This window comes from Streptomyces radiopugnans (genome assembly GCF_900110735.1).
Taxonomy (GTDB): Bacteria; Actinomycetota; Actinomycetes; order Streptomycetales; family Streptomycetaceae; genus Streptomyces; species Streptomyces radiopugnans.
In genome coordinates, this window is record NZ_FOET01000006.1 from 1 (window position 1) to 114,378 (window position 114,378).

At 74.5% G+C, this 114,378-nt stretch carries 94 protein-coding genes, 1 rRNA gene and 1 pseudogene (1 of these 96 only partly in view); 44 read left to right on the top strand and 52 right to left on the bottom strand.

All coding sequences use genetic code 11. From position 1 onward, the window contains the following. Window positions 1-110: ribosomal RNA gene (locus tag BMY40_RS13830) — 16S ribosomal RNA — on the bottom strand; the annotation flags it as partial. A 558-nt stretch (window positions 111-668) separates the two neighbouring features. On the opposite strand from BMY40_RS13830, the gene BMY40_RS13840 reads away from it, so the two are divergent. Further along, window positions 669-1,118: a PTS sugar transporter subunit IIA gene (locus BMY40_RS13840; protein ID WP_093659244.1), complete on the top strand. Its 450-nt coding sequence runs from the start codon at window positions 669-671 to the stop codon at window positions 1,116-1,118. A 111-nt stretch (window positions 1,119-1,229) separates the two neighbouring features. Continuing rightward, a complete protein-coding gene (gene ptsP / locus BMY40_RS13845; protein WP_093659246.1) occupies window positions 1,230-2,900 on the top strand; it encodes a phosphoenolpyruvate--protein phosphotransferase in 1,671 nt (556 codons plus the stop codon). Window positions 2,901-2,947: 47 nt separating this feature from the next. Here ptsP and BMY40_RS13850 read toward each other — a convergent pair whose 3' ends face one another. Both BMY40_RS13850 and BMY40_RS13855 read right to left on the bottom strand, forming a co-directional pair. After that, on the bottom strand, window positions 2,948-3,874 hold the full coding sequence (locus BMY40_RS13850; protein WP_093659248.1) for a hypothetical protein: 927 nt from the start codon (window positions 3,872-3,874) through the stop codon (window positions 2,948-2,950). A 77-nt stretch (window positions 3,875-3,951) separates the two neighbouring features. After that, window positions 3,952-5,985 (bottom strand): acetoacetate--CoA ligase, encoded by a 2,034-nt coding sequence (locus tag BMY40_RS13855; protein WP_093659250.1) that lies wholly within the window; start codon window positions 5,983-5,985, stop codon window positions 3,952-3,954. Window positions 5,986-6,245: 260 nt separating this feature from the next. On the opposite strand from BMY40_RS13855, the gene BMY40_RS13860 reads away from it, so the two are divergent. The 5 genes and pseudogenes from BMY40_RS13860 to glpK all read left to right on the top strand — a co-directional run bounded on the left by BMY40_RS13860 (window position 6,246) and on the right by glpK (window position 13,747). Continuing rightward, a complete protein-coding gene (locus BMY40_RS13860; protein WP_093659252.1) occupies window positions 6,246-8,615 on the top strand; it encodes a glycoside hydrolase family 31 protein in 2,370 nt (789 codons plus the stop codon). Window positions 8,616-8,780: 165 nt separating this feature from the next. Further along, window positions 8,781-9,575, top strand: coding sequence for a M15 family metallopeptidase (locus tag BMY40_RS13865; protein WP_245770076.1), 795 nt, complete (start codon window positions 8,781-8,783; stop codon window positions 9,573-9,575). 273 nt (window positions 9,576-9,848) lie between these two features. Continuing rightward, window positions 9,849-11,015: pseudogene (locus BMY40_RS28960) on the top strand (EAL domain-containing protein); the annotation flags it as partial. A gap of 380 nt (window positions 11,016-11,395) precedes the next feature. Next, window positions 11,396-12,130, top strand: coding sequence for an MIP/aquaporin family protein (locus tag BMY40_RS13875; protein WP_093659258.1), 735 nt, complete (start codon window positions 11,396-11,398; stop codon window positions 12,128-12,130). Between the two features lie 96 nt (window positions 12,131-12,226). Then, window positions 12,227-13,747, top strand: coding sequence for a glycerol kinase GlpK (gene glpK / locus BMY40_RS13880; RefSeq protein ID WP_093659260.1), 1,521 nt, complete (start codon window positions 12,227-12,229; stop codon window positions 13,745-13,747). A gap of 81 nt (window positions 13,748-13,828) precedes the next feature. Here glpK and BMY40_RS13885 read toward each other — a convergent pair whose 3' ends face one another. Next, window positions 13,829-14,479, bottom strand: a complete 651-nt coding sequence (locus tag BMY40_RS13885; protein WP_093659262.1) for a GTP-binding protein — start codon at window positions 14,477-14,479, stop codon at window positions 13,829-13,831. A gap of 311 nt (window positions 14,480-14,790) precedes the next feature. Between BMY40_RS13885 and BMY40_RS13890 the strand changes: the two genes are divergently transcribed. Next, entirely contained in the window at window positions 14,791-15,687 is an 897-nt protein-coding gene (locus tag BMY40_RS13890) for a Rieske (2Fe-2S) protein (RefSeq protein WP_245770077.1), read from the top strand. Between the two features lie 102 nt (window positions 15,688-15,789). Here BMY40_RS13890 and BMY40_RS13895 read toward each other — a convergent pair whose 3' ends face one another. Both BMY40_RS13895 and BMY40_RS13900 read right to left on the bottom strand, forming a co-directional pair. Next, window positions 15,790-16,257 carry a DUF742 domain-containing protein gene (locus BMY40_RS13895; RefSeq protein ID WP_093659266.1) on the bottom strand — a complete coding sequence of 156 codons (468 nt, stop codon included), beginning with the start codon at window positions 16,255-16,257 and terminating at the stop codon, window positions 15,790-15,792. Window positions 16,258-16,316: 59 nt separating this feature from the next. Beyond that, a complete protein-coding gene (locus BMY40_RS13900) occupies window positions 16,317-18,869 on the bottom strand; it encodes a sensor histidine kinase (RefSeq protein ID WP_093659268.1) in 2,553 nt (850 codons plus the stop codon). Between the two features lie 311 nt (window positions 18,870-19,180). On the opposite strand from BMY40_RS13900, the gene BMY40_RS13905 reads away from it, so the two are divergent. Both BMY40_RS13905 and BMY40_RS13910 read left to right on the top strand, forming a co-directional pair. Continuing rightward, complete coding sequence (locus BMY40_RS13905; RefSeq protein ID WP_093659270.1) at window positions 19,181-19,471, top strand: hypothetical protein; 291 nt, start codon at window positions 19,181-19,183, stop codon at window positions 19,469-19,471. 184 nt (window positions 19,472-19,655) lie between these two features. After that, the gene (locus BMY40_RS13910; RefSeq protein ID WP_093659272.1) at window positions 19,656-20,804 is read left to right on the top strand and encodes a serine hydrolase domain-containing protein; all 1,149 of its coding nucleotides are present in this window, start codon (window positions 19,656-19,658) and stop codon (window positions 20,802-20,804) included. Window positions 20,805-20,853: 49 nt separating this feature from the next. On the opposite strand, the gene BMY40_RS13915 is transcribed toward BMY40_RS13910, so the two are convergent. The 5 genes from BMY40_RS13915 to BMY40_RS13935 all read right to left on the bottom strand — a co-directional run bounded on the left by BMY40_RS13915 (window position 20,854) and on the right by BMY40_RS13935 (window position 31,614). Then, a complete protein-coding gene (locus BMY40_RS13915; RefSeq protein ID WP_245770078.1) occupies window positions 20,854-25,650 on the bottom strand; it encodes a hypothetical protein in 4,797 nt (1,598 codons plus the stop codon). Between the two features lie 43 nt (window positions 25,651-25,693). Then, on the bottom strand, window positions 25,694-26,641 hold the full coding sequence (locus BMY40_RS13920; protein WP_245770079.1) for a hypothetical protein: 948 nt from the start codon (window positions 26,639-26,641) through the stop codon (window positions 25,694-25,696). Next, the gene (locus BMY40_RS13925; protein ID WP_425443110.1) at window positions 26,638-28,161 is read right to left on the bottom strand and encodes a hypothetical protein; all 1,524 of its coding nucleotides are present in this window, start codon (window positions 28,159-28,161) and stop codon (window positions 26,638-26,640) included. Before BMY40_RS13925 ends, BMY40_RS13920 begins: the two co-directional genes overlap by 4 nt. Window positions 28,162-28,284: 123 nt before the next feature. Beyond that, window positions 28,285-29,841, bottom strand: a complete 1,557-nt coding sequence (locus BMY40_RS13930) for a hypothetical protein (RefSeq protein ID WP_093659274.1) — start codon at window positions 29,839-29,841, stop codon at window positions 28,285-28,287. 264 nt (window positions 29,842-30,105) lie between these two features. After that, entirely contained in the window at window positions 30,106-31,614 is a 1,509-nt protein-coding gene (locus tag BMY40_RS13935; RefSeq protein ID WP_107436769.1) for a DNA-binding protein NsdB, read from the bottom strand. Window positions 31,615-31,859: 245 nt separating this feature from the next. Between BMY40_RS13935 and BMY40_RS13940 the strand changes: the two genes are divergently transcribed. Beyond that, a complete protein-coding gene (locus BMY40_RS13940; protein ID WP_093659276.1) occupies window positions 31,860-32,984 on the top strand; it encodes an aminoglycoside phosphotransferase family protein in 1,125 nt (374 codons plus the stop codon). Window positions 32,985-33,274: 290 nt separating this feature from the next. Then, a complete protein-coding gene (locus BMY40_RS13945; RefSeq protein WP_425443112.1) occupies window positions 33,275-35,278 on the top strand; it encodes an N-acetylmuramoyl-L-alanine amidase in 2,004 nt (667 codons plus the stop codon). 96 nt (window positions 35,279-35,374) lie between these two features. Here the strand turns inward: BMY40_RS13945 and BMY40_RS13950 are convergent, their stop codons facing one another. Further along, window positions 35,375-35,872 (bottom strand): glycosyltransferase family protein, encoded by a 498-nt coding sequence (locus BMY40_RS13950; RefSeq protein ID WP_093659278.1) that lies wholly within the window; start codon window positions 35,870-35,872, stop codon window positions 35,375-35,377. A gap of 286 nt (window positions 35,873-36,158) precedes the next feature. On the opposite strand from BMY40_RS13950, the gene BMY40_RS13955 reads away from it, so the two are divergent. The 3 genes from BMY40_RS13955 to BMY40_RS13965 all read left to right on the top strand — a co-directional run bounded on the left by BMY40_RS13955 (window position 36,159) and on the right by BMY40_RS13965 (window position 39,990). Beyond that, on the top strand, window positions 36,159-37,268 hold the full coding sequence (locus BMY40_RS13955) for an isoafricanol synthase (RefSeq protein WP_245770080.1): 1,110 nt from the start codon (window positions 36,159-36,161) through the stop codon (window positions 37,266-37,268). After that, window positions 37,265-38,005 (top strand): leucine-rich repeat domain-containing protein, encoded by a 741-nt coding sequence (locus tag BMY40_RS13960; RefSeq protein WP_245770081.1) that lies wholly within the window; start codon window positions 37,265-37,267, stop codon window positions 38,003-38,005. The genes BMY40_RS13955 and BMY40_RS13960 overlap by 4 nt, the downstream gene beginning before the upstream one ends. A gap of 122 nt (window positions 38,006-38,127) precedes the next feature. After that, complete coding sequence (locus BMY40_RS13965) at window positions 38,128-39,990, top strand: serine hydrolase domain-containing protein (protein ID WP_093659282.1); 1,863 nt, start codon at window positions 38,128-38,130, stop codon at window positions 39,988-39,990. A gap of 75 nt (window positions 39,991-40,065) precedes the next feature. Here the strand turns inward: BMY40_RS13965 and BMY40_RS13970 are convergent, their stop codons facing one another. Both BMY40_RS13970 and BMY40_RS13975 read right to left on the bottom strand, forming a co-directional pair. Then, complete coding sequence (locus tag BMY40_RS13970; RefSeq protein WP_093659284.1) at window positions 40,066-40,365, bottom strand: STAS domain-containing protein; 300 nt, start codon at window positions 40,363-40,365, stop codon at window positions 40,066-40,068. Then, entirely contained in the window at window positions 40,362-44,507 is a 4,146-nt protein-coding gene (locus BMY40_RS13975; RefSeq protein WP_093659286.1) for a SpoIIE family protein phosphatase, read from the bottom strand. The genes BMY40_RS13970 and BMY40_RS13975 overlap by 4 nt, the downstream gene beginning before the upstream one ends. Window positions 44,508-44,801: 294 nt before the next feature. Between BMY40_RS13975 and BMY40_RS28600 the strand changes: the two genes are divergently transcribed. Continuing rightward, window positions 44,802-45,158 carry an STAS domain-containing protein gene (locus tag BMY40_RS28600; RefSeq protein ID WP_245770082.1) on the top strand — a complete coding sequence of 119 codons (357 nt, stop codon included), beginning with the start codon at window positions 44,802-44,804 and terminating at the stop codon, window positions 45,156-45,158. A 67-nt stretch (window positions 45,159-45,225) separates the two neighbouring features. On the opposite strand, the gene BMY40_RS13985 is transcribed toward BMY40_RS28600, so the two are convergent. Beyond that, a complete protein-coding gene (locus BMY40_RS13985; RefSeq protein WP_093659290.1) occupies window positions 45,226-46,365 on the bottom strand; it encodes a serine/threonine-protein kinase in 1,140 nt (379 codons plus the stop codon). A 234-nt stretch (window positions 46,366-46,599) separates the two neighbouring features. Between BMY40_RS13985 and BMY40_RS13990 the strand changes: the two genes are divergently transcribed. The 4 genes from BMY40_RS13990 to BMY40_RS14005 all read left to right on the top strand — a co-directional run bounded on the left by BMY40_RS13990 (window position 46,600) and on the right by BMY40_RS14005 (window position 49,223). Next, entirely contained in the window at window positions 46,600-47,301 is a 702-nt protein-coding gene (locus tag BMY40_RS13990) for a hypothetical protein (RefSeq protein WP_093659292.1), read from the top strand. Between the two features lie 86 nt (window positions 47,302-47,387). Further along, window positions 47,388-47,843, top strand: a complete 456-nt coding sequence (locus BMY40_RS13995) for a DUF4383 domain-containing protein (protein ID WP_093659559.1) — start codon at window positions 47,388-47,390, stop codon at window positions 47,841-47,843. A gap of 148 nt (window positions 47,844-47,991) precedes the next feature. After that, a complete protein-coding gene (locus BMY40_RS14000; protein ID WP_093659294.1) occupies window positions 47,992-48,855 on the top strand; it encodes an MBL fold metallo-hydrolase in 864 nt (287 codons plus the stop codon). A gap of 104 nt (window positions 48,856-48,959) precedes the next feature. After that, window positions 48,960-49,223, top strand: a complete 264-nt coding sequence (locus tag BMY40_RS14005) for a hypothetical protein (protein WP_093659296.1) — start codon at window positions 48,960-48,962, stop codon at window positions 49,221-49,223. A gap of 25 nt (window positions 49,224-49,248) precedes the next feature. On the opposite strand, the gene BMY40_RS14010 is transcribed toward BMY40_RS14005, so the two are convergent. From BMY40_RS14010 to BMY40_RS14035, 6 genes are all read right to left on the bottom strand, one after another. Beyond that, window positions 49,249-50,565, bottom strand: coding sequence for a PP2C family protein-serine/threonine phosphatase (locus tag BMY40_RS14010; protein WP_093659298.1), 1,317 nt, complete (start codon window positions 50,563-50,565; stop codon window positions 49,249-49,251). 7 nt (window positions 50,566-50,572) lie between these two features. Continuing rightward, window positions 50,573-51,583, bottom strand: a complete 1,011-nt coding sequence (locus BMY40_RS14015; protein WP_093659300.1) for a SpoIIE family protein phosphatase — start codon at window positions 51,581-51,583, stop codon at window positions 50,573-50,575. Then, window positions 51,580-52,026, bottom strand: coding sequence for an anti-sigma regulatory factor (locus BMY40_RS14020; protein WP_093659302.1), 447 nt, complete (start codon window positions 52,024-52,026; stop codon window positions 51,580-51,582). Before BMY40_RS14020 ends, BMY40_RS14015 begins: the two co-directional genes overlap by 4 nt. Window positions 52,027-52,033: 7 nt before the next feature. Next, entirely contained in the window at window positions 52,034-52,447 is a 414-nt protein-coding gene (locus BMY40_RS14025; protein WP_093659304.1) for an STAS domain-containing protein, read from the bottom strand. Continuing rightward, the gene (locus BMY40_RS14030) at window positions 52,444-53,316 is read right to left on the bottom strand and encodes an STAS domain-containing protein (RefSeq protein ID WP_093659306.1); all 873 of its coding nucleotides are present in this window, start codon (window positions 53,314-53,316) and stop codon (window positions 52,444-52,446) included. The genes BMY40_RS14025 and BMY40_RS14030 overlap by 4 nt, the downstream gene beginning before the upstream one ends. 409 nt (window positions 53,317-53,725) lie before the next feature. Continuing rightward, a complete protein-coding gene (locus BMY40_RS14035; protein ID WP_093659308.1) occupies window positions 53,726-54,232 on the bottom strand; it encodes a MarR family winged helix-turn-helix transcriptional regulator in 507 nt (168 codons plus the stop codon). Between the two features lie 101 nt (window positions 54,233-54,333). On the opposite strand from BMY40_RS14035, the gene BMY40_RS14040 reads away from it, so the two are divergent. The 8 genes from BMY40_RS14040 (at window position 54,334) to BMY40_RS14075 (ending at window position 61,431) form a co-directional block, all read left to right on the top strand. Next, complete coding sequence (locus tag BMY40_RS14040; RefSeq protein WP_093659310.1) at window positions 54,334-55,503, top strand: PP2C family protein-serine/threonine phosphatase; 1,170 nt, start codon at window positions 54,334-54,336, stop codon at window positions 55,501-55,503. 387 nt (window positions 55,504-55,890) lie between these two features. Continuing rightward, window positions 55,891-56,859 carry a sensor histidine kinase gene (locus BMY40_RS14045; protein ID WP_093659312.1) on the top strand — a complete coding sequence of 323 codons (969 nt, stop codon included), beginning with the start codon at window positions 55,891-55,893 and terminating at the stop codon, window positions 56,857-56,859. A 392-nt stretch (window positions 56,860-57,251) separates the two neighbouring features. Beyond that, window positions 57,252-57,617, top strand: a complete 366-nt coding sequence (locus tag BMY40_RS14050; RefSeq protein ID WP_093659314.1) for a rhodanese-like domain-containing protein — start codon at window positions 57,252-57,254, stop codon at window positions 57,615-57,617. Beyond that, window positions 57,614-58,990, top strand: a complete 1,377-nt coding sequence (locus BMY40_RS14055) for an MBL fold metallo-hydrolase (protein ID WP_093659316.1) — start codon at window positions 57,614-57,616, stop codon at window positions 58,988-58,990. Before BMY40_RS14050 ends, BMY40_RS14055 begins: the two co-directional genes overlap by 4 nt. 107 nt (window positions 58,991-59,097) lie before the next feature. Further along, window positions 59,098-59,679, top strand: coding sequence for a rhodanese-like domain-containing protein (locus BMY40_RS14060; RefSeq protein WP_093659318.1), 582 nt, complete (start codon window positions 59,098-59,100; stop codon window positions 59,677-59,679). 5 nt (window positions 59,680-59,684) lie between these two features. Further along, a complete protein-coding gene (locus BMY40_RS14065; protein ID WP_093659320.1) occupies window positions 59,685-60,545 on the top strand; it encodes a sulfite exporter TauE/SafE family protein in 861 nt (286 codons plus the stop codon). A gap of 199 nt (window positions 60,546-60,744) precedes the next feature. Further along, window positions 60,745-61,125: a thioredoxin gene (trxA, locus tag BMY40_RS14070; RefSeq protein ID WP_093659322.1), complete on the top strand. Its 381-nt coding sequence runs from the start codon at window positions 60,745-60,747 to the stop codon at window positions 61,123-61,125. A 39-nt stretch (window positions 61,126-61,164) separates the two neighbouring features. Next, window positions 61,165-61,431: a metal-sensitive transcriptional regulator gene (locus BMY40_RS14075; RefSeq protein ID WP_093659324.1), complete on the top strand. Its 267-nt coding sequence runs from the start codon at window positions 61,165-61,167 to the stop codon at window positions 61,429-61,431. Window positions 61,432-61,501: 70 nt separating this feature from the next. On the opposite strand, the gene BMY40_RS14080 is transcribed toward BMY40_RS14075, so the two are convergent. From BMY40_RS14080 to BMY40_RS28295, 9 genes are all read right to left on the bottom strand, one after another. Beyond that, the gene (locus tag BMY40_RS14080; protein ID WP_093659326.1) at window positions 61,502-62,584 is read right to left on the bottom strand and encodes an AI-2E family transporter; all 1,083 of its coding nucleotides are present in this window, start codon (window positions 62,582-62,584) and stop codon (window positions 61,502-61,504) included. A 3-nt stretch (window positions 62,585-62,587) separates the two neighbouring features. Beyond that, on the bottom strand, window positions 62,588-62,941 hold the full coding sequence (locus BMY40_RS14085; protein ID WP_218158288.1) for a monovalent cation/H(+) antiporter subunit G: 354 nt from the start codon (window positions 62,939-62,941) through the stop codon (window positions 62,588-62,590). Continuing rightward, the gene (locus tag BMY40_RS14090) at window positions 62,929-63,186 is read right to left on the bottom strand and encodes an MrpF/PhaF family protein (protein WP_093659328.1); all 258 of its coding nucleotides are present in this window, start codon (window positions 63,184-63,186) and stop codon (window positions 62,929-62,931) included. Before BMY40_RS14090 ends, BMY40_RS14085 begins: the two co-directional genes overlap by 13 nt. Further along, entirely contained in the window at window positions 63,183-63,593 is a 411-nt protein-coding gene (locus BMY40_RS14095) for a Na+/H+ antiporter subunit E (RefSeq protein WP_093659330.1), read from the bottom strand. The genes BMY40_RS14090 and BMY40_RS14095 overlap by 4 nt, the downstream gene beginning before the upstream one ends. Then, window positions 63,590-63,826: a hypothetical protein gene (locus tag BMY40_RS28280; protein WP_218158289.1), complete on the bottom strand. Its 237-nt coding sequence runs from the start codon at window positions 63,824-63,826 to the stop codon at window positions 63,590-63,592. Before BMY40_RS28280 ends, BMY40_RS14095 begins: the two co-directional genes overlap by 4 nt. Before the next feature lie 11 nt (window positions 63,827-63,837). Then, the gene (locus BMY40_RS14100) at window positions 63,838-65,019 is read right to left on the bottom strand and encodes a proton-conducting transporter transmembrane domain-containing protein (RefSeq protein ID WP_218158290.1); all 1,182 of its coding nucleotides are present in this window, start codon (window positions 65,017-65,019) and stop codon (window positions 63,838-63,840) included. Then, complete coding sequence (locus tag BMY40_RS28285) at window positions 65,016-65,183, bottom strand: NADH-ubiquinone oxidoreductase chain 4L (RefSeq protein WP_218158291.1); 168 nt, start codon at window positions 65,181-65,183, stop codon at window positions 65,016-65,018. The genes BMY40_RS14100 and BMY40_RS28285 overlap by 4 nt, the downstream gene beginning before the upstream one ends. Window positions 65,184-65,366: 183 nt before the next feature. Continuing rightward, window positions 65,367-66,269 carry a hydrogen gas-evolving membrane-bound hydrogenase subunit E gene (gene mbhE, locus BMY40_RS28290; RefSeq protein WP_218158292.1) on the bottom strand — a complete coding sequence of 301 codons (903 nt, stop codon included), beginning with the start codon at window positions 66,267-66,269 and terminating at the stop codon, window positions 65,367-65,369. Continuing rightward, window positions 66,179-68,155 carry a proton-conducting transporter transmembrane domain-containing protein gene (locus BMY40_RS28295; protein WP_218158293.1) on the bottom strand — a complete coding sequence of 659 codons (1,977 nt, stop codon included), beginning with the start codon at window positions 68,153-68,155 and terminating at the stop codon, window positions 66,179-66,181. The genes mbhE and BMY40_RS28295 overlap by 91 nt, the downstream gene beginning before the upstream one ends. A gap of 108 nt (window positions 68,156-68,263) precedes the next feature. Here BMY40_RS28295 and BMY40_RS28965 point away from each other — a divergent pair, with 108 nt between their 5' ends. Next, the gene (locus BMY40_RS28965; protein ID WP_093659332.1) at window positions 68,264-69,154 is read left to right on the top strand and encodes a CBS domain-containing protein; all 891 of its coding nucleotides are present in this window, start codon (window positions 68,264-68,266) and stop codon (window positions 69,152-69,154) included. Between the two features lie 287 nt (window positions 69,155-69,441). Here the strand turns inward: BMY40_RS28965 and BMY40_RS14120 are convergent, their stop codons facing one another. Together BMY40_RS14120 and BMY40_RS14125 are read right to left on the bottom strand one after the other, a co-directional pair. Continuing rightward, entirely contained in the window at window positions 69,442-69,951 is a 510-nt protein-coding gene (locus BMY40_RS14120) for a DinB family protein (RefSeq protein WP_093659334.1), read from the bottom strand. Between the two features lie 346 nt (window positions 69,952-70,297). After that, on the bottom strand, window positions 70,298-71,191 hold the full coding sequence (locus BMY40_RS14125) for a universal stress protein (protein WP_093659336.1): 894 nt from the start codon (window positions 71,189-71,191) through the stop codon (window positions 70,298-70,300). 329 nt (window positions 71,192-71,520) lie between these two features. On the opposite strand from BMY40_RS14125, the gene dhaK reads away from it, so the two are divergent. From dhaK to dhaM, 3 genes are all read left to right on the top strand, one after another. Next, window positions 71,521-72,513, top strand: coding sequence for a dihydroxyacetone kinase subunit DhaK (gene dhaK / locus BMY40_RS14130; protein WP_093659338.1), 993 nt, complete (start codon window positions 71,521-71,523; stop codon window positions 72,511-72,513). A gap of 67 nt (window positions 72,514-72,580) precedes the next feature. Beyond that, window positions 72,581-73,219, top strand: coding sequence for a dihydroxyacetone kinase subunit DhaL (gene dhaL, locus BMY40_RS14135; protein WP_093659340.1), 639 nt, complete (start codon window positions 72,581-72,583; stop codon window positions 73,217-73,219). After that, window positions 73,216-73,623, top strand: coding sequence for a dihydroxyacetone kinase phosphoryl donor subunit DhaM (dhaM, locus tag BMY40_RS14140; protein WP_093659342.1), 408 nt, complete (start codon window positions 73,216-73,218; stop codon window positions 73,621-73,623). The genes dhaL and dhaM overlap by 4 nt, the downstream gene beginning before the upstream one ends. Here the strand turns inward: dhaM and BMY40_RS14145 are convergent. Together BMY40_RS14145 and BMY40_RS14150 are read right to left on the bottom strand one after the other, a co-directional pair. Then, window positions 73,608-74,123: a hypothetical protein gene (locus BMY40_RS14145; RefSeq protein ID WP_177214006.1), complete on the bottom strand. Its 516-nt coding sequence runs from the start codon at window positions 74,121-74,123 to the stop codon at window positions 73,608-73,610. The two genes, dhaM and BMY40_RS14145, sit on opposite strands and share 16 nt — an antisense overlap. Further along, window positions 74,123-74,602 (bottom strand): ATP-binding protein, encoded by a 480-nt coding sequence (locus tag BMY40_RS14150; RefSeq protein WP_245770083.1) that lies wholly within the window; start codon window positions 74,600-74,602, stop codon window positions 74,123-74,125. Before BMY40_RS14150 ends, BMY40_RS14145 begins: the two co-directional genes overlap by 1 nt. A gap of 218 nt (window positions 74,603-74,820) precedes the next feature. On the opposite strand from BMY40_RS14150, the gene BMY40_RS14155 reads away from it, so the two are divergent. The 4 genes from BMY40_RS14155 to BMY40_RS14170 all read left to right on the top strand — a co-directional run bounded on the left by BMY40_RS14155 (window position 74,821) and on the right by BMY40_RS14170 (window position 77,908). Then, the gene (locus BMY40_RS14155) at window positions 74,821-75,681 is read left to right on the top strand and encodes a helix-turn-helix domain-containing protein (RefSeq protein ID WP_093659344.1); all 861 of its coding nucleotides are present in this window, start codon (window positions 74,821-74,823) and stop codon (window positions 75,679-75,681) included. Further along, complete coding sequence (locus BMY40_RS14160; protein ID WP_093659346.1) at window positions 75,682-75,918, top strand: DUF397 domain-containing protein; 237 nt, start codon at window positions 75,682-75,684, stop codon at window positions 75,916-75,918. 113 nt (window positions 75,919-76,031) lie between these two features. Then, window positions 76,032-76,862, top strand: a complete 831-nt coding sequence (locus BMY40_RS14165) for an SAM-dependent methyltransferase (RefSeq protein WP_093659348.1) — start codon at window positions 76,032-76,034, stop codon at window positions 76,860-76,862. 365 nt (window positions 76,863-77,227) lie between these two features. Beyond that, window positions 77,228-77,908 carry a lysophospholipid acyltransferase family protein gene (locus BMY40_RS14170; RefSeq protein WP_093659350.1) on the top strand — a complete coding sequence of 227 codons (681 nt, stop codon included), beginning with the start codon at window positions 77,228-77,230 and terminating at the stop codon, window positions 77,906-77,908. 22 nt (window positions 77,909-77,930) lie between these two features. Here the strand turns inward: BMY40_RS14170 and BMY40_RS14175 are convergent, their stop codons facing one another. Together BMY40_RS14175 and BMY40_RS14180 are read right to left on the bottom strand one after the other, a co-directional pair. Then, a complete protein-coding gene (locus BMY40_RS14175; protein ID WP_093659352.1) occupies window positions 77,931-78,662 on the bottom strand; it encodes a hypothetical protein in 732 nt (243 codons plus the stop codon). A gap of 1 nt (window position 78,663) precedes the next feature. Next, a complete protein-coding gene (locus tag BMY40_RS14180; protein WP_177214007.1) occupies window positions 78,664-79,281 on the bottom strand; it encodes an RNA polymerase sigma factor in 618 nt (205 codons plus the stop codon). 402 nt (window positions 79,282-79,683) lie between these two features. Between BMY40_RS14180 and BMY40_RS14185 the strand changes: the two genes are divergently transcribed. Then, on the top strand, window positions 79,684-80,439 hold the full coding sequence (locus BMY40_RS14185; protein WP_245770096.1) for an SAM-dependent methyltransferase: 756 nt from the start codon (window positions 79,684-79,686) through the stop codon (window positions 80,437-80,439). 514 nt (window positions 80,440-80,953) lie between these two features. Here the strand turns inward: BMY40_RS14185 and BMY40_RS14190 are convergent. Beyond that, window positions 80,954-81,235, bottom strand: a complete 282-nt coding sequence (locus BMY40_RS14190; RefSeq protein WP_093659358.1) for a GlsB/YeaQ/YmgE family stress response membrane protein — start codon at window positions 81,233-81,235, stop codon at window positions 80,954-80,956. A 430-nt stretch (window positions 81,236-81,665) separates the two neighbouring features. Between BMY40_RS14190 and BMY40_RS14195 the strand changes: the two genes are divergently transcribed. Continuing rightward, window positions 81,666-82,085: a VOC family protein gene (locus BMY40_RS14195; protein WP_093659360.1), complete on the top strand. Its 420-nt coding sequence runs from the start codon at window positions 81,666-81,668 to the stop codon at window positions 82,083-82,085. A 93-nt stretch (window positions 82,086-82,178) separates the two neighbouring features. On the opposite strand, the gene BMY40_RS14200 is transcribed toward BMY40_RS14195, so the two are convergent. Continuing rightward, window positions 82,179-83,645, bottom strand: coding sequence for an MFS transporter (locus BMY40_RS14200; protein WP_093659362.1), 1,467 nt, complete (start codon window positions 83,643-83,645; stop codon window positions 82,179-82,181). Between the two features lie 43 nt (window positions 83,646-83,688). Beyond that, window positions 83,689-84,090: a DUF3291 domain-containing protein gene (locus tag BMY40_RS14205; protein ID WP_093659364.1), complete on the bottom strand. Its 402-nt coding sequence runs from the start codon at window positions 84,088-84,090 to the stop codon at window positions 83,689-83,691. Window positions 84,091-84,246: 156 nt separating this feature from the next. Between BMY40_RS14205 and BMY40_RS14210 the strand changes: the two genes are divergently transcribed. Then, the gene (locus BMY40_RS14210) at window positions 84,247-84,888 is read left to right on the top strand and encodes a MerR family transcriptional regulator (RefSeq protein ID WP_342745074.1); all 642 of its coding nucleotides are present in this window, start codon (window positions 84,247-84,249) and stop codon (window positions 84,886-84,888) included. Between the two features lies 1 nt (window position 84,889). Here the strand turns inward: BMY40_RS14210 and BMY40_RS14215 are convergent, their stop codons facing one another. From BMY40_RS14215 to BMY40_RS14260, 10 genes are all read right to left on the bottom strand, one after another. Continuing rightward, window positions 84,890-85,654: a 4'-phosphopantetheinyl transferase family protein gene (locus BMY40_RS14215; RefSeq protein WP_093659368.1), complete on the bottom strand. Its 765-nt coding sequence runs from the start codon at window positions 85,652-85,654 to the stop codon at window positions 84,890-84,892. After that, complete coding sequence (locus BMY40_RS14220) at window positions 85,651-87,435, bottom strand: acyl-CoA dehydrogenase family protein (protein WP_093659370.1); 1,785 nt, start codon at window positions 87,433-87,435, stop codon at window positions 85,651-85,653. Before BMY40_RS14220 ends, BMY40_RS14215 begins: the two co-directional genes overlap by 4 nt. A 25-nt stretch (window positions 87,436-87,460) precedes the next feature. Continuing rightward, window positions 87,461-89,206, bottom strand: coding sequence for an acyl-CoA dehydrogenase family protein (locus BMY40_RS14225; protein ID WP_093659372.1), 1,746 nt, complete (start codon window positions 89,204-89,206; stop codon window positions 87,461-87,463). Next, the gene (locus tag BMY40_RS14230) at window positions 89,203-90,813 is read right to left on the bottom strand and encodes a PfaD family polyunsaturated fatty acid/polyketide biosynthesis protein (protein ID WP_245770084.1); all 1,611 of its coding nucleotides are present in this window, start codon (window positions 90,811-90,813) and stop codon (window positions 89,203-89,205) included. The genes BMY40_RS14225 and BMY40_RS14230 overlap by 4 nt, the downstream gene beginning before the upstream one ends. Beyond that, complete coding sequence (locus tag BMY40_RS14235) at window positions 90,810-98,057, bottom strand: beta-ketoacyl synthase N-terminal-like domain-containing protein (RefSeq protein ID WP_093659374.1); 7,248 nt, start codon at window positions 98,055-98,057, stop codon at window positions 90,810-90,812. Before BMY40_RS14235 ends, BMY40_RS14230 begins: the two co-directional genes overlap by 4 nt. Before the next feature lie 133 nt (window positions 98,058-98,190). After that, window positions 98,191-100,293: an SDR family NAD(P)-dependent oxidoreductase gene (locus BMY40_RS14240; protein ID WP_218158294.1), complete on the bottom strand. Its 2,103-nt coding sequence runs from the start codon at window positions 100,291-100,293 to the stop codon at window positions 98,191-98,193. Window positions 100,294-100,502: 209 nt separating this feature from the next. After that, a complete protein-coding gene (locus tag BMY40_RS14245) occupies window positions 100,503-104,318 on the bottom strand; it encodes a type I polyketide synthase (protein WP_093659378.1) in 3,816 nt (1,271 codons plus the stop codon). Window positions 104,319-104,376: 58 nt separating this feature from the next. Next, window positions 104,377-105,267, bottom strand: coding sequence for an alpha/beta hydrolase (locus BMY40_RS14250; RefSeq protein ID WP_093659380.1), 891 nt, complete (start codon window positions 105,265-105,267; stop codon window positions 104,377-104,379). Further along, window positions 105,257-105,556, bottom strand: coding sequence for an acyl carrier protein (locus BMY40_RS14255; RefSeq protein WP_245770085.1), 300 nt, complete (start codon window positions 105,554-105,556; stop codon window positions 105,257-105,259). The genes BMY40_RS14250 and BMY40_RS14255 overlap by 11 nt, the downstream gene beginning before the upstream one ends. A gap of 151 nt (window positions 105,557-105,707) precedes the next feature. Next, a complete protein-coding gene (locus BMY40_RS14260) occupies window positions 105,708-107,018 on the bottom strand; it encodes an NAD(P)/FAD-dependent oxidoreductase (RefSeq protein WP_093659382.1) in 1,311 nt (436 codons plus the stop codon). Window positions 107,019-108,314: 1,296 nt separating this feature from the next. On the opposite strand from BMY40_RS14260, the gene BMY40_RS14265 reads away from it, so the two are divergent. Continuing rightward, window positions 108,315-109,682, top strand: a complete 1,368-nt coding sequence (locus BMY40_RS14265) for an FAD-binding oxidoreductase (RefSeq protein ID WP_093659569.1) — start codon at window positions 108,315-108,317, stop codon at window positions 109,680-109,682. A gap of 100 nt (window positions 109,683-109,782) precedes the next feature. On the opposite strand, the gene BMY40_RS14270 is transcribed toward BMY40_RS14265, so the two are convergent. Beyond that, the gene (locus BMY40_RS14270; RefSeq protein ID WP_093659384.1) at window positions 109,783-110,136 is read right to left on the bottom strand and encodes an ArsR/SmtB family transcription factor; all 354 of its coding nucleotides are present in this window, start codon (window positions 110,134-110,136) and stop codon (window positions 109,783-109,785) included. Between the two features lie 124 nt (window positions 110,137-110,260). Between BMY40_RS14270 and BMY40_RS14275 the strand changes: the two genes are divergently transcribed. The 4 genes from BMY40_RS14275 (at window position 110,261) to BMY40_RS14290 (ending at window position 113,084) form a co-directional block, all read left to right on the top strand. After that, window positions 110,261-110,707 carry a DUF6153 family protein gene (locus BMY40_RS14275; protein ID WP_342745075.1) on the top strand — a complete coding sequence of 149 codons (447 nt, stop codon included), beginning with the start codon at window positions 110,261-110,263 and terminating at the stop codon, window positions 110,705-110,707. A gap of 108 nt (window positions 110,708-110,815) precedes the next feature. Beyond that, window positions 110,816-111,466, top strand: a complete 651-nt coding sequence (locus tag BMY40_RS14280; RefSeq protein ID WP_093659388.1) for a DUF305 domain-containing protein — start codon at window positions 110,816-110,818, stop codon at window positions 111,464-111,466. A gap of 158 nt (window positions 111,467-111,624) precedes the next feature. Beyond that, complete coding sequence (locus BMY40_RS14285) at window positions 111,625-112,032, top strand: four-helix bundle copper-binding protein (protein ID WP_093659390.1); 408 nt, start codon at window positions 111,625-111,627, stop codon at window positions 112,030-112,032. A gap of 149 nt (window positions 112,033-112,181) precedes the next feature. Further along, window positions 112,182-113,084, top strand: coding sequence for a F510_1955 family glycosylhydrolase (locus BMY40_RS14290; protein ID WP_093659392.1), 903 nt, complete (start codon window positions 112,182-112,184; stop codon window positions 113,082-113,084). Between the two features lie 30 nt (window positions 113,085-113,114). Here the strand turns inward: BMY40_RS14290 and BMY40_RS14295 are convergent, their stop codons facing one another. Further along, window positions 113,115-114,128, bottom strand: coding sequence for a potassium channel family protein (locus BMY40_RS14295; RefSeq protein ID WP_093659394.1), 1,014 nt, complete (start codon window positions 114,126-114,128; stop codon window positions 113,115-113,117). Then, window positions 114,125-114,378 carry the end of a cation:proton antiporter domain-containing protein gene (locus tag BMY40_RS14300; protein ID WP_093659396.1) on the bottom strand. The gene runs 970 nt beyond the window's last position, so 254 of the gene's 1,224 nt are visible here — the last part of the coding sequence; its start codon lies beyond the right edge, outside the window; the stop codon is at window positions 114,125-114,127. The genes BMY40_RS14295 and BMY40_RS14300 overlap by 4 nt, the downstream gene beginning before the upstream one ends.

Here is a 114,378-nt window from a genome sequence, read left to right on the forward strand (position 1 = left end):
TTACTCACCCGTTCGCCACTCTTCCCCACCGAAGTGGTTCATCGTTCGACTTGCATGTGTTAAGCACGCCGCCAGCGTTCGTCCTGAGCCAGGATCAAACTCTCCGTGAATGCTGTCCCGGAACTCCGGGGCACATCGCGCAGAGCGGCACCGGCGGGAAGGAATGATTCCCGCGGTGCGCAGCGTCCTCGCTGTGTGTTTCAAAGGAACCTCATCGACTCCTCCGGACCGGAGGAGCGACGGGGTATCAACATATCTGGCGTTGACTTTTGGCACGCTGTTGAGTTCTCAAGGAACGGACGCTTCCTTCGGCACCCCTATTCGGGGCCCCTCCGGGCGCTTCCCTTCGGTGTCTCCGACACTATCAGCCTCTCCTCCGAATTCTGAAATCCGGGTCTTGTCCGCGAACGCGCAGAACCGAACCGGTTTCTCGGAGGGAGATGAGGTCGGACGTCACTGGCGCCACTGGCGCCGGACGGAGGTACGAGAGTACAGGCAGGTGGATGCAGAGGCAAATCGCTCCGGCAGTCCCGGACAGGCCGCCACGCGCGCGCTCCCCGGAACCGGAGGTTCCCATGTCATACGCTTCTGATCAGTGCGCCGATTCAGGACAACTCAGGACACACGACGACGGTGACCGCTCGGTCTCCGCGCCTGGGAGGCTTTCCATGACCACCGTGACGTCCCCACTGGCCGGACGTGCCATCGGCCTCGCGGCCGTGCCGGATCCGGTGTTCTCCGGAGTGATGGTGGGGCCCGGGACCGCCGTCGACCCGGTCCGTGAACCGTCCGTCGCCGTGGCTCCGGTCGACGGCATCGTCGTCTCGCTGCACGCACACGCCTTCGTCGTCGTGGACGGTGAGGGGCACGGGGTGCTGACTCATCTGGGTATCGACACCGTGCAGCTGAACGGCCAGGGTTTCGAGTTGCTGGCGGCCAAGGGCGACACCGTGCGGCGCGGTGACCCGATCGTCCGCTGGAACCCGGTCGAGGTGGAGGCCGCGGGGAAGTCTCCGGTGTGCCCGGTCGTCGCTCTGGAGGCCACACCCGACGCGCTGGCCGACGTGGCCGAGGGCGTCGACGTGCCCTCCGGCGGCACGCTGTTCACCTGGCGGTGATCCATCGCCCCCTCGCCGGCCTTGAGGTCTTCGCGGTCGGCGGGCAGGAGGCGGACGCGTCCCGCCTACGAGACGGAACCGGCCGGAGATTCGGAGACGGGTGAGGGTGAGATGGAGACAACACTTCGAGGGATCGGGGTCAGCCACGGGGCGGCGATCGGCGAGGTGCGGCACATGGGCACCGCCGAGCTGGAGCCGCCGACCCGGCGAATCACCGGGGAGGCGGTACCGACCGAGTTGAGGCGAGCGCGTCAGGCGGTGGAGGCCGTGGCCGCCGACCTGGTCGCGCGGGGGAACCTCGCGGGCGGTGAGGCGCAGGCCGTGCTGGAGGCGCAGGCCATGATGGCCCGGGATCCGGAGCTGATCGCCGATGTCGAGCGGCGCATCGCCGTGGGCAGCACCGCCGAGCGTGCGGTGTACGACGCCCTCGCCGCCTACCGGGCGCTGCTCGCGGGCGCCGGCGACTACCTCGCCGGACGGGTCGCGGACCTGGACGACGTACGGAACCGCATCGTCGCCCGGCTGCTCGGGGTCCCGATGCCGGGAGTGCCGAACAGCGACAGGCCCTATGTGCTGGTGGCGCGTGATCTGGCGCCCGCGGACACCGCGCTGCTGGATCCGTCGCTCGTCCTCGGTTTCTTGACCGAGGAGGGCGGCCCCACCAGTCACAGCGCCATTCTGGCCCGGGCGCTGGGAGTGCCCGCGGTGGTGGCGCTGCGGGGCGCCGTCGAGCTGGCCGAGGGGACGGTCGTCGCGGTGGACGGCAGTACGGGCGTGGTCACCGTGGATCCGGACCCGGAGCAGCGGGAGGAGATGCTCAGGGTCGCCGAGGAGCGGAGGGCGGCGCTCGCGTCCGCCACCGGTCCGGGTGCGACCTCCGACGGGCACAAGGTGCCGCTGCTGGCGAACATCGGCGGTCCGGCGGATGTGGCGGACGCGGTGGAGGCGGGCGCCGAGGGCGTCGGCCTGTTCCGTACCGAGTTCCTCTTCCTGGACTCCGGTGGGAAGGCTCCGTCGGAGAAGAAGCAGGTGGAGGCGTACCGGCAGGTGCTGGAGGCGTTCCCGGAGGGGCGCGTCGTGGTGCGGGTGCTGGACGCGGGCGCGGACAAGCCGCTGGATTTCCTCACCCCGGCCGAGGAGCCCAATCCCGCGCTGGGCGTGCGCGGGCTGCGTACGCTGCTCGGCCATCCCGAGGTGCTGCGCACCCAGTTGCGGGCGCTCGCAAGGGCCGCCGAGGGGCTGCCGGTGTATCTGGAGGTCATGGCGCCGATGGTCGCCGACCGGGCCGACGCCAGGGCGTTCGCCGATGCCTGCCGGGACGCGGGGCTGCGGGCGAAGTTCGGCGTGATGGTGGAGGTCCCCTCGGCGGCGCTGCGGGCCCGTTCGGTGCTCCAGGAGGTGGAGTTCCTGTCGCTGGGGACCAACGACCTGGCGCAGTACACCTTCGCCGCCGACCGGCAGGCGGGAGCTCTGGCCCGCTACCAGGATCCGTGGCAGCCGGCGCTGCTGGACCTGGTGGCGATGGCCGCGGAGGCGGCCGGCGCGGAGGGCAAGAGCTGCGGCGTCTGCGGTGAGGCCGCCTCCGATCCGCTGCTCGCGTGTGTGCTGGTCGGGCTGGGCGTCACGAGTCTGTCCATGGGTGCCAAGGCCATCCCCTACGTACGCGCGGAGCTGTCCAGGCGCACCATGGCCCAGTGCGAGCGCGCGGCGTCCGCCGCGCGTGCCTCGGACGGCGGTGAGCAGGCGCGGGCGGCCGCGCAGTCGGTGCTCTCCGGGGAGTGAGGTCCGGCCGCCCCGCGGCGGGACGGCCGGGCTCCCGGGGGCGGGGGTCAGCGGTCCTCCTCCCGTCGCCCGTGCCGTCGCTCCTCCGCCGTGTGCTCCGGCAGCGGGAAGCCGGCCCGGTAGGTGAGACCGGGCTCCGGCGGGACCGGGTCCCCCGTACGGCTGTCGGTGCAGTAGGCGGAGAAGACCTCCGCCTCGGTGAGCGGGCGGAGGCGGCCGCCTTTCAGGCTCCAGCCGCGCACCTCCTCGTTCCCGTCGCGGGTGGTGCGCATCACCACTCCCCCGGGGCGTCCGGTGGCCAGTCCTGAGGCGAGCACCGTGCGGAAGGCCGATTCCTCGGCGGTGGCCGGCTCCGTTCCGCCGCGCGGTGTGCGCTCGATGCGCAGGACGGCGGCCAGGGGGCCGGTGGCCCCGGTGACGCTGCACACCAGGTGGTGGGTGCCCGGACCGGCTCCGGCGGTGAGCCGGTCCAGGATGACGGCGGCGGCGTCGAGGGCCTCCTGTCCGAGGTCCTTTCCGCAGCCGGGGCAGGTGCCGAGGCCTGTGAGGGCGTCGGTGGCGCGCTCCCCGGCCTCCTGCCGCTCCCAGCCGTCGAGCAGCAGGGGCAGCAGCCGGTCCAGGGGCTGGCCCCGGTAGCGGACGGTGGCCCCGGTGGCGGCGATCTCGGCCACGTAGCGCGCACGGCTGTCCGGGGTGTCGGGGTCGATCCGCTCCTGCGCGCAGAAGTGCGCGTAGTCGTCCGGTTCGAAGAGGCCGACGCGGGTGTGGACGCCCTGGGCGGTGAGCGAGCGCAGCAGTCCTTCCGTCTGCCGCAGGTAGCGGTGGTGGTCGTCGAAGGCGAACGTGGTGTAGCGGCGCATGGCCGCGAAGCCGGCCGGGTCGGCCACGACGGCGACCGTGCTGGGCGCCTCGCGGCGCAGGGCTCGTCGCGCCGTCTCCGGCCCGCGGCGGCCGCGCCTCCCGTGGTGTGCCATGTCGTCTCCCCCTCGATGGTGCGTTCATCTGGTGACTCACCGTAATCGAGGGGGCTGACAACGGGCCTCCGGGCGGGTCAGGAGGCGCGGCGCTCCCGGGCCAGGCGCTCGTAGAAGCGGAGGAGGCTGACGTCGTCGACCGAGCCGGGGTTGACCGCCTTGTCGAGGTCGGCGCCCTGGAGGAGGCGCTTGACCGGGACCTCCAGCCGCTTGCCGGTGAGGGTGTGGGGGACGCCCTTCACCTCGATGATCTCGTCGGGGACGTGCCGGGGCGAGAGCTGTTCGCGGATGGCGCGCCTGATGCGGTCGCGCAGGGCGTCGTCGAGGACGGCGCCCTCGGCGAGGTGGACGAACAGGGGCATCCAGTAGCCGCCGTCGGGCTGTTCCGCGCCGATGACGAGGGACTCGCGGATCTCCGGGAGGCGTTCGACGACTTCGTATATGTCGGCCGAGCCCATGCGGACGCCCTGCCGGTTGAGGGTGGAGTCGGAGCGGCCGTGGATGACGACGGTGCCGCGCGAGGTGAGGGTGGTCCAGTCGCCGTGCCGCCACACGCCGGGGAACATCTCGAAGTAGCTGTCGCGGTAGCGGGAGCCGTCCGCGTCGTTCCAGAAGCGGATCGGCATGGACGGCATGGGGCGCGTGACGACCAGTTCGCCGACCTCGTCGACCAGCGGCTTGCCGTGCGGGTCCCAGGACTGCAGGTCGGTGCCCAGGCAGGGGGCCTGGAGTTCGCCGATGTGGACGGGGAGGGTGGGGACGGCGCCGGCGAAGCAGCTGCACACGTCGGTGCCGCCGCTGACGGAGGCGATCCACATGTCCTCGGCGACCTCGTCGTGGATCCAGCGGAATCCGTCGGGCGGGAGGGGGGAGCCGGTGGTGGCGACGCACCTGACGCGGGAGAGGTCGAGGTCGCGGCCGGGGTGGACGTCGGCCTTGCGGCACGCCATGACGTATGCGGCGGAGGTGCCGTAGAAGGTGGCGCCGGTGCGCTCGGCCACGCGCCACTGGGCGTCGGTGCCGGGGTGGCCGGGGCTGCCGTCGTAGAGGACCACGGTGGTGCCGGTGAGAAGGCCGGAGACGAGGAAGTTCCACATCATCCAGCCGGTGGAGGTGTACCAGAAGAAGCGGTCGCCGGGACCGAGGTCGCAGTGGAGGCCGAGCTGCTTGAGGTGCTCGACCAGGATGCCGCCCTGGGACTGGACGATGGCTTTGGGCAGTCCGGTGGTGCCGGAGGAGTACAGCACCCACAGCGGGTGGTCGAAGGGGAGGTGCTCGAAGACCGGTTCGGCCGACGTGCCGTCGGCGGCGGTCAGGGCGTCCCACTCCAGGGTGCCTTCGGGGGCCGGGGTGCCGAGCAGGGGGATGTGGACGACGGCGCGCAGGGAGGGCAGTTCGCGGCGCAGTTCGGCGACGGTGTCGGTGCGGTCGTGCCGCTTGCCGCCGTAGCGGTAGCCGTCGACGGTGAACAGGACGACCGGTTCGACCTGCTGGAAGCGGTCCAGGACGCTGCGGGCGCCGAAGTCGGGGGCGCAGGAGGTCCACACTCCGCCGACGGCGGCGGTGGCCAGCAGGGCGACGGCGGCCTGGGGGATGTTGGGCAGGTAGCCGCTGACGCGGTCGCCGGGGCGCACCCCGAGGCGGCGCAGTTCGGCGGCCAGCGAGCCGACCTGGCGGCGCAGCTCCGCCCAGGTGACGGAGGTCGGCTCGTGGCTCTCGTCGACGTACAGCAGGGCGGGGGTGTCGGCGCGGGCGGGGTCCTCGCCGGCGCGCAGGGCGTGTTCGGCGTAGTTGAGGGTGGCGCCGGGGAACCAGCGGGCGCCGGGCATGGCGGGGTCGGCGAGGACGGCCTCGTACGGGGTGGCGAAGCGTACGTCGAACCACTCGGTGACCGCCCGCCAGAAGGCCTCGAGCTCCTCGGCGGACCAGCGGTGCAGCGCGGCGTAGCTCGCGGCCGGGTCGCCGGGTACGGCGGCCGGGGCTCCGAAGCGTTCGGCCGCCCATGCCTGGAAGCGGGTGATCCGGGCGCCCTCGATCCGGTCGGGGCCGGGGCTCCACAGGGGCTCCGGCTGCTCTGCGGTCGTCGGTGCGGCGCTGTGCGCGGCGGTCATGGCGGCTCCCGTGTTTCCCACGCTTCGTGTGCGTTCGCCTCCCCGCACCGCTCGGCCCCTGGGATGGTGGCCGGGGGTGTGCGGGTGCGCGGCGGCTGTAGAGGACTGTGCCAGGACTGTGCCATGTGATCGGTTTCCGCACCAGGGCTGGTCCCCCATACCGGGAGGCCGGACGGTGTGGTGCAACCACGGGGGGACGTTCGGTGAACGGCGGTTGAACGGGACGTCGGCCGCTCGTCGGTGATGGCACTCTGATCAGCATGGATGCACGTGGCCTGGTGCGGTCGGTGAGGTTGGTCGGTGCGGCGCAGGGGTTGCGTGCGGCCCGGTCCGCGTGGCGGGGCCGGCGCATGGACGCCCGGACGCTGCCGCGCGGCGGCCGGGAGCGGGCGCGGGTGCCGGGTCCGGCGCGGGGGGCCGAGCCGCGGCCGGGCGGCGGCGTGGTGCACTTCGAGCGGTCGTCGCTGCGGGTGCGGGTGACGGCGGGCGGAATGGTGTTCTGCGGCTGGGACGGCGCGGGGCCCGAGCCGTCGTACGCGCTGGCGGGCGCGTATCCGCAGGCGGACCCGCGGGCGGTGCTGGAGCCGGACAAGGACGGCGGCTGGCGGGTGGTCTCCGAGCGGGTGCTGGTGACGGTGACCCGGCTGGGTGCTGTGGAGGTGCGCACCCCGGGCGGTGTGGTGCTGCGGCGTGACCTGCCGCCGCGCTGGTGGGAGCCGGCGGACGGTGCGGAGGGGGGTGCGGGGAGCCGCTGGACGCAGCGCTCGGAGGTGCCGGCGGACGCGCGGTTCTTCGGCCTGGGCGGGCGGGCGCCCGGACCGAGGCTGCGCGGCGGCCCGTACCGGCTGTGGAACGCGGGCCCGGCTCCGTTCCGGACCGGGCGCGGCACGCGGTCGCTGACGATGCCGGTGCTGTGGGTGGTGGCGGACGCGGGCGGTCATCTGCTCTTCCACGACAACTCCTGGGACGGCGTGGTGACGCTGCGCGAGGGCGTGGAGGGGGCGGGTTCCGGGCATGACCGGCCGGGCCGGTGCGAGGTGCGGATGTCGGGCGGGCCGCTGCGCTACTGGGTGCTGACGGGTGCGCCCTCGCGGGTGCTGCACGGCTGGCGGGCGCTGACGGGTGCGCCCGTGCTGCCGCCGCGGTGGGCGCTGGGCCACCAGGCGGGCCTGTGGGGGGCGGGGGGCGAGCACGAGGTGCGGCGGGTGGTGGCGGGGTACGCCGAGCGGGGGCTGCCGTTGAGCGCCGTGCACCTGGGGGCGGGCCACCACCGGGGGCGGCGGGGGTTCACGGTGGATTCCGGGCGGTTCCCGGATCTGCCGGCTCTGGCGGCCTCGCTGCGCGGGGCGGAGGGGGGCGGGGTGCGGCTGGTGTCGTGCGTCGATCCCGCGGTGCGGGCGGAGCCGGGCGACGCGGTGTACGACGGCGGGCGGGACGAGGACGCCTTCGTCCGGGATCCGCTGGGCGGGCCGGTGCGCGGGCTGGGCCTGGCGGGTGAGTCGGTGTACCCGGACTTCACCGATCCACGGGTGCGCAAGTGGTGGGGAGGGCTGTACTCCGAGCGGCTGGCGCGGGGGTTCGCCGGGTTCTGCCACGAGATGAACGATCCGGTCTCCCTCGCCGTCGTCGGCGATCCGACGCTGCCGCGTTCGGCCGGGCACTGCCTGGAGTCGCGCGGCGGCGACCACCGGGAGGCGCACAACGTCTACGCCCTGGCCATGGCCCGCGCGGGTTTCGAGGGGCTGCGGGGCCTGCGGCCCCATGAGTGGCCGTTCCTGCTGTCGCGCTCGGGCTGGGCGGGGCTGCAGCGCTACGGCGGCACCTGGACGGACCAGGCGTCGGCCGGCTGGGAGGGGCTGCGGGACGCGCTCGCCCAGGTGATCGGTCTGGGGCTGTGCGGGGTGCCGTACTGCGGTGCGGACGTGGGGGGTCCTGCGGGGGCGCCCCGGCCGTCGCCGGAGCTGTATCTGCGCTGGTTCCAGTTGGCCGCGTACCTGCCGCTGTTCCGCACCTTCGCCGTGCCGGGCTCCGGGCGGCTGGAGCCGTGGGAGTTCGGTCCGGAGGTACTGGGGCACGCGCGGGCGGCGCTGCGCGAGCGGGAGCGGCTGCTGCCGTACTTCGCGACGCTGGCCCGGCTGGCGCACCGCTCGGGGGCTCCGTACGTGCGTCCGCTGTGGTGGGCCGCGCCGAAGGACCGGGCGCTGCGGGAGTGCGAGGACGCGTTCCTGCTGGGGGACGCGCTGCTGGTGGCGCCGGTGCTGGAGCCGGGGGTGGTGCGCCGTACCGTGCGGCTGCCGCGCGGGCGGTGGTACGACACGGCCACGGGACGGGTGCACAGGGGCCCGGGTCAGGTGGTCGTCGAGGCTCCGCCGGCACGGATACCGGTGCTGGCCCGGGCGGGGTCGGTGGTGCCGGTGGCCGGGCCGGGGGGCGGGATCGAGCTGGAGGTGTGGGCTCCGCCGCCCGGGCGCACGGGCGGCGGGGTGGTCGCCGCGGACCCGGGGGACGGCTTCGGGCGGGTGGAGCTGGAGCGGTTCTCGGTGCGGATGCTGGGCCGGGAGGTGGTGGTGGCGCGGGAGGGGGCCTCGGAAGTGGGGTACCCGGTGCGGGTGCGCGGCGCGGGGGCGTGAGCGCACGGAGGGCGCAGGGACCGCGCGGGGCGCGCGGGCGCTCTTCCGAGACGCACCGGGCACCTGGTAGACGGAGGGGTCATGCCGATCAGGGAACCGATCACATCGCCGTCCGCGCGGCCGGCCGGGAAGTCCTCCGCCCGAAGGACCGGGGCGCGATCCCCGGTGGCCGCGGTCCTCCTCGTGCTCGCCGTGCTCCTGGCCCCCGCCGTCCTCGTCGCCGCGGCGCCGGCCGCGCGGGCCGAGCCGGAGCCGAAGGCGCCGCCGGAGTTCGTGGCGCTCTCCGAGGTGGATCCGACGATCCTCCAGGAGATCCGCTACACCACCGCGCACAACTTCGTCGGCGATCCCATCGACGGGTACCGCAAGCCGATGTGCCTGCTGACCCGCGACGCCGCCGAGGCGCTGCGCCGGGCGCAGTGGAAGCTGCTGTGGCGGGGGTACTCGCTGAAGGTCTACGACTGCTACCGCCCCCAGCGGGCGGTGGACCACTTCGTGGAGTGGGCGCAGGACCTCGGCGACCAGCGGATGAAGGAGGAGTTCTACCCCCGGGTGGACAAGACGCGGCTGTTCTCGGACGGGTACATCGCCGAGCGCTCCGGGCACAGCCGGGGCAGCACCGTCGATCTGACCCTGGTGCGGCTGCCCGCCTGGCCGACCCGGCCGTACGTGCCGGGTGAGCCGCTGACGCCGTGCTTCGCGCCGCGGGAGGAGCGCTTCCCGGACAACTCGGTGGACATGGGGACGGGCTACGACTGCTTCGACACCCTGTCGCACACCCTGGACCCGCGGATCACCGGTGAGCAGCGGGCCAACCGGCTGCTGCTGAAGGAGGCGCTGGAGGAGGTGGGCTTCGTGAACTACGAGGCCGAGTGGTGGCACTACAGCTTCCGGCGGGAGCCGTTCCCCGACACCTATTTCGACTTCCCCGTGCACCCCAGGTCGCTCACCGGCCGCTGAGCCCCTCCCCGCCGGTGTGCACCGCCCGGCGCCGGTGCGCCCGGGTGCGGAGCGGCGGTACGGCACCACCCCCGTGGGTCCCGTACCGCCGTCATCCGGTGGTGGGGACGCGGCCCGCTCTGCGGCGGTTCTGGGGCCGCCGCGCTGTCACCCGTTCGCGACATTTCCCGGACCTTCCGTCCACGTCCGGGGCGGGGCCCGCGGCACGGAAATGCTCGTGAACTCTGCGCGAACAACGCCTCCGGGCGCCTGGGCCGGCAGCATCCTGGTGTCGTGCGTGCCTGGACGAGCCAACTCCGATTCGCCTATCAGCCGGTCGTGGACCTGGGGACCGGTTCCGTGACGGCCCTGGAGGTCCTGGCCCGCTCCGAGGGGGGTGACGTCGTGGCCGAGGCGTGCCGCGACCCGGAGCTGGACGCCGAGCTGGCCGCGCTGGCCCTGCGGTCCGCCGCGCGCCGGGAGGGGTTACTGCCCCTCCACGTCAACGTCTTCGCCGCCACCCTCGCCGGTCTCGGCGACCTCGCCGCGCTGCGCCGGGCCGTGCGGGACGCCGGCCGCCGGCCGTGGGAGGTGACGCTCGACATCGTCCCGCAGCCGGGGCCGGCGCCCCGTGGGGCGCTGGTGTCGGCGGTCGGCGCGCTGCGTGAGGACGGCTTCCGGATCTGCGTGGACGGGGTCGGCGCCGGGGATCCGCCGCTGCTGCTGCTCGCCGACCTCTCCCCCGACCTGCTCAAGGTGGACGCCGAGGTCGTGGCCGGGCTGCCGCACCGGCCCGCCTACCGTGCGGCGGTCGCCGGGCTGCGGCGGTTCTGCGACGGAGTCGGCGCCCTGCTGGCCGTCGAGGGGGTGGAGACCGAGTTGCAGTACGCGTCCGCGCGTGCGGTCGGCGCGCATCTGGCGCAGGGACATCTGTTCGCTCCGCCCGCGCGCCGTCCCGCCGTCGAGGTCCGCGTGCCGGTGTGCCCGCCCGCCGCTCCGCCGGCCGGGAGCGGCTCGCAGGGGCCGCCGGTCGCCGAGTTCCTGCACCCCGCGGCCCTGCTGCCGCTGTCGGCCTCCGCCTCCCAGGTGCGGGCGCTGCTCACCGGCTCGCCGGAGGTGACCGGGGTGCTGCTGGTGGACCCCGACGGGGTGCCGGTGCGCGCGGTGGACCGGGACCGCTTCCTGCTGGCCATGTCGGGCCGGTACGGCCACGCCCTGTACGCCGACCGGCCCGCGGTCCGGCTGGCGGACCGGCCGCGCACGGTCCGGGTGGGCGCCACCGCCTGGGAGGTGCTCGACGTGGTGGCCGCCGGGGACAGCAGCCGTACGGCCGACGACGTGGCTGTCGTGGACGAGGCGGGGCGCTGCGTGGGGGTGGTGCGGCTGGCCGAGGTGATCAGGGCGCTGGCCGACAGCCGTATGGACGACGCCCCGGGACTGGACCGGCTCGCCCGGACGCCCCGTCCGGGCGCGGGCTGAGCCGTGTACGGGCGGGACACCGGGCCGTCGGACCGTCCGGCCGGGCAGGCCGATGGCCCCGGCGGCCGCCGGTGAGGCGTGCCGCGGGGCGCGGGATGGAGCGGGCCTCCTCGCCCTGCGGGTTGCCTTGACGGTCCTCCTCACCGGAGGAACACTTCCGATTATCAGACGGTATCGCCGCACGTCGGTCTCCATGGCCGGATGCTCCCCGGGGCGGTTCCGCTGGACACGCACGCTCGTCGCGGACGCCGGGCGGGGCGCGGCCGTGCCGTGCCGTGCCGCCGGGCCCGCCGGCACGGCACAACGCACCCCGCAGGGACGCCCGGGGCCGATGCCCGGGGTGAGGGCACGGAGGAGCGGCAATGAACCTTCCCAGCAGCGACATCTTCATCGGCGAGATCATCGGAACGGCGATCCTGATCCTCTTCGGAGCGGGGGTCAACGCCGCCATCACGCTCAACCGTTCCAAGGCGCAGAACGCGGGCTGGATCGTCATCGCCTTCGGATGGGGCTTCGGGGTGCTCGCGGGCGCCTACACCGCGGCGCCGCTGTCCGGGGGGCACATCAACCCCGCCGTGACCGTCGGCATCGCCACCCAGACGGGTGAGAACTGGGACAAGGTCCCGGTCTACATCGCGGGGCAGATCGTCGGTGCGATGCTCGGCGCCGTACTGGCCTGGCTGGTCTACTACTCCCAGTTCGCGCTGAACCGCGACAAGGACATCTCGATGCCGACCCTCGGCATCTTCTCGACGATCCCGGAGATCCGCAGCCCGGTGGCCAACCTGGTCACCGAGATCATCGCGACCGTCGCCCTGGTGCTGCCGGTCCTGGCCTTCGGCCTGACCAGGGGCCTGGGCGAGTCCGGCACCGCGCTCCTCATCGTCGCGCTGCTGGTCGTCGGGATCGGCCTGTCCCTGGGCGGCCCCACCGGTTACGCCATCAACCCGGCCCGCGACCTGGGCCCCCGCATCGTCCACACGCTGCTGCCCATCCCCAACAAGGGCACCTCCGACTGGGGGTACTCCTGGGTTCCGGTGGTGGGGCCGATCATCGGCGGCGTCCTCGGGGCACTCATCTACAACCTCGCTTTCTGACCCGGGCCGCGGGGAACGGGAGCCAAGGACGGAGAAGGACCGGGAAGAGCGGGAAGGACCGAGGACAACCAGCAGAAGGGGACCGGAGGAACCGCCATGACGGACACCGCAGCCACCTACGTCGCCGCGATCGACCAGGGCACCACGTCGAGCCGCTGCATCATCTTCGACCACGACGGCGCGATCGTCGCCGTCGACCAGCGCGAGCACCGGCAGATCTTCCCCAAACCCGGCTGGGTGGAGCACGACGCCACCGAGATCTGGTCCAAGGTCCAGGCCGTGGTCGCGGGAGCGCTCGCCAAGGCGGGACTGCGCGGCCGCGACCTGAGCGCGCTGGGCATCACCAACCAGCGCGAGACGACCGTGCTGTGGGACCGCGCCACCGGCAAACCGGTCCACAACGCCATCGTCTGGCAGGACACCCGCACCTCCGCGCTCTGCCGGGAGCTGGGCGGCGACGTGGGGCAGGACCGCTTCCGCGACCGGACCGGGCTCCCGCTGGCCAGCTACTTCTCCGGACCGAAGGCCGCCTGGCTGCTGGAGCACGTGCCCGGGCTGCGCGAGCGCGCCGCCGCGGGCGAGATCGCCTTCGGCACCATGGACTCCTGGCTGATCTGGAACCTCACCGGAGGCACGGAGGGCGGCGTGCACGTCACGGACGTCACCAACGCCAGCCGGACGATGCTGATGAACCTGGAGACCCTCCAGTGGGATTCCTCGATCCTGGACGCCATGGGCATCCCCGAGGCGATGCTGCCCGAGATCCGCTCCTCGGCCGAGGTCTACGGCACCACCTCGGTGGGGACGAGCACCGGGGTGCCGGTCGCCTCCGCGCTCGGCGACCAGCAGGCCGCCGTCTTCGGCCAGACCTGCTACGACGTCGGCGACGCCAAGAACACCTACGGCACCGGCTCGTTCCTGCTGCTGAACACCGGCCACCGCCCGGTGACCTCCAAGAGCGGTCTGGTGACCACGGTGGGCTACCGGCTCGGCGGCGAGCGGCCCGTCTACTGCCTGGAGGGCTCGATCGCCATCACCGGCGCCCTGGTGCAGTGGTTCCGCGACCAGCTCGGGATCATCAGGGAGGCCGCCGAGATCGAGCCCCTGGCCGCGAGCGTGGAGGACAACGGCGGCGCGTACATCGTCCCGGCCTTCTCCGGTCTGTTCGCCCCGTACTGGCGCTCGGACGCGCGCGGCGTCATCACCGGCCTGACCCGCTACGTCACCAAGGCGCACCTGGCGCGGGCCGTGCTGGAGGCGACGAGCTGGCAGACGCGCGAGGTCGTCGACGCGATGTACCAGGACTCCGGGGTGGAGATCACCAGCCTCAAGGTGGACGGCGGCATGACCGCCAACGGACTGCTGATGCAGCACCAGGCGGATGTGCTCGGGGTGCCGGTGATCCGGCCGGTGATCTCCGAGACCACCTGCCTGGGCGCGGCGTACGCGGCCGGTCTGGCCACCGGGGTCTGGTCGGACCTGGAGGAACTCAGGGCGCACTGGAAGAAGGACGCCGAGTGGACCCCGCGGATGGACGCGGAGCTGCGTGAACGGGAACACCGCAACTGGCGCAAGGCCGTCGAGCGCAGCTTCGGCTGGGAGGAGGACGGCGACTGAGCGGCCCTCCCCGGTGGGGGCCGGCCCCGGAGCCGGCCCCCACCGGGGTCCGGGCGCACGGAGCGTGCGGGGTTTGCGGGGTCAGGGGGCGCTCTCGCCGCGCCGGGGGGCACCGGCGGCCATGGCGTGCTCGACGACCGAGGCCAGCACCTCGCGCACGGAGCCGCGGTCGCGCACGTCGCACCGCAGGACCGGCACCGCCGCGTCCAGTCCCAGCGCGGTGCGCACCGCCTCCTCCGACGGCCGGCGGGCGCCGTCGGAGCGGTTGACGGCCACGGCGTACGGAACGGCGTGCCGCTGGAGGCGGTCGAGCGCGCCGAGGCAGTCGCGCGGGCGGTGGGTGTCGGCGAGGAGCACCGCGCCGAGCGCCCCCTGGGCCAGTTCGTCCCACAGGGGCCGGAAGCACTCCTGTCCCGGGGCGGCCAGGAGGCAGAGGGTCAGCCGCTCGCTCAGGGTGATACGGCCGAAGTCCATGGCGACGGTGGCGGCCTTCCACGCGCCGGGTCCCCCCGCTTCCGCCGCTCCCCGCACTTGCCCGTTCCCGCCGGACGGGGGAAGGACCCCCTCCAGGAACTCCTCGGTGCGCAGCGGCCCGACCTCGCTGGCGGAGCCGACCAGGGTGGTCTTGCCCGCTCCGGGGCCGCCCGCCACCAGCACCTTCAGCGCCACCGGCGCGGCGGTGGCGGCGCTTCCCCGGTGCTTCCGGCAGGCGCCGGAGTCCGCGAAGACCATCGGTTCTTCCTCCGCATCTCGCAGTGCGGCCCGCATCCCCGCGGTGCCGCCCGTCGGAGCAAGAGATCGTTCCGTACCGGCGCGGTGACGACAAGTCCCCGGAGCGGCCGGGGCGGAATCCGGCCAAGTACCGCCGGGTGCCGCCGAGTACGGGTCTGCGCCACCTCGGCGGGTCGTTTACGGCCGGTATCGTCAGGGAACTGGGCGGTATGCCTGTTTCTCGGAACGTCCGTACAGCCTTCTCGACCGCCCGTTCCGCCGCCCGTTCCGCGCTTCCGGATCCCGAAGGTCCGGGGCGGGTACTGACCGCGGTGGAGAGGCTGGAGAGCACCCCGCGTCTCGATGCCGCGCTCGGACCGCTGCGGCGCGCCGTGCGCGCGCTTCCACTGGGCGGCGCACGCGACGCCCTGCACGGCCGCTGGCTGGGCCACGCGGTGCACCCGCTGATGGTGCAGGTCCCCATCGGGACCTGGATGTCCGCCGCCGTGCTCGACCTGCTGCCCGGGCAGCGCCGCGGCGCCGACACCCTGGTGGGACTGGGTCTGGCGGCCGCCGCCCCGGCCGCCCTGGCGGGCTGGGTGGACTGGGCCGAGCTGCGCAAGCCGCAGATGCGGGTCGGCCTGGTGCACGCCGCGGCGAACGTCGCGGCCGTGGGCCTGTACTCGGCCTCGCTGACCGCCCGGCTGCGCGGCCGGCGGGCCCGGGGCCGTCTGCTGGGGTTCGCGGGACTGACGGCGGTGAGCGTGGGAGGGGCCCTGGGCGGCCACCTGGCCTACCGGCAGGCCGCCGCCGTCAACCACGCCGAGCATGTGCCGGCCGTGGTCGAACCCGGCTGGCACCCCATCGGCGACGTGGCGGACCTGCCGGTAGGCGAGCCGGTGCGGCGGTACGTGGGCGAGACACCGGTGGTCGTCGTCCGCGAGACCGGCGGACAGGTGCACGCCCTGGCCGACCGGTGCAGCCACATGGCCGGACCGCTGTCCCAGGGCACGGTCGCCGACGGATGCGTACGGTGTCCCTGGCACGGCAGCGTCTTCCGCCTGGCGGACGGCTGGAACGTACGCGGTCCCGCGACATCCCCCCAGCCGGTCTTCGAGACCCGGCTGGTGGACGGCCGGGTGGAGGCGCGCCTGGTCGCGGATCCGGTCGAGGCGCACCGCTCCGTGGCCGGATCGGCCGGATCGACCGGGTCGGGCGAGCCGGCCTGAGCGGGCCGCCCGCGGCCCTCCGGGGAGGCACGAAGACGCCCGGAGGACGCCCGGGGGCGCCACCGGGCGTCCTCCCGAGGCGTCCGGGCGCCCGGAAGGGGCTCAGAGCGAACGCAGGCCGTTGATCACATCGCGCAGGATGCGCTCGTCCGGCAGCTCGGCCGGGGGCACGGGGCGGGTGACGCGGACCAGCTCGGCCTCGACGAGGTCTCCGACCAGGACGCGTACGACGCCCACCGGCAGGTCCAGTACGGCCGCCAGTTCGGCGACCGGCTGAGGGGCCCGGCGGCACCGGGCGACGATGTCGAGGTGCTCCGGGCCGAGGACGCCGGTGTCGCCGTTGGCACCGGCCGCGCCGGTGAGGGTCGGGAGCCGGGCCCCGGGGGCACCGCCCGGCCCGGCCTCCGGAAGTGCGCCGGGGAGTGCGTCGGGAAGCCCGTCCACCGCCTCGGCGACCACCAGCGCGACCGGGTCGATGCGGCCTCCGGTCGCGCTGCGGGTGCGGCCGCGCGTCATGGCGTACGGCCGCACCACCGGTCCGGCGGCGTCGTCGAACCAACGGTCCGTCATGGCGGGCTCACCCCGCACCGGTCGCGCCGTGCCGGGGCGGGCCGCCCGGACGTTCCGGCTCACCCGTCGCCCGGATGGCGCCCTCCCCCGTGCCGTGCACTGCGGTCATCGGCCGTCCCCCTCCAGTGTGTCGGTCGCGGTGCCGTGTCGTCCGAACCGTTCCCACCGTCCGAGCCGTTCCCGTCCTCCGAGCCGTCCACACCCGAGCCGCCGGGGGAGTTCGCGCTCCGCTGCCGGCCGCGCCGCAGTCCGTGCTGGAACGAGGCCATCCGGGCGCGCGCCCGGTCGGCGTCCCGTCCCCGGTCCCGGCCTTGGTTCCGGTAACCACCCTGGTTCTGGTCCTGGTCCCGGCCGTGGTCGGGGCCCTGGTCGCCGTCCCCGTCCGGGATCCGGCCGGTGCCGGGCCGAAGCTCCCGGACGGGTCCGGTGCCTGCGCCCCCGCCGGACCGGTGGTGCGACGGGGGCCGCGGTGCCGGTTCACCGCGGTGGCTGACGGTACGCCCGCGCAGAAGGGCTCCGACGCCCCCGCCGCTCTCGCCGGCCTCCTCAAAGCCCCCGGCGGGCGGCTCCAGTTCGACGGGGCCGCCCCGGCCCGCTCCGATGGCGGGCCGGGCGCCGCGCAGCGGAAGCCCCGCGGCGGTCCGGGCGTGGTCGCCGGCGCGGTGCTCGGCGGCGTCCGCCTCCTCCCCCGCCGCCACGGCGTTCCGGGGCGCGGCTGCGACCTCGGTGAGCAGCGCACCCGGGACGAGCACGACGGCTGTGGTGCCGCCGTAGGGCGAGGGCTGCAGGGAGACGCGGACGTTCTGGCGCCGGCCGAGCCGGGAGACGACGAACAGGCCGAGCCGGTCGGTGTCGGAGAGCCGGAAGTCGGGCGTCTCGGAGAGCCGGAGGTTGGCCTCCAGCAGCGCGTCGGGGGACATGCCCAGACCCCGGTCGTGGATCTCCAGGGCGAAGCCGCTGGGGACCCGCTCGCCGAGCACCTGGACCGCGGTGTGCGGCGGCGAGAACACCGTGGCGTTCTCCAGGAGTTCGGCGATGAGGTGGGTCAGGTCGGCGATGGCGGCGCCGTCGACCGCGAGCGGGGGCAGCCGCCGCACCTCGATGCGCTCGTAGTCCTCCACCTCGGAGACGGCGGCGCGGACGACGTCCATCAGCGGGATGGGTTTGCGCCACTGGCGCGAGGGCGTGGCGCCGGAGAGGATGACCAGGCCCTCCGCATGGCGGCGCATACGGGTGGTGAGGTGGTCGAGCCGGAAGAGGTCGGCCAGTTCCTCGGGGTCCTCGGTGCGGCGCTCCATCGCGTCCAGCAGGGTGAGCTGGCGGTGCAGCAGCACCTGGCTGCGGCGGGCGAGGTTGACGAAGACCTCGGAGACGCCGCGGCGCATGTCCGCCTGTCTGACGGCGGCCTCGACGGCGGCCCGCTGGAGGGTGTTGAGGGCCTGCCCGACCTGCCCGATCTCGTCGCGTCCGTACTCCAGGCGCGGCGCCTCGGTCTCCACGTCGACCTGCTCGCCCGCGGCGAGCCGCCGCATGACGCCGGGCAGCCGTACGCCCGCCGCCTCTCCCGCCTCCCTGCGCAGGGCGCCGAGGTCGCGGACCAGGCCGCGGCCGATGCGCAGGGAGACGGCCACGGAGACGACGACGGCCGCGAAGCCCAGGATCCCGGCGACCGCGGCCCGCAGCAGCACGGAGGCGGCCTCCGGTTCGACGCGCCGGTGGTAGCGCTCGCCGGTCTCCCGGTCCATGTGCCGCAGCTCCTCCAGGACGGTGCCGGAGGTCTTCTGCCAGCGCTCCGCGTCGAAGGCCTTCACCGCTCCCGCGGCGCCGGCGCCGATGATCTCGTCCTCGGCAGCGCGCAGGGTCCGGCCGTCGGTGCCGGACCAGAACCTCTGGTACCTCTCCCGGTCCTCGGCGGGAAGCATCGACAGGTGCGTGCGGTAGGTGAGTTCGCGTTCGGCCACCCGGTCGGAGACGGCCCGCAGCTGCTCCCCGGTCATCCGGCCGGCGGTGAACGCGGCGGCCAGCAGGGCGTCCTCACGGGAGAGGTACTCGCGGGCGCGGGAGAGCCCGATGAGGGCGCGGCCCTCCCTCTCCAGCCGGACGTCGTCGACGCCGCGCATGCCGGTGAGGAAGGCGTGGCAGGGGTCGACGAGGGCGTTGTACGCGTCGTAGGCGTCCTGGCGCTCGGCGGTGTTGTCCGCGACCCGGGCGCGCACCCTGTCCAGCAGGCCGAGCGCGGCGAGGAGGTCGTCCAGGCGCCTGCGGGCATCACCGTCCAGCTCGCCGCGGACCTCCTCTCCTTCCGCCCGGGCTCGCAGGGCCGCCACCGCCTCGTCGGTGGCGCGCTGCCCGTCATGCAGGGCCGTCAGGGAGTCGGAGCGGCGTGGGTCGGCGATGTGGACGAGGGTGTGGCGGCGCTCGGCCTGGAGGGCGAGGACGGTTTCCTGGACCGGTTCGCCGAGTTCGCCCATGACGGCCGCGGCGTCGAGCAGCTGGTCCGCCTCGCGGCCGGTGATCACAGTGGCGAACGCCCAGATGGAGGTGAGCGCCACCAGGGGGACCAGCAGCAGCGCCATGATCTTCCGCCGGATCGACTTGCCGCGAAAGCGCATGGCCTCCCCTGTGTCCAACCCGCCGAGCGGGAGCATGGGTTCCCTCAGCAAACGGCGCGAGCCTACTACTGGCAACGGACCGGCCGTGGTCGCGTTTGGGACATCGGGCATCTGTACGGGCGCCTGTCGTGCGCTGTTGTGACGCTGTGTTGTGATACGCCGGATGCCGCACGGTGCGCGGGGAACGCGCGCACGACAGGGCACGGGGAGACCGCATGGGGCTGAGCAGGACCGACTGGGGACCGGGTGGTTTCGATCAGTTTCGATCGGACCGGGATGAGGACGAGGTGTACGAGGAGAGTGGAGATCCTGTGGGCACCGGATCGGGGCTGCCCGGCCCGGTGCGGGCGGCGGCCGTGCGCGCGGTCGTCCTCGTGGCCGTGACCCTGGTGCTGGTGATGGTCGCCGTCCTGTGCTCCCTGGCGCAGGTGTGGCTGGCCCTTCCCATGGTGCTCGCGGCGGTGGCGGGCACGGTGGTCACCACCTGGGGGGTGCTGGACGTGTGGGTCACCCGGCAGATGTGGAACCAGCGCAACGGGGTGGTCTCCACACCGAGCAGTGTGGCGCGCGAGCGCCGCGCCTTCCGCCGAAGACACGGCTGACGGCCGCCGACGCCCGGTCCGTGGCGCCCTGGGGGGCCTCCCCCGCAACTCCATTGCGGGCGGGGCCCGTTGTTCAGGGATTCGGCAGGGTGCGCGCCGTCCTCATGGACGATCACGCCGTCCGGCCCGCTCGCCGAGGATGTGGTGCGCAGCGGACGCCCCGTCCGCACCACTGGAGGAGCCGATGAGACAGCTCGCCCGTACCGCTCTGGCCGCCGCCCTCGTCCTCGGGTTCACGGCGGGCCCGCTGGCCCTGCCCGCCACGGCCCATCACCGCTCCCCCGCGGCGGTCACCGCGGAGAAGGGGGGTTTTGGACCCGACGCCGCCGCGCTGCGCGCCGCGCTGACCGGATTGCCGGACCGGGAGGTGACCGCGGCGCTCGTACGCGTCGGCGGCGACGGCGCCTGGCGCGGCGCGGCCGGAGTGCGGGACCTGCGGACCGGCGCCCCGGCCCTGGAGCACGGCCGCTTCCGGGCCGGGTCCGTCACGAAGCTGGTGACCGCGGCCGTCGTGCTGCAACTGGCCGCCGAGGGGAAGGTGGACCTGGACGTGTCCGCCGGGGTCTACCTGCCGGAGCTGCTGACGCCCGCTTTCGAGCGGCCTTTCACCGTACGGCAGTTGCTGGACTTCACCAGCGGACTCCGGCCGGGCGGCTCACTCGGCGACACCGTGGAGGAGGGTTACCCGCACCGCTTCGAGACGCTCACGCCGCGGGAGGTCGTGGCCGCGTCCGTCGCCAGGGGACCGGCGTCCGCTCCGGGGGAGCGGCAGGAGTACGGCAACATCCACTACACGGTGCTGGGCATGCTGATCGAGGAGGTCACCGGGGACACCTACGAGCACCAGGCCGCCACGCGTGTCCTCCGGCCGCTCGGCATGCGGCACACCTCCTTCCCCGACGGTCCCGACCCGCGTCTCCACGGTCCGCACAACCGCGGCTACGACTGGCTCGACGGCAGGCTGGTGGACGTCACCGGGTGGAACATGTCGGACCGCTGGGCGGCCGGTGGCATGATCTCCACCACCGCGGACCTGGAGCGGCTCATAACCGCCCTGTTCGGCGGGAAGGTCGTACCGGAGCCGCAGTTGGAGGAGTTCTTCACCGTGCCGGACGTCCCCGGGGCGGCCGTGGCCGCCGGCGGCATGGCGCCCTATGACGTGAACGGCAGGGAGGCCCGGGGCAAGACCGGCTCCCGCCCCGGCTACCAGACCGTCGTCGCCGCGACGCGCGACCTGTCGCGGACGCTCGTCTACTGCGTCAACAGCACCGACGCCAAGGGGGACGCGATGGGCAACGTCCAGCGCTTCGCGTTCCCCGCCTTCAACCGCTGAGCCGCCGGCTCCTCCGGACCTCCCGGCAGGACCGGTGGGGCCGGATCGATCAGTCGGGCACGGGTGCGGGCATGTCCGCCGCGGTGGTCCCCTCGCTTTCGCCGGGGGCGGCCGGCGCCGGGACGGAGGGCGGAGTGTCCTGCGCCCGGCCGGGGCCGTCGGGGCGGCGGAACATCCGGGTGGCGGTGATCTCGCCGTGCACCGGTTCGGACTCCGGGTCCTGCTTGGGCAGACCGGGCCGCAGGTGCTCCTCGACGCTGATGTACTTCAGCCCCGCCCTCAGGTCTGCGTCGTTGCGCAACCGGATCACCAGCGGGAACTCCGCCAGCGCCGTGGTGTCGAACAGGCCGGTGGTGTAGATGAGCTGGACGCCGAGCGCGTCGGCCACCGCGCGCTGGAGCTCCAGCAGATAGGTGGCGTTGGCGCGGCCGATGGGGTTGTCGAGGAAGAGCGTGCCCGCGTGCCGGTGCCTGTCGCGGCCCCGGTCGTTGCTGCGCAGCGCGGCCATCGTGCAGTACAGGGCGATGGCCGCGGTCAGCAGCTGGCCGCCGGAGAAGACGTCCCCCATCTGCCCGACCGGCACCCGCTCGGCGCGCAGCACCGCGTCGGGCTTGAGGATCTCCACCGACACCCCGCGCGGCCGGAGGGCGGCGTGGACGCCCCGCAGCAGCAGTGTCATGCCGTCCCGGCGCAGATCGGAGTTGCGGCGTACGGCCGCCCGGGTGGCCTCGTCGATGACCTCTCCCAGTCGCTCGGCGAGGGCCGCCTGGTCGGGGTCCTCGAAGCGGATGCGCAGGAACTCCTGACCGGACCACTCCCCCAGCCCTCCGGGGAGCCGGGACAGGCGCTGGGCGGAGCGGAGGGTGGCCAGTGAGGACTCCACCAGGCCGCGCAGCCGGTCCACGATGCTGTCCCGGTTGCGCTCCAGCTGGTCGAGCTCGTCGGTCAGGACGCGCAGCCGGGGCTCGAAGGCGGCGGCCCAGGAGGCGGCGTGGTCGGGCAGGGCGGCGGCCGGCAGCTCGCGGATCTGCTGGCGGGCGGGGGTGCGCACCTGCTCGTAGCGGGTGGAGTTGGCGTGCCGCACCAGGACGTCGCTCGCCTCGCGCACGGCCGACTCGGCGGCGGTGAGGTCGGCGGCGCAGCCGCGCAGGGAGCGGCGGGCCTCGGCGGCCGCCTGCCGGGCCTGGTCGAGGGTGCCGGTGTACGGCTCGGGCCGCTCCCCGCCCTCCTCCGGGCCCGTACCGCCCGTGCCGTGCGGGTCGCGCAGCAGGTCGCGGAGCATGGCGGCCAGCTCGTCGAAGGCCCCGGCGGCGTCCTCGGCGGCGCGCTGGGCGCGGACCAGCTCGGCGTGGGCGGCCCGGGCGGCCTCCAGCGCGTCGGTGCGGGCGGCCAGTTCGGTGTTGGCGCCGCGCAGCAGGGTCTGTGCCTGCTCGGCGTCGGCGGGGACCAGTTCCTCCGGCAGTTCGGTGTAGGCGTCCCGCTCCTCGCCGGGAGCCAGTCGTTCGGCCTCGCCGCGCAGCCGGCCGAGCTGCTCGCTGGCGGCCGAGGCGCGGGACTCCAGCATCTGGACCAGCGCCTCGGCGCGGGCCGCGGCGGCCTGCCGGGAGGGGCCGTCGGCGCCGTCGGGCCCCTCCAGGAGCTGGGCGGCGCGGGTGCGTACCTTGTTGGTGAGCCGGTCCAGGGCGGCGCGCGCGGCGCTCTCGTCGCCCTCGGCGCGCGCCTGTTCGGCACGCAGGTCGGCGCCAACGCCGACCTTCTCGTAGAGCTGGGAGGCCGCGCGGTACGCCTCGCGCAGGGCGGGCAGGGAGGCGGGAGGGCCTGCGGGCTGCGCGGCGGCGTCCGGGCCGCCGGCCGCGTCGAGCGTGTCGGGGGCGCCCGCGATCTCGGCGCGCTCGGCGCGCAGCGCGCGGGCGGTACGGCGCGCGTCGTCGGCGGCCCGCTGGGCGGCGCGCCGGTCCTCGTCGGCGGCCCGGGCTCGCTCCAGGCAGGCGCCGGCCCGGGCCTCGGCCTCGGCCGCCTCGTCGGCCAGCTCCCGCAACCGGGCCTGCCACTTGGCGCGCTCGCGCAGCCGGAAGGCCAGTCCGGCCAGTGCGTCGGCGGAACGGCGGGCCTGCTGGGCGCGCTCCTGCCTCTCCTCGCGTACGCGGGCGGCCTCGGCCGCGCTCTCCTCGGCCTCGGCCGCGGCGGCGCGGGTCTCCTCCAGGTGCTGCCGGGCGGTCTCGGCGGCCTCGGCGGCGGCCCGCGCCCCGGCGGCCAGCTCGGCCAGGCGGCCGGGCGGGCAGCCGGTGCGCCAGGAGGCGATCCGGGCGGCCAGGGAGCGGTCGGCGGACAGCCGCGCGGCCAGGGAGCGGATCTCCTCGTCGCGGGCGGCGGCGCGCTCGCGCAGCCGGCGGCGCTCGTCGTCGGCTGCGTGCTCGTCGTGCATGGCCGGGTTGGGCGGTACGAGGAACACGCCGGAGCCGCCGAGGGCTCCGCCGTCCTCGCCTCCGGGTGCGGGGACGGGTGCCAGCAGCGCGGCGGCGGTGCCGACGGCGACGGCCGATCGGGGCAGCAGGGCCGCGCCCGACAGCACCTCCCGGGCTCGGGCGTGGCTTCCGGGGTCGGTGATGACGACGCCGTCGACCAGTTCGGGCCGGGCGGCCAGGACGGCGGCGTGGTCGGCCGGGTCCACGGACTGGGCGAGGTAGCGCCAGCCGGGCAGGGCGGGGATGCCGTGCTCGCCCAGGTACTCGACGGTGGCCAGGACGTCGGGGCCGGGCGGCAGCAGTCCGCCGTCGCCGAGGGCGCCGAGGATGCGGGAGTCGTCCGCGGCGGCCGTACGCAGGTCGAACAGCTGGCGCTCGGCGGCCGCGACCGACTCCTCCAGCAGCTCGCGCAGGGTCTCGGCGTTGCGGTCCAGCCCCTCGGCGTCCAGCGCGCCTGCGGGGCCGGGCCCGCCGGGACCGGACTCGCCGGGACCGGACTCGGAACCGGGCTCCGGGGAGGCCGCCTGCCGGTCGCCGCCGGGCAGACCCAGCAGCTCGGCCAGGCGCTCCTCGGCGCCCAGTGTCTCGGCGGCGCGCCGCTCGGCGGCGTACGCGCTCCCGGCCGCCTCGGCGGCGTCCGCGGCGCGGGCCGCGGCCAGTTCGGCGCGGGAGCGGGCCGCGGCGGTCTCCCGGGCGCGCTCGGCGGTGCGTCGGGCGCTCTCGCGCGCGGTCTCCCAGGCGGCGACGGCGGCCTTCTCCGCGTCACTGGCGGCCAGGGCGGCACGGGCCGGGTCGGCGTCGGGCGAGGAACCGTCCAGCCAGCCGGCGCGTACGGCCTGGGCCGTCTCCTGCTCGACCTCGGCCAGGCGCTGGCGCAGATGCTCGCTCTCGCTGCGGGCGCGCTGGGCCTCGGTGGCGGCGGCGGTGGCGTCGCGGTGGGCGGCCTCGCCCTCGCCCTGCAGGGCGGTGGAGCGCTCCTCCTCCTCGGCCGCGAGGTGCTCGGCCTTCTCCGCGGCCGCGTGCAGGGCGCGCACCAGCTCGGTGGCCGCCCGGGCACGGGCGGCCAGCGCGGGGGCGGCGTCGCGCTCGGCCTCCCGGATGGCCGCGGCGACCCGGGCGGCGCGGTCGGCGGCGGCGCGGTGCGCCAGTACCGTCTCGGCCGCCTGCCAGGCGGCGTGCAGGGTGCGGGCCTCGCTCAGCTCCCGGCGCTGGGCGGCGGCGCTCCTCTCACCGGCGGCCAGCGCCAGGGAGGCGTGGCGGTAGGCGAGTTCGGCGGCGATGAGCGCGGCGCGCTCACGCTCGCGTTCGGCCTCGGCGGCGGACCCGGCGGCGTGGTCGGCCCGCTCGGCGAGTTCGGCGGCGCGTCCGCGCTCCTCGGTGCCTCGGGCGGACAGCCGCCGGGCCAGGGTGCGGGTGCGCTGCTCGGCTCCGGCGTGGACGGCGCGGGCCTGCTCGCGGTGGCGGGCGGCCTCGTCGATGCGGCGCAGCAGGTCCAGCGACCCGGCGGTGAAGTCCTTCTCGGCGGTCAGTTCGGCGCGGCGACCGAGCTTGTGGGCGAAGCCGTGCACCAGGTCGGCCAGCCCGTCGGTGTCGCGGGTGTCGGTGACCGCGCGCAGCAGCAGATCGGTGAAGTCGGAGTCGTTCTTGACGGCGAACAGGCCGGCGGCCTCTCCCTCGTCGGCGTTCATCTCCCGCTGGTAGCGGAAGAGTTCGGGGTCGAGGCCGAGGTGGCCCAGGTGCTCGTTCCAGCGTTCGTGGACCTCCTCCCACACCACGTCGAGGTTCGGGTAGGTCTTGCCCGTCTCCACCAGGACGTCGCGGAAGCCCTTCATGGTGCGGCGCCGGCCGCGGGCGGCGGAGGCGCCCTCGGCGACGGGCCGCAGCGCGGTGGACTCGGCCACCGGCAGGGAGTCCAGGTTCATGCCCGGGCCGGGCCGGAAGCTGTACCAGGCCTCGGCGAACTTGCGCGGGTCGCTGGAGACCTGGCGGCCGCGCCACTCACTGACCTTGCCGACGACGACGGTCTCCCCGGTGAGGGTGTGCTGCCACTCCAGGGCGACGTGCCCGCAGTCGTCGGCCAGCAGGAACTTGCGCAGCACTCCGGAGCTGGCGCCGCCGAGGGTGTTGCGGTGACCGGGCAGCATCACCGAGAAGATCAGCTTGAGCAGGACGGACTTGCCGCCGCCGTTCTCCAGGAAGAGCACGCCGGCGGGGGCGGGGCGGCGCGGCGGGCCGATCGGCTCGTCCTCGAAGAAGTCCGCCTGGGCGGGGGCGGGGCTGGGCACCGGCTCGCCGACCCCGCGCAGGTCCAGCACGGTGTCGGCGTAGCGCGCACCGGCGGGCCCGATGGAGTAGAGGCGGATCCGGGACAGCTCGTACATGGCGGCGGGGCTCTCGTTGCTCTGGCGTCGCTGGGGACGGGGTTCAGCTGTGGAAGGGCAGTCCGGCGTCGGCGGCCGGTTCGAGGGCGTCGGGGTCGGGGGGCGGCAGCAGGGTGGCGCTGCCGTCGCCGACGGGCACGACACCCAGCTCCAGCAGCTCGGTCATGGCGGCGCTGCCCGCCATGTCGCGCACCTGGAGCTGGTAGCGGGCGGTGGTGCGGTAGGTGCCCCCGGCGTCGTCGCCGGTGCGCTGGAGGAAGCCGGAGTCGGCGAGGAAGGCGGCGGCCTTGGCGACGATCCCGGTGGTGGAGCCGGCCAGCCGGCGGGAGTCCTTGGTGGCCCCGGTGGCGCTGCGCCGGGTGTACACCCGCCAGGCGGCCTCCAGGCCGGGCGCGTCGCTGGCCGGGTCGGTGTTCTCGCCCTCCCGCTCGGCGCGCTCCTCCAGTCTCCGGCAGGCCTGGCGGACGAAGGCGTCCACTCCGTTGACGGAGATCCTGCCGACGTAGCCGTCGTCGGCCAGGTCCTCGGGGCGGGGGAAGGCCAGGGCGGCGATGGCCAGATGGGCCAGGCCGTGCAGGAATCGGTCGGTGGAGTCGGAGGTGGCGCGGCGGGCGTAGTCGCCCATGCGCACGGCGAAGACGGAGTCCTCGGCGGCGGTGACGGCCATTCCCGCGCGCGGGGAGACCTCCAGCACGACCAGCCCGAGGCCGGTGGCGACGGCGTCGGCGAGCCGGGCGAATGCGGGCTCCTCCCGGTAGCGGCGCAGCAGCTCCGCGTACTCGGCGTCACGGGCGGGCAGCAGCTTGGGCTGGAGGCCGAAGGAGACCAGCCGGGCGGCGTCGGCGGCGTCCGGCGGGGAGAGGGGGACCCTGCCGGGAGCGGCGGGAACGCCGGACCGTTCGCCGGGCTCCGCTCCGGGCCCGCCGTGTCCGCCCGGCCCCTCCTGCTCGTCGTGGACGCCGTAACCGGGGTACGGGCCGTACTCGTTCAAGATGCCACCTCCGTGCGGTCCGCCGCCATGCCCGCGGCGTCCAGCAGGGCCGTCCCCACCACGAGGTCGGCGCCGCCGAACTCCGGGTCGTCCAGTTCCGTGCCGTCGTCCACGGCGAACAGCAGGCGCCGTTCGCCCTGCCGGTAGGCGGTGCCGACCGGCGGGCTGGCGGCGTGCACCGCCAGCAGGGCCACCAGGTAGGGCAGCTCCGGGTCGCGGCGGCGGGCCTCGGCCAGCAGGCCCGACAGCCGGCGCGGGGCGTCGGCGGGCAGCTCCAGCAGCTCCCGGGCGGCCTCCATCTGCTCCTCGCTGAACCGGCTGTCGTCGGGGGTGGCGACCAGATCCGGCTCGGGCATCTCGGCGCCCAGGTGCTCGCGGGGCGCGGGCGGGGTGAGCAGCATCTCGGTCAGGTCCCCCAGCCGTACGGCCGCCGGGGTGCGCAGCCCGGTGCCGCGGGCGAAGAAGGCGTCGGTGACCTTGGTGGCCCGCTCCACCGGCAGCGGCAGCACGGGGGCGAGCAGCTGCCCGTACAGGTCGAGGCCGGCGCCGGCGGCGGGCGGGGCGAACGCCTGCCGGTCCTGCTCGGCGCGGAAGAGCGGTCCGGCCTCCAGCAGCCGGGACTGGAGCTGGGTGTGGCGCCGGATGCAGTCCTTGACGATGTCGACCAGTTCGGCGGCGCGCAGCTTGTGGCCGGGGTTCTTGTCGGCGGGGGCCTCGTCCCGCGCCCTGCGGATGTTGGTGAGGATCGCGTTCTCGTGGCGGTAGCGGTCGGCGACGTGGTCGAGCGCCTCGGCGATCATGTCGGGGACGGCGTTGAGCCAGTCGACCGCGCGGACGTTGCGCCGGGTGGCCTCCAGGGTGCGGCGCAGCGTCTCGGCGTACTGCACGGTGCGGTAGCGGGCCTGCTCGGCGGCGAGCTGGGCGTCGGCCAGGCGGCCCCGGCTGACCAGCACCTCCAGCTTGACCTCGGCGGCGATCTGCGCGCTGGTGACATCGGTGTCGAGGGCGCCGACCAGGACGTTGACCGCCTCGTCGGTGGTGCGCAGGTACACCCCTCCGCCCGGCCCCGGCACCTCCTCGATCAGCTTGAAGTCGTAGTCGCGCCGCACGTACTCGCCGTCGGGGCCGAAGGTGCCGTAGACGGCGCGGAACCCCCGGTCGACGCTGCCGACGTTGATCAGGTTCTCCAGGACCCAGCGGGCGACCCGCTCGTGCTCGGCGGCGGGCCGCCGCGGCGCCTGGGCCGCGACCCGCGGCAGCAGCCGGGCCACTATCTCCTCGTGGTCGGCGCCGGTGTCGAAGTCCATGTGCAGGGTGACCAGGTCGATGGCGGCCAGCGCCACCTCCGCCATCGAGTACGTGCCGTACTCCCCGGCCAGGTTGGCCTTGCGCGCGTCCAGGTCGTGCAGGGGCGCGGTGCAGGCCAGCGCCCGCAGACGCCGGGCCAGGCCCTCGTCGGCGGCCGGGCCCGGTGCGGGCCGCGCGGCGCCGGGGGATGAGGCGGATACTGCTGTGGTCACACGGCACAGATTAGGCGCTGGCACTGACAGAGATCGAAACGGCGGGAACGCGCCCGGCGGCGCGGGTCCCCGGGGCCGGTCCGGTACGCTCCGGGCCGGCCCCGGGGGCCCGCGCCGGCCGGGTCAGCGGGCCGCCGCGCCGCCGGAGCCGAGCCGGCCGCGCACCGCGCTCTGCACGCCCTCCTCCTCGGCGGGATCGGCGGCCAGCCGCCGCAGCCGCTCGACGACCCGGGTGTCGCCGGTCGCGGCGTGGCGGGCGGCGATCTCGCGGGTGGACTCCTCGCAGTCCCACAGGCACTCGATGGCGAAGCCCGCCGCGAAGGCGGGGTCGGTGGCGGCCAGGGCGCGGGCGGCCCGGCCGCGCAGCTGGGAGGAGGCGGTCTCGCGGTAGACGTGCCGCAGGAGGGGGGCGGCGCGGTGCACGGCCAGCCGGCCGGCGCCGTCGACCAGCGGCCACAGGGCGTCGGAGTCGGGCCCCTCGGCGCGCACGGTGCGGCGCAGCGCGGCCAGCACCAGGGGGGCGTCCCGTTCCGCGCCGTGGCAGGCCAGCAGCGTGGCGGCCGCCGTGCCCAGGGGGTCCTCGCGCCGCGCCCAGCGGCGGGCGCGTTCGAGCGCGGCGGTGCCGCGCGTCCGGGAGAGGGCGTCCAGCGCGGCCCGGGCGACGGTGCCGGAGGGACCGCCCGCGAGGCCCGCGGGGTCGGCGGCCGGGTCCCCCGCGGCGGCCTCGATCAGGTCCAGTGCGGCCGGGTCGCCCCGCTCGGCGAGGTGGCGCAGGGCGACGGCGCGCGCGATGTCGGGGCCGGAGCGGGCGGCGTCGAGCAGTTCGGGGCGGTCGTCGGGCCCGGCGACGGCGGTCAGGCAGCGGGCCGCCGCGGCCTCGCGGTGCCGCGGGTCGGGGCCCGGAGCCGCCATGGGCACCGCGGACCCCGCCGACGCGGAGGCGAGCGGTCCGTCGGCGGCGGGGTGGGCGGTGGAGAGGAGTGGATCGCCTTCCTGGGCCCAGTCGAGCACCGCGCGCACGCTCCAGCCGGGGCGCGGCCCGGCCGGCCTCATCTGGCGCTGCCAGCGGCCGAAGGAGCCCTGCTCACGGGCGCGTCCGAGGCGTTCGCCCTGCTCGGGGCGGGCCGGGTCCTCGGCCCACAGCCGCCAGGGCCTGGGCTCGAAGGCGTCGCGGACGGCCGCCGCCAGCTCGGCGTCGCCCTCGGGGGTGCGCGGGAAGCGCGCCAGGACGGCGGGGCCCAGCGGGCGCAGTCCGGCGTCGTCGTCGCGGACGGCCAGTTCGTCCAGGGCCCAGCGCCAGTTGGCGCCGCGCGAGGCGTAGCGGCGCAGCAGCAGCAGTGCGCCGCGGTCGCCGTAGGAGGCCAGGTGCCCGAGGACGGAGAGGGCCAGTCCGGTGCGCTCCTCACCGCCGTCGGTGAGGTCGTCGGGGCCGAACAGGTGCTCCTCGATGTCGTCGAGCCCGGCGTCCAGCTCCACGTGGAGCCGTGCGTAGTACAGGGAGCGGTGCTCGAGCCGCCAGTCGCGCCGGGGGTCACAGCGCAGGCAGTGGCTCAGCGCGGCGAGCGCTTCGGCACGCGGGGCCGCCAGAGCGTGCAGCGTGCCGTCGCCGCGGCCCCTCTGGAGGAGGCCGAGCAGCGTACCGCTGGGCGCTATGTCGGAATCGACGGAATCGGCGAACATAAGGTCAGCATCCGGTGCGGGGTGAGGGACTGGCAACGGGATTTCCGCTCTCCGGGGTTCCGGCCGGTCACCGCGGGTTCGTCCCCCGTTCGTCCCGGGTCCTCCCACGGGTTCCCGGCACCGTGCGGAAAGCGGTCACTCCGGCCGCCGAAGGATACCGGGACCAGGGCGCCGCGCCGAGTCCGCGCGCACGGGCGGTGCGGAGACGGCGGCCCCGGGCGTCCGCGGCCGCAGGACGGCCGGGTGCCCCGGGGCCCGCCGCCGCTACACCGCCGCCCCGCCCCCGGCCCGCCGGGGCGCGGGCACCGCGGCTGTCGCACCGGAGAAGCCGGGGGCCGCGGGGAGGGCGAGCGCGATCTCCTCGCGCAGGTCCTCGACCTTGGGGTACCCGGCGTACCGTCCGGTGAGCCGGTACATCTCCCGCAGCCGGTCCCAGGTGCGGTGGGAGGAGGTGTTGCCGATGGTGACCAGGGCCAGCCGCGCGTAGCGGTCCGCCTGCTCCGGGTCGTCGGCGATGAAGCAGGCGGAGGCGAGTGAGATGTAGTCGAGGATCTTCGACCTCTCGCGGCCCTTCTCCCGCAGCCGCAGCGCCTCCTTGGCGTGCTTCTCGGCCGTCCTCGCCGCCGAGGGGTCGTGCTCGGCCAGGGTGCGGTACGCCAGCGCCTGCATCCCGTGCAGGTCGGCCTCGTCGAACAGCTGCATCCAGCTCGGCGGCGGTACGTCCCCCCGGTCGGAGACGAACAGGTCCTCGGCCCGGCCGAGGGTGCGCCGCATCGCCTGGCCGCGCCCCATGGAGGCGTGGGCCCACGCCTCGATGGTGTGGAGCATCGCGCGGGTGCGCGGCAGGGTCTCCTCGCCGCAGCCGGCCTTGGCCAGCTTCATCAGGTCCAGGGCCTCGTCGGGTCTGCCCAGGTGCACCATCTGGCGCGCGGCCCGGGAGACGGCCTCCCCGGCGCGAGGCCGGTCGCCGCCCTCGCGGGCCGCGTGCGCGGCGATGACGAAGTACTTCTGCGCGGTGGGCTCCAGGCCGACGTCGTGGGACATCCAGCCGGCGAGGACCGCCAGGTTGGCCGCCACCCCCCACAGCCGCCGCTGGATGTGCGGCGGGTGGCGGTAGGCGAGCATGCCGCCCACCTCGTTGAGCTGGCCCACCACCGCCTTGCGCTGGAGACCGCCGCCGCGGGCCGCGTCCCAGGCGCGGAAGACCTCCACGGAGTGTTCCAGGGACTCGACCTCCTCCACGCCGACGGGTGCGGCCTCGTAGCGGTCGGAGGAGGCGGGGGCGGCGAGGGCGGAGCCGCCCGGCCGGGGGGCGCCCGCCGGAGCCGGATCGGTCCGGAGCCAGTCGTACAGGGCGCTGCTGAGCGCCGGTCCTGCGGTGAGCGCGGCGCCCGCGCCCACCAAGCCGCGTCGGTTGAGCATGAGGTCCATTCCCGTGAATTCGGTGAGGACCGCGGCGGTCTGTTCGGGGGCCCACGGCAGTCCGTGGACGGACTGCCGTCTCCCTGTCTGTCCAGACCGGCTGAACCCGAGGTCCTCGATGGTCACGACACGGCCGAGTCGCTCGGTGAACAGGGTCGCCAGCACCTTCGGCACCGGGTCGCGCGGGGTCTCCCCCATGTCGATCCAGCGCCTCACCCGGGAGGTGTCGGTCGCCAGCTGCGGGTGGCCCATGGCCGCCGCCTGCCGGTTCACGCGCCGGGCGAGTTCGCCCTTGGACCAGCCGGTGAGGCCGAAAAGGTCCGCGAGGCGGGTGTTGGGTCCCTTGGTCACGTCGTAGCCCCCAGGTTCTCGGCTGTGTCGACAGTAGCCCTCGCGGGCCGCCCCCGAAGGGGCGCGCGGGTATTCGCCAGGGTTCGCCAGGGTCCGCCAGATGGTGTGCCACCCGTGCCCGGGTGTGCTGTAGGAACGCGCCACCCCGTCCGGTCGCCGGCTTCCGCATTCCCCAGGGTGCGGCACGCCCCGGCCGGCCGGGTGGCGCGGCAATCCGTCGGCGCACGAAGGGATCCGGCTCGTCCATGAATCCAACACCGTCTCCCGTGCCGGCCCCGGTCCGGCCGCGTCCGCGACCGCAGTACGGCACCGTCCTCCCCGAGCCGGTGCGCACACCGCCCGCGGTCGCCGGCCTGCCCCGGCCGCGCCGGGCGCCCGGCGCGGGGGTCCTGCCGGCCGCCGGGAGGCCGGAGCCGTCCGGCCCGCGGGACGGGCGGCTGCGCACCGCCATCGCCTCGGTGCACCGGGTCTGCCCGGAGTTCCAGCCGGTGCAGGTGCTGCGCCGGGGCGGGCGCTCGGTGCTGCTGGCGGGCACCGTCGGCCGCGGCGGCGCGGTCGCCAAGTGCCTGCTGGACCACTCGCCCGCGCGGGTCGAGCGGTTCCGGCACGAGATAGCGGTCTACCGCGCCTTCGTGCGCCAGCGGCCGCCGGTGCGGGTGCCCCGGCTCATCGCCGCCGACCCCGACGGCTGCGTACTGGTCGCCGAGCGGGCTCCGGGCCGCCCGATGGCACTCCAGCGGCATCCGCTGGAACTCCCGTCGCCTGCCGACCTGCGCGCGGTGCTGGGCGCGGTGTGCCGGGTGAACGCCTGGCAGCCGCCCGCAGGCCTCTTCGGGGCTCCGGTCGACTACGGTGTGCGGATCGCCCGCTACCACGGGCTGGGACTGCTGACGGATCGTGACCTGGGCGATCTGCGGAAGCTGCTCCACGGCCTGGCACGCGGCGGCGGCCGCGCGCAGTTCTGCCACGGCGACGCCCTGCCGGTGAACGTGCTGCTCTCCCCGGCCGGTCCGGTGCTGCTGGACTGGGAGCACGCGGGCTGGTACCTGCCGGGCTACGACCTGGCCACCCTGTGGTCGGTGTTGGGCGACAGCCCGATGGCCCGCCGCCGCATCAGCCGGCTCGCCCAGGCCGGGGGCCGCGACGCGCGGGACGCCTTCCTGGTGAATCTGATGCTCGTCCTCACCCGGGAGGTCCGTGCCTGCGAGACGGCCGTGCAGCGCGCCATGCGGGACCCGGGGCCGGCCCCGGGCAGCGACCGGACCGGCCTGCTGAGCACCGGCGAGGAGCAGCGGCTGCTGCTGCGCCGTCTGCACGACGACTGCGCGATGGTCCGGCGCGCGGTGCGGGCGGCGGTGGGCACACGCTGACGGCCAGCCCCTGCGGCGCCCCGTCGCCGGGCCGCTCCCGGCCCGGCGACGGGGCGCCGCAGGGTGCTGCGGGGCGCCGCGGGGCGTCACCGGGCTGGACCTGTGACGCCGCGCAGGTCCGGGCCCATTCCGGGGTGAAGACTCCCCCGGATGGCCTCTGACGTGCGAGAACCCTTCAGCTACGGGTTCTCGCACGATCGTTGACGGATCGCCGGCCGGCCGATACCCCTGTGGGCAGTCCCGTGCCGTGCCGCGCCGCGCCACCGCGGCGTACCCCTCAGGAGGCCGTCTTGCCAGGAGCCGTTCCAGTCCGCCCGTCAGCTTCCCCGCCCGGTTCCGCCCGCCGGCGGCTGCGGGCGCTCACCGCGGCCTCGGTGGCCGCCCTGCTGCTGCCCCTCCTCCCTGCCACCGCCGACGCCGGCGGGCGGGAGCCGGATTCGCTGCAGGAGGCGTTCGCCCGCGCCGCCGACCGGTACCAGGTGCCCGAGAGCGTGCTGCTGGGGGTGTCGTACCTGCAGTCCCGCTGGGACGGCCACCGCGGCGCGCCCAGCGTCTCGGGCGGCTACGGGCCCATGCACCTGACCGACGCGCGCACCGCCCTGGCCGAGGACCCCCACCACAGCCACGGCACCGAGGACGCGCGCGGCGACACCGCCCGCGCCGTCAGACAGGTGCACGACGCGGTGCCCGATCCCGCCGCGCTGCCCGCCCGGCTGCGCACCCTGGAGCGGGCGGCCGAGCTGACCGGGCTGGACGAGGAGGAGCTGCGGCGGGACCCGGCCGCCAACGTCGCCGGCGGCGCGGCACTGCTGGCCGCCGCCCAGAAGGAGCTGGGCCTGCCGCTCAGCGACGACCCCGCCCAGTGGTACGGGGCCGTGGCGCGCTACCCGGGCTCCGGGGACGCGCGGGCGGCCGGGGTCTTCGCCGACGAGGTCTTCGACGTGCTCCGCGAGGGCGAGCGGCGCACCACCGACTCCGGCCAGCGCGTGGTGCTGGAGGGCGCCCCGGACCTGGCCCCGGACACCGCGCAGCTGGACGGCCCGGACCTGCGTCCGGCGTCCTCCGGGAGCGACGGGCCGGTGGAGTGCCCGAGGTCCGTCTCGTGCGAGTGGCTCCCGGCACCGTACGAGGAGTACACCAATCCCGACGGATCGCCGAACTACGGCAACCACGACAAGGCGGACCGGCCCGCGTCGCAGAAGATCGACTACATCGTGGTGCACGACACCGAGGCGACCTGGGACACCACCCTGCGGCTGGTGCGGAACCCGAAGTACGTCTCCTGGCACTACTCCCTGCGCGCCTCCGACGGCCACATCGCCCAGCACGTCCCCACCAGGGACGTGGGCTGGCACGCGGGCAACTGGTACGTCAACGCCAAGTCGATCGGGCTGGAGCACGAGGGCTTCCTGACCGCACCCGACGCCTGGTACACCGAGGCGATGTACCGCACCTCGGCGCGGCTGGTGCGGTACCTGGCCCACAGGCACGGCATCCCGCTGGACCGGCAGCACATCATCGGGCACGACAACGTGCCGGGCGTGACGTCCGCCAACATCCCCGGGATGCACACCGATCCGGGGCCGTACTGGGACTGGCAGCACTACTTCACGCTGCTGGGCGCGCCCTTCCACCCCACGGCCGCGCCGGACTCGGAGCTGGTGACCATCCGGCCCGACTACGAGGAGCACAGGCCGGTCTACACCCGGTGCGACGGCTCCGGGCAGCCCTGTCCGCCGCACGGTTCGGGCGCGGTGCGACTGCACACCGGGCCGAGCGCCGACGCCCCGCTGGTGAAGGACGCCGGGCTGCGGCCGGGCGGCGGCGACTCCACCACCGGCGTCAACGACACCGGCGCCCGCGCCTCGACCGGCCAGCGGTACGCGGTGGCCGAGCGCCGGGGCGAGTGGACGGCGATCTGGTACCTCGGGCAGAAGGCGTGGTTCCACAACCCCGCCGACGCCCCGACCGCGGTGGGCTCCCGGGGCCTGGTCGTCACCCCGAGGGAGGGCGTGGAGTCGGTGCCCGTCTACGGCCGCGCCTACCCGGAGGCGTCCGCCTACCCCGAGGGGATCCCGGCCCAGGCGATCTCGCCGCTGCCGTACAAGGTGGAGGCGGGCCAGGCGTACGCGCTGGGGCTGCGGACGAAGGGCGAGTACTACTACGCCAAGACCTTCGACCCCGCCGGCCACGTGGTGGTCCGCGGCGAGGAGGAGTACTACCAGATCCAGCTCGGGCACCGGGTGGCCTTCGTCAAGGCCGCCGACGTCACGGTGCGGCCCGCCCGGCGGTGAGGTGACGGGCGGTCGCACGGTGTGGGGAGGGGCGCCGCGAAGCGCCCCTCCCCACTGTGTCCCTCATGTCCTCGGCTGTCCGCGCCCGCCGCTGCGTCAGCGCTGGAACAGCTCCGCGGGCAGCGGCTTCAGCAGCTGGTAGAGGTCCTCGGTGATCGGCCGGTCCCAGCTGGCGATGGTGACCAGCACGCCGTCGCTGCGGTCGAACTGGACGCAGGAGATCCGGGTCTCCGAGCACAGGATCCGCCGCACGATCAGGAGGTTGTCGTCCAGCATCACCGGGCTCTCCTCCGTTCCGGTGACGGTGACCTCCTCGTCGTTCTCCAGTGCCGCCAGCAGCTGCGCGACCTCGAAGGGGATCTGTCCCTCGGCCGTCTCGCGGGCCGGGGAGCCCTCCGGCAGGTTCCCGATGACCATGGCCGGTCCGCGCCCGCCGAACAGGTCGTAGCGCAGGAAGACGCCCTGGCAGCTTCCGTCCGGCGCGGGCAGCAGCCCGGCGCCGAGGTTGCCCGGCCAGTCCCCCGGGTCCATGGCCAGCACGTCGAAGTCGGGTCCGGCGGGTGTGGCGGCACTGCGGCGGCGGAGAAAGGACATGCGGCCATGGTACGGGCCCGGTACCGCCGCGGGGCTCCGGCCCGCGGCCCTCCCGCGGCGGGCGGCGGAGGGCGTACACGGGTGTGAACCGGGTGCGGTGCTCCCGCCCGTTCCCGGTGGAGCGCCGTTTCGGGCAGCGCCGCTTCCGCGCACTCCGCGTACAAGGCGGAGCACGGAGCGTCCCCGGCACTCTTGACCGGCAACTGCCTTTGGCCAAGGGTGGTTCGGCGTATGCGCCCGTCATCCTCACCGCCGCGCTCACCGCCCGCCAGGAGGCGTCATGTCCATGACTGAAGTCGGTGCCGTCGGGGACACCGCCGGACGGGAGGGCCTGCTGCGGCGGACGGCCCGCCTGGAGATACCCTTCCGCAGCGCCGTCGGCCCCGGTGTCGGGAAGGCCAGGCTCCACACCCTCCGGTGGCTGCGGGACTTCGGGCTGCTCACCGGGGAGGCCGCGTTCGAGGAGTACGACGCCCTGCGGCTGGAGCGGGCGATGGCCCGCTTCTATCCACGGGCCGCGGAAGAGGACCTGATGCTGGCCACCGACGTCAACGGCTGGTTCTTCGTCTTCGACGACCAGTTCGACGGCCCCCTGGGGCGGCGGCCGCGGGACGTCACCCGCCTCGTGGACCGCCTGGTCCGCGTCATGGACGGGCGGGAGCCGCCGGCCGGCGCCCCCGCGGGCCCGCTGGTCGAGAGCTTCCGCGATCTGTGGCACCGCATCAACGAGGGAATGCCGCCGGTGTGGCGGGAACGCTTCCGCCGGCACTGGCACGGCTATCTGCTGGCCCACCGCCGGGAGGCGCTCAACCGCTCCGGGGACCGGCTGCCCACGGTGGAGGAGTTCCTGGCGGCCCGGCGGCACACCATCGGCATACAGCCCTGCCTGGACCTGGCCGAGCGCTTCGGCCGCTACACCCTGCCGTCCGCGCTGCACGGCGGTCACCCGCTGAAGGAGATGCGGCGGATCACCGACGAGGTGGCGATCTTCGTCAACGACATCGTCTCGCTGGACAAGGAGCTGGCCGTCGGCGACGTCAACAACACCGTCGTCCTCCTGCGGCACGGCACCGGCCGCCCGCTCCCGGACTGCGTACGGGAGATCCGCGCCGCCGCCAACGGACGGGTCGCCCGCTTCCGGGAGCTCGCCGCGGGCCTGCCCGCCCTGCTGGGGGCCGCGGGCGTGCCCGGGGAGGCGCGGGCGCACGTGGAGGACTACGTCGACGGCATGCGCAACGTGATGCGGGGCAACCTCGACTGGTCCCTGGAGAGCCGGCGCTACGACGACGCCGGGGTGGCCGCCGTCAGCGGCGGGCGCCTGCGCCCGTGGGCCGGCCTGCCGGACGAGGCAGTGCCGGAACGCGGAGTCGGGGCCGCGGGTCCGGTGCGGCCGTGAGGCGGGAGACGGACGGCGGGACGACGGTGAACCTCTGGCGCGCGGGCCTGACCCGCGTCCCCGAACAGGTGTGGGAGCACCGGGAGTCGCGTGTGCTGATCCTCGCGGACAACGCGCTCACCTCCCTCCCGCCGCGGATCGGCCGGATGCGGCGCCTGCGCACCCTCGACCTCGGCCACAACGCGCTCACCTCCCTCCCCGAGGAGATCGGGGAGCTGACGGACCTGGACGGCTGCCTCTACCTCCACGACAACCGGCTCACCGCGCTGCCGCGCTCGCTGGGGCGGCTGCGCTCGCTGACGTATCTGAACGTCGGCGACAACCCGCTGGGCACGCTGCCCGAGGAGGTCGGCGACATGGCGGGGCTGGTGGAACTGCGCGCCCAGCGGTGCGGGCTGCGGGAGCTGCCCGCCTCACTCGGGCGGCTCACCGCACTGCGGGAACTCTGGCTGCGCGGCAACGCCCTGGCCTCGCTGCCCGCCGCCGTACGCGGGCTGCGGGAGCTGCGGGAGCTGGAACTGCGCGAGAACGCCCTGGCACAGGTGCCCGAGGCGCTGCGCGGCCTGCCGCGGCTGCGCCGCCTGGATCTGCGGGCCAACCGGCTGCGCACGGTGCCGGACTGGCTGGAGCGGGAGCTGCCCGCGCTGGAGAAGCTGGACCTGCGCTGGAACGAGGCGGCGGTCGAGCCGAAGCTGCTGGAGGCGCTGGAGCGGCGCGGCTGCGTGGTGCTCCGGTAGGCACGAGACCCGCACGGAGCGCTCGTCCGCCGTGCCGCGGGGGTTGACTAATGGCACGCTCGGGAAGAAGGTTTCAGCGTTTTCCCGGTCCGTTGAAAGATACTTTCCCCAGGGGGCACGGTATGACAGGTTCGGCACGGGATCGCGCACCGGGCCGGGCGCCCGCATCCGGCCCTGCCGCGAGCGAGGGCATCGGCCGGCGGCAGCTCGGCCTCCGGGCCCTCGCGCTCGGCGGCGGTCTGGTCCTGGCCTCGGCGCCCGTCGCGGCGGCCCGCTCCCGGGTCGGGCACCCCCTGGCCGCCGGCCGCGCGCCCGTCCTGCGCCGCGGCTCCGCACGGCGCGCCGGGCTGCTGGAGCCGCATCTGCGGCGGCTGGTGGAGGACGCGCGGACCTTCCTCGGCCCCTCCCCCGAGCACCCCTGGTACGCGGGCGCGGTCCTGCTGGCCGGGCGCGGCGGCACCGTCGCCCTCCACGAGGCCATCGGCCACGCGGTGCGCTACTCGGCCTACGACGAGACCACCGGCACCGGCGTCGAACTCCCCGCCGGCGAACAGGTCCCCGCCACCCCGGAGACCGTCTACGACCTCGCCTCCGTCTCCAAGCTGTTCACCGCGATCCTGGCCGTGCGGCAGATGGAGCGCGGCGCCCTGGAACTGGAGGGCACGGTCGCCTCCTACCTGCCGGAGTTCGGCGCGGCGGGCAAGGACGGGATCACCGTGCTGCACCTGCTCACCCACACCTCCGGGCTGGCCGCCTGGCTCCCGCTGTACGCCGAGCCCACCCGGGAGGACCGGCTGCGGCGGCTGTGGCGCGAGGAGCCCCTGGACCCGCCGGGCACGGTCTACCGCTACTCCGACCTGAACCTGATCACCCTCCAGCTCGTGCTGGAGCGGGTCACCGGCAAGGGGCTGGACACGCTGCTGCGCGAGGACGTCACCGGACCGCTGGGCATGCGGTGGACCCGCTACAACCCGCCCGCCTCCTGGAGACCGCGCATCGCCGCCACCGAGGACGCCCGCCGCCCCTGGTCGGGTCTGGACCGGGGCATGGTGCACGGCGAGGTGCACGACGAGAACGCGTACGCCTTCGGCGGCGTGGCCGGCCACGCCGGGGTCTTCTCCTGCGCCTGGGACCTGGCCGTGCTGTGCCGCGCCCTGCTGAACGGCGGCGCGTACGGCGACGCCCGCGTCCTGCGGCCGGAGTCGGTGGACCTGCTCTTCCGCGACTTCAACACCGCCTTCCCCGGCGACGAGCACGGTCTGGGGTTCGAGCTGTACCAGCACTGGTTCATGGGGGCCATGGCGACCCCCCGCACGGCCGGGCACACCGGCTTCACCGGCACCTGCCTGGTGCTGGACCCGACCACCGACACCTTCCTGGTGCTGCTGGGCAACTCCGTGCACCCGGTGCGCACCTGGCGCTCCGGCAGCGCACCGCGCGTGGCCGCCGCCGACCACCTGGCCCGGGCCGTGCCGGTACGCCCGGCCGAGGGGCGCGAGGCCTGGTTCTCGGGGATGGCGAGCGGCGCCTCGGCCGTGCTCACCCTGCCCGAGGTGGCGCTCGGCGACGGTGCGGAGGAGGGCGCGGACGGCGCGGGCGCCCGGCTGCGCTTCTCCGTGTGGTGGGACACCGAGCGCACCTTCGACGTCCTGCGCCTGGAGGCGTCCGGCGACGGCGGCGGCACGTGGGAGCCGGTGCCGTTCACCACCTCCCGCCCCGGCCAGGCCCCGGTGGAGCGCCCGGAGGGGGCGCTGCACGGCTTCTCCGGACGGGTCTGGCACCGGGCTCTGGCGGACCTGGGCGCCTGGCGCGGCCGGGCGGTGCGGCTGCGCTGGCGGTACACCACCGACGCCCGCTACGTGGGGCGCGGCGCGTACGTCGACGGAGTCCGGATCGAGGACGGCGGGCGCACGGTGTTCGACGGCTCGCGGCGCGGGGACGCCGGGCGCGTGACGGCCGACGGCTGGTCGCTCTCGGCCGACTGACGCCCGGTCACCGCCGGAGCCCGCCGGACGGTCCGTCGGCCCGTCCGCCCGGCGGCCCGGCGGCCCGGCGGCCCGTCAGGCGATGCGCACGGTGGCCAGGTCGGCGAGTCCCGAGACGGTGAGGACCGGGTCCAGCAGCGGCGGGGCGATCAGTTCCAGACGGTCGGCGTGGGCGAACAGTGCCGCCAGCCCGGCGCTGTCCAGGTAGTCCACGGCGGTGAGGTCCACAACCAGCCGTCCGTCGCCGCCGGCGGCGGCCCGGTCCACCGAGGCCCGGAACTCGCCGACGTTGCTCATGTCGATCTCGCCCTCGGCCACGAGGACCGGGGTGCCGTCGGGACGCCGCTGGTCGGTGAGCGTCAGTGGGGTGGTCAACGTGTGATCCTCACATGCATGTCTACGGTGGTTCCGGCGTCGTCGGTGACGATGTCGACCTGGTCCATGAGCGCGTGGATCAGGATCAGGCCGCGGCCGCGGTGGGCGTTGGCCTCGGGCTGCGGTGGCTTCCAGCTCCCGGTGTCGGTGACGGTCAGGCGGAGGCCGTCCGCGGTGGCCGCGGCCCTCAGGCACACGGTACGGCCGGGATTGTGGCGGTGGCCGTGCTCGATGGCGTTGGCGCAGGCCTCCCCCGCCGCGACCAGGACCGCCTGCGTCAGGCGCGGGCCCGCGTCCAGGCGCCCCAGCCAGTCGCGCAGGGCGCTGCGGACACGGGCGAGCTGGGCGGAGTCGGCGGGGAAGGCCACCTCCAGGGGCGCGGGATGGCGGTAGAGGAGCAGCGCCATGTCGTCGTCGTAGCCGCCGGCCGGTTCCAGACCGGTCCGGATGGCGTCGGCCAGCTCCTCCAGGTCCGCGGCGCGCCCCCGCCGGGCGGCGGCCGAGGCCGCGGCGATGCCCGCGTACAGCGGGCGGCTGCGTCGCTCGATCAGACCGTCGGTGTACAGCAGCAGGACGGAGGCCGGCGGCATGGTGCGCGTTCCCGTGGGCCGGGGGCGGCCCGGCTGCACCGCCAGGGGGATGGAGCGGCCCTGGTCGAGCAGTTCGGTGGCGCCGTCCGGGTGGGTCAGGATGCCCGGAGGATGGCCGGCGCTGCTGTAGGCCAGCCGGCCGGTCACGGGGTCGAGCACACCGCAGAAGACGGTGGCGCACGTCGCGCCGGGGATCAGGGCCGCGAACCGGTCGAGCGCGCTCAGCACCTGGGCCGGGTCGGCGAACTGCAGCAGCAGGGCCCGGCAGGCGCTGCGCAGCTGGCCCATGACGGTGGCGGCCTCCAGGCCGCGGCCGACGCAGTCGCCGACGACGATGCCGATACGGCCGTCGGGCAGCTCGACGGTGTCGTACCAGTCCCCGCCGACCTCCAGGGGCCGGGCCGCGGGTTCGTAGCGGACGGCGAACCCCTGTGGCAGGCGGTCGGGGCCCAGGATGGCCCGCTGAAGGGCCAGGGCGGTCTCGCGCTGCTGCTCGAAGGCGTGGACGCGTTGCAGCATCTGCCCGAGGTAACCGCCCAGCACGGCCAGCAGGGTGTGGTCCTCGGAGATGAAGGGCCGCTCCTGGCTGGCCTCGACCCACAGCGCCAGCGGCCCGCCGGGGTGTTCCAGGGTGATGCCGACCCCGGCCGGCCCGCCGGTGGCCACCGGGTGCAGGGGGTTGCGGCCGCGCAGGGCCTCGACGGCCCCGCGGGCCGGGTCGCCCGGCTCCCCCCACGCGGTGCCGGGCACCGCGGCGACCAGCCGGGGCACCCGGTCCGGGCCGTCCCAGGTGACGGCCAGAGCGCGGGGGGCCCGCCACACCCCGCGCAGTTCGTCCAGCGCGGCCCGCAGGGCCTCGGGGACGCTCCCGGCCTCGGACAGCCGTACGCTCAGCGCCGCCAGGGCGGTCTCGCGCTGGGCGGTGAGGCGTTCGGCGGTGACGTCCCGGAAGGTGCCGACCACCATGCGCCTGCCGGTGTCGGGGTCGCGGACCTCGTTGAAGGAGGCGTACACCCACAGCCGGTGCCCGTCGCGGTGTTTGACGGGGGTGATGTAGCTGCCCTTCTCCTCGCCGACGATCTGGGCGAAGGCCTTCTCGATGGCCCGGTGGGCCTCGGGGTCGGTCTCCTCGTCCGGCCACCAGGGGTGCTTGGGCCGGTAGGGCAGGCCCTCCGGGCCGTAGCCGAGGATGTCGGTGAAGGCGGAGTTGATCTCGACGACGGCGCCCTCCTCGTCGCAGACGAAGAACGCCTCCTGGAGCGAGTCGACCAGCGCGGTGCGCCACTGCGCGTGGTGGTTGCGCAGTCTTGACAGCTTCACCGCGGCCCGTACCCGTGCCAGCAGCTCCGCGGCGGAGAACGGCTTGACCAGGTAGTCGTCGGCGCCCGCCTCCAGCCCCTCGATGGACGCCTCCTGCCCGGCCCGGGCCGACAGCAGCAGCACCGGCACCCCGGCGGTGCGGGAGTCGGCGCGCAGTGCCTCCACCAGCTCCAGGCCGCCCATCCGGGGCATCATCACATCGCTGACGACCATGTCGGGGGCGTCGGCGCGGACCGCCTCCAGGGCCTCCCGGCCGTCGGCGACCGTCGTCACCCGGTAGCCGGGGGCCAGGATCCGCTGGAGGTACTCGCGCATGTCGGCGTTGTCGTCGGCGACCAGCACCCGGGCCCGCGCCTCCCCGGGGACCGGTGGCACGGACTCCGCCCGCCCGGCGGCCGGCTGTGCGGATTCCTCCGGTCCGGCCTCCCCGCGCTCCTCCGGCAGCCACCGCAGCGCCTCCTGGAGGTAGGGGTCGGCGTCGGAGACCGGGAACGGTTCGGCGCCCCGTGCCACCGAACCGGCCGGCAGATGGGCCGACCCGAAGGGCAGGCGGACGGTGAGTACGGTGCCACCGCCCTCGGTGCTGTCGGCGGTGATCGTGCCGCCGTGCAGGCCGACCAGCTCCTTCACCAGCGCCAGTCCGATGCCGCTGCCCTCGTTCGAGCGCGCGCGGACGTTCTCGATGCGGTGGAAACGCTCGAACAGCCGCGGCAGCTCGTCCGGGGGCACCCCGATGCCGGTGTCGGACACGCGCAGCACCGCCTGCCCGTCCTCGGCGCGCAGCGTCACGCCGATGGAGCCGTCGAAGGTGAACTTCAGCGCGTTGCTCAGCAGGTTGAGGACCACCTTCTCCCACATGTCGCGGTCGATGTGGACCGGTTCGGGCAGCGCGGGGCAGTCCACCTCGAAGGCCAGGCCGGCCCGCTCCACCGCCGAGCGGAAGACGCTGGCGAGTTCCGCGGTGACGGCCGCCAGGTCCACCGGCTCGAAGCGGGCCTGCATCCGCCCGGCCTCGATGCGGGAGAAGTCCAGCAGGGTGTTGACGAGCTTGCCCATGCGCAGCCCGTTGCGGCGGATGACCTCCAGCTCCTCGCGGACCTGCTCACCGGCTCCGGCCAGCTGCCCGCGCAGCTCCTCCAGCGGGCCCATGATCAGGGTGAGCGGGGTGCGGAACTCATGGCTGATGTTGGAGAAGAACGCGGTCTTGGCGCGGTCCAGCTCGGCGAGCTCCTCGGCCCTGCGCTGCTGGACCTCGTACGCCACCGCCCCGTTGACCAGCGCGGCGGTCTGCCGGGCCACCAGGTCCAGGAAGGTCCGGTAGCTGTCGTCCAGCACGCGCCCGGCGCTGACGGCCAGGACGATCGCCCCGATCGGTCCCGTTCCGGTCTCGCCCGGCAGCGGCAGGACCACCGCCTGTGTGGGCGGCTTCTCCCACTCTCCGGACGGCAGCCGCCCGAACCGCCGCAGGACGTCCTCGACGACCACCGGCTCGCCGGTGGCCAGCACCCGCTCCAGCGGCCAGCCGCCGCGGCCGCCCGGCGGGGGCCCGGGGGCGGTGCCGGGCGGGCTGACGGCGGCCGGGACCGGCTCGCCGCCGGGGCGGCGCAGGTAGACCGCGGCGAACGGCACGTCCCGCTGCGCGCGGCCCAGCACCCGGGCGACCAGCCGGCACGCCTCCCCCACGCTGCGGGCGGTGCCCGCCTGGGCGCCCAGGTCCTGCAGCACGGCGAGCCGCCGCTCGCCCACGACACGCTCGGTGGTCTCGTTGCACGCGGTGAACACCCCGCGCACCCGGCCGTCCTCGTCGTGCAGGGGGCTGTAGGAGTACGTCCAGTACGTCTCCTCCAGGTAGCCGTGCCGCTCCATCTTCAGCAGCAGGTCCTCCGACCAGGTGGCCTTTCCGGTCTCCGTCACCGACCGCAGCATCGGGCCGATGACGTCCCAGATCTCGCCCCACACCTGCCGGCCCGGCCGGGCCAGCGCGGGATGCTTGTTGCCCAGCAGGTGCTGGTAGGCGTCGTTGTACAGCAACCGCAGGTCGTCGCCCCACCACAGGAACATGGGGTAGCGGGAGGTCAGGCAGATGCGGCAGGCCGTGCGCAGACTCGCCGGCCATCCGGCCGGGTCGCCCATCGGGGTGCCCGCCCAGTCGAAGGCGCGCATCCGCCCGGCCATCTCGCTGTGCCCGGGGAAGAGCAGCTCCAGCGGCCCGGCCCCGTCAGCGTCGCCCATCGCCTCTGCCCTCCTCGCCCACCGCGCGTACCGGTGTCCCGCGGTCCCGCGTCACGGATGCGCATATCCACTGGTACGGCGACGATGCGCCGCGACCGGTCCCGTAGGATAAACGCGGCCGGCCACGGCCTGCGGCGCGGTCGGCCCGCGGGGTTCACTCGCCCCGTAAGCGGGCAGTCGATCAGCGTCCCGGCGGAGCCGCCCCGGAGCGTTCCGCCTCCGGCCCCGGAGCCGTCCCGCCTCTCCGGCCGTGCCGGGGAACGACCGGACCGACCAGCGCGTACAGGAGAACGGGTGCCCGACCGAGATCTGACCGTCACGCTGCGCCCCCACCCCGCCGGCCCCTTTCTGCTGGAGGTGTCCGGCGAACTGGACCACCACACCGCCGACAGGATGCGCGAGGCGCTGAACGAGCTGCCCCGAGACCGCGGGACCGCGGTCGTCATCGACCTGTCCGGCCTGGTCTACTGCGACTCCAGCGGCATCACCGTCCTGATCACGGCCTACCACCTCACCCAGTCCCTGGGCGGCAGCCTGGCGCTGGCCGGTCTGGACGACGACATCATGCGCGTCTTCGGGATCGTCGGACTGGATCAGATCTTCGCCTTCTACGACAGCGTCGAGGAGGCCGTGGCGGCCCTCTCCGGGTGATCCCGCCGGGTGGACCGGGGCCGCGGGCCGAAAGCGCGGACCGGGCCGCGGCTCCGGCGGCCCCGGGTCAGTCCGGCGCCGCGCCGGCCGGCGAGCGGGGCCGGCGGGCCGCGGCGGGGTCCTCGCCGCCGGGCGCGTCCGGGACGCCCCGCCCGGCACCTGCGCCTGCACCGGAGCCGGTCCACGGGCCGCTGAGCACCCCCGGATATCCGGACCCGGGGAACACCGAAGGACCGGAACGCGGCGGCCGTCCGGCGACGGCCCTGGCACCGGTGCGCACGCCGTACGCCCACTCCGGCAGCCGCTCGGCGGACCCGGGTGACTGCCGGAGCGGGGTCCGCCGCCCGTCCGGGCTCCCCGCGCGGCGCGCCTCGGCGGTGCGGCGGCCGAGCTCCGCCGCGTCCCCGGGCCGCCCGTCCGGCTCCTTGGCCAGCAGGTCGAGGATGATCCGCTCCAGGTCCCCGGGCAGGTCGGGACGGAGTTCCCGCGGCGGCCGGGGCGCGGTCTCGCGGTGACCGACGAGGACGCCCCAGGTGTCCTCCAGGTCGAAGGGCGGGGTGCCGGTGGCTATCTCGTACAGCACGCAGCCGAGCGAGTACAGGTCGCTGCGGTGGTCGAGGTGGGCTCCGGTTATCTGCTCGGGCGACATGTAGTGCGGGGTGCCCATGGGGAAGCCGCCGGCGGTCCCGGCGGCCGGGCCCGTGCCGCGGTCGAGCCGGGCGATGCCGAAGTCGCAGATCTTCACGGTGCCGTCGGCGGTGCGCACCACGTTGGCGGGTTTGAGGTCGCGGTGGACGATGCCCCGGTCGTGGGTGTAGGCGAGGGCGGCGGCCATCTGCTCGGCGATGTCGAAGAGATCGGGCACGGGCAGCGGCCGCCGCCCGCCCAGCTCCAGGAGCCGGCTGAGGTCGTGTCCGTCCAGCAGCTCCATCACCAGGTAGAGCACCCCGTCGTGCTCCCCGAAGTCGTGGACGACGGTCACGCCGCGGTGCTGGAGCGAGGCCGCGAGGCGCGCCTCGCGGCGGAAGCGCTCGCGCAGCGCCACGGTCTCCTGGGGGCCGGGCCGGCTCCCCGGCGGCTTGAGGCACTTGACGGCGACCTCCCGGTCCAGCGACTCGTCGTGCGCCCGCCACACCTGGCCCATGCCACCGCGTCCGACGAGGCCCAGCAGCCGGTACCGGCCCTGGATCAGTGTGCTCTCCCTCATCGCGCGCTGCCGCCCCCTCTCGCCCGTGCCGCCCCCCGGCCCGCCCAGTATGGGCCCTTTCCCGACCGTGCGGTAAGGCGGCAGGGCGGTCGATCGGCGCCGGGTGTGCCGGTGCGCACCGGAGCGCCACCGCCGGGTGCACCGGGGTTTCGGCACGTGCGATGCGGCAACTGCGGACCGGGACGGTTCGCCCGGAACGTGCCGGCGGACCCCGCCGGGAAGAGGGAGGCGCCGATGTCCCGACCCGTGCCCCTGCGCGTACGCGGCAGCCGGGCGGGCTTCCGGCAGCTCGCCCGGCTGCGCCACGCCCCCGCCTTCCACCCCGATGGCCTGACCTGCACCGGTGAGCTGACGATGCCCGGTCCCCGGGGGACCGCCTGGGGCGTCCCCTGGCTGGACGGGCTCGGCCGGTACGAGTGCGTGGTACGGCTGTCCCGGGGCGCCGGCCTGCCGCGGCCGCTGCCCGACTGGCTCGGGCTCGCCGTCCGGGTGCTGGACGCGGGCGGCCCCGGCCGGCCCGTGGACCTGCTGCTGACCAGCAGCGCCCGGCCCCCCGTGCTGCGCCGGCTGCCCCTGCCGCGCGGCGACGCGCTGGGCGGCCCGTACAGCAGCCTGCTCACCTACCGGGTCGGCGGGCGCGACATGGTGCTGGCCGCCTTCCCGCGCCGCCGGCTGCGCCCGGTCCACGGCAGCCCTCCCGCCCTGCGGCGGGCGCTCGCGGACGGGCCGCTGGTGTTCGACCTGCGGGCGGCCGAGCCGGCGGGCCGGTGGCGGACCTTCGCGGTGCTCACCGTCCGCTCGCCGCTGCGGGAGCCGCCCCGTTCCACCCCGGGCTTCGACGTCCACCGAAACAGCCTGCCGGAGCTGGCGCCGGGCACGGCCTTCGCGGCGGTGCGGCCCGCGGCGTACGAGGGGTCCCGGGAGGGCCGCGGCTGAAAAGCCGTCACACCGTGCCGTTTCCGTCCGGAAGGCGGGGGTACTCCGAACCGGCCGGTACCCGATTCGCAGTGGAGATGATGACGATGGCCAGCACAGGTCCGAGGACCGCAGACACGGCGCACCGGGCGCCCGTGATCACCGCAGCCAAGGTGGTCTCCGCGGTTTTCCTGCTCGTGGGGATCCTGGGGTTCATCCCCGGTATCACCACCGATTACGGCGACATGGAGTTCGCCGGACACGAGTCGGGCGCCATGCTGCTCGGCGTCTTCATGGTGTCGATTCTGCACAACCTGGTCCACCTCGCCTTCGGCGTCGTCGGACTGGCGATGGCCCGCAGCGCCGCCGGAGCCAAGGCGTTCCTGATCGGCGGAGGCGTGATCTACCTGCTGCTGTGGATCTACGGGCTGATCATCGACAAGGACAGCGGCGCGAACTTCGTGCCCCTGAACACGGCCGACGACTGGCTCCACTTCGTGCTGGGCGTGGGCATGATCGCGCTCGGCGTGGTCCTGGGCGGCCGCCGCAACGCGACCCCCTGACCCGGACCGCGCACCCGGACACCTTCCCCTCCCCGGCGGGGCGGCACAGCGCCGCCCCGCCGCTCACCGGCCCACCGGCCCACCGGCCCACCGGCCCACCGGCCCACCGGCCCACCGGAAACGATGAAGAAGGCGAGGAGGCTCCACCATGCAGCCCGCGCCGCGCCCGGGAGCCGCCGAGCTCCTCTTCGTCGGCAACGCCACCCTCCTGATCCGCTACGGCGAGCTGACGCTGCTGACCGATCCCAACTTCCTCCACCGCGGCCAGTACGCCTATCTGGGCAAGGGCCTGCTGTCCCGGAGGCTGAAGGAGCCGGCCCTGCGGGTGACGGACCTCCCGCCGGACCTGGACGCGGTGGTGCTGTCCCATCTGCACGGCGACCACTGGGACCGGGTCGCCCGCCGGAACCTGCCCCGCTCCCTGCCGATCGTCACCACCCCGCACGCCTCGCGGCGGTTGCAGGGGCTGCACGGGTTCAGCCGCGCCACGGGCCTGCCCACCTGGCACGACCACGTCCTGGTGCGCGGTGGCAGCCAGGTGCGGATCACGGCGCTGCCCGGCCGCCACGGACCGGGCCCGGTGGACTTCCTGCTGCCCCCGGTGATGGGCAGCCTGCTGGAGTTCGGCGATCCGGGAGGGGCGGTACGGCTGCGGCTGTACATCTCCGGCGACACCCTGATGTTCCCCGGCGTCCACGAGATCGCGCGCCTGTGCCCGGACATCCACCTGGCGGTGGTCCATCTGGGCGGTACCAAGCTCCCCGGGGGGCTGCTGGTGACCATGGACGCGCTCCAGGGCGCCGACCTCGTCTCCGCGCTGCGGCCCCGTCGCGTGCTGCCGGTGCACTACGACGACTACACCGTGATGAAGTCCCCCCTGTCGGACTTCCTCCGGGAGGCGGAGCGGCCCGGCTTCCCCTCCGGCGTACTGCACTGCCCCCGGGGGGAGCGGGTGACCGTCGACGCCGCCGGCCCGGTCGAGGCCGGCCCGGCGCGGCCGGAAAACCCCTGAGGCCCCCGTCTCGCCGGCCCCGCGGCGGCGGGAGCGGAAGTCGGGCACCCACAGGACCCGGAAGGACCGAGAGACCCCAGAGGACCGAGAGGAAGGCCCACAAGGTGCCGAGCACGAGCACGATCACAGCCCAGCACGTGAGGGAGCTGCTCAGCTCCTCCGACCCCGATCCCCGGCTGGTCATCCTGGAGGGCAGCCCGCGGGTCGTGTCCGCCGCCGAGGCGGGCGCCGACCGCTACCGGGGAGCCGTGGAGGTCGTCTCCCGCGACGACCTCGCCGCCCGGCTCGGCCCGGGGGCGCCCTCCGACCGGGACCTGGAGGCACTGGCCTCCAGGCTGCAGACCGTGGTCTCCGAGCTGGGCGGCTGAGGGGTCGCCCGTGCGCGTCGCCCGCTCAGGCGGGCGGGACGCGCACGGCCAGCGCCAGTGTGTCGTCGGGGTGGAGGATGACCGTGTGCATGTCCTCGGCGATGGCGCCGGGAACCTCCGCGATGGGTCTGTCCGCGTGGCGGCGGGCCGCCTCGACCAGCCGCTTCTCGCCCTCGCGCGGATCCTTGCGGCTCTCGGTGAGGCCGTCGGTGTAGAGGATGAGCATGTCCCCGGGCCCCATCCGAACGTGCAGCAGGCGCTCGCTGCCCGGCAGCGGGTAGCCGATGCCCCGCCCGCGTACCTCCAGGTACTCCGGCTCGCCCCCGGCCGGCAGCAGCAGCGCGGGCGGGTGGCTGCCGTTGGCCAGGAACAGGTCGCCGGTGGCCGGGTTGATCCGGGCGAGCAGCACGGTGGACATCAGCTCGCTGTCGAAGGGCATCAGGATCTCGGCTGTCCGGGCGATGATCGACTCCAGCGGGTGCCCCTCCAGCGCCAGGGTCCGTACCGCGTGGGTGACGTTGAGGGCGCCGCGGGTGCTGGTCACACCGTGGCCGAGGGCGTCGACGACGGTGATGTGGACGGTGCCGTCGGGCAGCTGCAGCCAGTCGTACAGGTCGCCGCCGGTGGGCGCGTCGGTGCCGGCCGGCGCGTAGTGGACGGCCATCTCCAGGCCGTCGACCTCGATCGGGGCGGGCCGCAGCGCGTCCTCCAGCTCGCGCAGGGTCTGGCCGTGGGCCTTGCGCAGCTGCTCGTCGCGCTCCTCCAGCTGGACGTAGAGGGCGAGGGTGCCGCGGTTGGTCTCGGCGATCTCGTGCTTGAGCCGCCGGTGCTCGGCGGTGAGGGAGTCCAGGCGGGCCAGCACCGCGCGCAGCTCCTGCTCCACCGCGTGGATCTCCGACGTGGGGCAGCCGCTCCCGGCCGCCGCTCCGCCGCCGTTCTGGGCGGGCAGGACCGTGCCCGCGTCGCTCCCCCCACCCCCCTTGCCCGCGCTGCCGCCGTCGCCGCGCCGCCCGGGCAGCGGCATGCGCCAGGTGACCGAGCCTCCGGAGGCGAACTGGGCGGGAAGGGGCAGGTCGGCGATGCCGTCGCGGTCGGCCGTCAGATCGCTGAGGGTGTCGAGCGTGACGACGAGCTGGTCCGCCGCCCCGCCGGGGGACGGCTCGGCGCACGCCTCCAGCCGTACCGGCCGTCCCGCCGCGATCTCGGTGCGCGCCAGGTCCACCGCGGACATCACCAGCCGGGCCCTGGTCTCCACCGGCACCCGGTGGACGCGCGCGATCCTGCGCACCGCCTGTCGCAGGCTCGGCAGTGTGTGGTGGTGGGAAGTGGTGTTGTCGGTCATGGAACCTCTACGCCGCTTGGACGGTGAGCACGGTGGCGTCGTCGCGGACGCGCCGGTACCCGTGGGCCAGGGCCGCCGCCAGCAGGGGCGGCGGAAGCCGCAGCAGAAAGGTGGGCGGGCTGTGCGACCAGCGGGACTCGATGCCGTCGCTGTGCAGGACGATCGCCGCTCCCCGCGCCAGGGGCACGGTGCGCGGCCGGGGGGTGGGGACGTTCCAGCCCACGATGCCGGGCTGGCCGGCCATCCGGTGGGCCACCTCGCCGTTCGAGAGCACCGTGGCGCGGATGTTGCCCGTGCCGCAGTACTCGGCGTGGTCCGGGTGCACCCGCACCACACCCGTCGCCGCGCCGCGGGTGTGGCGCAGCGAGCGGTGCAGCGAGGTCAGGATCTCGGCAAGGGGGCGGTCGGGGGCGGTGCGGAAGGCCCGCAGGGCCGAGCGGGCCGCCTCGGCCGCCGCCGCGCCGTGTCCCAGCCCGTCGACGACGAGGCCGGTGAGGGCATCGCCGGTGTCGGCCACGGTGCAGGCGTCGCCGCAGTGCTTCTCGCCGTGGGCCGGCAGGCACACCGATCCGACGCCGTACCGGGCCTTCGGCTGCCCGCCGGGAGCGGACAGCCGTGCGCTGACCAGCGTGCCCGAGCCCGGCTGGGTGCGGATGGTGAACTCGGTGGCGATCCGGCGGACCGCGCCCAGTCCCGCGCCGAGGGAACCGGTCGTGGTGTAGCCGTCGGCCATCGAGCGGTCCAGGTCGCGGATGCCGGGGCCGCGGTCGACGGCGGTGATCTCCACCCCGTCGCCCTGGAGCGCCGGCTGTACGTACACCGTTCCGTCGGTGGCGTGCTTGACCTGGTTGCTGGCCAGTTCGCTGGCGAGGACGGCCGCCTGGTCGGGCATGGCCCCGGGCAGCCCGCACCGCTGTGCGCAGCGGCGCGCGGCCGAGGCCGCCACGTGGATCGCGCTCTCGTGGTCGATGCGGATCTCGTCGGTCAGGCTCTCCGCGGCGGAGGACGGTCGGCTCACTGCGTGTTCCAGCGGGTCACGCTGATGGTGGTGCCCTTGCCCGGTTCGGTGTGCACCTCGAAATCGTGCATGAGGCGGCGCGCGCCTCCCAGGCCGTGCCCCAGGCCGGAGCCGGTAGTGAAGCCGTCGGCCAGCGCCGCCTCCAGGTCGGGGATGCCGGGCCCCTCGTCCCTGACGGTCAGCCGGACGCCCCGGCGTCCCGCGTTCCTGGGGAACTCGATGGTCACCGTGCCGCCTCCGCCGTGGATGTAGGCGTTGCGCGCCAGTTCGCTGGCAGCGGTGACGACGCGGGTCTGGTCGACGAGCCCGAAGCCGGTCTCGACGGTGGCGGCCCGTACCGCGTGCCGGACCGTGATGAGGTCCTCGTCGGTACGGACCGAGTAGGTCGCCCCGGCGCTCGCGGCACCGCCGCCTGCTTCGACGGGGGCCACCGATGCGCCCATCGTCCTTTCACCCGAGAGCTTCACGCCGGGTCCCCCCTTCCGGGGGCCGCGGGGCGTGGTGCCAGCCCAGTGCGGCCATCCCCTGCTCCGCGTTGAGTGCGGTCTCCACTCCGGTGAGTTGCAGGCCCAGCTCGACGAGGGTGATCGCCACGGGCGGCCGCATGCCGGCCACGATCACCCGGGCGCCCAGCAGCCGGGCCATGGTGCTCAGCTCGGTCAGGGTGCGCGCCACGAACGAGTCGATGATCTCCAGCCGGGAGATGTCGATGAGGACGCCCCTGGCCCGCTCGGTGGCGATGCGCTCGGTCAGCTCGTCGGCGAAGACGGTGGCCGTCTTGTCGTCGAGCTCGTTGATGAGCCCGGTGACCAGTACGTCACTGAGCCTGAGGATGGGGATGTCCATGGACTGGCGGTCGGTCATCGGTTCTTCGTCGTTCCGGTGGCCGGTGAGTCCTGTCCCGTCATGTCGACCGCCGCGGCCAGGGCGTCGGCGAGGGTGGCGCGGGTGAGGATGGTGGACAGGTCGATGCCCAGCTGGGCGATGGTCTGCGCGATGGAGGGCCGCACGCCGCTGATGAAGCAGTCGGCGCCCATCAGGCGCACCGCGTTGACGGTCTGCATCAGGTGCTGGGCGACGGCGGTGTCGACCGTCTGCACACCGGTGATGTCGATGATCGCCACCCGGGCGTCGTGGGTCTGGATGGCCTGCAGGAGGTTCTCCATCACCACCTGGGTGCGCGCGGTGTCCAGGGTGCCGATCAGCGGCACGGCCAGGATCCGCCTCCACAGGTGGACCACGGGGGTGGACAGTTCCAGCAGCTGGCGGCTCTGCCGCTGGATGATCTCCTCGCGGCGCTCCACGTAGGCGTTGAAGGACAGGGCGGCGGCCTCGTCCAGCAGCCGGTTGATCGTCAGGGCCGCCGGGAACAGCTCCCGCGGGTCGTGGTTGTCGCGCTCCACGGCCTCCAGCAGGGCGTCCTTGAGCGCCAGGATGGCCAGGGAGGTGGCGGTGGGGGTCGCGCCGCTGCGCTCCCTGCGCAGGGACAGCTCCATGACCGCGCCGCGCAGGTCCTGGTGGGCGTCGACCACGCTCTCCATCCCGTGGTCGCTGTTGAGGGCCCCGCCCAGCAGGACGAGGAGCGCGTCGGCCTCCTCGCGCAGTTCGCCCTCGTCTATCCCGATCGCCGCACGCTCCTGCTGCAACTGCACCCACCGGTCGGCGATCTCGTCGCCGCGCTCGCGGATTGCGGTTGTCAACCGGTCTCGTACGGCTGCGTCGCTGGCGTTCACTGACAGGCCCTCTCACAGTCGTTCGTCGCCGGCCCACGCCCGTGACGTCGGCGTCCGGCTGGATGTACGGAGTGACGGGACGGCACCGTTCACCCCTTTTGTTGCCGTCCGGCAAATGTTAGCAGCGGCCGCGGAGGCTGTCGGCCCCAACTGACGCTGCATCAGAGTCCGGTGGAACTCACCGGCCCTTGACGTGCCCTTCCCGGAAACCGGCTCCCAATGCGTCCCGATCGATTGTTTCCATTTGACAACTGTGTACGCAGCACAACAATCTTTCCCTGTCGCACCCGCCCCGACCGGCCATCACGCCAGGACTCCCCCCGCGGTGCGGCGCTCCGCGGCGGCCATGAGGTGTGTGATGTATCGGTGAGGCAGAATGGCGATGCACATGCCACCCAGGACGGTGGGCTCACGCCGATCTCACATCTCCGTCCGCTCCGGCCTCCCGGCGTCTGGGCAGCGTCTCGTCAATCGCCGCCCGGAACCCCCGCAGCCCCTCGGCGAGCGCCCTGCGTGCCGCGGGCGACATCGCCGCCATGGCCGTAGCCAGCGCCTCCTCCCGCAGGTTCCGCAGATCCCGCAGGTACGTCCTGCCCCGGCCGGTCAGCCTCAGTTCGAGTTCCCGCCGGCTCGCCGGGCTGGGAGCGCGTTCCACGAACCCGACCGCCTGCAGCCGGTCGCACAGACGGCTGACCGACGACGGGGCGGAACCCAGCGTCTCGCTGAGCGTGCGCAGATTGATGCCCTCGTCGCGGTCGAGGGTGTAAAGGACCCTCAGCTGGGAGGCGGAGACGGGCGCGGGCGACGCGGCCTCCCGGCCCCGTTCCCACAGCACTTCAAGGAGCTCTATCACCTCGGATGCGGCATGTGCCGCATCCACGGAGTGGCGGTGGGAGGGTCCGGGATTCACGACCATAACTGTGACACTCCGCGTCTGTATTGTCAGCCCGAGCTCCGAACGGCACTTAACTTCCCATATCGGCTTTTTCTGCAGAAACAGAAAGTAGTTGTGACACGGTGGACAGATTCACGGCCGTGGAGCGCGCCCTGCGCGATGCCGCTCCCCACGCACTGCTCGACGCACTCCGCGCCTCACTGGCACGGCACTTCGGGGCGATCACCGTGGACCTGCTGATGGCCGACTACGGGACGACCATACTCCAGCCGGTCGGTCCTCTTCCCTACCCGACGGAGTCCGTTCCGGTCCACTCCACAGAGCCCGGAAGGGCGTTCGGCTCCCAGCAGCCGCGCCTCTCCTCCGACGAGCGCTCGGGCGTCGTCACCGCGCACCTGCCGGTCACCGTCCGCGGCGACCGGCTGGGCGTGCTGTCGATGACCCTTCCCGGCGAGGAGGCCTCGCCCGAGGCCCTGGGAGAACTGCGGCAGTTGTGCGAGGTGCTCGGCCGGGAGATCCTCGTCGCCGACCACAGCACCGACGTCTACCTGAGGGCCCGGCGGGCCGAGCGCCTCACCCTCGCGGCCGAGATGCAGTGGCAGCTGCTGCCCGGCCGGTCCTGCTCCGGCCCCGAGTACGAGCTCGGTGCCCAACTCGAACCCGCCTACGCCGTCTTCGGCGACAACTTCGACTGGTCCGTCTCGGCCGACCACCTCACCGTCACCCTGACCAACGGGATGGGCGAGGGCGTCGACGCGGCCCTCCTGACCAACCTCGCCCTCAGCGCGATGCGCAACGCCCGCCGGGCCGGGCTGGACCTGGTCGGCCAGGCGGTCCTGGCCGACCAGGCGGTCTACGGGCAGCACCGCGGGGCCGTCCACGTCTCCGTCCTGCTGCTGCGCATCCATCTGGCCACCGGGCGGCTGGAGGCCGTCGACGCCGGGTCGCCGCGCATCTGGCGGCTGCGCGGCGGCGTCGTCGAACCGGTCGAGCTGGAGGCGCAGCTCCCGCTGGGGATGTTCGAGGACACCCCCTACGCCGTCCAGCACTTCCGGATCGAGGCCGGGGACCGCCTGCTGTTCGCCAGCGACGGGGTCTACGAGGTGGCCTCGCCGTCGGGCGAGCGGTTCGGCGAGCGGGCCCTGGCCCGCGCCATGACCAGCACCCGGCTCCTTCCCCCGTCCCAGGTGCCGCGGGCGGTCCTCGCCGAGCTCGCCCGGCACCGCGGCGAGCCGCCCGCGGACGACGACGCCATGGTCGTGTGCCTGGACTGGCACGGCAGGAGGAGCTGACGGCCGGACCCGTCACCCCGCCCGGGCCGCGATCCGGGACCGCTGTACCCTTGTCTCTCGCATTCCCCACGTATCCCCCGTACGAGCGGGAGCACGTCCGCCTCCGCGCGGCGCGTCCGGCCCCGCCGGTGTCACCGGAAGACGAGAACACCGGTGTACGCCGGGCACCACAGGGCACACGGACTCGTGGAGCAGAGTCGAGGACCGAGCGGAGGTGTTCGCCGACGTGCCGATACCGGCACCGAGCCGGTGTGTCCGGCGCGTCCCCTCCCGGGCGGCCGCTTCGGCGTCTGCCCGCTCACGCGGGTCCGCGACCGGTTTCCGGCCGTCGGCGCGCGTGGTCGGTCCTCTCTCGCACGTTCCCGCCACGCCAGAGGTGGTCCCTCCGTGACCAGAAGCGAACACGCTCTCACCGAACGGGGGAGTTCGGATCCCTTCGTCCATCCCGCGCTGTTCTACCGGAAGCCCGGGGAGTACCTCGCCGGGGTGGGCGGTTTCGTCGGCGGCGCGCTGGAGGCAGGCGACCCCGTTCTGGTCGCCGTCCCCGGCCCGCGGCTGGAGATGCTGCGCGAGCACCTGGGGGACACCGCCTCGGCGGAACGTCTCACCCTGGTGGACATGACCGACTTCGGCCGCAACCCCGGCCGCATCCTCTCGGGCCTGCGCGACTTCGCCGACCGGCACCCGGGCCGGCCGGCCCGCATCGTCGGGGAGCCGATCTGGGCGCGGCGCTCCCCCGCCGAGCTGGTGGAGGCCACCCGGCACGAGGCGCTGATCAACGCCGCCTTCACCGGCCGCGCCGCGACCGTCCTGTGTCCCTACGACGTCTCCGAGCTCCCCGAGCTGGTGTGCGCCGACGCCCGCCGCACCCATCCGGTGCTGTGGGAGGACGGCCGGGAGCGGACCAGCCCGCACTACACCGACCCCCGTGCCCTCAGCGCCGAGTGCGACGCCCTCCCGCTGACTCCCCCGCCCGCGCGGACCCCGGCCCTGGTGTTCACCACCGGCGACCTCGGCGAGGTCCGCCACCACGCGGACGTCTGGGCCGGCACGGCCGGACTCGGCATGCCCAGGCGCGGTGACTTCGTCCTGGCCGTGGCGGAGGCCGCGGCCAACTCCATCGCCCACGGCGGCGGGCACGGCACCCTGCGCCTGTGGCCCGACGGCCCCTGCTGCGTGGCCGAGATCCGCGACGGCGGGCACCTCACCGATCTGCTGGCCGGCCGCCGCCGCCCGACGCTGGACTCCGCCGACGGCGGGCGCGGGCTGTGGATGATGCACCAGTTGTGCGACCTGGTCGAGACCCGCGCCACGCCCGCCGGTCTGACCGTACGGCTGCACATGAGGCACTCCTAGGGCCGCCGGCGGGCCCCTCCCCCTCCCCTGCCACCCGCGCCGCGCGCGGAACCTGCGCGCGGCGCGGGTGTGAACGGCCCCCTGAACCCGGCCTGACCTCGGCGCCTGACCTCGGCGCGCCTCCCGCGGCCGCCGCACGAGCGTCCCGGCCACCGCGACCGGCCGGGCGGGCCGGGCCGGGAACCACTCCCACCCCCGCGTGACCGCAGCGGCGGCACCCCGGCCCCCGCAGCCGGGGGCCTTGGAGCCGCCACGGCAGCCGCCACGGGCCATCCGACTGTGACTCAGATCACTTCCGTATACCCCGGGGGGCATAAGACGGATCCTGTTACCGTTGACCTCAGATATACCCCCCCGGGTATTTTCGAAGGCAAGCGAGCAGGAGTCCCCGCATGGTTCCCGAGATCGACCAGCAGCGGTTCGCCGAGGCGTACGCGGCCGGCGCCCTCGTCATCGACGTCCGCGACAGCGGCGAATACCGCACCGGCCACGTTCCCGGCGCCCGGCCGGCGCCGCTCGGCCTGCTCCCCCTGAAGCTGGCCGAACTGCCCAAGGACCGCCCGGTCTACGTGATCTGCCAGAGCGGCGGCCGAAGCGCCCAGGCGACCGCGCTGCTGCGCAACGTGGGCTACGACGCCCACAGCGTCAGCGGCGGCACCGCGGCCTGGATCGACGCCGGCCGCCCCGTGGCCACCGGCGACGAGCCCGGCACCCCCGACGTTCCCGCCACCACCGCCACCACCGAGGAGACCCGATGATCACCGTTCTGCCCATCGAGACCCCCGGCCTGGGCGACCGCACCTACCTGGCCCACGACGGCTCCACCGCGCTGGTGGTCGACCCGCAGCGCGACTACGACCGCGTCACGGCGCTGGCCGAGGCCGCGGGCGTGCGGATCACCCACGTGTTCGAGACCCACATCCACAACGACTACGTCACCGGCGGCCTGGCCCTGGCCCGGGAGACCGGCGCGCAGTACCTGGTCAACACCGACGACGAGGTCTCCTACGAGCGCACCGGCATCCGCGACGGCGACATCGTCGAGGTCGGCGCCATGCGGGTGCGGGTCATCCACACACCGGGCCACACCCACACCCACCTCTCCTTCGCCCTGGAGGCCGGCGGCGAGCAGATCGCGGTGTTCACCGGCGGATCGCTGCTGTACGGCTCCACCGGGCGTCCCGACCTGCTCGGCCCGGACCACACCGACACCCTGGTGCGGGCCCAGTGGCGCTCGGCGCACCGGCTGGCGAAGGAGCTGCCGGACTCCACCGCCGTCTACCCCACCCACGGTTTCGGCTCGTTCTGCTCCGCGACCCAGTCCGCCGGTCTGTCCAGCACCATCGGCGAGGAGAAGAAGACCAACAGCGCCCTGACCGCCGACGAGGAGGCCTACGTCGAGCAGCTCCTGGCGGGTCTGGACGCCTACCCGACCTACTACGCCCACATGGGCCCGGCCAACTCCCGCGGGCCCGGCAAGCCGGACCTGTCCGCGCCCTCCGTCGCCGACCCGGCCGAGCTGCGCCGCCGCATCGAGGCCGGCGAGTGGGTGGTCGACCTGCGCGACCGCACCGCCTTCGCCGCGGGGCACCTGGCCGGCAGCCTCAACTTCGGCCTGGACGGGCAGTTCGTCACCTACCTGGGCTGGCTGATCCCGTGGGGCACCCCGGTCACCCTGCTCGGCGAGACCGCCGAGGACGTGGCCGAGGCCCAGCGCGAGATGGTCCGCATCGGCATAGACCGCCCGGCCGCCATGGCCACCGGCGGCCCCGAGGCCTGGGCCGGCGGCGAGCCCCTGGCCGCCTACGAACGCGCCACGTTCGACGACCTCAAGGCCGCCCTGGACAAGAGCCCGGACGGCGGGGAGGAGTTCGTCGTCCTCGACGTGCGCCGCAACCAGGAGCGCGACGAGGCGCACATCCCCGGCTCGGTGCACATCCCCGTCCACGAGGTGCCGGACCGCCTCGGGGAGATCCCCGCGGGCCGGGTCTGGGTGCACTGCGCCGGCGGCTACCGCGCGGGGGTCGTCGCCGCCCTGCTCGACGCCCGCGGCCGCGACGTCGTCGCCGTCGACGACAGCTTCGACAGCGCCCTCGACCTGGGGCTGTGCCGCGCCGACGAGACCCCCTGAGACCTCCGGCGGCCCGGACCGATCCCGGCGAACCGGAGAACCCCGGAAAACCGAAGCCCCAAGCCCCGAAGAACCGAAGAACCGAAGACCCCACAGGAGACCAGCGCATGACCGCCCCCACCACCCCCCGCAGCCTGACCGCCGACGAACTGCGCGCGAAGCTCGGCTCGGACCACCCGCCGCGGCTGCTCGACGTCCGCTCCCCCGCCGAGTTCGAGGCCGCGCACATCCCCGGCTCCTACAACGTCCCGCTGGACACCCTGCGCGAGCACCGCGAGGAGCTGACCGAGCACCTGGACACCGACGTGGTGCTGGTGTGCCGCTCCGGGCAGCGGGCCGGCCAGGCCGAGCGCGCCCTCGCCGAGGCCGGTCTGCCCGGGCTGAGCGTCCTGTCGGGAGGCATGACCTCCTGGGAGAAGTCCGGCGCACCGACCAACTACGGGCAGGAGCGCTGGGACATGGAGCGCCAGGTCCGGCTGGTGGCCGGCTCCCTCGTCCTGGTCGGCGCCCTCGGCAGCTTCCTCGTCCCCGGGCTGCAGGCGCTGTCCGCGTTCGTCGGCGGCGGCCTGGCCTTCGCGGCCGTCAGCAACACCTGCGCCATGGGCGTGCTGCTGTCGAGGATGCCGTGGAACCGCACGCCGTCCTTCGACCCGCGCAAGGCCGTCGCGCAGCTCGCCGGCGGCAGGTGACCACCATGACGCTGACGCTCGTCCTGGTCCTCGCGCTGCTGGTCGGCGTCTCCCTCGGGCTCCTCGGGGGAGGCGGGTCGATCCTGACCGTGCCGCTGCTGGTCTACGTCGCGGGCATGGACGCCAAGGAGGCCATCGCCACCTCCCTGTTCGTCGTCGGCGTCACCTCCGCCGTGGGCATGATCAACCATGCCCGCGGCGGGCGGGTCCGCTGGCGTACCGGCGTCCTGTTCGGAGCCGCCGGCATGGCCGGCGCCTACACCGGCGGGCTCATCGGCGGCAGCATCCCCGACGTCGTCCTGCTGGTCGCCTTCGCGGTCATGATGATCGTCACCGCGGCCGCCATGCTCCGGGGCCGCCGCGATGTCGACCCCGGCAAGGCGCACAGGCAGATCCCGGTGGGCCGGGTGCTGCTGGACGGAGCGGCCGTCGGCCTGGCCACCGGCCTGGTCGGCGCGGGCGGGGGCTTCCTCGTCGTGCCCGCCCTGGCCCTGCTGGGCGGGCTGCCCATGCCGGTGGCCGTCGGCACCTCGCTGCTGGTCATCGCGATGAAGTCCGCCGCCGGGTTCGCCGGCTACCTCTCCACCGTCCGGATCGACTGGTCCCTGACCCTGGCCGTCACCGGCTTCGCGATCGCCGGCAGCCTCGCCGGCGCCAGGCTGGCCGGACGCGTCCCCGCGGACGTCCTGTCCCGGCTGTTCGCCTGGTTCGTGCTGGCCATGGGCACCTTCGTCCTGGTCCAGCAGGCGCCCGCCGGCACACGTCTGCCGATCCTCGCCGCCGTCGTCTCGCTCGGCGCCGGAGCGGGTGTCTGCTACGGCTTCGTCGCCCGCTGTCCGCTGCGGCGCGCCGTGCACGGCACCTGACACCCCCCGGCCCCGGTACCCCGGCGCACCGCCCCATCGGTGCGCCGGGGTACCGGTGTACCGGGACACCGGCGCTCCGGTGCCGCCCGCCGCACGGGCGTTACCGGAGCGCCGGTGGAATGTTCCGCCCCATCCCGGCGTTGGCTACCCCAGGGGGTATCAACCGCCACCACCCCGGTGAAACGGAAGGAACCACCACATGAGCACCGTCGCCCTCACCGCCGCCGACTTCGAGAAGACCGTCACCGACAACGACATCGTCCTGGTCGACTTCTGGGCCTCCTGGTGCGGCCCGTGCCGCATGTTCGCCCCGGTCTACGAGAAGGCCTCCGAGGCCAACCCCGACATCGTCTTCGGCAAGGTCGACACCGAGGCCGAGCAGGCCCTGGCCGCCGCCGCCGACATCACCTCCATCCCCACGCTGATGGCCTTCCGCGAGGGCGTCCTCGTCTTCGCCCAGCCCGGCGCGCTGCCGGCCCAGGCCCTGGACCAGGTGATCACCGCCGTCCGCGGACTCGACATGGACGAGGTGCACGCCTCCGTCGCCGCCCAGGAACCCGGCTCCGGCCCGCGCGGCTGAGCCCGCCCACCGCAGAACGAACCGAAAGGACCGACCATCGTGGTCCAGCTTCCTCCCGAGGACGTGCGATCGGCCGTCAACCGCCTCAAGCGCGCCCAGGGCCAGCTCGCCGGCGTCCTGCGCATGCTGGAGGAAGGACGCGACTGCGAGGACGTCGTCACCCAGCTCGCCGCGGTCAACCGCGCGCTGGACCGGGCGGGCTTCTCCATCGTGGCCAGCGGCCTCAAGCAGTGCATGGCCCAGGAGGGCGGCGCCGACAGTCTCGACGCCCAGAAGATGGAGAAGCTCTTCCTCTCCCTGTCCTGAGGGCTGTCCTGAGGGCTGCGCCCCGGACGCTCCCGGCGGGTCCCGCCCGGAGCGTCCGGGGCGCGTCCGGTCACGTGCGCAGGTGCCGCGCCACGATCCGGGCGCTGGTGGTGAGCGGCACGGCGACCAGCATCCCGAGTACGCCCGCCACGACGCCTCCCGCCAGCACCACCACGAGCACCACCAGCGGCGGCAGGCGGACCACCCGGCCCAGCGCCAGCGGCGCGACGACCTGGCTCTCGACCTGCTGGACTACTGTGAGGGCCAGCGCGGCCCACAGCGCCTGCCACGGGTCGCCGGCCAGCAGGGCGATGAGGACGGCCAGCACGCCTCCCACCAGGGGGCCGACGAAGGGCACCAGGTTGGTCACCCCGGCGACCACGCCGACGAACAGCCAGTAGCGCAGCCCGACGGCCCACAGCGCCAGCGACGACGCGACTCCCACGAACGCGGCGACCAGCAACTGCCCCCGCAGATAGGCGCCGGTGGCCTCCACGCAGCGGGCTGCCACCCCGGTGATCTCCTCACGCCGCCGGCCGGGGAGCAGACCGGCCGCCCAGTCCCTGATCCGGGGCAGGTCGACGAGCGCGTAGAAGCCGATCACCACACCCGCGAACGTCAGCACCAGGCCGAAGCCGACCGCCGCCGCCCCGGTGCCGACACCGGCCAGGAGGCTGGCGACGGAGTCGCGGTTCTCCCGCCGCCGCAGCCACCGCGTGATCGCCTCGCCGTCGAGCCGCACCCGCACGTCCAGCCCCAGCCGCTCGGCCAGGGCCGCCAGCTCGCGTTCCACCCCCTCCAGCGAGGTCGGCAGGCCGGCGAGCACGCCGGAGACCTGCTCCAGCAGCGGCGGGGCGATCAGCAGGGCCGGCACGGTGACGGCCACGACCAGTGCGGTCACCACCAGGACCGTGCCCGCCGCGCGGGGGAGGCCCCGCCGTTCCAGCAGGCCGACCGCCGGAGCCAGCAGGTAGACGATCACCACCGCGACGATCACCGGCCACAGCAGCGGCGCCAGCGGCCTGAGCACCCGCAGCAGTCCCCACACCAGGAGGGACAGGCCCAGCAGCGTCCAGACCACCACCCCGGCACGGACCCACCGGTCGCCGGTCCGGCCCGGGGCGTGGCGCCACTCCGGAACGGAACGGGCCAAGGGTCACCACCCTCCGTCGCGCGGGGCGCCGCCCAGGTCGTCACGGTGCGTGGCCCGTGCCAGCGGGGCGCCCGAGCGGTACGCGGAGCGGCCCACCGCGTACGCCGCGAACGGGGTGGTGACCAGTTGCAGCAGCACCCCGAGCCCGAGGACGACGGCCGTGAACACCCCGGGCATCAGCAGGAGGACGCCCAGCAGTACGCACACCACCCCCAGGGCCGCCGCCTTGGCCACCGCGTTGGCCCGGTTGTAGGCGTCGGGCAGGCGGATCAGGCCCAGCGCGGCGACGGCCACCAGGGCGGTGCCGGTGCCCGTGAGGACGTGGCCGAGCAGTTCCAGGACGGTCACGACGACCACCGCTCCAGCAGATGGGCCACGGCGACGGTGGTCAGGAAGCCGAGCAGCGTGGCGGCCAGTACCAGGATCAGCACCGCGGGGGCGTCCAGTCGCACCGCCAGCAGGGCGACGGCCGCCACGAACACCACGAAGGCGAGGTCCACCGCGACCACCCGGTCGGCGTCCGTGGGGCCGGCCGACATGCGCCACACGGCCACGGCCATGGTCACCGCGAGCACGCCGAGCAGGACCGCGGTCATCGTCATGGGTTCCCCTCCTGTCTCCTCGTCCCCCGCGCCGCCCGGGAGTCCGGGGGGCGCAGGGCCGTCAGCAACCGGTCCTCCAGATCGCCGAGTTCACCGAGGAAGCGGCCGGCATCGGCCGCGTGCATTCCGTGGACGAACAGGGTCGGCGGCTCCGTGCGCACCTCCAGCACGAGCGTTCCCGGCGTCAGCGTGATCAGGTGCGCCAGCACGGTCGTCTCCGCCGTGGTGCGGCAGCGCAGCCGCATCTCGACCACGACGGGCGCCAGCCCGCTGCCCGGTGTCACGATCTCCCGGGCCACGGTCACGTTGGCGTGCAGGAACCGCACCCCGTAGTGGCCGAGGAAGGCCACCACCCGTGCCCAGCGGACGGCCGCGCGGCGCAGCCGGGCCGGCTGCCGGGCGGTCATCGCGTCACCGCCCGTACGTAGGCGGAGGCGTCCAGCAGCCCGGCCGCCGCCTCCGTCGCCGCGGTGAGCAGCGGCTGCGCCGCGATGCCGAGCACCACCGACGGCACGGCGAGCACCAGCGTGGGCACGGCGAGCGCCGGCCGGACGGCGGTGCGGGCCATCAGCCGGAGCAGGGGCTCCTCCCTGGACGGGTCCTCCCCGCCCCAGAAGGAGCCGGACCAGATCTTGACCATGGAGACCAGGGTCAGGAAGCTGACCCCGACGGCGATCCCGACGGCCAGGTGGTCGGCCTCGGCCGCGGCGGCAGTCCGGCCAGGGAGAGCGCCGAGACCAGGAACGCGGAGGCGATCAGGGGTTCGCGGCGGGCGAGCGAGTCGATCCGGCCGGTGCCGTAGGCCGTCTCCACGGCACCCGCGCACATCAGCAGCGCGGCCTTCACCAGCACGTACTGCACCAGGAAGAAGACCGCGGCGGCGAGGCCGGCGCTGGTGAACAGCGCCAGGCCGAGCAGGATGTAGCCGATCTGGCTGACCATGTGGAACGTCAGGATGCTCCGCATCCCCCGTTCCCCGACGGCGCCCAGCACCCCCACCACCATGGTCAGCAGGGCCGCGGCCATGATCGTCCAGCGCAGTCCCGTCCCCTCGTGGACGACCGCGTAGACCCGGATGATCCCGTACACCCCGACCTTGGTCAGCAGCCCGGAGAACAGCACGGTGACCGCGGGCGGGGCCTCGGGGTAGGTGCACGGCAGCCAGCCGTGCAGCGGCACGACCGCGGCCTTGGCCGCCAGGGCGACGAGCACCACGCCGCCGGCCAGGGCCACGGCGGTGCCCTGCCGGGCCGCTCCGGCCAGTTCCCCCAGGTTCACGGTGCCGGTGACCCCGTAGACCAGGCCGACGCCGGCGAGCAGGAGGGTGGAGGCCAGCAGGCTGAAGGTGAGGTAGATCCGCCCGGCGGCCGTCCGGGCGCGGCCGCCGCTCATCGTCAGCAGCGCGTACGACGGCACGAGCATGACCTCGACGAAGACGAAGAGGTTGAACAGGTCCGCGGTCAGGAAGGCCCCGTACACCCCGGCCGAGAGGATCATCGCCAGCGGGGCGAACCGGGGGCTCGCGTCGTCCCCGGTCCCGGCGGCGTAGGCGAGGCCGGCCAGCACCAGGGCGGCGCTGACGCACAGCATGAGCGCGCTGAGCGCGTCGGCGGCGAACACGATCGCGAAGCCGGGCGGCCACCCGCCCATGCTCAGGCTCCGGACCGTCCCGTCCAGGCTCCCGGCGAGCAGGACCGCGGACAGCGCCAGAATCCCGGTGCTGACCGCCGACGTGATCAGCCGGTGCATCCGCCGGTCACCGGGGTACGCCGCGAGCACACCGGCCGCGAGCAGCGGAACGGCCACCGGGAGGGCGAGCACCAGAGCGCTCACCGCGGGGGCTCCGCGGACTCGGCGGGCCCGCCGGGCCCGGCGCCGGAGCGGCTGCCGGAGCCGGCGAGGTGCTCGGCGCGGGCCAGGCCCAGCAGGTACACGGTGATGCCGAAGGTGATGACGATGGCGGTGAGCACGAAGGCCTGCGGCAGCGGATCGGCCATCCCGGCCCGGTCGCCGTCGCCGATCAGCGGGGGCTCCCGGCGTTCCAGCCCCCCCGGCCGCCAGCAGCAGTACGTTCGCCGCGTGGCCCAGCAGCACGAATCCGAACGTGATCCGGACCAGACCGGGCCGCAGGAGCAGGAAGAACCCTCCCGCCGTCAGGACGCCGACGGCGATCGCCGCGGTCACCGGTGCTCCCCCGGGCCGGCGCCGAGCCGGTCCACCACGGTGACCACCAGCCCGAGGACCATCAGGTAGACGGCGGCGTCGAACAGCAGTGGCGAGGACAGACCGCCACCGGGCACCGGAATGGTGAAGGGGGTGAGGAAGGGGTCCCCGAGCGCCATGGCGGCCAGGCCCACGGCCGCGCCGAGCACCAGCCCCGCGGCCAGCAGCGGCCGGGGGCTCAGCCACCGCGTGCCGGTACGGCCCGCCAGGTAGCCGAAGGCGACCGCGGTGCCCGCGACGAGCGCTGCGCTGAAACCCCCGCCCGGCTCGTTGTGCCCGCGCAGGAACAGATACGCCGAGAAGCCCGCGATGCCCGGGAGCAGCAGGCGGTGGGCCGGGCCGAGCACCCGGCCGTACGGCGCCCGCGGCCCGCCGGCCGTCCCGTCCGGCTGCCCGGGCAGCAGCAGGAGCAGGCCGAGCGCGGCGGCGGCCAGTACGCTCGCCTCGCCGTGGGTGTCCAGGCCGCGGAAGTCCACCAGGATCGTGTTGACCACGTTGCGCCCGCCGGTCTCCGGCTCGGCGGCCTCGAGGAAGTACGCGCCCGCGGGCGACAGTTCCCGCCCCCCGGTCAGCGCCAGTGTGCCCAGCGCGGCGACGAGCCCGGCCGCTCCGGCCAGTGCCGCCGCGGCCACGCCGCGGCGGGGCCTCGGGAACCGGGGCGACAGGCCGCTCAGGACGAACGCGGCGGTCATCGCGGTCAGCACCTCCACCAGGAGCAGCGTCAGCGCCACGTCCGGCGCCCCGGCCAGCAGGAACCACACGGCCACGATCAGTCCGACCGCTCCCAGCAGCGCCACGGCGGCCAGCGCCGACCGCGTCCGCACCAGGGCGGCCACCGCCACCGCCAGCAGTGCGAGCACACCCCAGTCCACCGGGTCCGACGGCGCTCCGGCCCGGATCCCCGGCCCGTCGGCCGCGAACACCCCCACGCAGCCGAGGACCACCAGGGCGGCCGCAGGGCGGGCCAGGAACGCCGCCGTGGAGTCGCTGCGGTCGGGGCGTCCCACCACCGCGCCCGCGCCAGTACGGCCGAGTGGACCCGGTCGAAGGCGGCCGCGCCGTCCGGCCGGGGCAGCCGCTGCAGCATCCGGTCCACCCGGTCGCGTTCCGAGAACAGCACCAGGCCGCTCGCGATCGTGAGGGCGGACAGGAACAGTTCGGGGCTGAGCCCGTGCCAGAAGGCGAAGTACGGCGGCACGGCCCACGGTTCGGCGTCCAGGACGGTCTGGCGCATCAGCGGGTCGAGGACGGACACCGCGGGGCCGAGCACCGCCCCGGCGACCGCCGCCACCGCGGCCGGGGCGATGAACGCCCAGGAGGGCTCGTGCAGTTGCCGCTGCAGCATGGGCCCGGCGAAAGCGCCGTAGAAGATCCGCATGCCGTAGGCGAAGGTCAGCACCGAGGCGGTGACCGCGAGCGCCGCGGCCACCACCCCCGCGCCGGGGAAGGCGTCCGCACCCGCGAAGCCCTGGAAGAGCGACTCCTTGCTGACGAAACCGATCATCGGCAGGACCCCGGCCATCGACAGCCCGGCCAGACCGGCCAGCGTGGCGGTGACCGGCATGATCCGCATCAGGCCGGACAGCTCCCGGATGTCGCGGCTGCCGGCCTGCCGGTCGATGACGCCGACGATCATGAAGAGGGTGGCCTTGAACAGCGCGTGCGCGAAGGTGTGCAGGATGGCGGCGGCCAGCGCGACGGTCGTCCCCACCCCGATGGCGGCGACCAGCAGGCCGAGCTGGCTGGCCGTGGAGTGGGCGAGCAGGGCCTTGAGGTCGTGCTCGCGCAGCGCCTGGGCGGCGCCCAGCACGGCGGTGAGCAGCCCGACCCCCATCAGGCAGACGCTCCACCCGGTCTGCCCGGAGTACAGCGCGGAGAACCGCAGCAGCAGGTAGATGCCGGCCTTCACCATGGTGGCCGCGTGCAGATAGGCGCTCACCGGTGTGATGGCCACCATGGCTCCGGGCAGCCAGGACTGGAACGGCACCTGCGCCGACTTGGTGAAGGCCGCGAGGATGAGCAGGGCCGCGATGGCGGGTGACAGCGGGGAGTCGAGCACCTCCTCCCGCGCCCTCAGCACGGTGGCCAGGTCGGTGCTGCCCGCGGCGGTGCCGAGGAGCACCATCGCCACCAGCAGGGCCAGTCCCCCCATGCCCGTCACCAGCAGGGCGCGCACCGCCGGCCTGACCGCCTTGGCTCCGCCGGTACCGATCAGGAAGAAGGAGGCGACCGTGGTCATCTCCCAGAACACGAACAGCAGCAGGTCGCCGGCGAGGACCAGGCCCAGCATCGCGCCGCCGAAGAGGGTGAGCAGGAGGTAGGTCCTGCCGTGCCTTCCGCCGGCGGTCAGGTAGCGCGGGCAGTACGCCATGATCAGCGCGCCGACTCCCAGGACCAGCAGGCAGAACAGTGTGGCCAGCCCGTCCATGCGGAGCGTGAAGGAGATCTCGGGCGAGTCGGTCCAGGTGCGGGAGAAGGTGACCGCGCCGCCGTCCAGCGCCGTCGAGGCCGCCGGGGTGAGCACCGCCGCCACGACGAGGAAGCCGACCGCGAGCACATAGCCCGTGTCGCTCCCCAGGCGGCGGTCCAGGGCGGGCGAGAGCAGTGCCAGTGCGCCCATCGCGGCCAGCGCGAAGACCAGCGCGCCCCCTCGCCGCTCATCGCCCGGACCGCCGTGCCCCCGGCGTGCCATCCACCAGACGGTCAGGAGCCCGGCCGCGATCCACACGGCGACGGCGATCAGCACGTACCAGAGGTCACCTATACAGACCCTTTTGCCGGTTTAAGGCAGATTTTGCCAGAATTATGCCATCCAAGGTCGGGCAATCCGGCGACGACACCCGCGGGAGCCCCGATGAGGCAGTGGCACGTACGCGACCTGATGACCGGCGACGTGGTCTCGGTGCGCGAGGACACCCGGTACCGGGAGATCCTCCGGGCACTCGACCGCAACCGCGTCAGCGCCCTCCCCGCCGTCGACGCGCAGGACCGCGTGGTCGGCGTGGTCTCCGAGGCCGACCTGCTGCGGACCGAGAGGGACTGCGAGGAGAGGCCGCGTGCCCTCCCCCGGCTCCCGCGCCCACCGCGCCCTCCGGACCGGACCGGGACCGCACGGGAGCTGATGACCGCGCCGGCGGTGACGATCGGACCGGAGGAGCCGGTGGCACGGGCCGCGCGGCTGATCGAGGACAAGGGGGTCAAGCGGCTGCCGGTGGTCGACGGCGAGCGGCGCCTGCTCGGCATCGTCTCGCGCCGCGACCTGGTGCGGATGCACGTGCGCGCGGACGCCGACATCCGCGAGGACATCACGGACGGGGTCCTCAAACGCACGCTGTGGGTCGGCCCGTCCCAGGTGGACGTCGACGTCGGCGACGGCGTGGTCGAGCTGCGCGGCCGGGTCGACCGGCGCACCACGGCCGCGTTCGCCGTACGCCTGGCCGAGCAGGTCCCCGGCGTGGTGGGGGTGGCGGACCGGCTCGCCTGGGAGGAGGAGGGCACCGCGCCGCCGGACGTGATCGTGCACCCGTCCCAGACGGTCGGTTCCAAGGGGTTCGGTGGCCGCGGACGGCGGGCGCGCGACCGGTCCCCCGACCGGTGCGGAGTCCACCACCCGTACACCGCCGGTCCACGGCGTGGTGTCGCGGGCCGGCGTACGGACGGGGTGCCGGATCGGATCAGCCGCCTTGCCCACTCGCTTGCCGCAACCGGGCTGCCGGGACACGCAGGGAACAGGCACCGAAGGTGAGCGCGGGCGTGCCGCGGTCACCGGGCCCCGGAGGCGAGGCCCAACACGGCCTGTGTCACCGCCGCGTCATCGACCCCCGCGTCGCCGAGCCGCGGCACGGTGCCCCCGGCCGGCCGCCAAGGGGCCATTGCGGCGAATCCCTCGGCAGATCGCCGGTCCTCACACGGAGCGCGACGGCGGGGGGAGTCCGACTCTGCTTTCGCACCCCGCCCCCGGACCCCCTCTTTCCGGCCGCGGGCGGTTCTCCGGACCGGATCAGTACGTGGGGACAGGCGGCTCCTGCGGACTCAGGCGCCTACGGTCCCGTCGACGCCCTCCCGCAGAAGGTCCGCGTGCCCGTTGTGGCGGCCGTACTCCAGGAGCACGTGCATCATCACCATTCGCAGCGACACCTCCTCGCCCCATCTCGGCTGATATCCGGCCTGGTCCAGGGACTCCGCCTCCCGCTCGACACGGCGCGAGTTCTCCACCTCGGCCTCCCAGGCCGCGAACGCCTCGTCCCTGGTCGACGCGCTCGCGTCGTACGCCGCCTGGAAGTCGGTCTTGTCGGACCAGACCATGGGCGCGTCGTTGTCCTCGAACACCCGACGGAACCAGGCACGCTCCACCTCCGCCATGTGCCGCACCAGGCCGAGCAGCGAAAGCGTGGACGGCGGCATCGACCGCCGCCGCAGCTCCTCGTCGGCAAGTCCTTCGCACTTCATGGCGAGGGTCGCGCGGTGATAGTCGAGGAAAGCCCGCAGCATGTCGCGTTCGCTTCCAAAACTGGGCGGTCCTGTGCGATTGTCGCCGGTCACTGTCCGCGCTCCTCATCCGTGCCTGCCTTCAGGGGCAGTATCCACTCCCGTCGGCCGCCCCGGACGAGGGCCGCCAGCCGGACCCGGCTGTCACCACGGAGGTCACTGTCACAGGGATCGGCAAGGCCCGACGGTCACCCGCAGCCGCGGCCACCTCTTGGAAGCGATGATCTGGGCGGAAAGGACGACGGGGCGGCACGGGGCGGGCGCTCCGGCCGCCGCGCCCCCCGGACCGCGATCGGGACGGGTCTCCGGCAGCACGACCTCGTGGACGGGAAGCCCGTGGTGGGCTCGGCCGCCGGCGAGGACGGATGCCGCGGGGGAGCCGGGACGGCGCGGCGCCGCCTCACCCCTTCCTGTCCGTGCCGGAGGCGCGTACCACGGCGACGGGGCAGTGTGCGTGGTGCAGGGCGGCCTGGCTGACCGAGCCCAGCAGCAGACCGGAGAAGCCGCCCCGGCCGCGCGCCCCGACCACCAGCAGCTGGGCGCTGCCGCTGGCCTCGATCAGCGCCTGGCGGGCACCGCCCTGGACCAGCTGCCGGTGCACGGTGACGTCGGGGTACTTCGCCTGCCAGCCCGACAGCGCCTCGGCCATCACCCGCTCCTCCTCGTCCCGGAGCATCTCCACGTCGTAGACCAGGGGCAGCGGCTCGGCGGGACCGCCGGAGACCGGGCCGGTCCAGTTGTTCCAGGTGTGCAGCGCGACCAGGGCCGCGCCCCGCGCCGAGGCCTCGGCGAACGCGAACCCGATCGCGGCCTCGCCGGACGCCGAGCCGTCCACACCCAGCAGCACGTGCCCCGTCGGGTCCGGCCTGCCGCGCACCACCAGGACCGGGCAGCGGCTGTGCGCGGACAGGTGCACGGCGGTGGAGCCCAGCAGCAGCCCGGTGAAACCGCCCAGACCCCGGCTGCCGACCACGACCAGCGACGCGGTCTCCGACCGGGCCTCCAGCACCGTCAGCGCCTCACCGACGACGACCTCGCCCTCGACCTCGACCCCGGCCTCCGCGTCACGTGCGTGCTCGACCGCCTGCGCCACCAGCCGGTCGGCCATGTTGCGCAGCCCGCCCTCGGGCGGACCCATCGGCGACGGCCCCAGCGGCACGTGCAGGACCGGCCACAGGAACGCGTGCACCACCCGCAGCCCCACACCGCGCAGCCGTGCCTCGTGCGCCGCGGCGGCCACCGCGTCCAGGCTCGACGGCGAGCCGTCCACACCCACCACGACCGGTCCGTTCATCTTCGCTCTCCCAGTTCCGTGCGGGAGCCGCGGTCATGCCCGTGCTGCCCGCTCACTCTCTCCGCACCGTGTTCCGTTGTGCATTGATCACACTGATCCTCTTCCATGCTCGTCCATAGGGCCGTACGGCAGGGGAGCCGGGGCCACACGTCCCTCGTTTCCTCCAGGGATTCGCTTGGCACAGTTTTTTAGAGGCGGCGTGTTCGCGGCCATCCGTCCGTACGACGCGGGGGTGACCCGGAGCGCATCCGCCGCGATACTGATCTTCCAGCCCTTCCGTCCCGTCCCTTCCTCGCCGCGGCAGCCGCCGAACCCGTCCGGAGGTAGTCATGAAGATGCTGATCAACGTGCCGGAGACGGTGGTGGCCGACGCCCTGCGCGGCATGGCCGCCGCCCATCCGGAGCTGACGGTCGACGTGGAGAACCGGGTGGTGGTGCGCCGGGACGCGCCGGTCGCGGACAAGGTGGGGCTGGTCTCCGGCGGCGGGTCGGGGCACGAGCCGCTGCACGGCGGGTTCGTCGGCCCCGGGATGCTGGACGCCGCCTGCCCCGGCGAGGTGTTCACCTCCCCCGTCCCGGACCAGATGGCGCGGGCGGCGGCGGCCGTGGACAGCGGCCGGGGGGTGCTGTTCGTGGTGAAGAACTACACCGGCGACGTGCTGAACTTCGACATGGCCGCCGAGCTGGCCGAGGACGAGGGCGTGCAGGTCGCCAGGGTGCTGGTCGACGACGACGTGGCGGTGGTCGACAGCACCTACACCGCCGGGCGGCGCGGCACCGGCGCCACGCTGTTCGTGGAGAAGCTGGCGGGCGCGGCGGCCGAGGCGGGCGCACCGCTGGAGCGGGTGGAGGCGGTGGCCCGGCAGGTGGTGGAGTCCTCCCGCAGCTTCGGCGTCGCGCTGAGCGCCTGCACCACTCCGGCGCGGGGCGTGCCCACCTTCGACCTGCCGCCCGGCGAACTGGAACTGGGCATCGGCATCCACGGGGAGCCGGGCCGCGAGCGGCGGGGGATGATGACCTCCGGCGAGATCGCGGACACGGCGGTGGACGCGGTGCTGGACGACCTGCGCCCGGACCGGCCCGTGCTGGCGCTGGTCAACGGCATGGGCGGCACCCCGCTGCTGGAGCTGTACGGCTTCGCCGCCGAGGTCCACCGCGTGCTCGGCGAGCGCCGTGTGGCCGTGGCCCGCACCCTCGTCGGCAGCTACGTCACCTCGCTCGACATGGCGGGCTGCTCCGTCACGCTGTGCCAGGCGGACGAGGAACTGCTGCGGCTGTGGGACGCGCCGGTGCGCACCCCCGCGCTGCGCTGGGGCATGTGACCCCGGCCGGCCGGGCAGGGAACCGGACGCAGCCTCCGAGGCACCGCCCGCAGACAAGGAGACCGTGGTGACCGTCGCACTGGACGCCGACTTCTTCCGCCGCTGGTTGTCCGCGGTCTCGGCCGCCGTGGACCGGGAGGCGGAGCGGCTGACCGAGCTGGACTCCGCCATCGGCGACGCCGATCACGGCGCCAACATGCGGCGCGGCCTGGCCGCCGCGGTCGCCGCCCTGGAGGAGGAGGCCCCCTCCTCCCCCGGCGCGGTGCTCACCCTCGCCGGGCGCCGGCTGATCTCCACCGTCGGCGGTGCCTCGGGCCCGCTCTACGGGACGCTGCTGCGCCGTGCGGGCAAGGTGCTGGGCGACCAGGAGAGCGTGGAGCCGGAGCAGTTGCGGGAGGCGCTGCACACCGGGGTGGAGGCGGTGGCGCAGCTGGGTTCGGCGGCACGGGGCGACAAGACGATGCTGGACGCGCTGTACCCGGCCGTCGAGGCGCTGGGCGACTCGGGCGGCGACTTCGGGGCGGCGCGCAGGGCGGCCGAGGAGGGGGCCGCCGCCACCGTGCCGATGCGTGCGCGCAGGGGCCGGGCCAGTTATCTGGGCGAGCGCAGCGTCGGACACCAGGATCCCGGCGCCACCTCCTCGGCGCTGTTCTTCGCCGCGCTCGCCGAAACCGCCGGAACCGCCGAGACCGGGGAGTCCGCATGAGCGAGGCGAACAGGCAGGTCGGCGTCGTACTGGTCTCGCACAGCAGGCAGGTGGCCGAGTCCGTCGCCCATATGGCGCTCGGGCTGGCGGGCGGCGTCGCCGTCCCGGTCGCGCCCGCCGGCGGCACCGGGGACGGCGGGCTGGGCACCAGTTCGGAGTTGATCACCGAAGCGGCCCACCGGGTCGACCGGGGTGCGGGCGTCGCGGTGCTGGCGGACCTGGGCAGCGCGGTGCTGACGGTGCGCACGCTCCTGGCCGAGGACGAACTGCCCCCGGGTACCCGCCTGGTGGACGCGCCCTTCGTCGAGGGCGCGGTCGCGGCCGTGGTCACCGCCTCCACCGGCGCGGACCTGGAGGCGGTCGCGGCGGCCGCGACGGAGGCGTACGGCTACCGCAAGCTCTGACCGGAGCCCGCACCGCCCGGCCCCCGCCCGCGCGGGGGCTCCCGTACCGCCCCCGGGTCGCGTCTCTCCGTCCAGACCGGGCGGACGCCGACGGCGTTGCACACGGCGATGTAGAGCACCACGGGATGGGTGTAGGGGATGCCGTCCTCGGGCCGGTGGGCCAGGCGCGGGCCGCTCCCCGGCGGGTGCGCGGCGACGAGGGCGCCGGCCGCGTAACGGGCCGCCGGCGGCCAGGCCACCCCGATGTCGGCCCCGGAGGGCACGATCCACCACCACCGCTCGGCGTCGGCGAACACGCACCCCGCGCGGAGCGGCTTCCCCGTGATCCGCGGCCCCAGGGCGGCGTCCACCCCGACGGCGTCGTACCCGAGCGGAGCGGGCAGGTCCGCGGGGAGCCGCAGTCTGCCCTGCCCGCCCGTCACGGCGTCCGCGCCCCGTACGGCCGGTGAGCACAGGCGGCGTACGAGACGCGCCGGCCGGCCGGCGCCCGGGGCGCGCATCAGCGTTCCGCGGCGGCGGCCGGCAGGCGGGCCCACACCGACCAGCCGCAGCCGCGTACGTCCCGGATCCCCCAGGCTTCGCTGACGGCCTCGACCAGCAGCAGCCCGCGGCCGTGCTCCTCCTGCGGAAGGCGGGTCCGGGGGGCGGGGCAGGTGGGCGGGCCCGGCCTGCGGCCGCACACCTCCAGGCGCAGCGGCGTCCCCTCCCGGGCGGTGGATCCCGTCTCCTCCCGCAGTTCGCACACCACCGACCCGCTGCCGGTGTGCACCACCGTGTTGGTGAACAGTTCCGAGACCACCAGGGCCGCCGTGTCGCAGGTCTCCTCGTCCGCGCCCCACCCGGCCAGCAGGCCGCGGACGAGGCGGCGTGCCTTCGCCACCGACTCGGCGCGCGCCGGCAGGGCGAAGTCCGTTCTGCGCAGCGGGGGCCGGCTCCGGGCGCGTAAGGCCGGGCGCCCGGCGGTCCCGCCGAACGGCACGGCCGGTCCCAGGGGTGGGGGGAGAAGGCGGTCGTGGAGCGTGCAGCACGTCCTGGACCGCGTCGAGGTGAACCGTGTCACACCGTCACTATGCTCACCGCAGAGGACAGTTGGCAAGGGGCACTCTGAAAAATCCAGAGTCGCCGGTGCAGGGTGTTCGCGCCGTCAACTCCGTGGCACACTGCGGGACATGGCCAGGACACCAGGAGGAACACGCGATGAGTGAGCCCCGGTCCGCCCCGACCGTGGGCCAGCTCGTGCTGGGCAGGCGGCTCCAGGACCTGCGCGAGAAGGCGGGGCTGAGGCGCGAGGAGGCCGCGAAGGTCCTCCACGTCGCCTCCGCCACCATCCGCAGGATGGAGACGGCCGAGGTCGCGCTGAAGATCCCGTACGTCCGTTTACTGCTGGAGGCCTACGGGGTCACCGGCCGCGACGCCGAGACCTTCGTCGCACTGGCCGAGGAGGCCAACAGGCCCGGCTGGTGGCAGCGGTTCCGCGATGTGCTGCCGGACTGGTTCAGCGTCCACGTCAGCCTGGAGAGTTCCGCCAGGGTGATCCGGGCCTACGAGCCGCACGTCGTCCCGGGTCTGCTGCAGACCGAGGAGTACGCCCGGCACATACTGCGCAAGGGCGCGATCGGCCGGACCGTCAAGGGCGATGTCGAGCGGCACGTGGCACTGCGCATGGAGCGCCAGCACCTGCTCACCCGCGCGGACGCCCCGCGCCTGTGGGTCCTGGTGGAGGAGACGGCGCTGCGCCGCCCCGTCGGCCCGCCGCGGGTCATGCGGGCCCAGGTCGACCGGCTGCTGGAGGAGGCGGAGCGGCCGAACGTCACGCTGCAGATCACCGAGTTCTCCTCCGGATTCCACCCGGGCACCTACGGGCCGTTCGTCCTCTTCCGCTTCGGCCTCCCCGAACTCCCGGACATGGTTTACGTGGAGTACCTCACCGGCGCCGTCTACCTGGACGAGCGGACCGAGGTCGCCTCCCACCTGGAACTCCTGGACCGCATGTCGGCCCAGGCGGCAACGGCACGACGCACCAAGGAGATCCTCCGGGATTTCCGCGAGGAGCTCTGAATGGACCGCATATACAACGGCATGCGCGCCAGCGATCTCGGCACCGAGGGCTGGCACAGGCCGTGGAGCGGTGGGAACGGCGGCAACTGCCTGGAGGCGAGGAGGCTGCCCGACGGCCGGGTCGCCATCCGCCAGTCCACCGATCCGGACGGTCCCGCGCTGATCTACACCCCGGGTGAGATCAGCGCTTTCATCCAGGGCGCCAAGGCGGGAGAGGCGGACTTCCTCCTCTCCTGAACCCCGCGGGCCCCCGACCGGCCGGCTCCAGGCCCGCCCGCCGTCCGGGGGCCCGCTCACGCACCCGATCCGCACGACCCGACGACCACTCACACAGACGGAGGACGAACCAGATGGCCGACGACATGAGCTGGACACGGAGTCGGTCGGCCCAGGAGCCGGTCGAGATCGACACCTCCGTCCCGAGCATCGCCCGCGTCTACGACGCGATCCTCGGAGGCAAGGACAACTACCCGGTGGACCAGGAGATCGCCGAGCAGGTGGCCAGGGCCTTCCCCGACGGGGGCGAGGGCGCGCGCACCAACCGCAGACTGCTGGTGCGCGCGGTGCGCCACATGGCCCGCCAGGGCATCGACCAGTTCCTGGACATCGGCTCCGGCCTCCCCACCGCGCAGAACACCCACCAGGTGGCCCAGGAGGTCAACCCCGAGGCGAAGGTCGTCTACGTCGACAACGACCCCATCGTCCTCGCGCACGGCCGTGCGCTGCTGGAGGACGACGACCGCACCGTCGTCGTCACCGCCGACATACGCGAGCCAGACGTCCTGCTCGGCCACCCCGACGTGACCGGCATGCTGGACCCGGACCGCCCGGTGGGCCTGATCCTCAACGCCGTGGTCCACCACCTCCTCGACGAGGAGGACCCCGACGGGCTGGTGGAGACCTACAAGAAGTGGCTGGGGCCGGGCGGTTACCTGCTGCTCACCCACTTCTGCTCCTCCACTCCGGAGGCCCTCGGCCTGGAGTCGGTGCTGCGGCAGGCCCTCGGCCGGGGGCAGTTGCGGAGCATGGCCCGGATCGCCGCCTTCTTCGAGGGCCTGGAGATGGTCGAGCCCGGCGTGGTCTACCTGCCGTACTGGCAGCCCGACGAGCCGGTGAAGGTCCCGCTGGACATCGCCGGCCTGCTGGTGGCCGGCGGCATGGGCCGCAAGCCGGGCCGGTAGCCGCCGCTTCCCCGTGTCACGGTCCCGCGTCCGTACGGTGCGCCGAGGCGTACGGCCGCGCCCGGCGGGCACCGCCGCTTCCCCCACGAGCGGCGGTGCCCGCCCGAAAGCCGTCCTCGGGCCCGCGGGGTCCGCGGGCCCGAGGACGGCTTTCGGGAGCCAGGGGCGGGGAAGCGGGGGCAGGGGACCGGGGGCACGGGCCGCCGCGACCGTGCGGAGGAACCGGAGAGGCGGATGAGTACGGCTACTCAGGCGGCGCCGGGCGCGCCCGGCGAGGATGGGGTCCGCCGCCCCTCCCGACGTCCGGCATCCGGCGTCCGGCGGACGCACCGGAACCGCACAGGAGCCACCCAGAGGAGCCCGCCGTGCTCAGCACCGTCGCCCGTACCGTCGTCCCCGCTCTCGGCCGTCTGCGGGTCACCAGCGACCCCGGCACCGACCTCGCGCCCGGCAGCATCGTCGCCGCCAACCACACCTCCCTGGTCGACCCCGGCGTGGTCCTGGCCGCCCTGCACCGCCTGGACACCAGGCCCGTGGTGCTGGCGACCGCCGGGCTGTGGCGGATACCCGGCCTGCGCCAGGCACTCGTCCGCGACGGGCACGTACCGGTGCACCGGGGCACCGAGCGGGCCGCCGCCTCGCTGGAGGGCGCCGCCGCCGCGCTCGCGGCCGGGCGGGTCGTGCTCATCTACGGCGAGGGCGGTCTGCCGCGCCGCGCGGACTCCGGCGAGGCCGAGCCCGGTCCGTTCCGCAGCGGGCTGGCCCGGCTGGCGCTGGCCACCGGTGCTCCGGTGGTCCCCCTCGGGCAGGCCGGCTCCCGCCGGATCAGCTCCGGGTCCACCGCCAAGCAGGTCGCCGGATTCGTCACCGCCCCGCTGCGCCGTCCCGGCGTACACGTCCACGTCGGCGAGCCGGTCCGGCTGTCGGGCGACGTGGTCACGGCCACCGCCCGTGCCCGCCGGGCGGTCGTCGCCGCCTGGCGGATCGCGGCGGACCGGGCCGGCCACCCCGTCCACTCCCCCGGGGACTTCACGGCGACCGCCTGAACCGCGCCCGCTTCGGTGCGCCTCAGTGGGGGCGGGGCCCGGCGAGTTCGTCCGGCAGCCCCGGCTCGGGCCGGGGGATCTCGCCGTAGTCCTCGTCGTCGCCGGCGACGCGCAGCCGGTTGACCACCGCCTCCACCGCGGGCGGCAGCCGGGGGTGCCGTCCGCGGTGGCACTGGCTGAGCAGGTCCCGGCGGATGGCGTCGGGCAGCAGGAAGCCGCGCAGGCCGGGCACGGCGGCGGTGCTCCGGGGGGCGCGGGCGGCGCTGCGGGCGCTCCCCAGCAGGGCGGCCTGCCGGCGCCAGTAGTCGGCGTCGCGGAACTCCCCGAGGCGCCGGTGGTGGAGGCAGAGGCAGAAGGCCGCGGTGCGGCTGCCGCCGCCGGCCGCGAACTGCCACCAGAACTGGGCCGCGTCCCGGTGGCCGACCAGATGGAGCAGGCAGGCGAAGACCAGGGCGCCCTCGGGCTCGGTGCGCTGGTGGTCGACCAGCCGCGCCAGGCTCTCGGCCGCCCCGGGCGAACCCACCACCAGGGAGATGGCCAGATCCAGGTCGTGGGCGGCCTGTTCGTGGACGGTGCGGTACCGCCACCCGGTGTCCGGGTGCGAGGGCGGCTGCGCGTGGGGCGGGACGGCGGTGAGGGCACGGGCGATGCGTTCCCGCGCGGCGGCCGGATCGTAGTCGTCGTACTCGCCGCCGAGGACCTCCGCCCCCTCCAGCAGAGCGTCGATCCTCCGGTGCTCCTCGGTGCCGCGCACGTTACCGCTCTCCCGTCCTGTGGTTCCTTCTCGGGCCCAGTCTGGCCGCCAGTTTCCGCTTGGCGTGCCGCACCTGCGCGCGCACGGCGACCGTGCCGCAGCCCAGGTACTCGGCCACGTCCTCCTCCGGGCATCCCAGTACATAGCGCAGGACGACGATGTCGTGCTGCCGTTCGGGCAGTTCGGCGATGGCCGTGTACAGGCACAGCCCGTTCTCCAGGGCGGCGAAGCCGCCCGCTCCGTCCGTCCCGTCCAGCAGTTCCTCCAGCAGCCGGCCGCGGCAGGCGGCGTCGAAGGCCGCGGTCTCCGCCAGGGCCGGAGCCCGGCCGTCGCGGTCCAGCCACTCCCGGATCCGCTCCTTGAGCACGGCCCAGGCGTAGGCAGGGACGGACTCCTGTTCCAGTACGTGGCTCCAGTGGCTGAGCAGATGCGCGCAGGCGGCCTCCACGACCGTCTCCGCGCCGGTGCGGCTGCCCACCTGGGTACGGGCGTACCGCAGCCACACCCGGTGGTGGTACTCGTGGAAAGCATCGAAGGTCAGGGTCATCCGCCGGTGGGGGGCGGGGGGTTGTGGGGGGTCGGCGTCCACGTCGACGGGGACGTTGTCAGGGGTGTTCACCGCGGGTCTTCCCGGCTCCGTGTGGGTGCTCGTCGGGTCGTCGGTCGCGGGCGCCCCGCCCCACTGGCGTCGCGACGCTCCCGGTGGAGGCCGCTGCCGGCGCGAGGGGACGGGACCTCGCCCGCCAAGCCAATCGGATCGTGGGCATCGTCGGACAGTGGTTTTCCCAAAAAATGAGCCCAGCGTAATAGTGTGATTACCGCCGTGATGGGTGGAGGGGACGGTACAGTACACCGCCATCCCTCAACCACCCTCTCCCACAGGCGTGTTGGGGATCCGACGGCGAACCGACGAGTGCTCACGAAGGGCGGGGTCAAGGTGTCCCAGACGGTCGACGGCACCACCGGCGGCGCGGACGACAGCGCGGTCGACCTGGAACTGGACCGGGCGCACTCCGCCCGCATGTACGACTACTACCTCGGCGGCCACACCAACTTCCCCGCCGACCGCGAGGCCGCCGGGCGGGCCATGGCCCTCTTCCCGTCCGTCCTGGTCGCCGCCCGCGCCAACCGGGAGTTCATGCACCGGGCCACCCGCTTCCTGGCCACCATCGGCATGCGCCAGTTCCTCGACGTGGGCACCGGCATCCCCACCTCTCCCAACCTGCACGAGGTGGCCCAGGACGTGGCGCCCGAGTCACGGGTCGTCTACGCCGACAACGACCCCATCGTCCTCGCCCACGCCCAGGCCCTGCTGCGCAGCCACCCCGCGGGGCGCACCGCCTACGTCCAGGCCGACGCAACCGACCCGGCCGCCCTCCTGGCCGCACCCGAGGTGAAGGAGACCCTGGACCTGGGCGAGCCGGTGGCGCTCAGCCTCAACGCGCTCCTGCACTTCGTGCCGGGCGAGCACCGGGCGCACGAGATCGTCGAGTACTTCAAGGACGCGCTGCCGTCCGGCAGCACCCTCGCCATCAGCCATGTCACCCCCGACTTCGACCCCGAGGGCATCGCCCGTCTCACCGAGGCCTACCGCGCCTCGGGGACCCCCGGACAGGCCCGCACCAGGGAGGAGTTCACCCGGTTCTTCAGCGGCTGGGAGCTGTTCGAGCCGGGGATCACCACCTCCCACCGCTGGCGCCCCGACCCCGGCCAGGCCTTCGGCAACGTCACCGACGCCGAGGCGGCCTGCTACGCCGCGGTCGCCCGCAAGCCCTGACCGCGGGCCGCCCGGGCGCCGGGGCCCGTGTCCCGCCGGGCAGGGCGACGGCGCTTTCCTCCTGTGCGGCGGAACGGCCCGTGATGCCCTCCCGTTCGGCTCGGGATTCCCAGAGGAGTGGCCGCGCCTGGTAATTCACCGGCCGGCGCGGGTCACCTCGGTGAGAAAAAACGCTCCGCGCTCACTCCGCACTCCCGATCACCCGGCCGGATTTTCCTTTTCCCGCCCTCCCGCTTCTCCCGGCCTTCCGGTCCCGACGGGTCCCGGCCGAAACCGGGGGCGTGTCGAGGGTGTGCGCCGGTGATTTCGGCCGCTCGGCCGCCGGTGGGCGCCGCCTCCCCAGCACGGCGCACCCCCGGCGGCCCGCTCTGGTGAGGGGGTCGCCGGGGGTGCGCGGATCGCCCGCGAATCGGCCGGCGGAACCGGTCCGAAGAGCGCGCCGTACCACGCCGGCCGGCCGATGCGGCGACAGGTCGGTCAACGACCACCGCATGTCCGGAAGACCCGTGCCGGGTCAGGCGTGTACGTGGCGGCGGTTGCCGCGACCGGTCACGGCCCGGTAGATGGCCAGAACGATGACCGAGCCGATGATGGCGGCGATCCAGGTCGAGAGATCGAAGAATCCGTCGATCGAATCGACGCCGAATATCACCTTGCCCAGGAAACCGCCGAGAAGGCCGCCCACGATACCGATCAGCATCGTGACGAGGATGCCGCCCGGGTCCTTGCCCGGCATGAGGGCTTTGGCGATCGCTCCGGCGAGCAGACCGATGAGAATCCACGCGATGATGCCCATGTCTGGGTACCTCCTTGTCGTCTTCACAGGACCGCCTTGCCATGAACTCGCCAGCCAAACAGGAGAGTTTCCCGGAGCACCGCGAAAAGGCCTGCGGAACAGGGGATTTCCTTTCCCGCCCCCGCCGCTCCCCTCCCCCGTCCCACCGGCACGGCATCGGTCATGTGCCGTACGCGGGCCCGGCGGACACCGCCGGCGCCCCGCCGGCCGGGATCGCCCGCGAGCGGGACGGATCGCTGCCGCGGACCGGCCCCGGCGCCTCGCCGCGGCTCCGCGCCGTTCCGGGCCGTGCGACCGCCGGCGGGGGCCTCCCGCCCAGCGGTGACGCGGCCTCACCTTCGAGCGCGGGACGCCGGTCGCCCGGCGGGCCTCCCGGCCGGGAGCCTCGGCGACGGACCCGGCGCGCGGCTCCTTCTGGGAGCATCGGGGGATGGCAGACACCCACCTGGACATCGGCGCCGTCGTCATCGATTCCGAGGATCCCGAGCGGCTGGCGGCGTTCTGGTCCGAGCTCCTGGGGCGGCCGGTCGCGGCGAGGACGGGCCCGTACGTGTGGCTCGAGCGCGGTGACGGTCCCGTCCTGGGGTTCCAGCGAGCCGACACCCCGAAGACCGGCAAGAACCGCGTCCATCTCGACATCACCTCGCCGGACCCGGCCGCCGAGCGGCGGCGGATCGAGTCGCTGGGCGGGCGATGGCTGCCGCGGTACACCGAGGAGGGGGGCTTCCTGGTCATGGCCGACCCAGAGGGGAACGAGTTCTGCGTCATCCCCCGGGGCACCATCGATCTCGACGACGAGGGCCGCGCGGGCTATCTCGGCGAACGCCGCGCCCCTCCCCCGCCCGCCTGATCCGCCGCTCCCGCCGTCCGGGCACACCGAACGCGGCGGGGGCGCGGATGTGCCGTCGCCCCCGCCGCCCGGGCCCGCCCCCGTCCGTCCCGGTCAGACGGCCTGCCGCACCTCCCGCGCGTCCGGGGCGGCCGGTCCGGTGCTTTCGCCGTCCGGTTCCGGGGGCGCGGCGTGCCGCCTGGGGATGGCGAAGGCCACCAGGCCGCCGAGCGCGGTGACCGCGGCCCCGATCCACAGCGCGGGCCGTACGCCGTCCACGAAGTCCTGCGGGGACAGGTAGCCGCCGTGGGCCGCGAAGACCGTGCCCAGGACGGCCACGCCCAGGGTGCCGCCGATCTCCCGGGCGGTGCTGTTGGCGCCGGAGGCCTTGCCGTGCTCCGTCTTGCGCACGGAGGAGAGCACCACCGTGGCGGCGGGAGCGAAGGTCAGGCCCATGCCGATGCCGGCGAGGGCCATCGGTGCCACCAGGTGGGAGTAGGGGGTGTCGGTGGTCGCCACCAGATTGATCCAGACCAGACCGCCCGCCTGGAGCAGCAGGCCCAGGCCCATGAGCCGGCCGCCGCCCACCCGTTCGGTGAGCATGCCCGCCAGCGGTGCCACGAACATCGGCATCAGGGTCCAGGACAGGGTGAGCACACCGGCGTGCAGCGGGGTGCGCGGGGGCGCGATCTGCAGGTACTGCGCCAGCAGGAAGATGGAGCCGAAGACCCCGAAGTACATGGCGGCGGAGACGAGGTTGGTGAGGGTGAAGGCGCGGACCCGGTAGAAGCGCAGCGGCAGCAGCGGGGCCTTGGTGCGCCGCTCCCAGAGGGTGAACAGCGCGAGCAGCACCACGCCGCCGGCCAGGGCGAGCAGCACCCGGCCGTCGCTCCAGCCCCGGGTCTCCCCGTTGACGATGCCCCAGACCAGGGCGAGCAGGCCGGCGGTGACCAGCAGCATGCCCTCGACGTCGATGCGGGCCCGCTCGCCGCGGCTCTCCTTGAGGACGAGCAGCGCCAGCGGCACCGCGACCAGCCCGACCGGCACATTGATCCAGAAGATCCACTGCCAGTCGAGGCCTTCCACGACCGCGCCGCCCACCACCGGCCCGAGCGCGACGGCGGTGCCGCTGACCGCGCTCCACAGGCCCACGGCCAGGCCGCGCAGGCGGTCCGGCACCGCGGCGGAGAGCAGGGTCAGCGACAGCGGCATGACCGCGGCGGCGCCCAGTCCCTGAAGGGCGCGGAAGGCGATGAGCTGGCCGCTGGTGTCGGAGAGGCCGCAGCCGACGGAGGCCAGCGTGAAGACGACGATGCCCAGGACGAAGAACCGGCGGCGGCCGTAGCGGTCGCCCAGTCCCGCGCAGACCAGCAGGAAGCAGGCGAAGCCCAGGGTGTAGGCGTTGACGAACCACTGCAGGTCCTGGGCGCTGGCCGAGAGGTCCTGCTGGAGGGTTCGCAGCGCGGTGGACACCACCAGGTTGTCCAGGGCGGTCATGAACATCGGCAGGGAGCAGGCGACGATCGCCGGCCACAGCGGCGTACGCCTGGCGGTCGGCGCGGGTGGTGCGGCGGTGGGCATGGTTGTTCTCCCGTCAGGGTGGTCGGCGGCGGGTGCGGGCGGGTCAGGACTGCCGGGCCCGTTCCTCCGCCAGTCGGGCACGGGCGTCCTCCCAGGAGACGGGAAGCCGCTCGGCGGGGACGTTCCAGAAGACGAACTGGGACTCGCGCATGGTGGGCCGCAGCCGCTTCATGATCGAGTTGTGCGGTTCGGCCTTGGCGTAGGCGTACACGGCCTCCTTGCTCTCCCAGGCCGAGAGGGTCCAGAAGACGCCGCGGCCGAGCTGGGCGATGAGCGAGGCCCCGAAGGCTCCCGGCGACCGGCGGGCCTGGCGCCACGACGCCAGGGAGAGCCAGAAGAAGCGGGGGACGTGCCGCAGGGAGCGGACCTCCAGCCGGGAGGCCATGACGACGGCTTCGGCGGTGGGGTCGGCGGGGTTGATCGTGGTCCAGGGAAGCTTCGGCATGGCGCGGGGTCCTTGACTCGCGGGCAGGGCGCGCGGGCGTCACCTGCGGTGAGGCTAATAGTGGCACTATCCACTATCGATAGTGGCACGTTACACTTGCCGTGTCCACATGTGGTACGTGCCGCACCCGCCGCAGAATCGAGGAACCCCGTGAGGATGTCCGAGCTGAGCCGCCGCAGCGGCGTCCCCGTTCCGACGATCAAGTTCTATCTGCGGGAAGGGCTGCTGCGGCCCGGTCGGGCGACCGCCAGCAACCAGGCCGAGTACGAGGAGGAGCATCTGCGCCGGCTGCGGCTGGTCAGAGCGCTCATCACGCTCGGAGGCCTCTCGGTGGCCGCCACCAGGGAGGTCCTGGAAGCGGTCGGCGAGCCGCTCGGCCGGTACGAGACCCTCGGCGTGACGCACTACGCCCTGCGGTCGCCGGTGGCCGCGGTGCCGGAGGGGGACGGCACGGACGGCAGCGCGGCCGAGGTGGAACGGCTCGTCGAGCGGATGGGCTGGACCGTCACCGAGCAGTCGCCGCTGCGCGGGGCGCTGGCCGCCGGGCTGCGGGCGCTGCGCGGGGTCGGTGCCGACTACGGCGCCGAGGAGCTGGTGCCGTACGCCGAACTGGCCGCCGCCACCGCCCGGCTGGACCTGGACCAGCTCGCCGGAATCGAGGACCGGATCGACATCGCCGAACGGGCCCTGGTGCTGACCGTCCTGATGGAGCCGGTCCTGGCCACCCTGCGCCGGATGGCGCAGGAGAACGAGGCCGCGCTGCGGTACGCCGGCCAGGACGGCGGCGCCGGCGGGTGAGTCACAGGCCGGCACCGGCCACCACCGTGCGCGGGTCGAGGTACCGCGGCCGGGGCGCGGACCACGGGCCGTCCGCGGCGCCATCCCGCCGCACCGCCACCGCCAGCCGGTACCCGCCGGGCACCGACAGCAGGGCGAAGCGCCAGCGCGCGGCCGCCTCCGGCGGCACCGACGGGTCCTCCAGCACGACCCGGCCGTGTTCGTCCGGGCCGAGCCGGAACCCGTCGAAGCGGTGCTGGAACCCCAGCCCCAGGGCCTTGGTGTACGCCTCCTTCAGCACCCACAGGTCGGTGAACGCCCGCGCCCGCCGTACCGGGTCCAGCCCGGCCAGCAGCTCCCGCTCCGCGGGGGCCAGCCACCGCTGCCCGTACCGGACCGCCGGCCCGGCCGCCTCCGCCCGCTCCACGTCCAGTCCGCACGGCCCCTCCCCGCTCACCAGGCAGCCGATGAGGCCCTGGGTGTGGGAGAGGCTGAACCGCACCCCCCACGGGTTGGGATCCAGCTCCGGCCGGCCCAGCCCGCCGCGGACGAACCGCAGCGCGGCCGGGGGCCGGCCCAGCAGCTCCCCCAGCACCGTGCGGCACAGCAGCCGTGCGCCCAGGAAGCGGCGCCGCCCGTCCGGCGGGCGGAGCCGCTCCAGCCGGCGCCGCTCGTCGGCGCCGAGCAGTGCGGCGGCGTACCGCGCCGCCTCCGCGTCCACCGACTCCTCGGCCAGCAGCCAGAGCTGTGCCCGGTGCTCCGCCCGTCCTGCCCGTCCTGCGGTCACTCGGGCCCCGGGGCGGAGGCACGGACGGGGACGGGCCGGGCGGAGAACAGCCGCGGTGCGGTGTGCAGGTCGCGCAGCACCTCCATCACCCGGTCCACGACCTCCGGGTCGGTCACCGTCTCGGTGGGGTGCAGCAGCCGCCACACCCTCTCCAGGGAGAGCAGCAGCACCGCGCCGTCGGGGAACCCCTCCCCGAACACCCGGGCCGAGCCGACGGCCAGCTGCACCGAGGCGGCGGCCGCGTGCAGGGCGCAGTAGCGCTCGGCCAGCCGGAACAGCTCGGCCGAGGCCCCGTACCCGCGGCCCTGGGCCCGCTTCAGCAGGTCCAGTTCGGCCCGCAGCCGGGCGAACTCCCCCGACAGCCTCACCGCCAGGTCCGCCGCGCGGCCCAGCCACTCGCGCTGGCGCCGATCGCCGTGCCGGGCCGCCATGGCCCGCAGCCGCTCCACGGCCACCGGCAGCGAGACCACCGTGTCGTCGCGGCCGCGGCTGACCAGGAGCTGCCGGTGCGGCTCCCAGACCGGCAGCGGCGCGTCCGCGTCGTACACCCCGGACGCGCGCTCCGCGGCCTCGGCGCGGGTCGCGTCGTCCGCCGAGACCGCCGCCGCCAGCAGCCCGTCGAGCTGGGCGCCGACGTTCTTGAGGTTCACCACCGTGTTGCCGTCGACGAAGTGCACCGCGAGCAGGTCGCGCAGCATCTTCTGGTAGACGCCGTAGTGCGGGTGGGCGCGCAGGTACTGGCGGGCGCCCAGCACCACCGAGAGCTGCGCCATCGTGCGGTCCAGCAGCGTGGGCACGAAGTACTTCACGACCGAGGAGAAGACGCTGGCCTGCTCCGGGACGGCCTGCAGGGAGCGGACCGCCGCCGTGGAGACCGCGTCGGCCACCATCAGGTCGGCGAAGGACTCGGCGAGCTGGCGCCGCGAGTAGGGGATGTCGGCGACCTTCCGGCCGAAGATCGAGCGCTGCTCGGCGAAGTCCAGGGTCACCCGCAGTGCGGTGTCCACCGCGCCCAGCGCGATCGCGCAGATCACCGTGCGGGCCACCTGGGCGCCCTGGAGGGCCAGTTCGAGTCCCTGCCCCTCGGCTCCGATCCGGCACTCCTCGGGCACGAACACACCGTCCAGCCGGATGCCGCTCATGTCGATGGCCCGCAGCCCGTGGAGGCGCTCGGCGGGCAGCGGCATCACCGAACCGGCCGGGCAGCGCCGCTTGTCCACCGCGAAGACCGACCAGCCGCCCGGCCCGCCCCGCGGGTCGGTACGGGCCTGGACACTGACCACGTCGGCCACCGTGGCGTTGCCGATCAGCCACTTCTCACCGGTCAGGACATAGCCGCCGGGGACCTTCTCGGCCCGCATCTCGTTGGCGAGGATGTCGCTGCCGTGCTCGCGCTCGGTCAGTCCCCAGGCCATCCGTCCGCCGTGGTTGATCGCGTCGACGGCGGCGCGGCCCTGTTCGTCGGTGGCGGCGATCCAGGTCGGCATGAACGCCACGTTCGTGATCATCAGCGCGGTGGCGGTGGTCGGATCCCGGCGGGCCACCAGCCGCACGAGCTGGAACCCCACCTCCACGTCACCGGCCCGCCCGCCCCACCGCTCGGGCAGGCAGTAGTGGTGCAGGCCCCAGTCCTGCAGCAGGCTCACCATCCCGTGGGGGTACTGCTCCCGCTCGTCGTGCTCGAGGACGCGGGCGAACGGCATCCGCGACCGGTCGTCGTGCGGATCGCCCAGGTAGTCCTCCAGCTCCCCGGCGAGAGAGGCGAGTTTCCCGGCGTTCATACGGCTGCTCCTTCCAGAGGGCGGGTCATGCGGAAGCTCCTTCCGCCGGCACGGGCTTCCCGTGTGCCAGGGGCAGGGCGGCGAGGGAGAACAGCCGGTCGGCCTCGTGCAGCGGCAGCACGGTGGCCAGGAGCGCCTCCGCGTCCTCCCCGGGCAGCGGTGCGGGCCGGCCGGCGGCCCGGGCCGTCAGCACCGTCAGGACGGCCGTGAGCCAGGCGGGGTCGCCCCCGGGCGCGCCGCACAGCCGGCGGTCGCGGTTGTGCCACCACAGCAGCAGGCAGCTCGCGGCGGCGTGCACCCAGCACAGCCTCGCGGCCAGGTCCTGGTCGCGCAGCGGGTCGGCGCCCCGGCGGGTGCGCAGGGCGTGCCCCGACCAGGACACCGCCCGCTCCAGCCGGGTGACGGCCCGCGCCGCTCGCAGTTCGCCCGCCTTCTCCAGCACCTCCCTGGCCCCGGCGGCCACCGCCGGCACCGCGTCCAGCACCGGGTCCGGGCCGCGGTCGGACAGCTCCAGACGGTCCAGGCGCGGTTCGGGCAGCGGGGCGTCCAGCGTGCACGTCCGGGCGAGGGCGCCGGGGTCCGCGTCCGCCGCGGGCCGTGCGGCGGCCAGCCGGGCGAAGTGGGCGACGACCAGGCGGAGGTTGGCGGTGGGGCTGGTGTCGATGTGGCGGACGACGGCGTTGTCCCGCCGCAGCGTGTCGAAGGCCGCGTACGGACCGTCGCGCAGCACCCCGCGGCTGCCGAGCACGTCCGCGCAGCGCGCGAGCGCCTCCTCGCAGGCGTCGGTGAGGACCTTCTTGGCCACGCTCGACCACAGGCTCTGGGCGGCGGGCAGCACGTGCAGACCGCGAGCGGCGGTCAGGGCCACCGCGTCCCCGGCCAGCAGCAGGGCCGCCGCGGTGGCCAGTTCGCGCCGGGTGCCCGGGTGCGCCAGCACCTCGCGGCCGGCCGCCCGGTGGGCGGCGGCGAAGTCCAGCGCCAGGCGCAGGCCGGTGTCGGCGCAGGCCAGGCCGGCCGCCGTGCTCATGGTGCGGACCACCTGCATGGCCTTCATCGCGGTCTCCAGGCCCCGGCCCGTCTCCCCGACCAGCGCGCTCCGCGGCACGGTGAGGCCGTCGAAGCGGAAACCGGCCAGATCGGCACCGCGCATGCCCGTGGGGCGGCGGGTGCCGCGACGGGCCGCGGCGGCCTGTTCACCGTCCAGCAGCAGCGCGGAGAAGGCGGCCGGGCCGCGCCCGCCGGTGCGGGCCACCACCAGCAGCCCATCGCACCTCCCGCCGAGTCCGACCAGCCACTTCTCGCCGGTCAGCGCATAGCCGCCGGGGACCGGCTCGGCCCGCGTCTCGTTGGCGAGCAGGTCGCTGCCGTGGTCGGCCTCGGAGAGGGCGAAGCCGAGCGAGCCGCCCTCGTCCAGCAGCCGTACGACGTGCTCGCGCTGCCGGGGGGAGCCGGCGATCAGCACACAGGTGGCCGCGGTGATGCCGAACATGGTGGCGGGCATGATCGCCGCGTCCCGGCGGGCGGCGGTCCTCACCAGCATCAGCGTGGCGTCCAGGGCCTCCAGGGTGCCGCCGAGGGCGGCCGGGACGAAGGCGGTGCGCAGCCGCGGCCCGGCCTGTGCGGCCAGTGCGTGCGGACGGGCGTCGGCGGCGTCCCGGCCGGCCGCGGCGGCGAACCCGAACGGGTTGCGCGCATCGCGCGGGTCGCCCAGCTCCTGTTCCAGAGCGGTGGCGGCGGCGTACCGCGGCCACCGGTCCGCGCCCGCCGTCATAGCCGCTCCCCTTCCGCGGCCGGCGGTGCGGGCCGGTACTCGGCGCAGGAGCGCGGCAGCCGCACCCCGGCGAGGGCCAACTGGTGCACCCGGGCTGTGTAGGCGGCGCCGCGCAGCAGGTGCCCGGCCACGTCCGCGGCCCGCCGGTTCTCCGGCGCCGCCAGGTAGGTGCCGCGCGCCCAGGCGTTGAAGGCTCCCATGGCCGGGCCGCACCACACCTGGAAGTCGGCGGTGCGGTCCGCCTCGCCGGTCACCGCCCACCGCGAGGCCATCCCCAGGTACCAGCGGAACAGCAGCGCCATCCGGCGGCGCGGGACGGCCGCCGCGCGCCGCAGCTGGTCGGGGTCGCGGCGGGCGAAGTACGCCTCGACCTCCTGCCAGACCTCCTCCACCGGGCGGCGGAAGATCTGCTTCTCCAGGCGGCGCAGCTCCTCCTCGGGAAGCGCCTCGATGCCGTCGTGGCGCTGGTACAGCTCGTAGAGGCGCTTGGCGCGCATCGGGAACAGGGTGCCCTTCTTGAGCACCTGGAGTTCCACCCCGAGTTCGAACATGTCGGCCGCGGGGGCCATTTCGCAGTCGGCCAGTCCCGCTTCGGCCAGCAGCCGCCGGGCGGGCTCGGAGGTGCCGGACTCCAGGCACGACTGGTGCACCGAGCCCACCACGACGTAGTCGGCCCCCATGGCGTAGGCGGCGGCGGCCGCGTGCGGGGTGCCGATGCCTCCGCCCGCGCCGAGCCCCACCGGTACCGGGTAGCGCATCTCGCGCTGGATCGCGTCGCGCGTCTCCAGCAGCGCCGGGAAGAGCGCGGTGAGCGGGCGCCGGTCGGTGTGTCCGCCGGAGTCCGCCTCGGCGGTGACGTCGTCGGCCAGCGGCACGTACCGCGCCAGCTCCGCCTGTTCGGCGGTGATCAGCCCGCGGGCCAGCAGGTCGGCGGTGATCGCCTGTGGGGCGGGGCGCATGAACCGCTCGGCCACCTCCGGGCGCGAGACCTTGGCGACGAGCCGGTTGGCGGCCACCACCCGGCCGTCGCGGCCCCGGTGCAGTCCGGCCACCCGGTAGCGCACCACGTGCGGGGTGAGGTCCAGGTAGGCCGAGGCCTCGACGCACCGCACCCCGTGCCTGAGCAGCAGCTCCACCCCGTCGCGCTCCAGGGCGTCCTCGCTGGGGCTGTGGATGAGGTTGACCGCCCAGGGCAGGTCCGGGAGTTCGGCGGCGAAGCGGCGCAGCGCGCGGTCGATGCGCTCGGGCAGCAGGCCGGCCGCGCCGAAGGAGCCCAGGCAGCCGGCGCGGGCCAGGGCGATCACCAGTTCCTCGGAGGCTATGCCGCCCGCCATGGCGCCGCCCAGGTAGGCCAGGCGGACGCCGTGCCGCTCGCGGAAGGCGCGGGAGCCCAGGCGCTCGGGTGGCAGCGGGCCGAGCGCGGCCAGGACCCGGGTGCCGGGCCCGGGCCGGGCAGTGGTGGCGCCGGGGCCGTGCGGGGTGTCGACGATGTAGCAGGGCTCCTCCAGCCGTTCCAGGACGTGCTGGATGCCGACCGGGTCGGTGCGGGGCGTCCGGGGTGCGGTGCGGGCCAGATGGCGGGCGCCGCCCGTCATGGGTGTGGTCATGCTCCGGTCTCCTTCTCCGTGCCGTCCTCCGCGTGGGCCCGTTCCGCCCGCGCGGCGGGGACGACCTCCACGGCCACGTCGGTGAGTTCGTAGATGCGCAGGCCCGGCTTCCAGACGGCGGCGTCGGCGACGACGACGAGGCGGCCGTCGTCCCGCCGGACCTCCTTGATGTGGGCATCGAAGGTCATCTCGCCGTCGCCGCGCAGGATCTGGCCGCGGTACTTCCAGCCCATGGCGACGTCGAGGGGCACCCCGAACCGCACCGGCCCCATGCCGTCCGCCAGGCCGGAGTCGATGACGTGGACCTGGAGGGCCTGGATGACGGCCTCCACCCCCAGCGATCCGGGCATCACCGGGTCGCGGTGGAAGTGGCAGTCGAAGTACCAGTCGTCGTCGGCGACGGTGCGGCTGCCGTGGATGTAGCCCTGACCGTGGACGCCGCCGCCGTCCACCACGGTCACCTCGTCGACCATCCGCAGGTGGTCGTCGGCCAGGTGCAGCCCGGTGCCGGGCTGGGGCCTGAACCAGCGGTCGTCGGAGCGGACGGCCAGGGTCCGCGTCCGGGCCGGGTCGAGGCCGGCCCGCTCGGCCTCCAGCCACGGCGGGACGTAGGTGCCGGAGTCCAGCCCGACCTGGTTGGAGAGCGCCTGCTCGGTGAAGTACCCGAAGAGCGACTCGCCCTCGTAGAACACCTCGTCGTCGGCGAGCAGCCGGTAGCGGAACTTCTGGAGGGTGGCGCCCGGCACGGACTGGCTGGACAGCAGCTCCGACTCGTGCCGGACCGTCTTGCCGGCCAGCTCGGGGCGGCGCACGAAACGGGCGCGGCCGTCCAGGTTGCGGATCGACAGCTCCTCGTCCGGGCTGGCCAGGGTGGCGCCCAGGTAGTAGCCGAGCAGGATCGCCGCCTGCAGGGAGGTCTCCATCACCACGCAGTTGGGCATCTCCGGCCCGGCGGTGTCCCGGTAGTACCAGGCCTCGGGCGGGGAGTCGTACTCGGTGGCCATGGTGGCGCCGGGACGCAGTTCGCCTCGGGTGCCGTCCAGTCGCATGATGCGGTCCACGAACCGGAAGTCGCCGTTGGGGATGTAGGGCGCGCGCCGGCCCGCGTAGATCTCGAACTCCGTGCCCATCGCCGTGCCCAGGTCGCCCTTGGCGGCGTGGGCGAGGTGGAGTTCGTTGATGAAGGCCGCCTCGCCGCGCTCGTTGCGGCGGCCGAGGAAGGCCGGGAGGCCGCCGGCCTCGGGCCGGTAGGCGGTGCCGGGCTTCTCCTGCACCCGCACCCCGAAGTTCCGCATGGCCACGATGGGCTTGTCACCGTCGTAGACGGTGATGTCGGCGACGACGGTGGGCCGCGGCAGCATGGTCAGCTCGGTGATCTCCACCTCGTAGCGGACCTCGCGGGTCCGCGGGGTGATCTGGCCGCGCACCTTGACCTCGGTCTCCAGGCCCGGCACCGCCTGGAACTCGGCGTCCGGGAAGACCATGTGCATCCCCAGGTACATGGCGTACGTCTGCAGCAGCTGCACCCCGCCCTCGGCGATGAGCGATCCGGCCAGCACCGGGTCCCCGGTGAAGTGGCAGGCGAAGTACCAGCCCTCGGGGTCCAGCCGCTTGACGGCGGTGAGCGCGCCGAGCCGGCGCGGTCCGCCCAGCCGGTCGACGACCGGGATCTCGTCGATCATGCGCAGCATTTCCCCGGGCAGCCGCAGCGAGCGGTTGCAGCCGTCGGCGCTCTGGTCCCAGCGCGGGCCGAACACCTCCCCCGGGCGGCCTGCGGCCAGCAGCTCCAGGTCCTTCCCGGTCAGGGAGGTGCGGTCGGTGCGGGCCAGCGGCTTGAACCAGGCGGGCTCCATCGCCGCACGCCGCCTGCGGTCCGCGGCGTTCTCCACCACGCCCAGGGAGTCGGCCAGTTCGGCCGGGGTGAAGAACCCGGCGCAGGCGTCGAGCAGTTCCAGGATCAGCTCGCCGTCGGCGTAGCAGCGGTAGTTGAAGAAGAACAGCAGGTTGTCGCCGTTCCACACGAAGCGGTCGATGCGGATGTCGTAGCGCAGCGTCTGCCCTTCGCGGGGCAGGCCTCCGTGGAAGACCAGGCGGCTGTCCAGCAGCCGGTAGACGCGCTCGCCGCGGGTGCGGAAGTCGATGCCGAGGTAGGCGATGAGGAGCATGTCGCACTGGCCGGCCTCGATGGTCACCGCACACGGGACCAGGCCGTCCACCGTGTACCAGGCGCCGACCGGGACGTCGTACTCGGTGGTGATCTCGGCGGGCTCGAAGCGCCCCGTCTCACCGGTGATCCGGGTGACCCGGCTGACGAAGAGGTACGGCGGCTCGGGCAGGCGGCAGCGTCGCGGGTAGGTGTCGACCTCGGCGAAGGCCGGGCCGAAGACCGGCGCGACCCGGCCGCGGGCGAACTCCAGCAGGTCCCGCTCGTCCCACAGTACGGTCCTCTCCCGTCCCGCGGGCGCTACGGGCACGGCGGGCGGCACCGCGGCGGACGCGGCGCCGGACTCCAGGGACCGCAGCGTGTTCTCGGTGAACGCGGCCTGCGCGCGCAGCGCGGCGCGGTGCGCGCGGGCGACGGTGGCCGCCATCGCCCGCAGCGGGGGCGCGGCGGGACGGGCCAGGGCCGCCGGACGGTACCGCTCGGGGGCGGAGCGCGGCAGCGGTTCGGGCAGGTGGACGAACGGCTCCTCCTCGATGACGATCCGTTCCGCGGCGGGGTCGGGGCCGGGGACGGGCTCCGGGGCGGGGACGGGCTCCGGGGCGGGGAGTTCCGCCGCCGGGGACGCGGGTGGCATGGCCGGGGTCACCTCACTGGGCTGGATGTCCGGGGTGATCGGGGGGTGCGCGGGGTGCTCGGGCAGGACCTCGGGCGGGTCGGGGGTGAGAACGGCCGCGGCCGCCCGTGCCGTCCGGTCCGCGATCGACTCGCCGCCGCACGGCACGGAGAGCACCGGTCCGGCCGGTGCGGCCGTCCGCGGCGGCGGCGCCAGTTCCTCCAGGCCGACGGGCAGGCCGTGGGCGACCAGCCGGGCCAGTGCCTGGGCGAGCGCGGTGGCGGCCGGGGCGCCGCGCCGGTCGACCGAGACCGCCACGTGGTCGCGGCCCTTGAGGGTCTCGCCGATCCACCGGGTGCAGGTGGCGCCCGGGCCGACCTCGACGAAGTAGCGGTAGCCGCGCTCGTGGGCGGTCTCGGTGAGCCGGACGAAGTCGATGGTGCTGCGCAGGGTGACCGCGATGCGCTGGGCGATCAGGCTCCGGTCGGTGGTGTCCACCCGGTCGTAGTCGTAGGCGGACAGCAGTTCCAGGGCGGGGTCCGGCGTACCGAGCGGGTAGTCGTTGAGCGCGGCCAGCGCGTCGAGCTCGGGGTCGACCACGGGGCAGTGCATCACGTGGTTGGCGGGCGCCTTCGCCGCCTGGCACCCCACCTTCCCGATCACCTGGGCGACCTGCTTCGGATCGCCGGCGATCACCACCTCGCGCGGGGTGTTGACATGGGTGAGGAAGACACGTTCCAGACCGGCCATGGCCGAGCGCACCACGTCCGGTCCGGCGAGCAGCACCCGGGTCGCCCACACCTCGCCGTCCGGCACGGAGGCGGGGATGCCCCAGTCCTCGCGGACGCGCAGCTTCGGGCCGCGCAGCCGGTCGCGGAACAGCGGGGTGGCCGCCAGCGCCGCGTCGTCCCGGGCCGATTCGGCCCAGACCCCGCCGGCGAAGAGCATGCTGGACTCGCCCAGGCTGTAGCCGAAGCCGCCGTCGGGCCGGATGCCCAGCACGTCGCGCAGCAGCCGGGTGTGCAGCACCGCGAAGTTGGTGCCCGCGGCGAGCATCACCGGGATGTCGTCGATCAGGCGCTCCTCGTGGCGCATCAGGTCCCGGCGGCCGAGCGGGCCCCGGGCGCGGGGGTGGAGCGCGCGGTGCTTCAGCCGCCGGGCGGGATGGTCGGCTTCCCGCTCGAAACCGTCCAGGAGCCCGGGGAAGAGGCGGAACAGGTCGCGGCCGGCGCCGGGGTAGGTGGTGAACGCGCCGGGGTAGACGAAGGCGACCCGGCCGTCGGGGCCCATCGGGCGCGCGGTGCAGTAGCTCCCGGAGGGCGTGGACCACTCGCCGCCCTCGGCGATGACGCGCGGCAGGTCGCGTTCGGCGGCGGCCAGTTCGCCGGCGAGCCGGCCGGCGTCGGCGGCGACCAGGACGGCGGTGTGGCGGGAGCGGCGGGCGGCCAGCTCCCGTACGGCCCGGTGGGTCACCGCCCGCGGTCCGTGCTCGGCGAGTTCGGCGGCGGCGGCGCGGGCCGCGGCGGCCAGCCCGGGGCCGTCGTCGGCGGTGAGCGGCAGCAGCAGCACGCCGGGGCCGTCGCGCCAGTCGGCGGCGGGCCGTGCCGGGCCGGTGCCCTGCGGTGTCCCGCGCAGCACCACGTGGGCGGCTGTGGCGCCGGCGGGGCCGGTGTCGCCGAGCAGACTGAGCGCGGCGACGCGGGCGGCGCCGCGGCGGCGGACGGGCCAGGGCTGCGGTTCCCCCAGCACGGTGAAGCAGGAGCCCTCGAACGCGGTGTCCTCCGGGTCGGGCAGCAGGCCGTCCGGAGCGGCGGGGAAGTCGGCGTGGTGCAGGACCAGTGCGGCCGCGACCAGTGCGGCCAGCGGTGCCGCGCGCTGGGTGTCCCCCACCAGTGCTCCCGTGCTCCCCAGCACGCAGCCGTAGGGGTCGCCCGCGTCCGCCTCCCGGGCGGCCTGCGGGTCGGGCCGGTAGACGGTGGCCAGGGCCGCGGCCTCGCCGTGGCGGGCGGCGGGGGTGGCGCCGCCGAGCTCCAGGTATTCGACGTCGCCGGGGGAAACCCGGGCGTCGGCGAGGGCGGCGCGGGCGGCGGCGGCCACGGCGGGGCCGTGGCCCTGGCCACCGTCGCCGCTGTGCACGCGCAGGGCGTCCACCGTCGCGTACACCTTGCGGCCGGTCTCCCCGGCCCGGGTGACGACCACGGCCGCCGCCCCGTCACCGAGCGGCGGCGGCTCCTGGCCGTCGCGGGCGGCCAGCCGGGCCCGGGCCCGGGTGTTCTCCGCCCCGGCGGCCAGGTCCACCCCGCCCACCAGCACCGCCTCGACGGTCGGGTCCAGCAGCAGCAGTCCGGCCACCTCCAGCGCCCGGACCCCGGCCGTCCCGTCCGCGGCGACGGTGAAGGACGGCCCGGTGAGGTTGCGCGACGAGGACAGCCGGCTGGCCATGATGTTGCCGATGTAGCTGAGCACCTCGTTGGCGCCGATCGGCTCGTGCACGGCGCCGCGCACCGCCTCCTCCAGGCGGTCGAGCTCCTCCCGGCCCAGGCGCACCCCGGCACGCTCGCACTCCGCGCGTACGTGGGCGCCGATGTCGAACCGGGCCCGGTGGGTGTGGGTGCGTGGTTCCATCTCCATCGCGACCACCACGCCGACCCGCCGCTCGGGCAGTTCGTCGGCCTTGGTGCCGGGCGGCGGGGCGGGGTAGCCCGCGTCGGTGAGGGCCTGCTCGGCGGCCTCGAACAGGGCCAGGTGCTGGGGGTTGGCCTGGGCCAGCTCGTTGGGCGGGATGCGGTAGACGCGGGGGTGGACGTCGATGCGGTCCAGGTAGCCGCCCGGCACGGCGGAGTCCTGGGCGGGCGTGCCGGACAGCGGACCGCGGGTGAGCCCGTCCGCGCCGTACCAGCGGTGCGGCGGGCGCTCGGTGAGGGCGGACCGGCCCGGACGCGCGGCGCGGTGCAGCGCGCCGGTGCCGGACAGCGCGCCGAGGCGGGCGCCCAGGCCGGTCACCGCGAGCCTGGCGAGAGGGCGCGGTGCGGGGGCCTGCGCGTCCGTCCCGGCGGAGGCGGTCACGGGCACGGGGGCGGGCGCCGGGAGGGGATCGGCGGCGGCCTCGGGGCCGGCCAGCACCAGATGGGCGTTGGTGCCGCCGAAGCCGAACGCGGAGACCGCCGCGCGGCGCGGCACCGCTCCCCGGGGCCAGGGCGTGTTCTGGCGCACGATCCGCTCGGCGGCCGCCTCGCCGCCCTTCGGGCGCAGCGGGTCGGTCACACCCGGGGTGGCGGGAACGGTGTCGTGCCGCAGCGCGAGGACGACCTTCAGCAGGCTGGTGAAGCCCGCCACGGTCAGCAGGTGCCCCACGTTGCCCTTGACCGACCCCAGCAGCGGCGGCACGCCGCCGTTCCCGGCGAAGAAGGCGGTCAGCCCGCGCAGCTCGGTGGCGTCGCCCAGCGGCGTGCCGGTGGCGTGGCACTCGATGTAGTCCACGGTGGCCGGGTCGATCCCGGCGTATGCCTGACGGTAGGCGGCCAGTTGCCCGGACTCGTTGGGGCTCAGCAGGTGGCGGCCTGCGCCGTCGTTGCCCAGGCCCACGGCCTCCAGCACCGCGTACACCCGGTCGCCGTCGCGCAGTGCGTCACGGAGCCGTTTCAGGACGACGACCCCGGCGCCCTGGCCGGTGACGATACCGGTGGAGCGGCCGTCGAAGGGCTGGCTGACGCCGTTGTCCGGGTAGGCGCGGAGGTCGGAGAAGGAGAGGTGGATCAGCAGCGGGTCGGGCGCGCACACCGCTCCGGCGACCATGGTGTCGGCCCGGCCGGTGGCAAGGTAGTCCCGGGCCAGGGAGACGCCGTAGAGGGCGGAGGAGCAGGCCGCGTCCAGGGCCAGCCGGGGGCCGCCGAGGCCGAGGGCGTCGGCGGTGGTCACGGCGGGTCCCCCGAACGGCCACAGGTTCTCGGGGGCGGGTTCGGGGTCCGTGCCGGGCGGGGCCGCGGGCAGCGGCAGTCCGGCGCGGGAGAGGCCCTCGGTGACGGCCTGCCGCACCGGCGGGACGCACATCCGCACCGACTGCTCGGTGGGGAAGGCGTAGTTGCCCAGGACCAGGCCGGTGCGCGCCAGGGCGTCGGGGCGGGTGTCCAGTCCGGCGTCGGCGAGCGCCCGGCGCACGGTGTGCAGGGACCACCGGACCACGCGGTCCAGGCCCGACAGGCGGTCGGCGGGCAGGCGCAGACCGTCCAGGTCGATGGCGGGCTCGGTGACGAAGCCGCCGCGCACGGCGGTGACGCGGTGGTCCGGGTCGCCCCAGCCGCCTGGCACGTCGGGGCTGGTTCCGAAGACCTCCGGGCCGCCTTCGGTGCGGTGGTCCGCCCCGGCGAGCAGCCCGGTCCAGAACTCCTCGGGGCTGTGTGCGCCCGGGAGCAGGCAGGCCATGCCGACGATGGCCACCGGCTCGTCCCGGTGAGGTGAACGCGACATTTCTCTCCGTGTCTTCCGCTCAGTGGTGGGTTCTGGGGCGGGCGGGAAGCCGGCCGGCGGCCGGCCCGGCGGCGCGGGAGGGCGTCTGCCGCCCTCCCGCACCGCCGGCCGTCCGGATCGTGCGCTCACGCGCTCATCCGGAGGTGGGACGGAACTTCGCCTCGAGGCCGGGGGCGTGGACGGCCTCGACGCCGCGGCACTCCAGCAGGACGCGTCCTTGCGGGGTGCACGCGGTGACGGTGCAGCGGATGCCGCCCGCGGTCTCCGCCACCCCGTCCACGACCACCAGGAACGTCTGCCCGCCGGGCAGTTCAGCGTGGCGCAGCACCTCGCCGATCGCGCTGGGCAGCACCGCCTGGCCGCGGTGCAGCCGGGCCCAGACCAGCACCGCCTGGAGCAGCAGGTCGGTCTGCACCGGGCTGTACCCGGGGGCCTGCCAGGCACCGTCGGCGATCGGCCGCTCGGGCAGCCGGCACGCCAGCACCAGCCTCTGCCCGTCGTCCAGGACCTCGGTCAGACCGCGCAGCCGGGGACCGTGGAAGAGGGTGCCGTCGGTGTACGCGGTGACCGGGCGCCCGGTGCCGGGCGCCGGCAGGTCGGCCAGGGCCGGTGCGGGCGCCGGGGCACCGGCCACGGCCCGCGCCCGGTAGCGGGGCCGGCCCTCGCTGTCGTGGATCGCGACGTCCCAGGCCCCCGGCGTGCAGGCGGGCCGGACCGCCAGCCGCAGCCCCGCCGGCCGGTCGTCGTCCAGGACCAGGCCCTTGTGCACCGCGAAGCCGGTCACCCGGCCCACCGGGGTGCCGGGCAGCACCTGGTGGACGGCGTTGAGGACCGCTCCCAGCGCCGCCGTGGCGGGCAGCACCGGGTGGCCGCCGATGGCGTGGTCGGCGAGCACCGGGTCGCCGGCCAGGGGCTCCAGGGAGCGGTGGAGCTCCACTCCCCCGGCCGGGAACCCGGCGGGTTCCGGCGCGGACAGCGGGGTCACCGGGCCCACCACGCACACCGTGTCGCCACCGTGCTCGGCGCCGAACTGCTCGGTGAAGTACCGGACCCCCTCCTCCAGGGGGATCAGCGGCACACCGCGTTCGGCGAACATCCGCTCCAGCTCCGGGGTGACCATGCCACCGGCCCAGGCACCCCAGTTGACGGAGGTGATCCGGGCCCGGGGCGTCTCCCGGCGCAGCGCGCAGGCGAGCTGGTTGAGCGCCTCGTTGGCCATGGCGTAGTCGGACTGGCCGCGGTTGCCGAAGAACCCGGCGACCGAGGAGAACAGCAGCAGGTGACGCAGCCGCCCGGCGGGAAGCGCCTCCAGTACGTGGCGCAGCCCCGTCAGCTTGGTGTGCAGCACCCGGTCCACGTCCTCGCCGCGCTTGGCGGTGATCAGGGTGTCGGCGAGCACCCCGGCCCCGTGCACCACTCCGGTGACGCGGTCGGCGTAGGGGGCCAGGACCCGTGCCACGGCCTCGGGGTCGGTGATGTCCACCGCGGCGTACTCGGCCCGTGCCCCGGCCTCCTCCAGCTCCGCCAGGGTGCGGCGGATCTCGCGCTGCCCGGCCAGGTCGCGGGCGATGCGGCCGACCTCGCGGGGAGTGGGCTTGTGCCCGGTCCGCTTCAGCTCCGCGGCTGCGGCGGCCCGCAGCCCGCTCTCCGGTACCCCTTCGGCCCAGCCGGGCTCGTCGGCCAGTTCGGTGCGGCCGAGCAGCAGCAGCCCGGGGCGGTGGGCGCGGGCCAGGCCGACGGCGCAGGCCGCGGTGACTCCGCGCGCCCCGCCGGTGACCACCAGCAGGTCCTGCGGACCGGGCTCGGGGGCACCGGGCTCGCCGGGCAGGTCGCCGGGTGTCTCGGCCAGGTCCAGGGTACGGCGGGCGCCGTCTGCGGCGAGTCCCACCTGGACGGTTCCGGCGCAGGCGTCGTGCGCCTCGGCCAGGAGCAGCTCCGCGCACCGGTCGGCGGGCAGGTCCGGGTCCAGGTCGACCGCGCGGCACAGCAGCGACGGGGCCTCGATGGCGAGGGTCTTCACCAGGCCCGGGACGCCGCCCAGGACGGCCCGTTCCACACCGGCGGCGCCGGTCATGCCCATCCGCCCGTCGAGCCTGGTGACGGTGAGGAACGCCGCCCGGCCGCCGTCGGCCGCGCTCCGCTCCAGCAGGGGCTGGACGGAGCCGGCCAGCAGCAGGGTGTCCCGCAGCGCGGTGACCGCGGCCTCCTGTCCGTCGGCCTCGACCTCGGCGACCACCAGGTCCAGCCGGTCGCCGTCCCCGGGGGGACGGGTGCCGGTGCGGACCGTCCAGCCGTGGGCGCGCAGCGCGTCCGCGAGGGCGGCCAGGGGGCCGCTGCCGGTGTCACCGGCCAGGAGCGCGCACGGGGCGTCCCGGTAGGCGTCCGGCAGGAGGTCGGGGGCGGGCAGGGTGCGCAGCCGGGCGTGCCGCCGTCCCAGGCCCGGGCTCAGGCTTTTGGGGCGGACATCGCCTCCTCGGCGACGGCGCCGGCGGCGCCGGAGACGAAGGCGATGATGTCGTCCAGGGTGCGCAGTTCGGCGAGCTTCTCGGGGTCGGCGGAGGCGGAACCGGGGAAGCGGTCACGGAGCGAGCCCATGATCTCGACACGCTTGATGGAGTCGATGCCCAGGTCGGCCTCGACGTCCATGGAGGTCTCCAGCATGTCCACCGGGTAGCCGGTCTTCTCGGCGACGCTCTCCAGCAGTGCCTTGCGGACGTCCTCCTCGGTGACGGCGGCGGGGGCCGGGGCGGAAGCCGGAGCAGGAGCGGCAGGGGCGGGGGCCGGAGCAGGAGCCTGCGCGACGGGAGCGGGAGCGGCAGGGGCCGGGGCCTGCGCGACGGGAGCCGGAGCAGGAGCGGCAGGGGCCGGGGCCGGGGCCGGGGCCTGCACGGCGGGGGCCGGAGCGGGGGCCTGCGCGGGAGCGTACCGGGGCTCCGTCTCCGCGGGCGCGGCGGGAGCCGGCGGCAGGGCCGGGGCCCACTCCTGCGCGGGGAGCCAGTTCTGCGCCGGGGCGTAGGCGTGGGAGTCGGCGGTGACGGGCGCGATACCGCTCTCCAGCAGCGCGAAGCTGCGCAGCACCTCACTGGCCTGGGCATGGCTCTGCCCGATCGCCACGCCCTGCTGGCTGATGGCGGTGATGCCGGTGAGGACCTTGTCGTCGAGGGAGCCGTCCAGCAGGTTGGTCAGCCGCTCGGCCACTCGCAGCTGGCTGCCGAGGTACTCGCGGTGCATGGACAGGTGCTCCCAGGCGACCGCGCCGGTACCCGGAAGGCCGGCGGCGCGGGGTATGCCGCCCTGCGGGGCGGATGCCGCCGGGGCCGCCGCGGCGGCCGGCTCCTGCTGCGGTGCGGCGGGCTCGGTGCCGATCGCCGGGGCGCCCGCGGCGCCTTCGACGCGGTAGCCGTTCTCCAGGGCCTCCTGGTAGGCCTGCCTGCGCTGCTCGGAAACGTGGTTCACACCGTTCAACGGAATCGTCATCCCCTCTGCCGGACGGGCCGGCTCGATGTCAGCGGTGTAGCGGTTGCAGTCGGTCAGGGGTGCGCCGAGCACGAGGAGCCGTGCGGCGAGTTGCTTGAGCGCGCGGTCGCCGTCCCCCTTGGGGCCGGGGTCCGCGCTGAGGACGACGACGTCATCGCGGTCGGCGAGGGTGCGGCGCACCAGGCCGGAGAGAACCGACTTGGGGCCGAACTCCACGAAGACCCGGAAGCCGTCCTGGTACATCTGGGTGACCCGCGGGGCGAAGTGGACCGGGGCGGTGAGCTGGCCGACCAGCACCTCGCGGTTGCCCGCGATGCGCCGCCCGTAGGAGGCGCCGGGGGCGTCGGCGTACACCGGGAACGCCGGCGGGCGTACCCGGGTGGCCTCCACGGCTTCCTTGAAGGCATCCACCGCGTGGGCGATGTAGCGGGTGTGGAAGGCGGCGGCGACGGGCAGTTCGCGGGCGGTCAGCCCCTCCCGGCCGCAGTCCTCTGCGAAGGCGCGCACCGCCTCCGTACCGCCGCCCACGACGATCTGGTCGGGGGCGTTGACGTTGCACACCTCGACGTCCTCGTGGCGGGCGGCGATCTTCTCGACCGTCTCCAGGTCCGCGGAGACCGCGGCCATGGTCCCGGGGTCCTCCGCTCCCTCGGGCCGCAGCGCCATCGCACGGCCGCGGGCCCGGGCCAGGCGGTGGAGATCCTGGTCGGTGAGGCTGCCTGCCGCCCAGAGCGCGGTCAGCTCGCCGAAGCTGTGGCCGAGCGCTCCGTCGGGGGTGAAGCCCAGTTCGTTCAGGTAGCGGTACTGGCCGGCCGAGAGCGCGCCGATGGCGGGCTGGGCGTAGTCGGTACGGCGCAGCGCGGCCTCCTGTGCCGCGCGGGTGTCGTCGTCGAAGGCCGGCGGCGGGAAGACGGTGCGGCCCAGCGGCTCGTCACCGGCGAACTCGGCGGCGGCCGCGTCGTACGCCGCGCGCACCGGGGGCACGGCCATGGCGGTGCGCGCACCCATGCGCAGGTACTGGCTGCCCTGTCCGGCGAAGAGCGCGGCCGCCTTCACCGGGCCGGCGCCGGCCCGTCCCCCCTCCCCGCCCAGCAGCGCGGTGCGCCGGTAGTAGGCGCCGCGCGGCAGGACGAACTCCTCGGCTTCCGGCCGGGCACGCAGCTCCCGGGCGGCCGCGGCGCGCAGTTCGGCCGCCTCCTCGGCTCCCGAGGCCACCAGCGCCAGCCGGGCGTGACCGGCCGGAACCGGTTCGGTGCCGTCGGCGGGCGCGGCGTCCGACTCCAGCAGGTCCAGCAGCGCCGCCGGTTCCTCGGCGTGCCAGAGGTGGACGCGGGCGGCGGGGGCGAGGACGGCGAGCCCCTCGCCGTTCGGGTCGTGCTCCTCCAGCACGCAGTGGAAGTTGGTGCCTCCGAACCCGAAGGAGGAGACCGCGGCGCGGCGGCGCTCGCGCGCCGGGTCGGCGATCCACGGCTGGGCGAGGGTGTTGACGTAGAAGGGGGAGTTGGGGAAGTCGACCGCCTCGCGGGGCCGTTCGACGTTGATGGTGGGCGGGAGCACCTTCTGGTGCAGCGCCAGCGAGAGCTTGATCAGCCCGGCCGCGCCGGCGGCCGCCTTGGTGTGCCCGATCTGCGACTTGACGCTGCCCACCGCCGCGAACTGCCGCTCCTCGGTCGCCGAGGCGTACACCTCGCGCAGCGCGGAGAGCTCGGTGAGGTCGCCGACGCTGGTGCCGGTGCCGTGGCACTCGACCAGGCCGACCTGCTCGGGTCCGAAGCCCGCGTCCTCGTAGGCCCGGCGCAGGGCGGTGACCTGGCCCTCCACGCGGGGGGCGTAGATGGACTTGAAACGGCCGTCGCTGGAGGTGCCGATGCCGCGCAGCACGGCGTAGACGCGGTCGCCGTCACGCTCGGCGTCGGCCAGGCGCTTGAGGGCCAGCATTCCCAGCCCCTCGCCGATCAGGGTGCCGTCGCTCTCCTCGTCGAACGGCCGGATGCGGCCAGACCGGGAGAAGGCCGGGGTCTTGGAGAAGCACATGTACATCAAGATCGTGTTCTCCGCGTCACAGCCGCCGGTGAGCATCAGGTCGGCGCGGCCGGACACCAGCTCGGAGACGGCCATCCGCACGGCGGCCAGCGAGCTGGCGCAGGCCGCGTCCACGGTGCAGTTGGTGCCGCCGAGGTCGAAGCGGTTGGCGATACGCCCGGCGACGACGTTGCCGAGCATCCCGGGGAAGGAGTTCTCCTCCCAGGGGGCGAAGGCCTTGGTGAACTTGTCGGCGATCTCCTCGGCGTCCCGGTCGGTCAGGCCGCAGCTGCGCACCACCTCCTTGAGCACCGGTGTCTGCAGACGGGTGGCCAGGGGCTGGGTGAGGGAGTTGGCTCCGGTGATGCCCAGGATGCAGCCGGTACGGGAGGCGTCGTACCAGCCGGAGCCGGGCGCCCCGGCGTCCTTGAGGGTCTGCTTGGCCACCACCAGGCTGAGCAGCTGGAGGACGTCGGTGACCTCCAGGGTGTTGGGCGGCAGGCCGAACTCCATGGGGGAGAAGGGGACGGTGGGGATGAAGCCGCCGCGCTTGGCGTAGGTCTTGTCCGGCTTGGACGGGTCGGGGTCGTAGTAGTCGGAGATCTTCCAGTGGGACTCCGGGACCTCCTCGATGCAGTCGTTGCCCTCGGCGAGGTTCTTCCAGAACTCGTTCAGGTCGCCGGAGCGCGGATAGAGGGCGCCCAGACCGACGATGGCTATCGGGGTGTCGGAAAGTTTTCTGGCGGAAGGTTGCTGAACCATGGGGACTCCAACCTGTTTCGGGAGAGCTCCTGTGTGGCGGGCAGCGGCGGGACGCCCGTCATCCCGGGGCGGGGGCCGTCTCGGGGACCGCCGCGGCGGCGATGCGCCGCAGGGCCTCCGGGTCGCGCAGCATCGAGTAGTGGTCCCCGGGGGTGAACCCGGTGTCGAGGTCTGCGCCGAGCCCGGACCAGCCGAGCGGTTCGGGGGTGGCGAGGAGACCGCGCTCGGGGCGCAGCAGGACCAGGGGCAGGCCGACGGGGCGCGGCCGGTGTGCGGCGGCCAGCCGGTTGTTGCGCCGGAGGCCGTCGAGGTAGGTGTCGTAGACCTTGCGCAGGCCCGGAAGGGTGGTGCCGGGCCGCAGGATGCCGCTGTCCAGCCCGGCCCGCAGCACCTGCTCCAGCGCCGCGTCCGGCCGGCCGGCCGGGTCGTCCGGGAAAGCGGTGGGCAGGGCGCCCGGATCGCCGCCGCGTTTGGCGGCCAGGTACATGCAGAACCAGGGCAGAGCCAGTCCGTGCCCGATGGCGTCCTCGGGCTGCACGTAGCCGGGCACCGGCGCGATGCTGTCCAGCAGCACCAGCCGGCGGGGCCGCTCGTCCTCCTCGAGCAGGCCGGTGAGCGCGTGCCCGACCACCCCTCCGAAGGACCAGCCGAGCAGGACCCAGCGCTCCGACAGCAGCCCTCGGGCGCGTAGTTCCCCGGCGGCCCGGCCGGCGAGCCGGTCGATCGAGGTGGTGACGCGTCCGCTGTCCAGCGCGGCCCGGAAGTACTCGGGGATCTGCTCGAGGTCCACCACGTGCAGCCCGGTGCCGGGCGGGAGCGCGTCGGCCAGACCCGCGTAGTCGGCGGTGGGGAGGGCGCCGGGGTGGATCACCAGGACCCGGGCGCGCTCCGGTGCGGAGCCGCTTCGGAACGCCCGGACGAGTTCGGGCCGGGGGCGTTCAGGCCGCATGCTCGGCCTGCTTCTCGGCGATGTAGCGGGACAGCTGCGCGATGGTCGGGTGGTACCACAGCGCTGTGGTCTCCAGTTCGAACCCCAGCCAGTCCTCCAGTTCCCCGGAGAGCACCAGCGCCTCGGTGGAGTCCAGGTCGAACTCGTCGAAGTACTGCTCGGGGTCGACCTCGGCGGGCGCGACGCCCAGCTTGTGGGCGACCTTCTCCAGCAACCACTCCTGGACGGCCTCGGTGGTGAGCGGTTCCGCGGTGGTCCTGGCGGTCTCGGCGGACGGGGTGTCGGACACGGGTTCTCTCCTTCTGGTCGGCCTCGGGGGCCGGGACGGGGCCGCGGCGTCGGCGGCCTGGATTCCGAGCATCTGGGTCAGTTCCGCCACCAGCCACGCGGCGGCCGGGCGGGCGGAGACCCGGCGGTACGCGTGCTGTGCCGGCACGGGGTCAGGCGGCCGCGTCGCGGGACCTGTGCAGCGCTTCACGGATCGCCTCGGCCGCCGCGAGGCCGGAGTCGAACGCGGACTCGTGCAGGCCGATGACGTCCGGGCCGAGTTTGCGCGAGTGGAAGTAGGAGCCGGCGAACATCAGGCGTCCGGCGGGGTCGTTGAGGGAGTAGATCTCGCTCTGGAGCCTGCGGGCCTCCATGGTGAAGACCGGGTGCCGGTAGGAGATCTCCTCGATGACGTGTTCGTCGCGGATGTCCACTCCGGAGTCCAGGGTGAGGAAGTAGTCCCTGGTGCCCTCCAGGCACTGGAGGTCGTTGAGGTAGTAGTTCACCCAGGACACCTGCCGGCCGTCCTGGTTCCTCCGGCCGTAGTTCCAGCTCCGCCAGGCGGCCCGGTCGTCCGGCATCACCGACGTGTCGGTGTGCAGGGTTGCGCGGGTGGGGTGGTAGGCGAACGCCTCCAGCATCCGCTGCCGCGGGGTGGGGTTCTCCAGCATCCTCATGGAGTCGTCCGCGTGGGTGGCCAGGACCGCGTAGTCGAAGCGCTCGGCTCCGGCGGCGGTCCGCACCACGACGCCGTCCGGCTCCTGCCGCACGCCCACCACGGGGGTGGCCGGCCGTATCCGGGCGCGGGCCGCGCGCAGCCGGGCGGCCGCGGCGCGGACGTAGGAGACGCTGCCACCGGTCACCGTCCGCCAGGGAGCCGTTCGGCCGCCCAGGCCCTCGGCGCCGTGGGCGAAGAAGAAGGCGATCACCGTGGAGGCGGGCATGTCCCAGATGCGGTCGGCGGGCACCGACCAGGCCGCGGTGGAGATGAGCACGATGAAGCCGTACCGGAACTCCTCCGAGTAGCCGTTGCGGTCGAGGTACTCCCCCAGCGGGATGTCGGCCTGCTTGCGGATGAAGTGCCTGGGGGACTCCTCGAGGAAGCGCCGGGCCTCCTGCCACAGACGGACGAACTCGTCCGGGTACCGCGCCCGCACCTCCTCCTCGGGCTGCTCGAAGTCGTCGGAGACGTAGGCGCTCCCGGCGTCCAGGTCGAAGAAGCAGAACTTCCCCGGGTGGCTCTGGGTCGCCACGCCCAGGTCGGCGAAGAAGCGGGTGATCTTCGGGTAGTGCGGCTCGTTGTAGACGATGAAGGCGGTGTCCAGTCCGAAGGTGCGGCCGGCGTCCTCCACCTCGACCGTGTGGGCGTGCCCGCCCAGCCGCGGCTCGGACTCGAACAGCGTCACCTGGGCGTCCTCGCACAGCCCACAGGCTGCCGATATGCCCGCCGCCCCGCCTCCTATGACGGCGACCTGCGGTTTCATCGGTATCTCCTCACGGGATTCAAGGGGCCGGACACGGTTGTCCGGCATTCGACGGACAGGGTGAACACAGCGCTCTCCTCGCATTGCGCTCACATCTCCACACGGACGGACTGTGAGCGGGCAGGCTGTTTCGGACCGCCCGGCACGAGCCGACGGCTTCATCCCTTAATTCATTTCGGCGCAGGGCAGCCTGATTCAGGCGGCCGACACCATATGCCCGAATTCCACCCCGGGGCAGGACGGATTGATCACCGACCTATTCCGGAGCCGGAGAGGGCAAGTGTTACCCGCGTAGAAAAATTGATTAACAACTCCGGTGAAATTGGGAACGAGAATGTTGCGACGAGGCACACCAGGCCGTTCGGACGCCCCGGCAGGAGCCCGCGAACCGCCCCGGGCTGGCGGACGCGGACGGCCCGCCACCGAGCGGAACGACCGGGGAAGAAGGCTTCGGCCGGGACTCCGGAAAGAGGTGAAGGGCGCCCCCGTCCGGCGGACCGGGGGCTCCGCCCCGCCGTCGGCCTCCCGGCCGCCGAACAGCCCGGACCGGCCGACCGGGTCGGCCAACTGGGCCTTGTATCAATACTTCTGACGTATCGTCAACGATGCGGTAACCCCCGTGCCATCCTTCTCAGAGGCCGGAGGTCCCGGGTAACAGGCCGGGTGACCGGCCTCCGCCGCGAGGGGGCGGAGCGACCTGCACGGGCCGCCGGCGCGACCCGCCGCCCACCGCCTCACGGCACCCCCCGGCCGCCGGCGCCCGGCCGGGCGCCCCGGCCTCCGCGGCACCGGCACCGGCACCGCGGGGAAAGAGCCTCGGGCCATCCCCCGACGAACCGCTCGAACCGAATATGCCAGGAGCTCCCGTGAGTGTCTCGGCGGTCACTGACCTCCACCTCCGCGTTTTCAGAGATGAAACACCACTCCAGGCCCCCGCTGCGTCCTGGAACGGGCATGACCTTAGCAGGGAACACACGAGCCACGCATCAAAAGAACACATTTTTTCTCACGTTGTTAATAATTCGACACAGCGTCAACATGGTGTCATCGGCGCACCCCGGATACACACGCTGACCTCGCGTTCCCCGGCAGACGGGCGAGTGTGTCCGCGTTTGCACCCCGTCCACTTCCCGCCCCTCTGTTGTTTATTTATGAACGTCCCATGATCGATTTCGTACGCGGCCTCCGCCCGGCGGACGGAGGACCGGCCGGGACACCGGAGGGGCCGGCTCGGAGCTACGGTGGGGATGAGGCTTGCCAGTGCCCCGGGAAGGGAGCTGCACGGTGACCCACGACATGCGCGACACGGCTCTCACCGACCTCCGCACCGGCTTCGCCGGCGGTGTCCTCACTCCCGGCGACGCGTCCTACGACGAGGCCCGCAAGGTCTTCAACTCGATGATCGACCGGCGCCCCGCCGTCATCGCCCAGTGCGGGACCGAACGCGACGTGGCCGAGGCGATCCGCTTCGGGCGGGAGAACGGCCTGGAGATCGCGGTCCGCGGCGGCGGGCACAGCGTCGCGGGCATGGCGCTGACCGAGGGCGGCATCGTCATCGACCTGCGGCGCATGCACACGGTCGTGGTCGACCCCGGCAGGCGCACCGTGCGGGTCGGCGGCGGCGCCGTCATGAGCCATCTGGACCGGGCCGCCGAGCCGTACGGTCTGGCGACGACCGGCGGCCGGGTCTCCACCACCGGGGTGGGCGGGTTCGTGCTGGGCGGCGGGTCGGGCTGGCTGGACCGCAGGTTCGGTCTGGCGAGCGACAACCTGCTGTCCGTCGAGCTGGTCACCGCGGACGGCCGCACCGTGCGCGCGAGCGGGCAGGAGAATCCGGAGCTGTTCTGGGCGCTGCACGGCGGTGGCGGCAACTTCGGCGTGGCCACCTCGTTCACCCTCCGGCTGCACCCGCTCCCGGTGGTGACCGCGGCCCTGCTGATGTGGCGGCCCGAGGCGGGCCCGGAGGTGGCGCGGACCTACCGCGGCTTCATGGAGTCCGCCCCGGACGAGGTCGGCGGGGGGCTCATCTACCTGACCGCGCCGCCCGAGGAGTTCGTTCCCGCGGACATGGCCGGGGAGCTCGCCTGCGCGGTGCTGGTCACCTACGCGGGCGGGATGCAGGAGATGCGCGACGTCGCCGAGCCCGTACTCGACATGGACCACGACGCCGAGATGATCACCGAGCTGTCCTACGCCGACCTGCAGTGCATGCTCGACGACCCGCCCGGTTACCGGAACTACTGGTCGGCCGAGTACCTGGCCTCCTTCCCGGACCCGGCCGTGGAGGCCTTCTGCGCCCGCGCCGGCGACCTGCTCGTGCCCTCGCCGTCCCAGCACGTGCTCTTCCCCCAGGGCGGCGCGGTCGCGCGGGGCCCGGGGGACCACCCCATCCCCTGGCGGCGGGCGCCGTGGGTGGTCCACCCCTTCGGGCTGTGGGAGGACCCGGCCGACGACGAACGCGTCAGGCGGTGGGCCCACGACGTGCGTGCCGACGTCAGGCCCTGGTCGACCGGCGCGGTCTACCTCAACTTCATCGGCCACGAGGGCGAGGACCGCGTCGTCGCCGGATTCGGGCCGGACAACCACCGGCGGCTGGCCGCGGTCAAGGCCGAGTACGATCCCGGCAACGTCTTCCGGCTCAACCACAACATCAGGCCCCGCTGACGCCGCGCCGCGCTCGCCCGGCGTCGGCCGGCGCACGGGCGGAGAGGTCCTCGCCGACCGCGGCCTCGCCCTGTGACGCCCGGCCGCCCGGGCAGGGCGGTCAGGTCTCCGCGGAGACCAGGGACCGTCCCAGGGCGGCGAGCACCGACGGATCGACGCGGTAGTACACCCAGGTGCCGCGGCGCTCGGAGGTGAGCAGACCGGCCTCGCGGAGCTTCTTCAGGTGGTGGCTGACGGTGGGCTGGGAGACGCCGACGTCGGAGATGTCGCACACGCAGGCCTCGCCGCCGTCGTGCGAGGCCACCAGGGAGAACAGCCGCAGCCGCACCGGATCGCCCAGCGCCTTGAACATCGCGGCGGTCCGCTCGGCCTCCTCGGCCGTCAGCGGGCGCTCGGTCAGCGGCGGGCAGCACGGCTCCACCTTCGGAACCGGCGACGCCTTCGTGTTCGACATGCCCTTATGTTGACACATGTCGAATCAACCGGACCAGGTCGCACGGCCCGCGGAACCGCCCCGGTCACCGTCCGTGTGCACCCCGCTCACGGTTCGCGTGGCGGCGTGGCCGTAGAATGCCCGCGTGAACCGGCGACCGCATCCACCGATCCGCCCCCACCGGGCCCGGGTCCGCATGGTGCTGCTGGTTCTGGCGGTGCTGGCCGGAGTCGTGGCCATGCACGGCCTGGGCCCGTTCGGTGCGGCCGTCCCGTCGGACGCTCCTCGTAGTACCGCCCTCGCGGCCGGCCACGCGATGCCCGCGGACGCGGGCACCGCCGCGCACGGTTCCCCGGGCGGCGCCGCGGGGGATGCCTGCGCGCACCCGGACCACGGGACGGACGGGCACCCGAACCACGCCGACGCCACCTGCGCGGCCGTGGGCACCTCCGGCCCGCCCGTACTGCCCACGCTCCTCGCCTCCGCCGCCGCCCCGGCCGCGGATGCGGCCGCAGCGGGGCCGGCGCCCTCTGCGGCCCTGGCCGGCCGCGCCCCTCCGTCACTGAGCGAACTGCAACTCCTGCGCATATAGGCGCGCCTCCGCGCGGCCCCGCCCCGCCCCGGGTCCGGTACCGCGCGCGACGCGCCCTTCACGCCCCGCCTCCGGGGTTTCCCTCCCACAGCAGGAGTCCGTATCACCATGACCGCACACCGCTACGCCCTGCGCCGCGCCGCTCTCGCGGTGACCGCCGCGACCGCCGCCGCCGTCCTGACCGCCTGCGGTTCCCAGGAGCCCTCTCCCGCGGGCCACGGCGGCCACGACGGCAAGCCCGCCGCGGGCGCCTCCGCCCCGGCCTCGGCCGGCTCCCACAACGCCGCCGACGTCTCCTTCGCCCAGGGGATGATCCCCCACCACCGGCAGGCGGTGGTGATGGCCGACATGGCCGAGACCCGGGCCGCCTCGCAGGAGGTCAAGGACCTGGCGGCCGAGATCAGGAAGGCCCAGGACCCGGAGATCGAGACCATGTCCGGATGGCTGGAGTCCTGGGGTGAGCAGGTGCCCCCGGAGACGGAGGGCACGGCCGGGACGGACCACTCCGGCCACGGCTCCCACGGGACGAGCGGGATGATGACCCCCGAGGAGATGTCGGAGCTGGAGAAGTCCTCCGGCAAGGCGTTCGACACCGCCTTCCTGGAGATGATGATCGAGCACCACAAGGGTGCGGTGGCCATGGCCGAGGACCAGAAGGAGAACGGCTCCTACGGCCCGGCGAAGGCCATGGCCGACGACATCGTCACCGCCCAGAACGCCGAGATCGACACGATGGAGAAGCTGCTCGGCCGGAAGTAGGGCCGGCTCCGGGGACCGGGATCCGTGTGGCACGGGTCCCGGTCCCCGGTTTACCAACCGCTTCGGGGTGTTACCCGTCCGCACGGCATCGCGGGCTCTCCGGCCGCTCCGCACCGGAGTCCGCAGGACCGAACAAAACCGCGTGAAAGGGGACAACCATGACGACGATGGTCAGCGAGATGCTGCGTACCTACCCGGCCGACCTCGGCGGTGTGAACCGCGAGGCCATGGAACGCTGCATCTCCGAGTGCTTCGACTGCTCGCAGGCCTGTACGGCGTGCGCGGACGCCTGCCTGTCGGAGGACATGGTCGCCGAGCTGCGCAAGTGCATCCGCACCAACCTGGACTGCGCGGACATCTGCGAGGCCACCGGCAAGATCCTGTCCCGGCACACCGGCTACGACGCCAACATCACCCGCGCCCAGCTCCAGGCCTGCGCCATGGTCTGCAAGTCCTGCGCGGACGAGTGCGAGCGCCACGCCGACATGCACGAGCACTGCCGTGTCTGCGCCGAGGCCTGCCGCCGCTGCGAGCAGGCCTGCAACGAGCTGCTGGCGACCCTCTGAGACCGAGGAGGCCGCGTTCCCCGCCGCCCCGGCCCCCGCGGCCGGGGCGGCGCCGCGCACGGGCGGGCCGGCACCCTCCCCGCCGGGCCCGGCGGCCGTCGGCGTAGATTGGCGGGTGGCACCGCACCCACCGACCACAGGATCCCCCGATGCCCGTCCGTTTCCGCTCCCGTCCCCGTCCCCGCTCCCTGGCCGCCGCGACGGCCCTGCTGGCGGCCGTCCTGGCCGGCTGCTCGGGCGGCGCGGACGAGGACGACCACCAGGACTCCTCCGCCGGGCACTCCCACGACGGTGGAGCAGGCGTCGGCCACATCCACGGCCTGGGCATCAACCCCGGGGACGGAAAGCTCTACGTCGCCACCCACCGCGGCGTCCTCGCCGTCGACGGCGACGGCTCCACCGAGCGCATGGGCGACACCGCCGACTACATGGGGTTCACCGTCGCCGGACCGGACACCTTCCTCGGCAGCGGCCACCCGGCCGAGGGCAGCGACGAGCCCGCCAACCGGGGCCTGATCAGGAGCACCGACGCGGGGAGGACCTGGAAGGCCCTCTCGCTGGCCGGCGAGGTCGACTTCCATGCCCTGGAGCAGGTCGGCGGCACCGTCTACGGCTATGACAGCACCCACGGGATGCTGCGTGTCAGCGAGAACGGCGAGGACTGGGACGAGCGGGCCGAACTGTCCGCCCTGGACATCGCCGTCAGCCCCGAGGACCCCGGCACCGTACTGGCCACCACCGCCGGCGGCGTCGCCCGCAGCACCGACGGCGGCGAGACCTTCGCCGACGGCGCCGAACCGGTGCTGGCGTACCTGTCCTGGGCCGGGGAGGACGGGCTGTACGGGATCGGTCCCCAGGGCACGGTGCACCGCAGCACCGACGGCGGCGAGAACTGGACGGAGACCGGCACGGTGCCCGGCGGGCAGGCGCAGGCGCTGACCGCGGTCACCCCCGAGCGCGTCCTGGCCGCCACCGCCGGCGGCGTCTACGAGTCCCGCGACGGCGGGAAGACCTTCACCGAGCGCCTGGCCCTGTCCGAGGGCGCCCACTAGGGCTTCCCGCCGGAGGGCGGTGGAGGGGCCTCATCCCCGGTCGCCGCGGTCGTCCCGCCACCCGTCGCTGTAGAGGAACCCGCGCACGCTGCGCCGCCGCCGGGCGTGCTCCCGGACACCGGCGGCGTACCGCTCCTCGCCGACCACGGGGACGCCCGCCTGCCGCAGCACCGACAGCGGGGGCGCGGGACGTTCGTGTTCGGCCCGGCTGAAGAACTGCCCCCGCAGGGTGTCCAGCACCTGGTCCACCGCGGACAGCAGGGGGCCGGTGGCCGCCGGGTCGGGCCGGGCCCCGGGAGCGGCGCCGGCGCACAGCAGCAGCAGGGTGTCGTCGAGGACGGCGACGGCCGGGGCGGGGGCCTTGTGGAGCGAGGCGGAGTGGAAGTAGTGGACGACCGGGTAGGCCAGGTGCTGCTCGCCCATGCGCAGCAGCGGGGCGGTCAGGGAGACCAGGTGCTGGTTGAACATGGAGCTGAAGCCGTCCCCGGTCCATCCCCCGGCGATGACGGCGGCGGCGTCCCGCCCCAGGGCGTGGATCTGCTCGGCCAGGACGCGCTTGTGGACCACCGCCTGGACCACCTGCACCAGGTAGGTGATGGAGAGGGTGACCAGGAACAGTCCCGACAGGGAGGCGACGGTGGTGGCCACCTGGGCCCAGGCGGTGCCGGGGACGTAGTCGCCGATGCCCAGGGTGAAGACGGTGTAGCCGGTGAAGTACACCCGTGCCCAGCCGTCGGCGGGCACTGCGGTGACGGAGGTGACGACGGCCTCGTCGTGGGAGGCGAACACCAGCCACCATCCGGCCCACAGCAGTGCCGTCCAGGTCAGGAAGGTGGCCAGCAGGGTGAGCGTCCCGCTCCACTCCAGCAGCCGTGTCCCGCGCGGCACCCGGGCCTGGAGGGCCAGGAGGGCCCGCCACACCCCTCTGGCCGTCCGGCCGCCGACCGGGCCGGTGCCCGTGACCATCGACAGCGAGGTGATCACCGCGTCGGCCAGCGCCAGGACGACCAGGGCGCAGCCGGCCACCGTCGTCAGCACGTTCATCGCGCCGCCTCACCGCTCCTCTCGCCCGCCCTGGCGTAGAGGGACAGGCCGGGTGCGGTGGTGACGCCGTGCGCGACGGTGCTGGCGGCGATGACCAGCGTTCCGGCGGCCAGTACCACCGGGTCGGCGCCGAGCCGGTGGGCCTCCATGGTCAGGTAGAACAGGGCCGAGACGCCGATGGGGCCGAACCAGCCCATGAAGAGGGTGTCGCGCCAGGTCAGTGAGAGCGGCCGCTTCAGCGCCAGCAGGA

What these genes read in the sequence shown, in the direction of transcription:
- BMY40_RS13840 (WP_093659244.1), top strand. Translation starts at nt 669, where the DNA reads ATGACCACCGTGACGTCCCCACTGGCCGGACGTGCCATCGGCCTCGCG.
- ptsP (WP_093659246.1), top strand. Translation starts at nt 1,230, where the DNA reads ATGGAGACAACACTTCGAGGGATCGGGGTCAGCCACGGGGCGGCGATC.
- BMY40_RS13850 (WP_093659248.1), bottom strand. Translation starts at nt 3,874, where the DNA reads ATGGCACACCACGGGAGGCGCGGCCGCCGCGGGCCGGAGACGGCGCGA.
- BMY40_RS13855 (WP_093659250.1), bottom strand. Translation starts at nt 5,985, where the DNA reads ATGACCGCCGCGCACAGCGCCGCACCGACGACCGCAGAGCAGCCGGAG.
- BMY40_RS13860 (WP_093659252.1), top strand. Translation starts at nt 6,246, where the DNA reads ATGGATGCACGTGGCCTGGTGCGGTCGGTGAGGTTGGTCGGTGCGGCG.
- BMY40_RS13875 (WP_093659258.1), top strand. Translation starts at nt 11,396, where the DNA reads ATGAACCTTCCCAGCAGCGACATCTTCATCGGCGAGATCATCGGAACG.
- glpK (WP_093659260.1), top strand. Translation starts at nt 12,227, where the DNA reads ATGACGGACACCGCAGCCACCTACGTCGCCGCGATCGACCAGGGCACC.
- BMY40_RS13885 (WP_093659262.1), bottom strand. Translation starts at nt 14,479, where the DNA reads ATGGTCTTCGCGGACTCCGGCGCCTGCCGGAAGCACCGGGGAAGCGCC.
- BMY40_RS13895 (WP_093659266.1), bottom strand. Translation starts at nt 16,257, where the DNA reads ATGACGGACCGTTGGTTCGACGACGCCGCCGGACCGGTGGTGCGGCCG.
- BMY40_RS13900 (WP_093659268.1), bottom strand. Translation starts at nt 18,869, where the DNA reads ATGCGCTTTCGCGGCAAGTCGATCCGGCGGAAGATCATGGCGCTGCTG.
- BMY40_RS13910 (WP_093659272.1), top strand. Translation starts at nt 19,656, where the DNA reads ATGAGACAGCTCGCCCGTACCGCTCTGGCCGCCGCCCTCGTCCTCGGG.
- BMY40_RS13915 (WP_245770078.1), bottom strand. Translation starts at nt 25,650, where the DNA reads ATGTACGAGCTGTCCCGGATCCGCCTCTACTCCATCGGGCCCGCCGGT.
- BMY40_RS13930 (WP_093659274.1), bottom strand. Translation starts at nt 29,841, where the DNA reads ATGTTCGCCGATTCCGTCGATTCCGACATAGCGCCCAGCGGTACGCTG.
- BMY40_RS13940 (WP_093659276.1), top strand. Translation starts at nt 31,860, where the DNA reads ATGAATCCAACACCGTCTCCCGTGCCGGCCCCGGTCCGGCCGCGTCCG.
- BMY40_RS13950 (WP_093659278.1), bottom strand. Translation starts at nt 35,872, where the DNA reads ATGTCCTTTCTCCGCCGCCGCAGTGCCGCCACACCCGCCGGACCCGAC.
- BMY40_RS13955 (WP_245770080.1), top strand. Translation starts at nt 36,159, where the DNA reads ATGACTGAAGTCGGTGCCGTCGGGGACACCGCCGGACGGGAGGGCCTG.
- BMY40_RS13965 (WP_093659282.1), top strand. Translation starts at nt 38,128, where the DNA reads ATGACAGGTTCGGCACGGGATCGCGCACCGGGCCGGGCGCCCGCATCC.
- BMY40_RS13975 (WP_093659286.1), bottom strand. Translation starts at nt 44,507, where the DNA reads ATGGGCGACGCTGACGGGGCCGGGCCGCTGGAGCTGCTCTTCCCCGGG.
- BMY40_RS13985 (WP_093659290.1), bottom strand. Translation starts at nt 46,365, where the DNA reads ATGAGGGAGAGCACACTGATCCAGGGCCGGTACCGGCTGCTGGGCCTC.
- BMY40_RS13990 (WP_093659292.1), top strand. Translation starts at nt 46,600, where the DNA reads ATGTCCCGACCCGTGCCCCTGCGCGTACGCGGCAGCCGGGCGGGCTTC.
- BMY40_RS13995 (WP_093659559.1), top strand. Translation starts at nt 47,388, where the DNA reads ATGGCCAGCACAGGTCCGAGGACCGCAGACACGGCGCACCGGGCGCCC.
- BMY40_RS14000 (WP_093659294.1), top strand. Translation starts at nt 47,992, where the DNA reads ATGCAGCCCGCGCCGCGCCCGGGAGCCGCCGAGCTCCTCTTCGTCGGC.
- BMY40_RS14010 (WP_093659298.1), bottom strand. Translation starts at nt 50,565, where the DNA reads ATGACCGACAACACCACTTCCCACCACCACACACTGCCGAGCCTGCGA.
- BMY40_RS14020 (WP_093659302.1), bottom strand. Translation starts at nt 52,026, where the DNA reads ATGGGCGCATCGGTGGCCCCCGTCGAAGCAGGCGGCGGTGCCGCGAGC.
- BMY40_RS14025 (WP_093659304.1), bottom strand. Translation starts at nt 52,447, where the DNA reads ATGACCGACCGCCAGTCCATGGACATCCCCATCCTCAGGCTCAGTGAC.
- BMY40_RS14035 (WP_093659308.1), bottom strand. Translation starts at nt 54,232, where the DNA reads ATGGTCGTGAATCCCGGACCCTCCCACCGCCACTCCGTGGATGCGGCA.
- BMY40_RS14050 (WP_093659314.1), top strand. Translation starts at nt 57,252, where the DNA reads ATGGTTCCCGAGATCGACCAGCAGCGGTTCGCCGAGGCGTACGCGGCC.
- BMY40_RS14055 (WP_093659316.1), top strand. Translation starts at nt 57,614, where the DNA reads ATGATCACCGTTCTGCCCATCGAGACCCCCGGCCTGGGCGACCGCACC.
- BMY40_RS14060 (WP_093659318.1), top strand. Translation starts at nt 59,098, where the DNA reads ATGACCGCCCCCACCACCCCCCGCAGCCTGACCGCCGACGAACTGCGC.
- BMY40_RS14065 (WP_093659320.1), top strand. Translation starts at nt 59,685, where the DNA reads ATGACGCTGACGCTCGTCCTGGTCCTCGCGCTGCTGGTCGGCGTCTCC.
- trxA (WP_093659322.1), top strand. Translation starts at nt 60,745, where the DNA reads ATGAGCACCGTCGCCCTCACCGCCGCCGACTTCGAGAAGACCGTCACC.
- BMY40_RS14090 (WP_093659328.1), bottom strand. Translation starts at nt 63,186, where the DNA reads ATGACGATGACCGCGGTCCTGCTCGGCGTGCTCGCGGTGACCATGGCC.
- BMY40_RS14095 (WP_093659330.1), bottom strand. Translation starts at nt 63,593, where the DNA reads ATGACCGCCCGGCAGCCGGCCCGGCTGCGCCGCGCGGCCGTCCGCTGG.
- BMY40_RS28280 (WP_218158289.1), bottom strand. Translation starts at nt 63,826, where the DNA reads ATGGTCAAGATCTGGTCCGGCTCCTTCTGGGGCGGGGAGGACCCGTCC.
- BMY40_RS28285 (WP_218158291.1), bottom strand. Translation starts at nt 65,183, where the DNA reads ATGGCCGATCCGCTGCCGCAGGCCTTCGTGCTCACCGCCATCGTCATC.
- BMY40_RS28965 (WP_093659332.1), top strand. Translation starts at nt 68,264, where the DNA reads ATGAGGCAGTGGCACGTACGCGACCTGATGACCGGCGACGTGGTCTCG.
- BMY40_RS14125 (WP_093659336.1), bottom strand. Translation starts at nt 71,191, where the DNA reads ATGAACGGACCGGTCGTGGTGGGTGTGGACGGCTCGCCGTCGAGCCTG.
- dhaK (WP_093659338.1), top strand. Translation starts at nt 71,521, where the DNA reads ATGAAGATGCTGATCAACGTGCCGGAGACGGTGGTGGCCGACGCCCTG.
- dhaM (WP_093659342.1), top strand. Translation starts at nt 73,216, where the DNA reads ATGAGCGAGGCGAACAGGCAGGTCGGCGTCGTACTGGTCTCGCACAGC.
- BMY40_RS14145 (WP_177214006.1), bottom strand. Translation starts at nt 74,123, where the DNA reads ATGCGCGCCCCGGGCGCCGGCCGGCCGGCGCGTCTCGTACGCCGCCTG.
- BMY40_RS14155 (WP_093659344.1), top strand. Translation starts at nt 74,821, where the DNA reads ATGAGTGAGCCCCGGTCCGCCCCGACCGTGGGCCAGCTCGTGCTGGGC.
- BMY40_RS14160 (WP_093659346.1), top strand. Translation starts at nt 75,682, where the DNA reads ATGGACCGCATATACAACGGCATGCGCGCCAGCGATCTCGGCACCGAG.
- BMY40_RS14165 (WP_093659348.1), top strand. Translation starts at nt 76,032, where the DNA reads ATGGCCGACGACATGAGCTGGACACGGAGTCGGTCGGCCCAGGAGCCG.
- BMY40_RS14185 (WP_245770096.1), top strand. Translation starts at nt 79,684, where the DNA reads ATGTACGACTACTACCTCGGCGGCCACACCAACTTCCCCGCCGACCGC.
- BMY40_RS14190 (WP_093659358.1), bottom strand. Translation starts at nt 81,235, where the DNA reads ATGGGCATCATCGCGTGGATTCTCATCGGTCTGCTCGCCGGAGCGATC.
- BMY40_RS14195 (WP_093659360.1), top strand. Translation starts at nt 81,666, where the DNA reads ATGGCAGACACCCACCTGGACATCGGCGCCGTCGTCATCGATTCCGAG.
- BMY40_RS14200 (WP_093659362.1), bottom strand. Translation starts at nt 83,645, where the DNA reads ATGCCCACCGCCGCACCACCCGCGCCGACCGCCAGGCGTACGCCGCTG.
- BMY40_RS14205 (WP_093659364.1), bottom strand. Translation starts at nt 84,090, where the DNA reads ATGCCGAAGCTTCCCTGGACCACGATCAACCCCGCCGACCCCACCGCC.
- BMY40_RS14210 (WP_342745074.1), top strand. Translation starts at nt 84,247, where the DNA reads ATGTCCGAGCTGAGCCGCCGCAGCGGCGTCCCCGTTCCGACGATCAAG.
- BMY40_RS14220 (WP_093659370.1), bottom strand. Translation starts at nt 87,435, where the DNA reads ATGAACGCCGGGAAACTCGCCTCTCTCGCCGGGGAGCTGGAGGACTAC.
- BMY40_RS14225 (WP_093659372.1), bottom strand. Translation starts at nt 89,206, where the DNA reads ATGACGGCGGGCGCGGACCGGTGGCCGCGGTACGCCGCCGCCACCGCT.
- BMY40_RS14230 (WP_245770084.1), bottom strand. Translation starts at nt 90,813, where the DNA reads ATGACCACACCCATGACGGGCGGCGCCCGCCATCTGGCCCGCACCGCA.
- BMY40_RS14235 (WP_093659374.1), bottom strand. Translation starts at nt 98,057, where the DNA reads ATGTCGCGTTCACCTCACCGGGACGAGCCGGTGGCCATCGTCGGCATG.
- BMY40_RS14245 (WP_093659378.1), bottom strand. Translation starts at nt 104,318, where the DNA reads ATGGTTCAGCAACCTTCCGCCAGAAAACTTTCCGACACCCCGATAGCC.
- BMY40_RS14250 (WP_093659380.1), bottom strand. Translation starts at nt 105,267, where the DNA reads ATGCGGCCTGAACGCCCCCGGCCCGAACTCGTCCGGGCGTTCCGAAGC.
- BMY40_RS14260 (WP_093659382.1), bottom strand. Translation starts at nt 107,018, where the DNA reads ATGAAACCGCAGGTCGCCGTCATAGGAGGCGGGGCGGCGGGCATATCG.
- BMY40_RS14265 (WP_093659569.1), top strand. Translation starts at nt 108,315, where the DNA reads ATGCGCGACACGGCTCTCACCGACCTCCGCACCGGCTTCGCCGGCGGT.
- BMY40_RS14270 (WP_093659384.1), bottom strand. Translation starts at nt 110,136, where the DNA reads ATGTCGAACACGAAGGCGTCGCCGGTTCCGAAGGTGGAGCCGTGCTGC.
- BMY40_RS14280 (WP_093659388.1), top strand. Translation starts at nt 110,816, where the DNA reads ATGACCGCACACCGCTACGCCCTGCGCCGCGCCGCTCTCGCGGTGACC.
- BMY40_RS14285 (WP_093659390.1), top strand. Translation starts at nt 111,625, where the DNA reads ATGACGACGATGGTCAGCGAGATGCTGCGTACCTACCCGGCCGACCTC.
- BMY40_RS14290 (WP_093659392.1), top strand. Translation starts at nt 112,182, where the DNA reads ATGCCCGTCCGTTTCCGCTCCCGTCCCCGTCCCCGCTCCCTGGCCGCC.
- BMY40_RS14295 (WP_093659394.1), bottom strand. Translation starts at nt 114,128, where the DNA reads ATGAACGTGCTGACGACGGTGGCCGGCTGCGCCCTGGTCGTCCTGGCG.